The organism is Endozoicomonas sp. ALB091, assembly GCF_049310265.1.
In the GTDB taxonomy this organism is placed as follows: Bacteria; Pseudomonadota; Gammaproteobacteria; order Pseudomonadales; family Endozoicomonadaceae; genus Endozoicomonas.
The window spans coordinates 1,153,431-1,268,773 of the sequence record NZ_JBLYNQ010000008.1; the positions used below are offsets into that span (position 1 = coordinate 1,153,431).

General features: G+C 47.8%; 98 protein-coding genes and 3 pseudogenes (2 of these 101 cut by a window edge). 41 read left to right on the top strand and 60 right to left on the bottom strand.

Going from position 1 to position 115,343, the window contains the following annotated elements; all coding sequences use genetic code 11:
• Positions 1 to 1,637: the 5' portion of a hypothetical protein gene (locus tag ACO6UX_RS21400; RefSeq protein ID WP_422450321.1), read on the bottom strand. The gene continues 397 nt to the left of window position 1, outside the view; the window shows 1,637 of its 2,034 coding nt (coding positions 1-1,637); the start codon lies at positions 1,635 to 1,637; its stop codon lies off the left edge, out of view.
• 365 nt (positions 1,638 to 2,002) lie between these two features.
• Between ACO6UX_RS21400 and ACO6UX_RS21405 the strand changes: the two genes are divergently transcribed.
• Positions 2,003 to 2,635 carry a gamma-glutamyltransferase gene (locus tag ACO6UX_RS21405; RefSeq protein ID WP_422450322.1) on the top strand — a complete coding sequence of 211 codons (633 nt, stop codon included), beginning with the start codon at positions 2,003 to 2,005 and terminating at the stop codon, positions 2,633 to 2,635.
• Positions 2,636 to 2,869: 234 nt separating this feature from the next.
• On the opposite strand, the gene ACO6UX_RS21410 is transcribed toward ACO6UX_RS21405, so the two are convergent.
• The 14 genes from ACO6UX_RS21410 to ACO6UX_RS21475 all read right to left on the bottom strand — a co-directional run bounded on the left by ACO6UX_RS21410 (position 2,870) and on the right by ACO6UX_RS21475 (position 22,637).
• Positions 2,870 to 4,747: a hypothetical protein gene (locus ACO6UX_RS21410; RefSeq protein WP_422450323.1), complete on the bottom strand. Its 1,878-nt coding sequence runs from the start codon at positions 4,745 to 4,747 to the stop codon at positions 2,870 to 2,872.
• Positions 4,748 to 5,007: 260 nt separating this feature from the next.
• A complete protein-coding gene (locus ACO6UX_RS21415; protein ID WP_422450324.1) occupies positions 5,008 to 6,297 on the bottom strand; it encodes an ankyrin repeat domain-containing protein in 1,290 nt (429 codons plus the stop codon).
• Positions 6,298 to 6,578: 281 nt separating this feature from the next.
• Positions 6,579 to 8,612: a hypothetical protein gene (locus ACO6UX_RS21420; RefSeq protein WP_422450325.1), complete on the bottom strand. Its 2,034-nt coding sequence runs from the start codon at positions 8,610 to 8,612 to the stop codon at positions 6,579 to 6,581.
• Between the two features lie 298 nt (positions 8,613 to 8,910).
• Entirely contained in the window at positions 8,911 to 10,854 is a 1,944-nt protein-coding gene (locus ACO6UX_RS21425) for an acetoacetate--CoA ligase (protein ID WP_422450326.1), read from the bottom strand.
• Between the two features lie 56 nt (positions 10,855 to 10,910).
• A complete protein-coding gene (locus ACO6UX_RS21430; RefSeq protein ID WP_422450327.1) occupies positions 10,911 to 11,849 on the bottom strand; it encodes a hydroxymethylglutaryl-CoA lyase in 939 nt (312 codons plus the stop codon).
• 23 nt (positions 11,850 to 11,872) lie between these two features.
• Positions 11,873 to 13,855 (bottom strand): biotin carboxylase N-terminal domain-containing protein, encoded by a 1,983-nt coding sequence (locus ACO6UX_RS21435; protein ID WP_422450328.1) that lies wholly within the window; start codon positions 13,853 to 13,855, stop codon positions 11,873 to 11,875.
• Positions 13,848 to 14,702, bottom strand: coding sequence for an enoyl-CoA hydratase-related protein (locus tag ACO6UX_RS21440; RefSeq protein ID WP_422450329.1), 855 nt, complete (start codon positions 14,700 to 14,702; stop codon positions 13,848 to 13,850). Before ACO6UX_RS21440 ends, ACO6UX_RS21435 begins: the two co-directional genes overlap by 8 nt.
• Positions 14,703 to 14,715: 13 nt before the next feature.
• A complete protein-coding gene (locus ACO6UX_RS21445) occupies positions 14,716 to 16,323 on the bottom strand; it encodes a carboxyl transferase domain-containing protein (RefSeq protein WP_422450330.1) in 1,608 nt (535 codons plus the stop codon).
• A gap of 16 nt (positions 16,324 to 16,339) precedes the next feature.
• The gene (locus ACO6UX_RS21450) at positions 16,340 to 17,509 is read right to left on the bottom strand and encodes an isovaleryl-CoA dehydrogenase (protein ID WP_422450331.1); all 1,170 of its coding nucleotides are present in this window, start codon (positions 17,507 to 17,509) and stop codon (positions 16,340 to 16,342) included.
• A 52-nt stretch (positions 17,510 to 17,561) separates the two neighbouring features.
• Positions 17,562 to 17,945 carry a MerR family transcriptional regulator gene (locus ACO6UX_RS21455; protein WP_422450564.1) on the bottom strand — a complete coding sequence of 128 codons (384 nt, stop codon included), beginning with the start codon at positions 17,943 to 17,945 and terminating at the stop codon, positions 17,562 to 17,564.
• A 131-nt stretch (positions 17,946 to 18,076) separates the two neighbouring features.
• Positions 18,077 to 19,024, bottom strand: a complete 948-nt coding sequence (locus ACO6UX_RS21460; protein ID WP_422450332.1) for a hypothetical protein — start codon at positions 19,022 to 19,024, stop codon at positions 18,077 to 18,079.
• A 195-nt stretch (positions 19,025 to 19,219) separates the two neighbouring features.
• Complete coding sequence (locus tag ACO6UX_RS21465; RefSeq protein ID WP_422450333.1) at positions 19,220 to 19,975, bottom strand: thiopurine S-methyltransferase; 756 nt, start codon at positions 19,973 to 19,975, stop codon at positions 19,220 to 19,222.
• Between the two features lie 383 nt (positions 19,976 to 20,358).
• Positions 20,359 to 21,279, bottom strand: a complete 921-nt coding sequence (locus tag ACO6UX_RS21470) for a hypothetical protein (protein WP_422450334.1) — start codon at positions 21,277 to 21,279, stop codon at positions 20,359 to 20,361.
• A 335-nt stretch (positions 21,280 to 21,614) separates the two neighbouring features.
• On the bottom strand, positions 21,615 to 22,637 hold the full coding sequence (locus ACO6UX_RS21475) for a CobW family GTP-binding protein (RefSeq protein ID WP_422450335.1): 1,023 nt from the start codon (positions 22,635 to 22,637) through the stop codon (positions 21,615 to 21,617).
• Between the two features lie 66 nt (positions 22,638 to 22,703).
• Here ACO6UX_RS21475 and ACO6UX_RS21480 point away from each other — a divergent pair, with 66 nt between their 5' ends.
• Positions 22,704 to 23,918: a hypothetical protein gene (locus ACO6UX_RS21480; protein WP_422450336.1), complete on the top strand. Its 1,215-nt coding sequence runs from the start codon at positions 22,704 to 22,706 to the stop codon at positions 23,916 to 23,918.
• A gap of 47 nt (positions 23,919 to 23,965) precedes the next feature.
• Here the strand turns inward: ACO6UX_RS21480 and ACO6UX_RS21485 are convergent, their stop codons facing one another.
• Positions 23,966 to 24,589 (bottom strand): hypothetical protein, encoded by a 624-nt coding sequence (locus ACO6UX_RS21485; protein ID WP_422450337.1) that lies wholly within the window; start codon positions 24,587 to 24,589, stop codon positions 23,966 to 23,968.
• Positions 24,590 to 25,078: 489 nt separating this feature from the next.
• Here ACO6UX_RS21485 and ACO6UX_RS21490 point away from each other — a divergent pair, with 489 nt between their 5' ends.
• The 4 genes from ACO6UX_RS21490 (at position 25,079) to ACO6UX_RS21505 (ending at position 33,301) form a co-directional block, all read left to right on the top strand.
• The gene (locus ACO6UX_RS21490; protein WP_422450338.1) at positions 25,079 to 27,784 is read left to right on the top strand and encodes an SEL1-like repeat protein; all 2,706 of its coding nucleotides are present in this window, start codon (positions 25,079 to 25,081) and stop codon (positions 27,782 to 27,784) included.
• 181 nt (positions 27,785 to 27,965) lie between these two features.
• The gene (locus ACO6UX_RS21495) at positions 27,966 to 29,027 is read left to right on the top strand and encodes an LDL receptor domain-containing protein (protein WP_422450339.1); all 1,062 of its coding nucleotides are present in this window, start codon (positions 27,966 to 27,968) and stop codon (positions 29,025 to 29,027) included.
• Positions 29,028 to 29,214: 187 nt separating this feature from the next.
• On the top strand, positions 29,215 to 31,830 hold the full coding sequence (locus ACO6UX_RS21500; protein WP_422450340.1) for a hypothetical protein: 2,616 nt from the start codon (positions 29,215 to 29,217) through the stop codon (positions 31,828 to 31,830).
• Between the two features lie 343 nt (positions 31,831 to 32,173).
• The gene (locus ACO6UX_RS21505; protein WP_422450341.1) at positions 32,174 to 33,301 is read left to right on the top strand and encodes a low-density lipoprotein receptor class A repeat-containing protein; all 1,128 of its coding nucleotides are present in this window, start codon (positions 32,174 to 32,176) and stop codon (positions 33,299 to 33,301) included.
• Between the two features lie 137 nt (positions 33,302 to 33,438).
• On the opposite strand, the gene ACO6UX_RS21510 is transcribed toward ACO6UX_RS21505, so the two are convergent.
• Positions 33,439 to 34,350 (bottom strand): HAD-IIA family hydrolase, encoded by a 912-nt coding sequence (locus ACO6UX_RS21510; protein WP_422450342.1) that lies wholly within the window; start codon positions 34,348 to 34,350, stop codon positions 33,439 to 33,441.
• Positions 34,351 to 34,600: 250 nt separating this feature from the next.
• Between ACO6UX_RS21510 and ACO6UX_RS21515 the strand changes: the two genes are divergently transcribed.
• Positions 34,601 to 36,106 (top strand): PDZ domain-containing protein, encoded by a 1,506-nt coding sequence (locus tag ACO6UX_RS21515; protein ID WP_422450343.1) that lies wholly within the window; start codon positions 34,601 to 34,603, stop codon positions 36,104 to 36,106.
• Between the two features lie 12 nt (positions 36,107 to 36,118).
• Here ACO6UX_RS21515 and ACO6UX_RS21520 read toward each other — a convergent pair whose 3' ends face one another.
• Both ACO6UX_RS21520 and ACO6UX_RS21525 read right to left on the bottom strand, forming a co-directional pair.
• On the bottom strand, positions 36,119 to 39,202 hold the full coding sequence (locus ACO6UX_RS21520) for a DUF4116 domain-containing protein (RefSeq protein WP_422450344.1): 3,084 nt from the start codon (positions 39,200 to 39,202) through the stop codon (positions 36,119 to 36,121).
• Positions 39,203 to 39,432: 230 nt separating this feature from the next.
• Positions 39,433 to 40,560: a hypothetical protein gene (locus ACO6UX_RS21525; protein ID WP_422450345.1), complete on the bottom strand. Its 1,128-nt coding sequence runs from the start codon at positions 40,558 to 40,560 to the stop codon at positions 39,433 to 39,435.
• Between the two features lie 419 nt (positions 40,561 to 40,979).
• Between ACO6UX_RS21525 and ACO6UX_RS21530 the strand changes: the two genes are divergently transcribed.
• The 7 genes from ACO6UX_RS21530 to ACO6UX_RS21560 all read left to right on the top strand — a co-directional run bounded on the left by ACO6UX_RS21530 (position 40,980) and on the right by ACO6UX_RS21560 (position 49,627).
• Positions 40,980 to 41,735 (top strand): enoyl-CoA hydratase-related protein, encoded by a 756-nt coding sequence (locus ACO6UX_RS21530; protein ID WP_422450346.1) that lies wholly within the window; start codon positions 40,980 to 40,982, stop codon positions 41,733 to 41,735.
• A gap of 374 nt (positions 41,736 to 42,109) precedes the next feature.
• A complete protein-coding gene (locus tag ACO6UX_RS21535) occupies positions 42,110 to 45,643 on the top strand; it encodes a hypothetical protein (RefSeq protein ID WP_422450347.1) in 3,534 nt (1,177 codons plus the stop codon).
• Positions 45,644 to 45,957: 314 nt separating this feature from the next.
• Positions 45,958 to 46,242: a DUF4212 domain-containing protein gene (locus ACO6UX_RS21540; RefSeq protein WP_422450348.1), complete on the top strand. Its 285-nt coding sequence runs from the start codon at positions 45,958 to 45,960 to the stop codon at positions 46,240 to 46,242.
• Position 46,243: 1 nt separating this feature from the next.
• Entirely contained in the window at positions 46,244 to 48,031 is a 1,788-nt protein-coding gene (locus tag ACO6UX_RS21545) for a sodium:solute symporter family protein (RefSeq protein WP_422450349.1), read from the top strand.
• A 231-nt stretch (positions 48,032 to 48,262) separates the two neighbouring features.
• The gene (locus ACO6UX_RS21550; protein ID WP_422450350.1) at positions 48,263 to 48,796 is read left to right on the top strand and encodes a hypothetical protein; all 534 of its coding nucleotides are present in this window, start codon (positions 48,263 to 48,265) and stop codon (positions 48,794 to 48,796) included.
• A gap of 193 nt (positions 48,797 to 48,989) precedes the next feature.
• A complete protein-coding gene (locus tag ACO6UX_RS21555; protein ID WP_422450351.1) occupies positions 48,990 to 49,214 on the top strand; it encodes a FitA-like ribbon-helix-helix domain-containing protein in 225 nt (74 codons plus the stop codon).
• Positions 49,211 to 49,627 carry a type II toxin-antitoxin system VapC family toxin gene (locus ACO6UX_RS21560; protein WP_422450352.1) on the top strand — a complete coding sequence of 139 codons (417 nt, stop codon included), beginning with the start codon at positions 49,211 to 49,213 and terminating at the stop codon, positions 49,625 to 49,627. The genes ACO6UX_RS21555 and ACO6UX_RS21560 overlap by 4 nt, the downstream gene beginning before the upstream one ends.
• A 97-nt stretch (positions 49,628 to 49,724) precedes the next feature.
• On the opposite strand, the gene ACO6UX_RS21565 is transcribed toward ACO6UX_RS21560, so the two are convergent.
• The 5 genes from ACO6UX_RS21565 to ACO6UX_RS21585 all read right to left on the bottom strand — a co-directional run bounded on the left by ACO6UX_RS21565 (position 49,725) and on the right by ACO6UX_RS21585 (position 56,272).
• Positions 49,725 to 50,342, bottom strand: a complete 618-nt coding sequence (locus ACO6UX_RS21565) for a class I SAM-dependent methyltransferase (RefSeq protein ID WP_422450353.1) — start codon at positions 50,340 to 50,342, stop codon at positions 49,725 to 49,727.
• A 101-nt stretch (positions 50,343 to 50,443) separates the two neighbouring features.
• Positions 50,444 to 51,874: a transposase gene (locus tag ACO6UX_RS21570; protein ID WP_422445438.1), complete on the bottom strand. Its 1,431-nt coding sequence runs from the start codon at positions 51,872 to 51,874 to the stop codon at positions 50,444 to 50,446.
• A 196-nt stretch (positions 51,875 to 52,070) separates the two neighbouring features.
• Positions 52,071 to 52,700: an acyloxyacyl hydrolase gene (locus tag ACO6UX_RS21575; RefSeq protein ID WP_422450354.1), complete on the bottom strand. Its 630-nt coding sequence runs from the start codon at positions 52,698 to 52,700 to the stop codon at positions 52,071 to 52,073.
• An 82-nt stretch (positions 52,701 to 52,782) separates the two neighbouring features.
• Entirely contained in the window at positions 52,783 to 54,054 is a 1,272-nt protein-coding gene (locus ACO6UX_RS21580; protein WP_422450355.1) for a capsule biosynthesis protein, read from the bottom strand.
• A gap of 109 nt (positions 54,055 to 54,163) precedes the next feature.
• Positions 54,164 to 56,272: a capsular polysaccharide biosynthesis protein gene (locus ACO6UX_RS21585; protein ID WP_422450356.1), complete on the bottom strand. Its 2,109-nt coding sequence runs from the start codon at positions 56,270 to 56,272 to the stop codon at positions 54,164 to 54,166.
• A 182-nt stretch (positions 56,273 to 56,454) separates the two neighbouring features.
• Between ACO6UX_RS21585 and ACO6UX_RS21590 the strand changes: the two genes are divergently transcribed.
• The 4 genes from ACO6UX_RS21590 (at position 56,455) to ACO6UX_RS21605 (ending at position 58,974) form a co-directional block, all read left to right on the top strand.
• Positions 56,455 to 56,871, top strand: a complete 417-nt coding sequence (locus tag ACO6UX_RS21590; protein ID WP_422450357.1) for a hypothetical protein — start codon at positions 56,455 to 56,457, stop codon at positions 56,869 to 56,871.
• A 486-nt stretch (positions 56,872 to 57,357) separates the two neighbouring features.
• Positions 57,358 to 57,924, top strand: a complete 567-nt coding sequence (locus ACO6UX_RS21595; RefSeq protein ID WP_422450358.1) for a TIGR04219 family outer membrane beta-barrel protein — start codon at positions 57,358 to 57,360, stop codon at positions 57,922 to 57,924.
• 361 nt (positions 57,925 to 58,285) lie between these two features.
• Positions 58,286 to 58,624, top strand: coding sequence for a type II toxin-antitoxin system Phd/YefM family antitoxin (locus ACO6UX_RS21600; protein WP_422450359.1), 339 nt, complete (start codon positions 58,286 to 58,288; stop codon positions 58,622 to 58,624).
• A 2-nt stretch (positions 58,625 to 58,626) separates the two neighbouring features.
• Positions 58,627 to 58,974 (top strand): type II toxin-antitoxin system RelE/ParE family toxin, encoded by a 348-nt coding sequence (locus ACO6UX_RS21605; RefSeq protein WP_422450360.1) that lies wholly within the window; start codon positions 58,627 to 58,629, stop codon positions 58,972 to 58,974.
• Between the two features lie 252 nt (positions 58,975 to 59,226).
• Here ACO6UX_RS21605 and ACO6UX_RS21610 read toward each other — a convergent pair whose 3' ends face one another.
• Both ACO6UX_RS21610 and ACO6UX_RS21615 read right to left on the bottom strand, forming a co-directional pair.
• Positions 59,227 to 59,520 carry a type II toxin-antitoxin system RelE/ParE family toxin gene (locus ACO6UX_RS21610; RefSeq protein WP_422450361.1) on the bottom strand — a complete coding sequence of 98 codons (294 nt, stop codon included), beginning with the start codon at positions 59,518 to 59,520 and terminating at the stop codon, positions 59,227 to 59,229.
• Positions 59,520 to 59,789 (bottom strand): CopG family ribbon-helix-helix protein, encoded by a 270-nt coding sequence (locus ACO6UX_RS21615; RefSeq protein ID WP_422450362.1) that lies wholly within the window; start codon positions 59,787 to 59,789, stop codon positions 59,520 to 59,522. Before ACO6UX_RS21615 ends, ACO6UX_RS21610 begins: the two co-directional genes overlap by 1 nt.
• 498 nt (positions 59,790 to 60,287) lie before the next feature.
• Between ACO6UX_RS21615 and ACO6UX_RS21620 the strand changes: the two genes are divergently transcribed.
• A complete protein-coding gene (locus ACO6UX_RS21620) occupies positions 60,288 to 60,500 on the top strand; it encodes a type II toxin-antitoxin system VapB family antitoxin (protein WP_422450363.1) in 213 nt (70 codons plus the stop codon).
• A gap of 133 nt (positions 60,501 to 60,633) precedes the next feature.
• Here the strand turns inward: ACO6UX_RS21620 and ACO6UX_RS21625 are convergent, their stop codons facing one another.
• Positions 60,634 to 61,197 carry a Uma2 family endonuclease gene (locus tag ACO6UX_RS21625; protein ID WP_422450364.1) on the bottom strand — a complete coding sequence of 188 codons (564 nt, stop codon included), beginning with the start codon at positions 61,195 to 61,197 and terminating at the stop codon, positions 60,634 to 60,636.
• 1,167 nt (positions 61,198 to 62,364) lie between these two features.
• On the opposite strand from ACO6UX_RS21625, the gene ACO6UX_RS21630 reads away from it, so the two are divergent.
• Both ACO6UX_RS21630 and ACO6UX_RS21635 read left to right on the top strand, forming a co-directional pair.
• Positions 62,365 to 62,619, top strand: a complete 255-nt coding sequence (locus ACO6UX_RS21630) for a type II toxin-antitoxin system Phd/YefM family antitoxin (protein ID WP_422450365.1) — start codon at positions 62,365 to 62,367, stop codon at positions 62,617 to 62,619.
• On the top strand, positions 62,616 to 62,888 hold the full coding sequence (locus ACO6UX_RS21635) for a Txe/YoeB family addiction module toxin (RefSeq protein WP_422450366.1): 273 nt from the start codon (positions 62,616 to 62,618) through the stop codon (positions 62,886 to 62,888). The genes ACO6UX_RS21630 and ACO6UX_RS21635 overlap by 4 nt, the downstream gene beginning before the upstream one ends.
• 166 nt (positions 62,889 to 63,054) lie before the next feature.
• Here the strand turns inward: ACO6UX_RS21635 and ACO6UX_RS21640 are convergent, their stop codons facing one another.
• Complete coding sequence (locus tag ACO6UX_RS21640; RefSeq protein WP_422450367.1) at positions 63,055 to 64,008, bottom strand: KpsF/GutQ family sugar-phosphate isomerase; 954 nt, start codon at positions 64,006 to 64,008, stop codon at positions 63,055 to 63,057.
• Between the two features lie 376 nt (positions 64,009 to 64,384).
• Here ACO6UX_RS21640 and ACO6UX_RS21645 point away from each other — a divergent pair, with 376 nt between their 5' ends.
• From ACO6UX_RS21645 to ACO6UX_RS21655, 3 genes and pseudogenes are all read left to right on the top strand, one after another.
• Positions 64,385 to 64,636 (top strand): BrnA antitoxin family protein, encoded by a 252-nt coding sequence (locus tag ACO6UX_RS21645; protein ID WP_422450368.1) that lies wholly within the window; start codon positions 64,385 to 64,387, stop codon positions 64,634 to 64,636.
• A 97-nt stretch (positions 64,637 to 64,733) separates the two neighbouring features.
• Positions 64,734 to 64,982, top strand: a complete 249-nt coding sequence (locus ACO6UX_RS21650; RefSeq protein ID WP_422450369.1) for an AbrB/MazE/SpoVT family DNA-binding domain-containing protein — start codon at positions 64,734 to 64,736, stop codon at positions 64,980 to 64,982.
• Positions 64,979 to 65,281, top strand: a pseudogene (locus tag ACO6UX_RS21655) (hypothetical protein); the annotation flags it as partial. The gene ACO6UX_RS21650 and the pseudogene ACO6UX_RS21655, both read left to right, overlap by 4 nt.
• Positions 65,282 to 65,326: 45 nt before the next feature.
• Here ACO6UX_RS21655 and ACO6UX_RS21660 read toward each other — a convergent pair.
• From ACO6UX_RS21660 to ACO6UX_RS21730, 15 genes are all read right to left on the bottom strand, one after another.
• Complete coding sequence (locus tag ACO6UX_RS21660; RefSeq protein WP_422450570.1) at positions 65,327 to 66,358, bottom strand: hypothetical protein; 1,032 nt, start codon at positions 66,356 to 66,358, stop codon at positions 65,327 to 65,329.
• A 61-nt stretch (positions 66,359 to 66,419) separates the two neighbouring features.
• The gene (locus ACO6UX_RS21665) at positions 66,420 to 69,512 is read right to left on the bottom strand and encodes a glycosyltransferase (RefSeq protein WP_422450370.1); all 3,093 of its coding nucleotides are present in this window, start codon (positions 69,510 to 69,512) and stop codon (positions 66,420 to 66,422) included.
• 188 nt (positions 69,513 to 69,700) lie between these two features.
• Entirely contained in the window at positions 69,701 to 70,867 is a 1,167-nt protein-coding gene (locus ACO6UX_RS21670) for a nucleotide sugar dehydrogenase (protein WP_422450371.1), read from the bottom strand.
• A gap of 57 nt (positions 70,868 to 70,924) precedes the next feature.
• Positions 70,925 to 73,384 (bottom strand): glycosyltransferase, encoded by a 2,460-nt coding sequence (locus ACO6UX_RS21675; RefSeq protein ID WP_422450372.1) that lies wholly within the window; start codon positions 73,382 to 73,384, stop codon positions 70,925 to 70,927.
• A gap of 71 nt (positions 73,385 to 73,455) precedes the next feature.
• A complete protein-coding gene (locus ACO6UX_RS21680; protein ID WP_422450373.1) occupies positions 73,456 to 74,172 on the bottom strand; it encodes a glycosyltransferase family 2 protein in 717 nt (238 codons plus the stop codon).
• Positions 74,173 to 74,183: 11 nt separating this feature from the next.
• Positions 74,184 to 75,680 (bottom strand): hypothetical protein, encoded by a 1,497-nt coding sequence (locus tag ACO6UX_RS21685; protein WP_422450374.1) that lies wholly within the window; start codon positions 75,678 to 75,680, stop codon positions 74,184 to 74,186.
• A gap of 120 nt (positions 75,681 to 75,800) precedes the next feature.
• Positions 75,801 to 76,190 (bottom strand): capsular biosynthesis protein, encoded by a 390-nt coding sequence (locus ACO6UX_RS21690; RefSeq protein ID WP_422450375.1) that lies wholly within the window; start codon positions 76,188 to 76,190, stop codon positions 75,801 to 75,803.
• A gap of 30 nt (positions 76,191 to 76,220) precedes the next feature.
• Positions 76,221 to 77,108 carry a glycosyltransferase family 2 protein gene (locus ACO6UX_RS21695; protein ID WP_422450376.1) on the bottom strand — a complete coding sequence of 296 codons (888 nt, stop codon included), beginning with the start codon at positions 77,106 to 77,108 and terminating at the stop codon, positions 76,221 to 76,223.
• A 191-nt stretch (positions 77,109 to 77,299) separates the two neighbouring features.
• Positions 77,300 to 79,360, bottom strand: a complete 2,061-nt coding sequence (locus tag ACO6UX_RS21700; protein ID WP_422450377.1) for a glycosyltransferase family 2 protein — start codon at positions 79,358 to 79,360, stop codon at positions 77,300 to 77,302.
• 179 nt (positions 79,361 to 79,539) lie between these two features.
• Positions 79,540 to 81,228, bottom strand: a complete 1,689-nt coding sequence (locus ACO6UX_RS21705) for a hypothetical protein (protein WP_422450378.1) — start codon at positions 81,226 to 81,228, stop codon at positions 79,540 to 79,542.
• Between the two features lie 75 nt (positions 81,229 to 81,303).
• Positions 81,304 to 82,383, bottom strand: a complete 1,080-nt coding sequence (rfbB, locus tag ACO6UX_RS21710) for a dTDP-glucose 4,6-dehydratase (protein ID WP_422450379.1) — start codon at positions 82,381 to 82,383, stop codon at positions 81,304 to 81,306.
• A gap of 178 nt (positions 82,384 to 82,561) precedes the next feature.
• A complete protein-coding gene (rfbD, locus tag ACO6UX_RS21715; RefSeq protein ID WP_422450380.1) occupies positions 82,562 to 83,428 on the bottom strand; it encodes a dTDP-4-dehydrorhamnose reductase in 867 nt (288 codons plus the stop codon).
• A gap of 2 nt (positions 83,429 to 83,430) precedes the next feature.
• Positions 83,431 to 84,009 (bottom strand): dTDP-4-dehydrorhamnose 3,5-epimerase, encoded by a 579-nt coding sequence (rfbC, locus tag ACO6UX_RS21720; protein ID WP_422450381.1) that lies wholly within the window; start codon positions 84,007 to 84,009, stop codon positions 83,431 to 83,433.
• Between the two features lie 8 nt (positions 84,010 to 84,017).
• Positions 84,018 to 84,959 carry a glucose-1-phosphate thymidylyltransferase RfbA gene (rfbA, locus tag ACO6UX_RS21725; protein ID WP_422450382.1) on the bottom strand — a complete coding sequence of 314 codons (942 nt, stop codon included), beginning with the start codon at positions 84,957 to 84,959 and terminating at the stop codon, positions 84,018 to 84,020.
• A gap of 166 nt (positions 84,960 to 85,125) precedes the next feature.
• Positions 85,126 to 86,760, bottom strand: a complete 1,635-nt coding sequence (locus ACO6UX_RS21730) for a polysaccharide biosynthesis/export family protein (protein WP_422450383.1) — start codon at positions 86,758 to 86,760, stop codon at positions 85,126 to 85,128.
• 70 nt (positions 86,761 to 86,830) lie between these two features.
• Between ACO6UX_RS21730 and ACO6UX_RS21735 the strand changes: the two genes are divergently transcribed.
• On the top strand, positions 86,831 to 87,109 hold the full coding sequence (locus ACO6UX_RS21735) for a hypothetical protein (protein ID WP_422450384.1): 279 nt from the start codon (positions 86,831 to 86,833) through the stop codon (positions 87,107 to 87,109).
• Here ACO6UX_RS21735 and ACO6UX_RS21740 read toward each other — a convergent pair.
• Positions 87,106 to 88,290, bottom strand: a complete 1,185-nt coding sequence (locus ACO6UX_RS21740) for an ISAs1 family transposase (protein ID WP_422445646.1) — start codon at positions 88,288 to 88,290, stop codon at positions 87,106 to 87,108. The two genes, ACO6UX_RS21735 and ACO6UX_RS21740, sit on opposite strands and share 4 nt — an antisense overlap.
• 381 nt (positions 88,291 to 88,671) lie before the next feature.
• On the opposite strand from ACO6UX_RS21740, the gene ACO6UX_RS21745 reads away from it, so the two are divergent.
• Positions 88,672 to 88,893 (top strand): hypothetical protein, encoded by a 222-nt coding sequence (locus ACO6UX_RS21745; protein WP_422450385.1) that lies wholly within the window; start codon positions 88,672 to 88,674, stop codon positions 88,891 to 88,893.
• A gap of 99 nt (positions 88,894 to 88,992) precedes the next feature.
• Here ACO6UX_RS21745 and ACO6UX_RS21750 read toward each other — a convergent pair whose 3' ends face one another.
• The gene (locus tag ACO6UX_RS21750; RefSeq protein WP_422450386.1) at positions 88,993 to 89,403 is read right to left on the bottom strand and encodes a type II toxin-antitoxin system VapC family toxin; all 411 of its coding nucleotides are present in this window, start codon (positions 89,401 to 89,403) and stop codon (positions 88,993 to 88,995) included.
• Between the two features lie 8 nt (positions 89,404 to 89,411).
• Positions 89,412 to 89,654: a DUF6364 family protein gene (locus ACO6UX_RS21755; RefSeq protein WP_422450387.1), complete on the bottom strand. Its 243-nt coding sequence runs from the start codon at positions 89,652 to 89,654 to the stop codon at positions 89,412 to 89,414.
• A 51-nt stretch (positions 89,655 to 89,705) separates the two neighbouring features.
• On the opposite strand from ACO6UX_RS21755, the gene ACO6UX_RS21760 reads away from it, so the two are divergent.
• Genes ACO6UX_RS21760 through ACO6UX_RS21770 form a run of 3 tightly spaced genes read left to right on the top strand, consistent with a single transcriptional unit; the run spans position 89,706 to position 90,340 of the window.
• Entirely contained in the window at positions 89,706 to 89,948 is a 243-nt protein-coding gene (locus ACO6UX_RS21760; protein WP_422450388.1) for a hypothetical protein, read from the top strand.
• A 22-nt stretch (positions 89,949 to 89,970) separates the two neighbouring features.
• Positions 89,971 to 90,249: a four helix bundle protein gene (locus ACO6UX_RS21765; protein ID WP_422450389.1), complete on the top strand. Its 279-nt coding sequence runs from the start codon at positions 89,971 to 89,973 to the stop codon at positions 90,247 to 90,249.
• Positions 90,185 to 90,340: a four helix bundle protein gene (locus tag ACO6UX_RS21770; RefSeq protein ID WP_422450390.1), complete on the top strand. Its 156-nt coding sequence runs from the start codon at positions 90,185 to 90,187 to the stop codon at positions 90,338 to 90,340. The genes ACO6UX_RS21765 and ACO6UX_RS21770 overlap by 65 nt, the downstream gene beginning before the upstream one ends.
• A gap of 127 nt (positions 90,341 to 90,467) precedes the next feature.
• On the opposite strand, the gene ACO6UX_RS21775 is transcribed toward ACO6UX_RS21770, so the two are convergent.
• From ACO6UX_RS21775 to ACO6UX_RS21790, 4 genes are all read right to left on the bottom strand, one after another.
• Complete coding sequence (locus tag ACO6UX_RS21775; RefSeq protein WP_422450391.1) at positions 90,468 to 91,685, bottom strand: hypothetical protein; 1,218 nt, start codon at positions 91,683 to 91,685, stop codon at positions 90,468 to 90,470.
• A 76-nt stretch (positions 91,686 to 91,761) separates the two neighbouring features.
• Entirely contained in the window at positions 91,762 to 91,965 is a 204-nt protein-coding gene (locus ACO6UX_RS21780; RefSeq protein ID WP_422450392.1) for a hypothetical protein, read from the bottom strand.
• A gap of 73 nt (positions 91,966 to 92,038) precedes the next feature.
• On the bottom strand, positions 92,039 to 92,713 hold the full coding sequence (locus ACO6UX_RS21785; protein ID WP_422450393.1) for an ABC transporter ATP-binding protein: 675 nt from the start codon (positions 92,711 to 92,713) through the stop codon (positions 92,039 to 92,041).
• Entirely contained in the window at positions 92,689 to 93,468 is a 780-nt protein-coding gene (locus ACO6UX_RS21790; protein WP_422450394.1) for an ABC transporter permease, read from the bottom strand. The genes ACO6UX_RS21785 and ACO6UX_RS21790 overlap by 25 nt, the downstream gene beginning before the upstream one ends.
• A gap of 265 nt (positions 93,469 to 93,733) precedes the next feature.
• Here ACO6UX_RS21790 and ACO6UX_RS21795 point away from each other — a divergent pair.
• Positions 93,734 to 94,605: pseudogene (locus ACO6UX_RS21795) on the top strand (ISAs1 family transposase).
• A gap of 698 nt (positions 94,606 to 95,303) precedes the next feature.
• On the opposite strand, the pseudogene ACO6UX_RS21800 reads toward ACO6UX_RS21795, so the two are convergent.
• From ACO6UX_RS21800 to ACO6UX_RS21810, 3 genes and pseudogenes are all read right to left on the bottom strand, one after another.
• Positions 95,304 to 95,590, bottom strand: a pseudogene (locus tag ACO6UX_RS21800) (IS1634 family transposase); the annotation flags it as partial.
• A 46-nt stretch (positions 95,591 to 95,636) separates the two neighbouring features.
• Positions 95,637 to 95,813, bottom strand: a complete 177-nt coding sequence (locus ACO6UX_RS21805) for a DUF4277 domain-containing protein (protein WP_422450395.1) — start codon at positions 95,811 to 95,813, stop codon at positions 95,637 to 95,639.
• Entirely contained in the window at positions 95,782 to 96,090 is a 309-nt protein-coding gene (locus ACO6UX_RS21810) for a hypothetical protein (protein ID WP_422450571.1), read from the bottom strand. The genes ACO6UX_RS21805 and ACO6UX_RS21810 overlap by 32 nt, the downstream gene beginning before the upstream one ends.
• 143 nt (positions 96,091 to 96,233) lie before the next feature.
• Between ACO6UX_RS21810 and ACO6UX_RS21815 the strand changes: the two genes are divergently transcribed.
• A complete protein-coding gene (locus ACO6UX_RS21815; protein WP_422450396.1) occupies positions 96,234 to 97,529 on the top strand; it encodes an ankyrin repeat domain-containing protein in 1,296 nt (431 codons plus the stop codon).
• Between the two features lie 118 nt (positions 97,530 to 97,647).
• Here the strand turns inward: ACO6UX_RS21815 and ACO6UX_RS21820 are convergent, their stop codons facing one another.
• The 5 genes from ACO6UX_RS21820 to ACO6UX_RS21840 form a co-directional block, all read right to left on the bottom strand.
• Positions 97,648 to 98,226, bottom strand: a complete 579-nt coding sequence (locus ACO6UX_RS21820; protein WP_422450397.1) for a disulfide bond formation protein B — start codon at positions 98,224 to 98,226, stop codon at positions 97,648 to 97,650.
• A 230-nt stretch (positions 98,227 to 98,456) separates the two neighbouring features.
• Positions 98,457 to 99,101, bottom strand: a complete 645-nt coding sequence (locus tag ACO6UX_RS21825) for a thioredoxin domain-containing protein (protein WP_101747167.1) — start codon at positions 99,099 to 99,101, stop codon at positions 98,457 to 98,459.
• An 88-nt stretch (positions 99,102 to 99,189) separates the two neighbouring features.
• Complete coding sequence (gene ylqF / locus ACO6UX_RS21830; protein ID WP_422450398.1) at positions 99,190 to 100,086, bottom strand: ribosome biogenesis GTPase YlqF; 897 nt, start codon at positions 100,084 to 100,086, stop codon at positions 99,190 to 99,192.
• 381 nt (positions 100,087 to 100,467) lie between these two features.
• Positions 100,468 to 101,241, bottom strand: coding sequence for a hypothetical protein (locus ACO6UX_RS21835; RefSeq protein WP_422450399.1), 774 nt, complete (start codon positions 101,239 to 101,241; stop codon positions 100,468 to 100,470).
• 349 nt (positions 101,242 to 101,590) lie between these two features.
• Positions 101,591 to 102,580, bottom strand: coding sequence for a GNAT family acetyltransferase (locus ACO6UX_RS21840; RefSeq protein ID WP_422450400.1), 990 nt, complete (start codon positions 102,578 to 102,580; stop codon positions 101,591 to 101,593).
• A 277-nt stretch (positions 102,581 to 102,857) separates the two neighbouring features.
• On the opposite strand from ACO6UX_RS21840, the gene ACO6UX_RS21845 reads away from it, so the two are divergent.
• From ACO6UX_RS21845 to ACO6UX_RS21860, 4 genes are all read left to right on the top strand, one after another.
• Complete coding sequence (locus ACO6UX_RS21845) at positions 102,858 to 103,697, top strand: hypothetical protein (protein ID WP_422450401.1); 840 nt, start codon at positions 102,858 to 102,860, stop codon at positions 103,695 to 103,697.
• Positions 103,698 to 103,751: 54 nt separating this feature from the next.
• On the top strand, positions 103,752 to 103,928 hold the full coding sequence (locus tag ACO6UX_RS21850; RefSeq protein ID WP_422450402.1) for a hypothetical protein: 177 nt from the start codon (positions 103,752 to 103,754) through the stop codon (positions 103,926 to 103,928).
• 342 nt (positions 103,929 to 104,270) lie between these two features.
• Positions 104,271 to 104,618 carry a hypothetical protein gene (locus ACO6UX_RS21855; RefSeq protein ID WP_422450403.1) on the top strand — a complete coding sequence of 116 codons (348 nt, stop codon included), beginning with the start codon at positions 104,271 to 104,273 and terminating at the stop codon, positions 104,616 to 104,618.
• 407 nt (positions 104,619 to 105,025) lie between these two features.
• On the top strand, positions 105,026 to 105,853 hold the full coding sequence (locus ACO6UX_RS21860) for a hypothetical protein (RefSeq protein ID WP_422450404.1): 828 nt from the start codon (positions 105,026 to 105,028) through the stop codon (positions 105,851 to 105,853).
• 392 nt (positions 105,854 to 106,245) lie between these two features.
• On the opposite strand, the gene ACO6UX_RS21865 is transcribed toward ACO6UX_RS21860, so the two are convergent.
• Positions 106,246 to 106,905: a CDP-alcohol phosphatidyltransferase family protein gene (locus ACO6UX_RS21865; RefSeq protein WP_422450405.1), complete on the bottom strand. Its 660-nt coding sequence runs from the start codon at positions 106,903 to 106,905 to the stop codon at positions 106,246 to 106,248.
• Positions 106,906 to 107,566: 661 nt separating this feature from the next.
• Here ACO6UX_RS21865 and ACO6UX_RS21870 point away from each other — a divergent pair.
• The 3 genes from ACO6UX_RS21870 (at position 107,567) to erpA (ending at position 109,225) form a co-directional block, all read left to right on the top strand.
• Positions 107,567 to 108,337 carry a DUF6776 family protein gene (locus ACO6UX_RS21870; RefSeq protein WP_422450406.1) on the top strand — a complete coding sequence of 257 codons (771 nt, stop codon included), beginning with the start codon at positions 107,567 to 107,569 and terminating at the stop codon, positions 108,335 to 108,337.
• Complete coding sequence (locus ACO6UX_RS21875) at positions 108,309 to 108,755, top strand: bactofilin family protein (RefSeq protein ID WP_422450407.1); 447 nt, start codon at positions 108,309 to 108,311, stop codon at positions 108,753 to 108,755. Before ACO6UX_RS21870 ends, ACO6UX_RS21875 begins: the two co-directional genes overlap by 29 nt.
• 116 nt (positions 108,756 to 108,871) lie before the next feature.
• A complete protein-coding gene (gene erpA / locus ACO6UX_RS21880) occupies positions 108,872 to 109,225 on the top strand; it encodes an iron-sulfur cluster insertion protein ErpA (protein WP_101747158.1) in 354 nt (117 codons plus the stop codon).
• Positions 109,226 to 109,344: 119 nt separating this feature from the next.
• On the opposite strand, the gene ACO6UX_RS21885 is transcribed toward erpA, so the two are convergent.
• The gene (locus ACO6UX_RS21885; RefSeq protein WP_422450408.1) at positions 109,345 to 110,283 is read right to left on the bottom strand and encodes an L-lactate dehydrogenase; all 939 of its coding nucleotides are present in this window, start codon (positions 110,281 to 110,283) and stop codon (positions 109,345 to 109,347) included.
• Between the two features lie 356 nt (positions 110,284 to 110,639).
• Here ACO6UX_RS21885 and radA point away from each other — a divergent pair, with 356 nt between their 5' ends.
• From radA to pgm, 3 genes are all read left to right on the top strand, one after another.
• Positions 110,640 to 112,013 (top strand): DNA repair protein RadA, encoded by a 1,374-nt coding sequence (gene radA / locus ACO6UX_RS21890; protein ID WP_422450409.1) that lies wholly within the window; start codon positions 110,640 to 110,642, stop codon positions 112,011 to 112,013.
• Positions 112,014 to 112,237: 224 nt separating this feature from the next.
• Positions 112,238 to 114,385 (top strand): glycogen debranching protein GlgX, encoded by a 2,148-nt coding sequence (gene glgX, locus ACO6UX_RS21895; RefSeq protein ID WP_422450410.1) that lies wholly within the window; start codon positions 112,238 to 112,240, stop codon positions 114,383 to 114,385.
• Between the two features lie 612 nt (positions 114,386 to 114,997).
• Positions 114,998 to 115,343: the start of a phosphoglucomutase (alpha-D-glucose-1,6-bisphosphate-dependent) gene (gene pgm / locus ACO6UX_RS21900; protein WP_422450411.1), read on the top strand. It continues 1,298 nt past the right edge of the window; 346 of the gene's 1,644 nt are visible here — the first part of the coding sequence; the start codon lies at positions 114,998 to 115,000; the stop codon falls past the right edge of the window.

Sequence of the window (115,343 nt, forward strand, 5' to 3'; positions counted from 1 at the left end):
TAATTCGGCGGCAGCAGACCAGGGTCAATACCTGCAACTGAATTATCCAGCCAGGGATGACAACCAAGGTTGGTATTGTTTTGCCAGTCTCCATTGACACGGACATTACAAATACCCGCTTCAGGACCACCCATGACACCAGCATCTCCATACTGACTGTCAACTTCGCAATTGATCGCTGTGGTGCAGGCAATATTGTCATAATAGGGAAATCCCCCCGCTCCGATGGCAGCATCTGCGCTCTTGCCGGAGCTTGTCACTGTACAGTTCAATGCGGTGGTGCCAACTATCTTCTCAGATTCAAATCCGCCACCAATCATGCCTGCCCCGATACCGGCGCTCCCGCCCGGGCCGGAGGTTGTCACAGTGCAGTTTGCGGCTGTGGTGTTAGCAACATTTGCCAAAGGAAATCTGCCTCCCCCTGCGCCGATGCCTGCATTGCCACGCAAACCGGAAGCGGCCACGGTACAGTTCACCGCGGTGGTGTTGGCAACCATGTCAAAAAAAACAGCGTTGCCCAGGCCAATACCTGCGTCGCCATAATCACCGGTGTTTTCGACTGAACAGTCCACCGCCGTGGTGTGAGCAATCGTGCCATGATTCAAAGCCGTACCCACGCCAATGCCTGCACTTCCATATCGAGCGGAGTTTTCAACTTTGCAGTTCACGGCCGTGGTGTTGGCAACGGTGCCATGACCATCACGACGCCCCACTGCTTTAAAACCTGCAATAAACCTCCCGGCACCAATGCCTGCGGCCCCTGAATATTCATAGTTGGCGGATGTGCAATTCACCGCAGTGGTGCCGACAACCGTGCCATTATAAAGAAACCCGGCACCAATCCCTGCTGATCCAGCGCATTCCCCACCAGCGGAGGCTGCCACTGTGCAGTTCACTGCGGTGGTGTTGAGCACCGTTCCCAGGACATTCCCCCCGGCAATCCCCGCACTGTCGCCAAGGGCTTCTACATGGGCATTTTTAACGCGGATATTACGGACCATGGCCTCGTCTTCAATGGTACAGGCCGCGACCGCGACCGGGCCATTGTCTCTTATAAAGACACCGTTAAAGCTCAGGCCATCGATCAGGCCTTCAGCTCCCAGGGTTTGCACCAGACAATGGCTGAGATTACCAATGGTGCCGTTTTCACCACGGAGGCTGCCGGTAAACGGATGAGTATCATTACCAATGGGCTGGTCCAACTGGCTACCATCAATATCCCCGGTTTGTCGGTAGGTACCATTGAGTGGATAGTCAGGGTCATGGCCGATCTTGCCCAGGGTTGCAGCATCCGGCACCGCTATCCACCGGTCACTGTTATCGTCAGCTGTGGCTGTCGCATTGGCAGCAGCGAGGCCGGACGGAGCACTTGGCACCACGGCCGGGTTCAGCAGCTGGCGAGTCCGGTGCGATGTGCTGGCCGGTTTACGCTGAAGGTCTTGCTGTCTGTTTTTTATTGAACTGTGGTCGTTTACCGGGTTTTCCTCCCGGGTATTGCCCTGTAACAACGGTATGGCGTCAGATTCTGAACACACACCCAGTCGTCCCCACCGTCCCTGTGGCTCGACAGACTGGCTTGTTGCTGGTTGTGAGGCGCTGGCAGTAACGCTGCCGGGCATGGTTGGTGGCTGTATCAAAATCACTCCCTCATGTTGGCATTAATTATTGTGCTGGTTTCCTACCGTTCATATTCCCGGGACCGCCACAGGCAGTCATGGGTCTTTGCAATTTGATTGTTCGGTCATCCAGCATAATGAAAATGCCACACGGGTGGGTAAGGCCTAGGCCTATTCGTGCCTGACTCGGGGATTCTCACGCAAAAGAGCAAACAATCCGTAGGGTAGAATAGCCCTGGATGCGTTACTTTGCCGTGAAAATTCCCGAGAAGCGCATAAAACGGGCCAGCCTGAAATGCGTGAGCCCGTATTGATACCCTTCAGTACTTCGAAAAGCTCAGGAAAAAGGCTCCTGTCGGTGTCTGAACCGATCCAGGGCATCCGGATTGGCCAATTTCGTTGAAGTAGGCGTTGTGGTACTTGTTGCCATGGACCAGACACGTCTGGGGCGTTATGAAAACACGAGAAACTACTTTTATCCTGAAGGACGTCCTGTGCATGGTGATGGCAATGCGGTGGCGATGGCCTCCAGCGTAGAGAATGCTTTTGATTCACGCCTGATGGTCCGTGGTTTTCTATTGAATAACTCCATGACGGATTTTTCCTTCCGTCCATTGATTGATGGCAAACCGGTAGCCAATCGCATAGCACCAGGGAAACGACCAATGTCTTCTATGACGCCCACTATCGTGTTACGTGATGGCAAGCCCTATATGGTTCTTGGCTCAGCGGGTGGCAGTCGTATAATTGTTCATGTTGTCAAAACAGTTATTGCTCATCTGGACTGGCAATTACCCGTGGATGAAGCCGTTAGTCTATCTCACCGAATCAATATGCAGGGCTCTTATGAACTTGAGTCCGGAACGGATGCGGAAAAGCTGGTAAAACCACTAAAAGCAATGGGGTATAAGGTATCGGTCCGTGATCTGAACAGCGGTCTGCATGCCATTGTTATAAAGAAGTCAGGCCTGGAAGGGGCTGCTGATCCACGACGGGAAGGTCACGTTATGGGGGACTGAATTCCCGTATTTCCCAGACGAACAAGGTCACAGATTCCTGTGGTGGCAACCACTGTTTCCTGAAAAGCACTTTTTCGGAACTTCCCTGTTTCGAGCTTGATCTCCGTTCATCCTGAAGCGGAGTCGAAGGTTGGCTGCTACAATCCAGACTAAATTATTCCACGCACTTTATCCCTTTTTGGGCGCACGCTGCGTTCTGAAGTATATTGCTCGCAGAATTGCCGCTGTTGGTGGCTATACCAACCTGAGTAACGGCGCCAATTCATCATCATCGCTTTCTTCGGCAATATCGGACAGTGAGTTCACGGAGCCTTCGGGGGATCTGTTCACGGGATTGTCCCCTGTACTCCCGGCCAATATGGGGCTATAACCAGCCGCAGATGATGCCCGGTTGCGACAGTAGCGGTAGATGCACAAAACCCCCACCAGTACAAAAAGCACACCGCCCAGGGCAATACCGGCTATAGCGGCTTGACTCAGGTCCAAAGCCCTTGAGCTGCTATTGCTGGAAGTGGTTGGGGTTGTTGTCGGGACGACAGGGAAGAACCCACACTGACGAACAGGATTGTTTGCCAGTGCCTCACCAGGCCGACAATCTGGCGTCAGCAGACCAGGGTCAATACCTGCACATAAATTATCCAGCCAGGGCTGACAACCAGGGACGGTATTGTTTTCCCAGTGTCCATTGACACGGACATTACAGATATCAGGGTCAGAACCACCCGTGATAGGAGACACTGCATATTCACTGTCGATTTCGCAATTTATCGCTGTGGTGCTGGCAACGATGGCTTTAGAATCTAATATTCCCGCTCCGATACCAGCACATGCGTCCTTTCCGGAGGATGCCACGGTACAGTTCAGTGCGGTGGTGTCAGCAATCTTTGTAGAATCAAGTCCAGTTAAAAGCGTGCCCGCCCCGATGCCGGCACCCCCGCGAGTGCCGGAGGTTGTCACATTGCAGTTTACCGCTGTGGTGTTGGCAACAGTTGCCAAACTAAAAACGCCTCCCCCCACGCCGATGCCTGCACTTCCATCCAGGCCGGAAGCTGTCACGTTACAGTTCACGGCTGTCGTGTCGGCAACCATACCAAAAAAAGCAGCTCTGCCTGCGCCAACACCTGCGTAGCCATAATCTCCGGAGTTTTCGACTGTGCAGTTCACCGCCGTGGTGTCAGCAAGCGTGCCAGTCCCAAAAGCCGTACCCGCGCCGATGCCTGCACTTCCATCCCTGAGGGTAGCTGTCACGTGACAGTTCACCGCAGTGGTATCGACAACATTACCATTACCACGAAGTAGCCCGGCACCAATACCTGCGTTCCCGTTCCCGGTCTCTTCGCCGCTAGCGGAAGTTGCCACGGAGCAGTTGACTGCGGTGGTGTTGAACACCGTTCCCCGGACATCCCCCCCGGCAATCCCCGCACTGTCACCCAGGGCTACTACCCTGGCATTGTTAACGCTGATATTACTGACCATGGCAGCGTCTGCAATGGTACAGGCCGCTACCGCGACCGGGCCTTTGTCTTTTATATTGGCACCGTTAAAGCTCAGGCCATCGATCCGGCCCGGACCACCGAGCGTTTGCACCAGACAATGGCTGAGATTACAAATGGTGCCGTTTTCGCCACGGAGGCTGCCGGTAAACGGATGAGTATCATTACCAATGGGCTGGCCCAACTGGCTACCATTAATATCCCCGGTCTGTCGGTAAGTACCATTGAGTGGATAGTCAGGGTCATGGCCGATCTTGCCCAGGGTTGCAGCATCCGGCACCGCTATCCACCGGCCACTGTTATCGTCAGCTGTGGCTGTCCCATTGGCAGCAGCAAGGCCGGACGGAGCACTTGGCACCACGGCCGGGTTCGGCAGCTGGCGAGTTCGGGGTGTTGTGCTGGCCGATTTACGATGTAGGTCTTGCGGTCTGTTTTTTATTGCACTGTAGTCGTTTACCGGGTTTGCCTCCCGGGTATTGTCCGGTAACAACGGTATGACGTCAGATTCTGAACACACACCCAGTCGTCCCCACCGTCCCTGTGGCTCGGCAGACTGGGTTGTTGCAGGTCGCGAGGCGCTGGCAGTAACGCTACCGGGCATGGCTGGTGGCTGTATCAAAATCACTACCTCATGATGGCGTTAATTATTGTGCTGGTTTCCTATCGCTCATATTCCCGGGACCGCCGCAGGCAGTCATGGGTCTTTGCAATTTGATTGTCCGGTCATCCAGCATAATGAAAAACCTTTTCAACCTGGCGATAAATCTCGGCAGTACCAATGCGGACACCTCCCGGATTTAATACGGCATCGGCCTGCCCATGGAATAGCAAGAAAAGAACGGGTTTTTCTCTTGTCCAAACCAAAGCAGCCAATCTGGATCAGGTTAAAGTGCACTGTCTTCTATCGTCCAAAGCGTCTGCAGCATCTAATGGATTTAAATCCCAGCTGTACTTGGCTCCGGCTCCGATAAGTGCTCGCTTGCATTGTGCATCACTGGCAAAATCCAGCGCCGTCTTGTCCCTGTAGTTTTTGACGTTAATATCTGCATTGGCATCAATAAGGGTCAAAATATATCTAATATTGTTTTTTCTGGTAGCCGCAAAGAGCGGAGTTTCACCGGAGCAGTCTCTGGCATTAATATTGGCCCCAGCCCTGATCAGAGTTTCGGCACATTCTACATTGTCAGTCCGGCTGCCCAGGTGGAGGGCTGTACGGCCCTGTTGATCTCTGGCATTGCAATCCGCCCCAGACTCAAGGAGTTTTCGCAGGTAGGTAACATCATCAAGTCCAGCGGCGATATGAAGTGCGCAGTCGCCAAACTGGTTTTTAACATCGACATTTGCCCCGGCGAGCATAACTGCATTCATGAGCTTTTTGTCTTGACAACTAACCGACCGGGTAAGAAGCGTGTGATAAGCAACGTCGAATCCTTTCAGTCTGCCATTAATGTCAGCACCTTCAGCAATCAGAGGTTGTATGCACTGGGTGCTGCCATGCCTAATGGCATTGAACAAAGCATCATTGAGATCAAGACGACCAACGAGTTTTCGTCCCTCCTCGAGCAAAACTTGCACACTCCCGGGTTGATTTTTGTCGGTGGCGTATGTCAGAGACTTATTTAAAATCTCAGTATGTCGTTTACTGTCGAGACCCTTAAAACTGTCACATGATTTCAGCAGAAATCGGATTGAATCAGTTTGGCCTTTTAGCGAGGCACAATGCAGAGCGCTAACAGCTGCGTTTGCCCCCTCTTTCAGCAAATACCGCATAGACTCTACCTGACCTTCTCTGGCAGCTTCACGCATTGCCTTATTAAGTTTTTCGGTAATGTAATCTCTGCTTATCCTGTTGACCCAGGTGCTTAATACCCACTCCATACACTCAATCCGGCCATTGGCAGCCGCTGCATAAAAGACATGGTTAGGCTTGGGGAGTGGCCCTTGCCCTTTTGATTTTTCCCACAATAATTGCAAGCACTCAACCTGACCGTGTTTAGCGGCCATCCGTCCCAGGTCGCTAACTCTGCTCTCCAGATTATCGCCATAAGTGGCTGCTCCGGGTTGTTCCCAGCCTATATTGTTGATATCAAGATCCAACACCTTTTCCAATGCTTCCAGATCCCCATAACGACAGGCATGTTCAGCGACAGGCTGAGAGTCACGAAGCAACGGCAGGACAGGTTGCTCCGAGCAGACAGTACAATGCAGTATACTCCGCCTAGCCCCAGCCCTGGCTTGATCAAGCAATGGTTTAAGAATGCAGTCAAGATGGAATTGGTGGGACTTGCTGCACGACGCGGTGACTACCGATCGCCCGCCAAATGAACTGGTTGTTGGGACGTTACAGAGAGCACAGGTGGAAAAATTACTCAAATTGTTGATCGAATTTGTGACGCTATTCATGATAAACGCCCTTTCAGTGAGCAAATGACTTTCACCACCTTCGGTGGCTATACCAACCTGAGTAATGGCACCAATTCATCATCATCGCTTTCTTCGGCAATATCGGGCAGTGAGTTCACGGAGCATTCGGGGGATCTGTTCACGGGATTGTCTCCTGTACTCCCGGACAATAGGGGGCTATAGCCAGCCGCAGGCGATGCCCGGTTGCGATAGTAGCGGTAGATGCACAAGCCAGCCACCAGCACCAAGAGTACACCGCCCAGGGCTATAGCGGCTAAAGCGGCTTGATTCAGGTTCACATCCCTTGAGCTGCTTTTACCCGATGTGGGTGGGGTTGTTGTTGGGATTGTTGTTGGGATTGTGGTCGGGAAGAACCCACACTGACGAATTTGATTGTTTGCCAGTGCCGTAAAATTATAAACATCGGGTCGATAATTCGGCGGCAGCAGACCAGGGTCAATACCTGCACATAAATTTTCCAGCCAGGGATGACAACCAGGGTCGGTATTGTTCTGCCACTGTCCATTGATTCGGACATTACAGATACCAGCTTCAGGACCACCCATGACACCAGCATCTCCATACTCACTGTCGACTTCGCAATTGATTGCTGTGGTGCAGGCAAGATTGCCATGAGTTAAAAATCTTCCCACCCCGATGCCAACATCTGCGCTCTTGCCGGAGGTTGTCACTGTACAGTTCAGTGCGGTGGTGCCAACAACCTTTCCAGATTCAAATCCGCCACCAACCATGCCCACTCCGATACCGGCGTTCCCGCCGGGGCCGGAGTGTGCCACAGTGCAGTTTGCGGCTGTGGTGTTAGCAACATTTGCCAGAGAAAAACTGCCTCCCCCTGCGCCGATGCCTGCATTGCCACGCAAACCGGAAGCGGCCACGGTACAGTTCACCGCTGTGGTGTTGGCAACCATGTCAAAAAAAACAGATTTGCCCAGGCCAATGCCTGCGTCGCCATCCTCACCGGTGTTTTCGACTGTACAGTCCACCGCCGTCGTGTGAGCAATCGTGCCATCATTAAAAGCCGTACCCACGCCAATGCCTGCACCGCCATATTGAGCGGAATTTTCAACTTTGCAGTTCACCGCCGTGGTGTTGGCAACCGTGCCATGACCATCACGACGCCCCCATGCTTTGACACCTGCCATAAACCTCCCTGCACCGATGCCTGCTGCCCCTGAATATTCAGAGCTGGCCGATGTGCAGTTCACCGCAGTGGTGCCGACAACCCTGCCATTATCACGGAGAAACCCGGCACCAATCCCTGCTGCTCCGGCGTCTTCCACGCCAGCGGAGGCTGCCACTGTGCAGTTCACGGCGGTGGTGTTGAGCACCGTTCCCCGGACATTCCCCCCGGCAATCCCCGCACTGTCGCCAAGGGCTTCTACATGGGCATTCTTAACGCGGATATTACTGACCAAGGCCGCGTCTGCAATGGTACAGGCCGCTACCGCAACCGGACCTTTGTCTCTTATAAAGACACCGTTAAACCTCAGACCATCGATCTTGCCATTAGCTCCCAGGGTTTGCACCAGACAATGGCTGAGATTACCAATGGTGCCGTTTTCGCCACGGAGGCTGCCGGTAAATGGGTGAGTATCATTACCAATGGGCTGGCCCAACTGGCTACCATCAATATCCCCGGTCTGTCGGTAAGTACCATTGAGTGGATAGTCAGGGTCATGGCCGATCTTGCCCAGGGTTGCAGCATCCGGCACCGCTATCCACCGGTCACTGTTATCGTCAGCTGTGGCTGTCCCATTGGCAGCAGCGAGGTTGGACGGAACACTTGGCACCACGGCCGGGTTCGGCAGCTGGCGAGTCCGGGGTGTGGTGCTGGCCGGTTTACGATGCTGCGGCGGTACGTCTTGCTGTCTGTTTTTTATTGCACTGTGGTCGTTTACCGGATCTGCCTCCCGGTTATTGTCCTGTAACAACGGTATGGCGTCAGATTCTGAACACACACCCAGCCGCCCCCACCGTCCCTGTGGCTCAACAGACTGGCTTGTTGCTGGTTGTGAGGCGCTGGCGGTAACGCTGCCGGGCATGGTTGGTGGATTTATCAAAATCACTCCCTCACGATGGCGTTAATTATTGTGCTGGTTTCCTACCGCTCAAATTCCCGGGACCGCCACAGGCAGTCATGGGATTTTGTAATTGGATTGTTCGGTCTTCCAGCATAATGAAAATGCCATACGGGTAGTGAAGGCCTGTTCGTGCCTGACTCGGGGATTCTCACGACAAAGAGCAAACAACCCGCAGGGTAGAATAGTCCTGAGTGCGTTACTTTGCTGTGAAAATTCCCGAGAAGCGCATGAAACGGGCCAGCCTGAAATGCGTGAGCCCTTCGGTACTTTGAAAAGCTCAGGAAAAAAGCTCCTGACGGTGTCTGAACTGATCTAGGGCATCCGGGTTGGCCAGGGCATCGGTATTTTTTACCGGCCGGTTATGAATAACTTCACGCACTGCCAGCTCGACGATTTTACCGCTGATGGTTCTTGGAATGTCGGTGACCTGCAGAACTTTGGCGGGAACGTGACGAGGCGTAGTGTTGCTGCGAATGGTCTGGATGATTTTCCGGATCAATTGATCATCAAGTGTCACGCCATCACGAAGCTGCACAAACAACACAATGCGTGTGTCGTCTTCCCATTCCTGTCCTACCGCAATGCTCTCAAGTACTTCTTCTACCTTTTCAACCTGGCGATAAATCTCGGCAGTACCAATGCGGACACCTCCCGGATTTAATACGGCATCGGCCCGGCCATGGATAATAACGCCGCCATGCCGGGTCAGCTCGCCGTAATCGCCATGAGCCCAGATCCCGGCAAACTCGTTGAAGTAGGCGTTGTGGTACTTGCTGCCATCGGGGTCATTCCAGAAGCCAACGGGCATGGACGGGAAACTGGACTGACAGACCAGCTCTCCCTTTGCTTCAGTTAGCGGAGACCCTGTGGTATCCACAAAGTGAACATCCATACCCAGCCCACGACATTGCAGTTCACCGCGATAGACCGGCAGTATCGGGCAGCCCAGGGCAAAGCAGGAGATGATGTCCGTGCCACCGGATATGGAAGAAAGCCGGACATCCGCTTTTACCTCCTGAAAGACATAGTCATAGCTTTCGTGCAGCAAGGGAGAGCCTGTCGATAGAATGGCTTTGAGATGTTGAAGGTTATGACTGCTAGCAGGTTTGACGCCGGCTTTTTGCAGGGCGGCAATGTATTTGGCGCTGGTACCAAAAATGGAAACCTTCTCCGCCTCTGCCATATCCATCAGGGTTGCAGGTTCGGGATAAAACGGTGAGCCATCGTACAAAACGACAGTGGCCCCAAGGGCCAGTGATGAAACCAGCCAGTTCCACATCATCCAGCCACAGGTGGTAAAGTAAAAAATCGTGTCCTGTGCTTTCAGATCGGTATGAAGACCCAGCTCTTTCAAATGCTGTAACAGCGTTCCACCATGACCATGAACAATACACTTGGGAATGCCAGTGGTACCTGAAGAGTACATAATGAACAGTGGATGATTAAACTCGACAGGGACGATACTCACCGATTCATTGGATGGCTGGCAGAAATCAGTCCAGAGCACCGCATTGTTGAGTTGCACAATATCCGGTTCCGGATTGGCAAAAGGCACAACGACCGTGGTTTCCAGCGATGGGATGTTTTGCTGAATCTGTGGTGTTTTTGCCATACAGTCGATGGTTTTACCGCCATAAAAGTAACCGTCAACCGTGAGCAGGAGCCGGGGCTCAATCTGTCCGAAACGGTCCAGAACGCCCTGAATACCAAAATCTGGCGAACAGGATGACCAGATTGCCCCGAGCGCTGTGGCGGCCAGCATCAGAATAATGGTTTCCGGGCAGTTGGGCATAAAGGCCGCAATACGATCCCCCTTTTTGATGCCGACTTCAATCAACCCCTGTTGAGCTGCGGCTACTGATTGATAGAGTTCCCGGTAGCTCAGGGTTCGGCGACGGCCATTCTCACCTTGGAATACCAGGGCTGTTTTATTATCTCTTTGTTGCAGCAGGTGTTCTGCATAGTTCAGTGTTGAGTCAGGAAACCATTGAGCGCCTGGCATACTGTCGTTTATTAAGGGCGCGGAGGGTTGGGTATGAAATTGTACGCGGTAGAATTCTGCCAGCCGTTGCCAGAAGGCCGGGCGCTCTTCAATGCTCCATTGGTATAGATCAGAATAATCCTCCAGTGGCAAACCTGTGACTTCTTTTACGCGGTTGATAAACGCCTGAAGATTGGATGATGTTATTGTGTTTTGATCCGGTATCCACAGTGCTGACATTGGCTTTCTCTTTTGGCTTCTTTTCTGGGGTCTTCTCTGGATTCGCGAGTTGTAATTCACTCGGAAGGATGAATCGACCGGCTCAATGCCAACCCGGCATTTGATCTTGAGGGTATGCCCAGCTGGTCACAAATGAATGTAGCCGCTTTGAGCAGTTCCTCCATATTTATCCCGGTTTTTATGCCCATACCGTGCAGCATATAGACCACATCCTCCGTCGCCAGATTGCCTGATGCTCCGGGGGCATAAGGACAACCTCCCAGACCGGCAACCGAGCTGTCAATTATCGAAAGCCCCTCTTCGAGCAGTGCTAAAACATTGGCCAGCGCCTGGCCATAGGTATTGTGAAAGTGTGCTGCCAGGGCTGAGACGGGAATATGCCGGGAAGTGTGCTCCAGCACTTTTTTGGCGTTGAGGGGCGTGCCAACGCCAATGGTGTCGCCCAGGGAAATTTCATAGCAGCCCATTTGCCAGAGTTGTTCGGCTACCCCGGCAACAGCGGAAGGGTGGACTTCGCCCTCATAGGGGCATCCCATCACACAGGAAACATAGCCTCTGACGTTTAAACCGTGATTTTTTGCCGCAGCCATAACCGGTTCAAAACGGTGCAGGCTTTCGGCAATGGAACAGTTGATATTTTTCTGACTGAACCCTTCTGAGGCTGAAGCAAATACCGCTACTTCATCAGCGCCAGCGGCCAGGGCTGCCTCAAAACCTTTGAGATTTGGGGTCAGGGCACCATAGGTGATCCCCGGTTGACGGTGAAGAAGCTCAAAAACGTTGTGGGAGTCTGCCATTTGCGGAACGGCTTTTGGAGACACAAAGCTGCCCGCTTCAATACGCTTCAGTCCTGTTCTGGCAAGACGGTTGATCAGCTCAGAGCGAATCCCGGCAGTGAGTATCTCCGGCTGATTCTGCAGCCCGTCTCTGGCACCCATCTCAACCAGCGTTACCCTGTCAGGCAGTTGCTGTGAATTGGCGGTATCACTGGACATCCCTTTACTCCGTGTTGTTGTTTTTATGGTTTTTCGATGAACGTCAGTAATGGTGAACCTGCCCCAACCTGGTCTCCGGCCTGATAAAGTATCCGCTCAACGGTTCCGGACTCTTTGGCAGTGATGCAGTGCTCCATCTTCATGGCTTCCAGCATCAGCAGCGGGGTTCCCTGCGCCACAGACTGGCCCTCATTGACCATCACGCAGGTGATGGAGCCACTCATCGGAGCAAGAGGTACATTATCCTGATGGTCTTCCTGTTCCATGGGATGGCCGGGGAGTGCAACTTCATAGCTGATTTTTGGAAGAATGACTTTCAATAATTCCCCGGGCTGGTGAACTATACGGCAAATGATTGGCTGTAATTTCTCTGCGTCTGTGGTGTCAAAACGGAGGCTCACGGATGCGCCGCAGGTTTCGTGGTTAACGTTGGCGGTTATCGTCAGTGATTTATCTCCGATACGGAGTAGATAACGGTTGGACTGTTTATCGATCCTGACCAGCCAGCGCTGTTCATCCAGATAAAGCTGAACCAGGGATTCTGTGCTGAAAGTGGAGCCAAATGAGGTTGGCAGTAACTCATCCGGTCTGGCGAGGTTGCCACATTCAAACTGATAAATAGCCGCAACCGCTAACAGCTGCTCTCTTTGCTCCGGGGATAAAGCGGGAAAAGGGTGATGATCAATAAAGTCAGTACTGAGTTTGGCATCAATAAATGCCGGCGTTGCCAGCAGATGCGCCAGGAAGTCCCGGTTATCGCAGATCCCTGCCTGATAATACTGGGCCAGCGCCGTCTGAAGCTGCGCTATTGCAGCTTGTCGGCTGGGGCCTCTGGCAATGATTTTTGCCATCATGGGGTCGTACCAGGCGGTGATGCTGTCACCGGCCTGAATACCGGTATCAATACGCAGGTTGCCATGGGTCTCTGGCCATTCCAGGGCCAGAATGCGTCCGGAGGTGGGTAGAAAATCCAGCCTTGGGTTTTCTGCATACAACCGGGCTTCAATGGCATGGCCATGGCCGTGTAATGATGTCTGATCCAATGGCAGAGGCTGGCCGGAGGCCACGGTTAACTGCCACTCAACCAGGTCCAGATCGGTGACCATTTCCGTTACCGGATGCTCTACCTGGAGGCGGGTATTCATCTCCATAAAGTAGAATTGATCACCATCAAGCAGAAACTCCACGGTACCCGCCCCTTGATAGCCGATGGCTTTTCCGGCGGCGACGGCGGCATTGCCCATGGCTTCGCGCAGTCCGGGAGTCAGGCCGGGGGCGGGGGCTTCTTCAATCACTTTTTGATGTCGGCGCTGCAAAGAGCAGTCCCGGTCAAAAAGGAACACACCATTTCCCTGTTGGTCAAAGAAAATCTGAACTTCTACATGCCGCGCTTTTGTGACAAAACGTTCAAGTAGCAGTTGGTCATTGCCGAAAGCTTTTTCTGCTTCACGCCTTGCCGACTCCAGCTGCTGCTCCAGGTGCTCTGAATGTTCAACAACACGCATCCCTTTACCGCCGCCACCAAAAGCAGCCTTGATCAGCAGGGGGTAACCAATGTGTCCAGCTTCAGCCATCAGCTGCTGGTTACTCTGGTGCTCGCCGTGGTAACCGGGAACCAGAGGGACTCCGGCCTCTGCCATGATTTTCTTGGCTTCACTTTTTGAGCCCATGGCATCAATGGCCGAAGCTGGAGGGCCTACGAAGATAATGCCTTTTTGCTGGCAGGCCAGGGCAAAGTCGGCATTTTCCGACAGGAAGCCATAACCGGGGTGAATGGCATCCGCCTTTTCCTGTTCTGCTATGGACAATATTTTCTCAATATCCAGGTAACTCTCAAGAGCAGGGCTTGGGCCAGCATAGACTGCTTTAGTGGCCATGGTCGTATGGAGAGCCCGATGGTCGGCATCGGAATAGAGGGCAATGGTTTCCATACCCATGGCATTGGCTGTTTTTATAATACGACAGGCGATTTCCCCACGGTTGGCAATCAGCAGGCGCTTAATCATGGTGTTGCTCCTCTGCTGATGGCTTTTCATTGGCTGATGGCTTTTTACTGGCTAATGGCTCTCCCCAGCCCGGAGCACGCTTTTCCAGAAAAGCGCTCAATCCCTCCTGACCTTCCGGTGAAATACGAATACTGGCAATCCGTTCGCAGGTCAGATTAATGAGGTCTTCATCAATCAGCCGATGATTGACGTCATCAATTAATCGTTTCGCTTCAGCCATGGCAACCGGGGCGTTTTGAATGATTTGGTCACAAAGTGCTTCGACTGTCGATGATAAATCCTGCTCTTTACACCGTTCATGAATCAGGTTCAGGCGCAGAGCCTGTTTGGCTGAGATGGTTTCTGCACTGAGAAAATAGCGTCGTGCCTGGCGTGTTCCCATGGCTCGAACAACATAGGGACTGATGATCGCAGGAATAAGCCCAAGCTTGACTTCGCTCAGGCAGAACTTTGCTGATCGACCGGCGATGGCGATATCGCAGACGGTGATCAGCCCCAGGGCACCACCAAATGCTGCACCCTGGACCACCGCTATAGTAGGGGCAGGGAACCGGTCCAGCCGTTGAATCAGGCTGGCCAGTTGTCGTGCATCCTGATGATTTTCTTCTTTGCTCAGTGCTTTCGACTGTTTCATCCAGTTGAGGTCAGCACCGGTACAGAAATGTTTACCGTTGGCTTTGAGTATCAGCAGGCGGGTGGGCGTCTGCTCAATCTGATCAAAAGCCTGGTGCATTTCAGCAATCAGCTCTTTATTCAGGGCGTTGCCGGTTTCAGGTCGGTTGAGACAGAGCGTAGCGATCTGACGGGTTTGGTCACTGATATCAAGGGTCAGGTTTTTATAGTTCATTGTGATGTGCACCTTACATCCTGAATATGCCAAAGCGGGTGTCTTCAATGGGGGCATTCATTGCCGCAGAAAGACCCAGTCCAAGGACGGTACGGGTATCCGCCGGATCAATCACCCCGTCATCCCAGAGTCGTGCACTGGCGTAGTAAGGGTTGCCCTGGTGATTGTAGTTCTCAAGAATGGGCTGACGAATGGCCCGGGCTTCCTTTTCACTTAATGCCTGACCCTGTTTTTCCATGGCATCACGTTTGACCTGGACCAGGACATTGGCGGCCTGTTCTGCGCCCATCACCGAAATACGGGCATTGGGCCAACTCCAGAGAAACCGGGGGTCGTAGGCTCTGCCACACATGCCATAATTGCCTGCACCAAAGCTGCCGCCGATTATCACCGTGAATTTGGGGACTCTGGCACAGGCAACGGCGTTGACCATTTTCGCGCCATGGCGGGCAATACCTCCGGACTCCGCCTGGGATCCCACCATATAACCGGTGGTATTCTGGAGAAATACCAGTGGCATTTTGCGCTGACAGCACAGTTCGATAAAGTGCGCACCTTTCTGGGCGGATTCGGAAAAGAGTATGCCGTTGTTGGCAACAATCCCCACCGGATGCCCATGGATTCGGGCAAAGCCACACACCAGCGTTTCCCCAAACAGCGCCTTGAACTCATCAAAATCGGAGCCATCAACAATACGGGCGATGACTTCCCTGACGTCATAGGGTTGTCTCAGGTCGGAAGGGACAACCCCATAGAGCTCTTCGATGTCATACAGTGGTTCAGTACCTGGCCGGAGATCGTAATAACTTTTCTTTACCCGATTCAGGCGGGACACCGATTGTCGAATCAGGCGGATGGCATGGGCATCATCATTGGCGTAATGGTCGGCCACGCCGGATTGACGACAATGAACGTCTGCACCGCCGAGTGCCTCAGCGCTAATCTCTTCACCGGTGGCGGCTTTCACCAGGGGAGGGCCAGCAAGGAAAATGGTGCCCTGACCGCGGACAATAATGCTTTCATCTGCCATGGCAGGAACATAAGCGCCGCCGGCCGTGCAGGAACCCATCACCGCAGCAATTTGTGGAATCCCCCTGGCCGACATATTGGCCTGATTAAAGAAAATCCGGCCAAAGTGTTCCCGGTCAGGAAACACTTCATCCTGTCTGGGCAGATTGGCACCACCGGAATCCACCAGGTAGATACAGGGCAGGTGATTCTGCTCGGCGATGGCCTGGGCTCTTAAATGCTTTTTAACAGTGAGTGGAAAGTAGCTGCCGCCTTTGACGGTGGCATCGTTAGCGACAATCATGCACTCACGGCCTGAAACCTGGCCAATACCGGCCACCACGCCGGCACAGGGTACTGCTTCGCTGTAGACCTTGTCGGCCGCAAAAAGTCCGACTTCCATAAATGGGGAGCCAGGGTCCAGCAACAGGGCGATTCTATCTCTGGGCAGCAGTTTGCCTTTGCTGATGTGTTTTTGGCGGGCCTTTTCAGGGCCTCCCTGTTTCAGGTGATCAGACTTCTGCTGCAGTTCATCAACCAGTGCCTGCATTTGACGACGGTTGTCATTAAATTCTGCGCTGTCTATGGCTATTGTTGTGGTAAGTGCCACCATGACAATCCCCCTCCGTTTAATGTCCGGTTTCCTGAAACAGCTCCCGGCCGATCAGCATACGACGGATTTCCGATGTGCCGGCACCGATCTCGTACAGTTTGGCATCCCTTAACAGGCGTCCGGTGGGGTAGTCATTGATATAGCCATTGCCACCGAGTATCTGGATGGCATCCAGTGCCAGTGCTGTTGCTGTTTCGGCACAGTAGAGAATAACGCCAGCCGCATCCTTGCGGGTTGTTTCGCCACGGTCACAGGCACCAGCGACAGCATAGAGGTAAGCTTTGCAGGCATTCATCCGGGTGTACATATCGGCAACCTTGCCCTGAATCAGCTGAAACTCACCGATGGACTGGCCAAACTGTTTACGGTCATGAATGTAAGGCAGAACCACATCCAGGCAGGCCTGCATGATGCCGGTGGGGCCTCCTGAAAGCACCACCCGCTCGTAGTCCAGTCCGCTCATCAGCACTTCAACACCGCCATTGAGGTTGCCCAGCACGTTTCGGGCAGGCACTTCACAGTCCTCAAACACCAGTTCGCAGGTGTTTGAACCCCGCATGCCCAGTTTGTCCAGTTTCTGGGCCCTGGAGAATCCGGGGAAGTCCCTTTCAACAATAAAGGCGGTAATGCCACGGGATCTTTTTTCCGGTTCCGTTTTGGCATAGATCACGCAGGTGGAGGCATCAGGGCCATTAGTGATCCACATTTTGTTACCGTTCAGGATAAAGCGGTCGCCTTTCTTTTCGGCCCTGAGCTTCATACTGACGACATCGGAACCGGCTTCCGGTTCACTCATGGCCAGTGCGCCAATGGCCTGGCCACTGATCAAGTCAGGCAGATATTGTTCTTTTTGCGCATCGTTACCCATCCGGAAAATCTGGTTGACACAGAGGTTGGAGTGGGCACCATAGCTAAGCCCTACGGCAGCAGAAGCCCTGCTGATCTCTTCCATGGCGATAACATGGGCAAGATACCCCATGGCTGAGCCGCCATACGGTTCAGATACGGTGATACCCAGCAAGCCCATATCCCCCATTTTCTGCCAGAGATCCATGGGGAACTGGTTGGTCTGGTCGATCTCCATGGCCCTTGGCGCAATCTCTTTTGCCGCAAACTGTCTGACCTGCTCCCTGAGCATGTCGTTGGTTTCTCCAAGGTTGAAATTCAGCTCTGCGTATTGGCTCATTTGGGCTTCCTCACTTTTTATTGTTATTGCTGTGGGAGTTTTATCTAACGGTTTACTGTTCGCTTTCCTTCAGGGCTTTAACACAGCGCTTTCTGGCTTCGATAAGTTCATCCTGCATTATGTGAATGTCCTGCAGCTGTTGCTCAAGGCGCATACTGGACGTATCAATGGCATCCAGCATTGCCAGGAGCTGCTTTTTATTTCGGGACGTCGGGTCATACAGCGCAATCAAATCTCTGGATTCAGCCAGGCTTAAGCCAAGACGCTTGCCCCGGACAATAAGCTTAAGATGAACGCGGTCCTTCTTGCTATATACGCGCTGCAGACCATTACGCTTTGGGCTGAGTAGCCCCTGATCTTCATAAAAGCGTATCGCCCTGGGAGTGAGGTCAAACTCCCTGGCGAGTTCTGAAATAGTGAACGTGCTCTCGGACATGGTTCTGTGCTCGTTATTGGCAGCGTGTTGAAGACGCTTCTTTCTAATCACGACTTGAGTATAGCTTCCCCTTACGTAAACGTAAATCTGTCTGCCGAACCCACTGACTTTTCCGGTTTGGTAGCTGTTTTTTAGCTTCGATTGCTTACCACTCTGGGTGAGGAGAGTTTCATCAGGAATGTTAATGTTCCTTCAGTCAGGGGGGCTGAAGGCGGGGGAAGAGAGGGAAGTGATGATAATTCTGCTTTTTTTGCATTCGCTGCCAGCTCTCCTTTTTCCCTCGCTACTTTTTCACTAAAGCCTTTTTTTAAGGCTGCTCTATAGGCGTTTGATCTTGCATTACATATGGCTTTTATTTTCATACCTTTAGCAGTTTGGGTGTATCTGGCTACTCTTCTGGAATTATTGACTCTGCCTTTTTGGGATTTGGCGTATCTGGCCCTGCTAGCCCTGCGTTTATCGGATGTGGCATATTTGGCTTTACTTTTTGCCTGCTTTGGCATATCTCTTGCCAAAGTGCAGTCATCTTTGGGCGAAACAAGCAGAGGTTCACCAGAACCGGATGGTTCAGTTAATTTCAACCAGCCAGTTTCTTTACACGCTTGCTGTTGTGTAGCTGTATTCAATGGACCAATTACAGCCACTGGACGCGATGATGACTGAGCAAAACTGACTGATGCATTTTGTGAGGGTGATTGCTGAGCTATTCGTTGAGAGCTTCTTGGGGTTAAATCCGTTTTTGTAAAATCATCAGCGGCTTTCCTGGTTACATCACAAGGTGCAATGGCATCAAGAGCTGCCTGTACATAGATTCCAGGAAACGGTGGTTTGTTTTCAGTGGGTGGTGAATAAGAAATAGAAAAATCGTTAAGGGAACGTGTAGTAGGAGTCGGCATGTTCTGGTTGGTTATGTGCTTATTTATATATCTGACATGGGGTGAATTGACTATCTGTACATAACAGCCAGCCATACCTTGATGTGTGCTGATAGCATAAGGGTTTGCTAAAGGTGTTCCTGACCAATCCTGAAAACACGGATAAACAAAACCGAAATTTGGGCCAGCGTTGGAAGTGTTCATTGAATTCTAGAAATATTGAATTTCTGCTTGAGACTGTCCCTTCTTTAAAAAGTTCCTGCTTACAGCCCAATCAATCACAAAAGACGTGTGGATGGCAGATAAAAAAGTAGAGGTTAGACGACAGAAAAAAACCACCCGGTGATATCAGGCAGGAGAAGGGATTGGCATTGCTGGCTCGGAATAAGTAGTTAGAAACTACTTCCGGTCAAGTTTGAAAACATGCTCTGTAATTACCTGCAAACCCTGGGCCTGTTTTCGAGGTGAAGGTTTGGTGTCCCGTGTCTCAATCAGATCGATCTCGAAGTGGTCACCGTAGAGTGCTTTTACCCGATTGGGTGGGATACTGAATGGTGGCGCTGCTGCGGCAGTATCATCATATTCGACCGTGATCAGCAGGATTTGCTCAATATCCGGTGCGATACGCAGGAGTTGTTCTATATAAGCTTCCTGCTTGCCGGGAGGGAGTGCAACCAGGGCTGCCCGGTCATAAACAAATCTGGCCGGAATACTCTCTGCTGTCAGGGTAAAAAAATCCCCCCGGACCAGGGCTAATCGTTCGCTGGACCAGTACTCATGTTCACCTGCTGCCTGCCTTGTGTAATTGAGGTTTTGCTCGGAAAAAAAGGCTTCTACAGCCACCACGCTCAACTCGGAGCCAATAACAAAGTGTCCCTGTTTATGGAGCTCAACCATATCAAGGCTCTTGCCACACAACGGAACGAACACCATATCCTTTGGTACTGCACGTATTTTGGGCCAGTGTTTAACCAGCATAGGGTTGGCCTGATCAAGATGGAAGCCAATGTTATTGTTCTCCCAATGAGACTGCCAGTTAATCTCGTCCATTGCTATTGATATCCCGTTACCATGGTCGGACACTGAATTGGATGCTTTGCAATTATTAACCATACCGGCTGCCAGTAGGAAGATAAATAGCTGAGTGTAGTTCATGATCAGCCTTACTCTCTGAAGTGGTGCATACAAGGTAGCAGAATGCTACTGGTTGTGATTGAAGGGACGCATTGAGCAGGAAAATCCACGATGGGAAATTCCCTGGCAAAAAAACTGAAATCCAGGGGCAGGGTTGTTACGCTGTTCGATACCGGCCGCCGCCCCCATTAATAAGTAGTTAACCATATGAAATCATATATTTCTGACTCCTTGTTCAGGCACTCTGCTTCGTTACAACTCCGGTCACATAGCTACGGCTATGCTCCCTCCGTTGTGCCTCGCATAGCACCTGCCCAAGTAGCCAGAAATATATGATTCCATATGGCCAGCTACTTACCTGGCCTGTGAATAGGGTGTGCAACAGCCCGTTTTGAGCAGGTGACTCAATTATTGATCACTTGTTGACAAAACTTATCCAATAAATCGGGATTTAAAACAATTTTTAATTTTTCACGTGTATCAGTAAGGCTGACTGTTGGGAGTGGGTTAAGCCAATCGTGTAACAAGGCGGAATTGGATTTACTCATATTTGTTACAAATGTTTTCAGATCATCATCTGCTAAATTATCAATCAAAATTTTCCAGTCAGGTGCAATAATGAGGTCAGGGCTATCTAAATCGAAACTCTGTCTACTGACATTGAAAAAATATTGGAACTGGAATGAATCACCGCTTTTCAGAATTCCAAAGGCAATCCGCGTATCTTGCCAGTCAGAAGTATCCGAATCACCATTATAAAATGAGTAAACTGTTTCTACTTCTGGCTCAGTGTCTGGCTTCAGTAAATGCTCCTTCAAATCTAAATCTGATGTTATCGGGACGCCCTTAATAACAATATCTTTTAAATCTACGTATTCATTGCAGCTTATATTGTCCTCGTCCTTTGCCTCTTGGGGTTTCAGTAATAACATCAGTGAATTTTTATATTTTATCAATTCGGAAAATTCTGTAAGAGTATGGTTTTTTTTCAATAAGTCGGTAATTTCATTAATAAACTCAACGGGGAATTTTCCATTTTTTTCAACAACTTTGCCAGTGTTTGCAATCAATGCAGGGGTAGCCTTCAGGTGGCTGACGGCTTCATCAGATGAAAAAGTATCAACGTTTTCAAATCTGAAGGTGTAATTATCCTGATCAGCTTCAGTTGAAACTCCACCTACTTGAGACAAATGAGTGTCAGCCGGGGTTGGGGATATATCTACACAAAAGGGGCCAAAATCGACTTGCCCGCTTTCAGTATCTTGAGAGTGTGCACTGAAACCATTGCCAGAATCAGGGCGGAGGTTTATTTTATCGAAATTCATCACAATTATCCTGAGAATTTATTATCAATATGAAAATATGTTGTTGATTTAGTTTCATTTGGTTAACTACTTATCACTTAAATTGACAAGATGTCGGGTAGGAAAGTTCAAATTCTGGGTCTAATAAATGTTAGACATAAGATAAAGAGTAATTTTTTGGCAGGCAGGAGAAGGAAAAGCTTTTCTTGCAGAAGTGGTAGAGGGTAACCAGCTTTATCGGGATATTCTTTTTTCCCGGTTGGAGCCCCGATGCATGGATGGAGTTTTCAGATGACGGCTCTTTTCAGGAGAAAGTTCTTACTGAAATAACAGCACAATTTACTGAAAAAACCGGCTTATGCTGCCGGTTGGAAAATAATGGTTTCCTGTAGCCTGGTTTCAAAGTCATCCCAGTCCATAGGTGCGCTGCTGATGATTTCCAGGCGGCTATCTGACGTTTCTTCAATCTCTATCACACTGACAATGCCATCCTGCATATTAAAACCTTTCACCCCCTGGTCTGTTTTTGCCACCGCTTTTAGACGCTGGGCAGTTTGTGCATGAATCAGTGAAAACAGCCGGTCAAATGAAAACGAAGTGCTTTCAGAAAACAGCCAGCCACAGCTGAAATGATGCTGGCCTGTGTTTTCCTTGCGGAGAAAAAGCTGGCCTTCAGGTAGCTTGAGAACCATGGCTTCCGTGGTCTGGAGCTGATCAGGACTTTTCTGATGTGCATGGTGGGCTTTGGGGTTAACCGCCACACGATCACGGTGAGGAAGATCCAGCCACTCTACGGAAAGTGCCCCCTGCTTTACCCAGGCCGTTTCAGGTTTTGGCAACGGTAGCTGGTCTGCAAACTGCTCAAAACGCCTACGGTCAGTTTCGCAGGATAAGTCAGTTTTGTTGGCTACCAGAACATCGGCCAGATGAATCTGATCCCGAAAATTGTCATTCTCAAGGTATCGGGTATCTTCAAGGTTGCGCGGATCCACAAGGCAGATACTGGCTTCCAGGCTCAGAATCTCACGGTAATACTCTCCTTGCAGTGTGTTAATAATTTCCTGGGGATGGCCCAACCCGGTGGGCTCAATCAGCAGCCGGTCCGGTTTGCTGCGGGCGATCAGCATATTAAGGCCAATCTGCATGGGGAGCCCGGCCACGCAGCACATACAGCCACCGGGCACTTCTCGCACGAATACATCATTACGTGCCGAAGAGCCCTGTAACAGGGCACCATCAATACCGACTTCGCCAAACTCATTGACCAGCACAGCCCAGGTTTCGTTTTCGGGCTTCTGCCTGAGTAAGTGCAGAATGGCGGTGGTTTTACCGGAGCCCAGGAAACCGGTGATCAAATTGGCAGGAATTTTTTTCTGCATTGTATTAACAGCCTTGCAATTTTCTGGAACTGGAACTTGAAATAGTATCGTGAATTATAAATGTAAGTGAATAAATTGGTGGTGATGTCTGCACGTTGGCTTTTTGCACTTATTGTATTACTCCAGCCTTTCATTTTTACAGGAAGTGCTATCTTGGTTGCTCAGAAGCTTATTGATCAGCCTGGCGTTTCTGATCATGGGTTCCTGAAAACCAAAACAGGGCTTCTAACAATGATTAACACCGGTGTGAAATCTGGAAGTTGTTGTCTAAGGCATCGCTCACCATGCTTGAATGGTGAGTGGAAGGACACTGGAGGGGCTTTCGGACGGACAATAAGATTAAAGACAGATGCAGAAGCACATATTGCTAAAGAGAAAGAGATCGAGGTGCAAAGTGATATAGAAACAGAGCTTTTTTCAAAGAAAATCATCTATAGAACCTTTGACAGACTAAATGGACAAAGAATAAAACCCGCTTTTCGAGACAAACTGGATGAATTTAAAAAAGATCTTCATGTTTTTGATGATAATCTGGCCGATCTTGTGGGGAGTAAGCTCCGGCCCTTCCGAATTACGATGATACCAAGCGAAGATAATGGTAAAAAATACAAAGAGGCGATGAAGGCTGCTGTTGATGCTGTTATTGCTGATATTCGAGGCACCTATGAAGAGTGGGTCGTTGAAGGCCTCGAAACGATATCCTCCGATATTGATGAGTTAGATTCTTATTTCTTTTCACTCATGCTGCAACGAATAGATGAGGGGTGGCAGAACCTGCCAGATGAGGATAGTTTTTTTGTCAATCCTGAGCTGATTGCCAAGTATCCGGAAAAATATCAGATACAGCGTATGGGAATGCAAGTAAGCCAATGGTTGTTTGGCGTAGGGATCGTTGCTGCAAGCTCATACACCCCTGGGGCTAGAGGGGTTATGCAGATGGATAAAGGAGATACCAGCAGCCTTTTTGGTTGGCTGATAAGTACAGCAATGAACCGGTACAATATCAGTCAGGATGAAGCTATTGCAAGAATTCTATCTCAGCCGGAATTCGTCACGTCGTTAAATGATGGTCATGAGCCTAAATTCGACGGATCGATTCTGGGAAATTTTGAAGGAGGTGGAAAAGTCCTTTATATGTCAGCAATAGCATTAGCAAATCGGTTTCATCTTAGTGAATATGCGGGTATGGCAACGGCCATGTTTTTAGCAAGAGTTAAAAGAGCTGTTTGCTCCCTGCCTGAATGTTTTTCTCAGGTTTTTTATCGTCATGTTGGTCGATAAAATAATTCGTCAGTTTATTCAAGGTTCGAGACCTGAAACCGGGACGTTCACATCGCATACAATTCATTAATAAAGTTTTTTGTGAACAAACCTGCCGCAATGCATTGGCGAATAAATGGTGTCAGTGGTTTTAAAGATTGGCTAAATAGCTGTGAAAGTTCCAGAAAATTCTGGCTCTCCCGAACTGGGGCAAGACCAAATTGTTCCCTTAGATAAGGTAGACTTTGACAGGCTGTAAATGTGTCATCGAAGCTTATTTGAGCGTGAAGTGCACATATAACTTTATTTACATTCTCCTGTGATTTTGGGTAGTAGCAGTCTTTCCCCGACCAGGAGGGTTCATAATGTTTCTCTTGCCATTGGTCCCATAGCCAGTCATCGGGTTTATTAGGGTTTCTTGCAGCGGTACTGACCTGCAGACGGTTCGGTTCAGGCAGTTGAAAACGTTTTATAAGATGATCAATCAGTGGACTGACAATCTGGTCTGCTTGACATTTATTCTGCTCAGCGGCTTGTAAAACAAGAGTAACAACATTCTGTTTAACGGTTGTTAATGACTTATTAAATGTCGCACTTTCCTCTGCCATTCCTGCCATGGCAGCATGGCCAGTGGGAGGGTCAGTCGATTGCATGGTATAAACAGTTTTATTATCTCCTATTGGATCAAGCATAAAAAAACCTTTTTGTTGAGACGTAGATAAGTAGCTAACCATATGAAATCATATATTTCTGACTCCTTGTTCAGGCACTCTGCTTCGTTACAACTCCGGTCACATAGCTACGGCTATGCTCCCTCCGTTGTGCCTCACATAGCACCTGCCCAAGTAGCCAGAAATATATGATTCCATATGGCCAGCTACTTATTGCTGTTCATGGGGGCTGAATAACTTAATCACTCTGCACAGACAAAGAACTTATGCTGTCAACGTTTAGTCTGTTTAATCCGCCAATAGTTCCCTTCGTAACCAAATGAAATATACGACTGCAGTGATGCATCCACTCTGTTGCGACGGCAACATCTTCAATTGCGGAGGCGTTTTTTTTTATTTACAGAACGATCTTTTCTTTATCCTGTCTACATGATTGTTAATCCAGTTAGCTTTCTTATTTTCAGATGAGCAGCTTTTTATACTCCAGGCTGTTTTGTACGGGACCGAACTGTGCAGAGACTGAGTTATAACCAACTCGTGGACAGGGCGCTTATCGACCGGGGCGATACAGTAAGCGCGACTGCCGAAGCGCATTTTTTTGCGGGCAGGAAAGTCAGCGTTGATCATGATGTCGTTCGGTCAATGTGCCTGGCAAACCAACACTGGTCGTTTAATGATCAGGCCAAAACACTGCTGGACGTTGCTGTTAACAGCAACTTCTCTCCAGCACTTGATGATAAAACCGGAATAAGAAGGTTTAACCTGTGGTTCTGGGGTGATTGTTGTCCGTTAGAAGATATAAAACCACCCTACATCTGTACCTGCAGGAAAGTGCATCAACTCTATCCAAGGCAGAAGGTGGGCGGTACCCTGATTGAAAACGAGCGCAGGGTTGTTAAAGTCGGCCCGACGGATACGCCCGCCAGCCTCAACCCCGGGGCGCTGCTGGCACTGGGCGCATGCCACCTGATTGAGTCAGAAAGGTTGCTGAAAATGCATGAGCAGCACCTGGAAAAGGCACCGGCTGATACCTCATCATCACTGCTGGAAAAGGCCAGCAGCAAACGCAAGAAGGCTTATAGGCATTGGGCGGCTGCCAGCATACTGGATGCCGGGCAAACCCGGAACCAGTTAAGATCCTGGTTGATACAGTACGCTTTAAACAACGGCGCAATCAGCCAGGCCAGTGATGTAGAGAAAATAAAACAGTTTCGCTCTGGTCAGCAGGAACGGCTGTCGGATCAATGGTTCAAACTACTCATCGACAGTGGTCTGTATCCCAACACCGAACCTTTGGCATCTCCCTTTGCCATAGCGCAACGGCTGGCTGACATAGCCCGTCAATCCACAGTAATCAATAATCTTTACCCTTACTCAGCCTGTGATTCGCCGGTTTTGCTGTTTTCCAGATATGAATTTCTGCTTTGGCACCTGCGTGATAAACCCGGTTATCTTCCTGAGCCAGACGATGAACACGGACTGCTATACAAGGCATTACATACTGCTATTGCTTATGACTACGCCCGCACGACTCATCAGTTAACAGCAATAAACCTGGGTGTGTCAGACGATGCATTTGCCGACCAGCAAAGCTCTACCCCAGCCAGTAAAGCCGCCAGTATCGTTACCCAGAGAGCCGATGTTGCATGGTTTAAGGATGTGGAAATGACCACTCAAACCGCTCAGGCAGTGTTTGTCAGAAACGAAAAAGAGGGCCAGGCTGCTTCCTCTGCTACCTGGGTTAAGGGCGAGACACCGTTTCCAAAACCGTTTCCGGAACCTGAGGACCTGGTGACGGCATTCGCTTATATTTTCAACGTCATGACCTACCCCAAACCTAATGACAAAACCCGCATTTACAACATGCCCCGGCATCGCCAGAAAGTGATGGAGGCTTTTCAACTGCTGAAACAGGCCGTGGGCAGCGAACCGCCCTTACCGGATAGTCTCCATGGTTACGCCTGTTTTCTAATGGGCTGGCTCCATGAGCAGCAATTAATTAACCATCCATCACCGGAGAAGGCGGCGACATGGTATGAACAAGCCGCCAGCCGGGGAAAATTCATTCCATTAAATCTTCGGGCCGGTGACCTGTTTGCAGAAATCGGCGACTACTGCAATGCCTGTCGATGTTATGAGCAGATGGATCAGCAACTGCAAACGCTGGTGGATCCCCCCGACGAGGACCCGGCAACGGAGGACTGCGGTTATCTCAGCCCGTCATTTCAGGATTATTTGCGGTCAAAAATTGAATATGTCCGAATCAAGGCAAAAGATACGCGCTACCTGCGTCGCCTGACACCAGAGGATATTCAGCAATACATCAACGGAGAGAAAGATAACCGTCACGGAACACGTCAGCGGAAAAATTCCCCGACCGAGCACCAGGGGCGTGAACCTGCCAGCAATCAACCGCAGTGCCCGGCAAGGCACCTTCAGCCAGCGGATGGCAGTGCGCTGTTTCAGGATAAGGGCGTGGATAATGATACCTGCAATGCCGACTGCAACATCGCTGCACCTGCAGCCGATCAAGCCCCGGGCAGCCCCGGTGCCCCAACGAAGCAACCACTGGTTCAGCAGGACAGGGCCCAACCACCGCTCCTGAAAGACGCTGACCCTGTTGCCAATAAAGAGCGCAGGGCAGACCTGCCCGGTTTTGTCAGGAATCGACTGACAAGTCAATGGGATCGTTCGGTACACAGCCTGTTACAGCAGTTTTTCAACCGGAAAAAACAATTGATTCACACCCATGAAGAGCAGATCGCCTGGCTCAGCCCAAAGCTGGACAAAATCCGCAGAAAGCACGGCAGCGAAGTCTTGATGGAACACCTGGCATGGGAACATATTAATGCAGCAGAGCAGCCATTGTTTGAGGATGTTGGGCATGGGCAAAAAAATGCTTGCAACTCGTGCGCTGCGCATCTGAACCAGGCTCGCGATCTGCTGTTGCAGAGCATCATCCGAAAAACAGGTATTCAATACCAGCAGCTACCGGATCCGGAAAACTTTGAGGTGGATGTATTGAGCATTGCTGAACGGGTCACCCCGAGCCTGACCCCCATTGAAATCACCGAATGGCTATTCGGTATTGTCTGTCAGGCCAGAAGTCTCGGGCATGTTTTCAGTACGTTCAAGCTGCTGTACCCCGGAAGTGAGCATATCGCCTCCCTCAACCGTGGCTGGTTCTCATTAAAGCGCCTCTACCGGACACCCTGAGGCTCCGGGTTATATTGATGGTGAAAGCGACCTGAACTTAACCGTTATCAGATAGTCAGAAGAGCAGTCAGCTATCCACTCTGTCCAGGCCCTCACACCCATGCAACCGATCCCCCGCCAGCGTCCAACATCTTCGTCCAACACGCATACCGCTGCCCGAGAAGCTGTCCGTAGCAGTTACATGAGCAGAAGCGTCTCGACGGTACCGGCCAGCCCAGTGGTATACCCGGGTAACAAGACCCGGGGATGCACCCTGTCTGATTACCGGATCTGCCAGTTCACTCAAGGTGCCATTCAGCTCGGCAATAGCCTGATACGCAATCTGGCAGGTTTTGCCTTTCAGCAAATAATGGATTCACCGGAGATTGGTCTCGTCTGTCCGGGGTTAAAAGAGAGCCTGGTGGTGCTGTCTGCATTACCTGCGCTGGTCACGGCTAATCAGGGATGTCTCGATAGAGAAGTGCCGTGCAGCAACGATGAATGCATCCAGAAAAATCGGGTGTGTGACGGCACATTCGATTGCTTTGATAAGTCAGACGAAGGGGCACATTGCTCCGAAAGGCTGAGCCAATGCTATGAGAATATTCAGGATAACTTTATTTGCAACAATGCCATACAGTGTATTCCTATCAATTTGACCTGTGACTCACTGTACGATTGCGCGGATGCTTCTGATGAAGCCGTGGCTTTGTGTGACTCTGTACCCCCGCACCCCGTGCGGCCAATGCCCTTTTTTTTCGCGATGTTTGGAGGGCTGTGCTGTGCTTTGTTAGTGAGCAAATACTGTAGAGCTGTTTATCTGAGCGTTAAGGCTTTGCGGACCACCAATCCTGAAGCTTCAACCTGTCGTCTTTTACAAATGGCCTCAGTAAAGCCGTTTTATTACCGATTTCCTCACCAGCCTGTTACGATTGATACACGCCAGGATGATATTACGCCACCAGCCCCAGAGCGCCCTGCACAACGGCCGGAAGCACAGCGGGCGGTCCACCCGCAGGCAATGCATTTGCCCACCTCCAACCAGCAGGCAACTGAATTGCTTACCTACCAGCAGGCAATTGAGCTGCCTACCTACCAGCAGGCAATTGAGTCATCTACCTACCAGCAGGGAGCTGAGCTACCTACCTACCAGCAGGCAATTGAGTTATCTACCTGCCAGCAGGCAACTGAGTTACCTACCTACCGGCAGGCAACCCGGAGGCTCCCAACTTATGCAGAGGCCATTGCCGAGACTTTGGTTTGAACGACGGGAAAACCATGCCATACCAATGTGGGCAGGCTTGGGAAAGGCAGTAAACCGTAGCGTATGGAATGCAATATATTTCTCTGACGTTTTTGCAACTTTAAACCAGTGACATGAACTCCAGTTGATTTCAGCCGATGAGGAAATACAGGAATCAAAAGTTGATCAAAAATCACAGGATATAAACATGCCACCAGGGATTGAAGGCCAAAGACCGGTTGGGGGTAATACCTCAAGCAGTGAAGGTGGTGCAGTAGAGCCGACGGAAGAAAACAGCAACGCCACATACCGGGGGGCACGGGTTTCCAGGGTGAGTGAAGTCGCTAAAAAGAGTCAGGTATCTCAAGATGAGTTGAGTGAAAAAAATGACACGCTGATTGAACATAGAGAGATCAAAAAACAAGACAGCAGCACTGGCGCGTCAGGTCCTTATAGTTCTGCCAGAATGCGCAGACGGGCAAAGCAACGTGAGGCAGAAGAGGGTATGAAAAAATACCTCTCTGCTGCGGATAGCCAACATCAAGACAGGAAGATAAGCGAAGAACTCAACGAGGCTGCTGAGGATTCGGGTATCAGTGAGGATGAAAGTATTGATAGCCTGCCTCTCTCTCCCAAAGCCAGCAATCGGGAGCGCGAGTACGATAGCGGTATTGAGGATGACGCAAGCTCGTTGAGTGGTCGGGCCATTCAAGCGATAGAGCCTGGTCCCATAGCCGAAACCGGGGCGCATGCTCCAGATCTGCAACAAGAGCACCCACTACCGGCACGACCTGAAAGTACCAGCCCCCTGAAAAAGGTATCTAAAAAAAAGAAGCGGCAAAGGCAAAAAACGGGCATTGATAAAGGCAGTTCCAATCAACGGGTGAACTCTGACCCCGGTGTGCAAACCTCCAGGCTGCCAAATCATGATGCGTTGCTTGCTGGCTGTCAGCGCCAGGCTAAATCAGTAGAAAAACTTGATGAAAATAAAGGCAAAAGGGAAAGTGAGCATTTAGAAGAGCTTGGCAGGCTTGAGGCGGTGTATGCTGAAAATACCCATAATGATGACCGTGGAATTGAACATTATCTGTTGAGTGGCAAGGCTGCCATGGGGATTTCAAGGGGAAAAAAGAGACTGCAACAGGAACTGAAACAAAAATCCCGAAAAGAAGGCGTGGAGTCGGTAAAGCTGGGAGCGGGTAAGATTATTCAGGAAATGGTAGACCGGGCTATTTACCGGAAAAGACCGCTTCACCCGGTACGACGAAAGCAAAAAACACCGGAAACGGAACCTGTAAAAGATATTGTAATGGATCCTGTCATGGCAAAGGTTGAAGGAGATTTCAACGGTACTGATGAACTGGTGAAAAGCCTTGAGTCTGAATTGTCGTTATCCACCGCCAGCCAATATGCTGCCGCAAAAAAATTGTTTGTGGAAGAACTGGATAGGGCTCAGTGGGCAAAGGAGGCAATGGAGGAAACCCATTCTTTACAGAAGCAGATCCAGACATTAAAGGCCACTTTGTTTGAGGAACTGAGTATTCTGGGACATAACGGCAGTGAGCCAATGGTTGATCCATACATTAACGACAGTGCCTATGTGTCTGCCCTTGAAGCAGCCGTTGAAACAATAGGTATGGGGCCTTCTGCAGCACGGGAGCATCTGGAAAAACATCTGGAAAAAGCGGGTTATCAGGAAGATCGGGATTCTTCAGAATACCTGGAGCATCTGGACAAGCTGGATGATATGGAGCATCTCAGTGACAGGGAGTATCTGCAAACGCTGAAATACCTGAAAGATCCACAATTTGTGTACGGTTTCCGTAAAGAATTAAGGGTTGAATGGCTGGCAAAACATCTCTCACAAACATTTCGACGTTATTCCAATGCAACGATAAGGCACCCGGACTTCAGAACAAATATGAAGGGCTTGCTGGATACGCTCAATGCCCGGGAGCAGAATGTTGGTAACAAGCTTAAAGATGCGGCAGAGCATTATGAACAGCGCTGTAAGCATTTAAAGGAAAACAGAGAGCATTTAGATAAAGTGATGAAAGCTTACGAGGAAAATGGTAGCGATGGTGTTGATATACTCAAGCACAGAAAAGTGTTAACCAGGGCCAAAGCGCTCAAAGAATTGATGAAGCCGGTACATGATCAGATCAGGCTGGTCACCAGCTATGAAGACCCGGAGATGCAATGTGCCTATCTGCTGAAGCAGTGTAATGACCTGGATAAGCAACATGCCTCTGTTCAGAAATCGATTCAGGAATGCCAGAAAAAGCTTGATAAAGCTGAAAGTAAAAATAAAGGCAAAAGTAAAAGCAAACCTCTCGATGATGTTCAGAATAAAATGAATGACCTGAAAAGAGAGTCTGCTGACATTGTCAGGCAATCTGATGAACGAAAACAGGAGTATATGGATTTTAATAAAGCGTTAAACAGTTATTATAAAATTCAATTCGATATGGATATTAAGCTGGTTAACCAATATTCAGATCCCAAAAGGCAGTGTGCCGATATGAAGGTGCAATATACCGCTAAGGATAAGCAGTATGCCTCTGTTCAAAAATCCATTAAAAAGTGCCAGGGGAAGCTTGATAAAGCCACAAACAAAGGCGGTGATCTGGAGGGTATTCAGAATGAGATGGATAATCTTGAGCGTCAGTCTGCTGAACTTGAAACCGAGTCTGCTGATTTGAAAAGCAAGCATGCAGCACTTAGTCAAGCGTTAAAAAGATTGGATACCATTCAAATGGGTTTGAATAATGAAGATTCATTGGATTTGAACAAAGAGGAACAATTGGGCATGGATGGTGAATAATCACTCACTAACCGCTGCCCGCAAAAGCACAAGTGGTTCTGGCTTTTCGGGCAGCGGGTAGTGTCGTCTGTAGAAATGTAGAAGTAACCTGGAGTTGCGGTGACATGATCACCATGAGGTGCGCTGATCCGCGTTGCCGACAAGCAGTTCAAACTGACACCCATTGGCCGTACTGACCCTATTTTCCTGCATTTTTGCCATCCAGCCTGCACCGGTCAGGAACAGCAGGGTATCAATACCTCCCGGGATCTATCCATTGCATCCATAATGATGTGAACTTAACTGTGATCTGATGGTCATTGATAAGCACTGAGTATTCCTCCCCAAGCAGGTCCTTACACCCATGCTACCGATTTCCTGCCAGCTTCCATTATCCCCGTCTACACCACAGACCATTGCCCGTGGTACTGTTTGTTGCAGTCGCAGTCGCAGTCGCAAGAGTAGAACCGCTGATGGCAGAACCATCTCGAAGGTACCTGCCAGTCCATTGGTATATCCGGGCAACAAGACCCTGATATCTACCCTGTCCGATTACCGGGTCTGCCAGCTTGCTAAAGGTGCCATGCAGGTCGGCAACAGCCTGATGCGCAGTGTGGCGGGTTTTGCTTTTCAGCAAGTAATGGAGTCACCGGAGATTGGTCTCGTCTGTCCGGGATTAAAAGAGAGCCTGGTGGTTCTGTTGGCATTGCCGACACTGGTCTCGGGTTATCCTCAGAAGAAATGTGAAGATGGAAAAGTGTGGTGCGATTCTACTGAGGCTTGTCATCGTGGTAAGAGGTGTGACGGCATCGAAGATTGTAATCCCCCATATGATGAAGTTGATTGTATCAAGTTAAGCCAATGTGAAGTGAAGGATGACTTTCTTTGCCCAAGCCGTATGAAATGTGTCCCCTCTAATAAGATGTGTGACTCAGTTGACGATTGCGGCGATTTGTCGGATGAATACTACTGGAGGTGTGGGGATAAGTACACCCCGCAGGCAACTGAAACCTCACCACCCACTGTGCTGACACCTGAAAGCAGCACTGGGGACACATCGTTACCAGCGTACGATAGATACTTGCACGCGTCTCCCTTATTTGTGGTGCTTGGTATATGCTGCGCATCCGCAGCTACTTTTTACTGTATTTCCGTTTATCGAAGCGTTAAGGCGTTGCGGTCTACCAACCCTGAAGCCTCAACCCGTCAGCTTATACAAATGGCCATAAGACAGCTGCATAATTTCAGGCATCAACACCAGCCTGTTCCGATTGATGCCCACGAGGATGCCATGGTGCCACCAGCCAGCCCGGGGCATCCTGGCCAATCGTCGGAAGCTCAGCAGGCCTCCTGCCAGCAGGCAACGGAGTTACCTACGCAGGCAAACCGGTTGCCTACCTATCAGCAGGCAACCGGGTTACCTGCCTACCAGCAGATAATCCGGGAGGCCCCCCCAACCTATGAAGAGGCCATCGCCGAGACCAGGGGCTGACCGGTGGGGGAAAACCATGCCATACAAAGTGGGGAGTCCGGGGGAAGTCTGCAAAGCAGCTTTTGATCTGTCTTTTGCGGCAATCTCGGGACCGTGTGAACGAGATGTTTGTGTATGCATAACAGATCTTGGCTGCACTATAGTCTGGGTGCTACATAGTGAGGACTTATTCCCGTGCTGGCAATCACTTCCATAATATCCTCATTCTGGTATACCCCGCACTGCAGCAGCAATGTTTTGAATCCCATGGCATTGCCTCCCAGAATATCGGTATAAAGGGTATCCCCGACCATCAGGACTCTGGATGGATCGGTAATCTGATGTTGCTTGATAGCCATTGAAAAAATGGCAGGATCGGGCTTGCCGAACAGCACAGGTTTAGCCTTTTGAATGGTTTGCTCCACCAGGTCAGCGATAAAGTAACCCGGTGTTGCGGTGACATGATCACCATGGGGTGCGCCGATGTCCGGGTTGCCGACCAGCAGTTCAAACTGACGCCCATTGGCCGTAGTGACCATGTTTTCCTGCATTTTTGCCGTCCAGCCTGCACCGGTCAGAAACAGCAGGGTAGCAATATTTTCCGGAATCTCGCCATTACAGCCATTCAGCCGGACCATGCCTTCCAGCAGGTGGTTGGAAGGGTGTTCCAATGGTGAAATGACGCCAATACGGTTACGGTTCGTGAGCCCTTGCAGGTACTGTTCAGTGATATCAAGACTGGTCAGTACTTCATCTGCGGTGAAATCAAACCCCCGGGATTGATACTTTTCTGCGGCAACGGATCGGTTGATCAGGGTGTCGTTGGAAACAACGCAGAATGGGATATTGTTTGCCCTTAGCTGCTGAATGGCCTCAGCGGCACCAGCAATAGGCGTGCTGCCCCGGCAGAGGACACCGTAGGAGTCCAGCAGGATCAGGTCAAATTGCGCCATGATATCTGCCAGTCCATCAATAAACACCGGGGCAGACTGCGGGTTGGCAATGGCTGGATACCAGTCAGGATGACGGGCATATATCTCGTTCAAAGAGTCGGGAGAAAGAACAATCATGGAGCGTTGCCTGATGCTGAAAATGAACGTCACTCAATGCATCTGATTATATCAGATGTCCGACAGGTAAATATCTATAAAGCATTTCATACGTTAGCCCCGGACAAGCAGGATATTTTTTTTGTGCTAATTTGAAATTTTCTTTCTTTAGCCCTTGAGGTGTTTGGTTGTGAGGCTGAATTGCATTGTTAAAGCCCTTTGTTTCCTGTTGCTTGCCGTCTCGATATATGGCAATGCGGCCGGTCCGTTAATGACGCATTCTTTGCCGGTTTTTTCAGAAGATCAGGGCGTCAGGGATTCGATCATCAAAATCTATACCTCATTCAACCAATATGACCACCAGAATCCATGGAGCAACGTTGGCCCAAGGCAGAAATATGGTTCCGGTGCCATTATCCAGCTGCCAGACAGTGGCCAGAGGGTTGTGCTGACCAACAGCCATGTAGTCAGTGCCCATACCTATATTGAAGGCAGGAAAAATGGTCAGACGGACCGTTACAAACTCAGGCCCCTGTGGGTTTCCCACGAGTTGGACCTGGCTTTGCTGGTGCCTTTCCATGACCATGAGAATGCGCTGTTTTTCAGCGGTACCAACCCTATCCCCCTGGGTAAGCTTCCTCCTCTGCAAACGGATTTGATGCTGCTTGGCTATCCCATTGGTGGCGATACAATCAGTGCAACCAAGGGGGTTCTTTCCCGTCTGGAATATCAACCTTACAGTAATTCCGGCTTCTCATTTCTGGCCGGACAAATTGATGCCGCCAGTAACCCGGGCAACAGTGGTGGCCCTGCCGTGGTTAATGGCGAGATCATTGGCGTGTTAATGCAGGGTTACAGTCCTTTCGAAGCCAGTAATATCGCCCATATTGTGCCGGTGAATATCATAAGACACTTTTTACAGGATATTGCTGATGGGCATTACAGTGGGATTCCCAGCCTTGGGATTGAAACGGAAGAGCTTGAAAATGGCTTTTTTAAAACCGTCTATGGGGTGAAAGAAAACAAGGGCGTTCTGGTTCGCCATGTCATACCGGGTTCTGCGGCTGACGGTGTGCTGCAGCCGGATGATGTTATCCTGGAGCTGGACGGGTATGCCGTTGGCCATGATAAAACCATTGTGTTCCGGGGCAGTGAGCGGGTTTCCATGGATTATGTGGTGCACTCACGGCAGGTTGGAGAGGAACTTGGCGTTCGGGTCATTCGTGACAAACAGGTCCTTGATCTGACGGTTACGCTCACTCAGCCGGTCAATAATGATTTGTTGCTCGGCTTTGATGGTCAGTCTGCTCCTTCATACTTTATCTACCAGGGACTGGTGTTTACCAAAGTGACCCGGGAGCTGCTGATGGGGGCTGGCCATGACCTGATTTCCTACGCAGGCCTGACGCCGGTATTGCTCAATAATTTCCGGTTTGCCAATGAAGATGAAGTGGTTGTCATCCTGAAAGTCCTGCCCCATGAGGCCAACCGGGGTTATCACAATATCTTTCTGAGAAGGGTTGACAGTGTTGGCTCGGAAAAAGTCAGAAACCTCAGGCAGCTGGTCAACCTGATCGAATCAACAGAGGAGGATTTTCTGGAACTCAACACCGGCTACAGGGGGCTGGAGAAAATTGTCCTGAATACTCACCTGGCAGATACCGTTAATGGGGAGGTCATGTGGCTTAACGGTATTCAACATGATCGCTCTAAAAACTTCCGGACAAAAAATGCAATGCTGCAGGTGGTAATACCTGCAAAAGTGAGGAAGTCATGAATGTTTAACATTTTATCGCCTGCCTGAATGATTCAGCTGCTTCAGTATATCAGTACACATTTTGGTCAGCCCATTCATTAACGATATCAGTGGAAATGTTGAGAAATCGGCTCCAAATATTAACTGGCCATAAATATCATAAAAATTCGCGTGACGTGTGCAGGCATAAGCGTCATAAGGGTAGAGCGCTTTACTGAGGTGCTGCTGATCGTTTATGTGGTTCATATAGCAGTCAGTGGGGTCATACTCACCCAGAGGGAGTTGGGCAAACCCGGGTGCATCCGGCTGCAATGCGGTCCAGTAGAGAATTTCCTGCGCGACCCGGACAAGCCAGGCCTGATACTCGTTATCGTCCCGTCCGAGGAGAAACCGCAGGCTGATCGGCGCGGCTGCTGTGGGCATAAGCCCCAGCAGAAACTGGTTGCAGGCCGATTCAACAAATGCGGCTGTTTCGTTAAGTGCCTGAGGGTTTTTGTAGTGATAACCGGCAAAGCCCTGACGTAAGCGTGACCTTACCAGTACCGCCGACACAATGATTTCGCAAATACTGTTAGCCAGGGCAATGCGTTGTGAGACCTTGGGCATGTAACAGGTTTCAAGCGTGTCTTTCTGTCGTAAACAGCTGTGGATATGGCCAAAGCGTTCATAATCACCCAGGTCACGCATGCCACAGTGACCGAAATCAATCTTTTCGGTGGCCTGAGTGTTCCATGCTGTCAATTTGCCTGCGTGTACGTTGTCAGAGATCAGATTCATGGCCGAATGCAAGGCGACCCAGCCCCGGCCTGCCTCAGTGTTGTGCAGGCACTGCAACATACTGGTCGGTACCAATCCCATGCTGGTCATGTAACCTGCATCGTGACAGGCCCTGAGGATGCCCTGCTCCGGGCGCTGCCAGGGGCAGTCCTCTGCTGTGTCTGGCGAATGGGCATACCGGGCATAGGCGACGGGTGCTGTGTAACAAAAGACATTGATGTATCGCTGGCCATGGCTTTCGGTGATCTCCACCGGGTCATCAAACTGGTTAATCAGGTACTCCAGGTCTTTGCCCAGGGGGAGCCGCATAAAGTCGCGATACTCTGGTAGCACGCTATTAAATTTACCTGCCAGCTCGGGAGTATTGGCGATGACTTGATAAAGCAGGCCCTCCCTGGCCAGTGTCTCAAGGGGTTCCCCGGCTCTCTGGAATTTAAAATAGATGGCCTGGCCACCGGCTTGCAGACATTGCATCGTCCGCCCACCGACTATCCGGATTGCTGGGTTGTTTGCCTGGCCAAGTGCTTCGGGGACATCCTTCAGCCCGAACGATGACGGCATATTTTCGGCAATATACCGGTTGATCTGCTCCCCATCAGCGGCATTGGGCAGTGCAAATCCGGTAACCTGGTGAGCGGTAGAAATCAGGGGTATCAAAAATAGATTGGTACATGAGATGGGTAAAGGAGACTGCTGGCAGATCAGTGGTGCCGCCAGGGCCTTGTCTGGAAAGGTATAAGTCGGGGCATCTAATGATTCAATGAAGCTTATTTTGTCTTTCAATGAAATATCGGGACAGGTTAAAAACTTCAACTGAACATCCGTTGGTACATAGGGTAATTGATTAAGCTTGATCAATCTGAATAACAGTCTTTCCTCCTTCGAACATAAAGGTTTAACGATCTCTTTGGTAACGGCTGCCATGAGACAAAGCTCATTGAAACTCAGGTGTTCCAGGGAAACATGTTGGAATGCCGACAGGTTATTTTTTAACGCCGCATCAAGGATTGCCCCTTTTTTAAAGTCGCTGGGTACATATCGCAGCGCTTCGGAAGACAGACTAACGGCCAGGGCATACAGCTCAGACGCCTTATCAGCACCTACCCACTTTGAAAGGTTGTCAGTTGCAGCGAATTTAAGAGGGTTGTCCCTGTACTCTTGGCTGGTAATGACTGATTTGAGGAAATGATCAGTAATATATTGTTCTGGAATATCATACAAGACAAAGTATCCACTGGTACAGGCAGTACGGTATATTTCTGTTCGTTGTGTTTCCGTTAGAAATTTGGGAAGCGTCCCGGATAATTTTCCACCTTTAGCCGCGGCCAGACACATATCGAATGTTTTGACGGCTTCCGGAATGAATTCGAGTGCTCTGGCATTATTATCAACAGCCAGTTGGCATAATTCAGCGGTCTTCAGTTGTTCAGGAACATACTCTAATGCTAATCCATTACGTCGACAGGCTACCTGACAAAGTTCTGCTGTTTTTTTATGGTCCGGGTAAAATTCCAGGGCCCCGGTGTGTTCGATGGCGATGGTTAATAATCGGTCACTGACGGGCTTGTTCTCCGGGTAATAATTCAGCGCAACGTGGGATTTTTTGCAGGCAATTTCAAAGTGTGCATCAGTTCTTGCTGCTTCGGGAATGTATTTAATGGCTCCTTTATAGTTTTCAAGGAGGAAGTCAAAAAAACCATCGTTCAGCCATTGTTTGATTATCTCACCAGGTACATGATCAATGGCATTAAGCTCATCAATGACCAAAGCTCGACACAGTTCGTTGGTTTTCATACTGTCGGGTATGTACTGTATATTCGCATAAGGCGCTGTTACAAATGCCTGTATACACATTTCTGGTGTTAACTTTTCCAGGGGTACTTCACTAAAAAAACAAGGATCATTTTTGATTTTTAAAAAGTAATCTTCACTATCAAGCTGATCCGGACTGACCCCGGGCGGAAACTCCCCGAAGTATTTGATAAATGTTTTATAGTCACTGACCGGCAATGGCTGCTGTTTGTCCGTGGATTCGGCAACTCTTTGCAGCAACGCTTTTAATGCATCACCAAGATTGCCTTGTGGCAGGTCATGGGTGGCACCGGGGCAGGCTTGCACACGAGACCATGACATAGGGGTGGCTGTATTGGCAGAAGGATAAGGTGTGGTGCCGACGGATAAGCCGCCTTCTACACAAGTCCCTGGAGCCTCTTTAACAAGGTGCTTGCACCAGAGTTGACCTGATGAATACCCGAATTGATCCATCTGCTGGGATTGATGTTCCCGAGTTTCCTTCGGGTTTTGATCAATAGGGGGAGATGGGCTCCCTGAAATATTCATTTGCTGACAGCCTTGTAATAATACGCTTTGTGTTTATATGGTATTTAAATAAACTAAGATCTCAAAGTTAGCAAAAAGTTCCAGAAATCATAGTTGCATCAGGAAATAGTGAGTGAAAAACAAGGGGTGAAGCTTTACGGGTAGCAGGGAAGTTCAGCAGGTGGCTATTCTCAGCAAGTCTCTCAGGGAAGCGCCGCCCCTTTAAGATAGCAAGGGGAGCACCGGCAAGTTCAGGCCATTGTAGCCATATCTTCAGGCAGTGGCGTCAAGCTTTTAAGCAGCGTATCAGCAGCACTCCGGGCGGCTGCGCCACTTTTATAGTGCCCTCGAACCATGGCATCACTGCGCTCTAGCCCGAATGCCACGGCAGTGTCATCTGAAAGATTGGGATCGTCTTTCTGTGCCTGTGTTTTCAGCGACAAAATCTGGGCAGCTTTCAGGTATGACTTCAGGTTTTCCTGTGAGGAGTCCGTGATGATTGCAGCCAGCACCAGTGCCTCTGTGCTCATTTCTGATACCCGGCGGGATAATGCCTGTATTACCTTTTCCATCTTATCTTCCGGGATTTTGCCTGCTAATACAGTGGGCAGCTGATCATTCTTGACAAAATGCCGTTCCAGTTTGCCGGAATTAAGCAGAAATTCACCCCCTGGCTTGGTAAAAACGAAATGGTTAGGGGATTTGAGATAAATGGCAAAATAGGCCAGGTCCTGTGCCTTTCCAAACTTTCGATCCGTGATGAATTTCGGGAGTGGGCCTATATCGGTACCCGATGTCATCTGGTTCTTCAGGAGGATCAGTGCATCTTTAACGGACTGTCTCAGGTCTTCCGGAAACCATTCTTCGACATGCTGTTCTACAAAACCCTGCCGTTCAACGCCCATACTAAAGGAACCGGAACACTCGTTGTTGTCTTTCCTTGAGTTTGCCCCCAGATCTTTTAGCAGATTTTCCAGAAGGTGTTCTTCGTTTTGTATGCATTCTGGGTCACCCCCTTTTTTTACGAAGGCGGAAATTTGATTTTGCAGACTTACGACTTGTTGGAGTATTTCAATGCTTCCCTGGTCGGCAAGATTGCACTGGGCCAGGGCAATGGACAGGAAATTCTCTTTATTCTCCCTGTCGCTTTCACTGTCGCGAAAAATGCCAAAACGGTCCACCAGTGCTTCGGTGAGTGCCTGTTGCGCCTCAGGGTTCTTGGATAACTCACTTTTTGCCGCGCTTAACCGGTCGGCAAAGGAGTCCTGAAGCTGTTTTAGTTCCGGGGGGACGAGGGGGGGGGAAGTTTGAACGTCGCTTGCGGTGCTGAACTCAGGTGGAATTAGGCTTGCGGGGATTTGGGTGGATTGTGGAATCATCGCAGGTGCTCCTTGAATTCATTGTGTAAATTAGTGTGTAGGCATATCCGCATTCATGGTAATGCCTTAATATGACCGGACAGATACTGATAAGTTCAACAAAATAGCCAATTCGAGCAACCAGCCACCACGGTCATAATCATTCCTCGCTAACCACACAACAGATGGCTAGGAGGCTGTCCGAGAATAGCGCCCGTAGCGAGGATGGCAGAAAATTGAGGATAAAAATTTCGTTTTGTGAGGTGAATAGCGGGGCTATTTGCCGAACAAAACGGAATTTTTAGACCAATTTTCTGCCACCGCAGTAGGGCAGTCTATTCTCGGACAGCCTCCTAGGTTCTCTACTGCCAATTGGCAAACAGCTGTAATAGAATATGAACGACAGAATAATGACAATAAAGTGTTAGGGAGTATGAGCCATGTCAGATCCGCAGAAGCATATACTGATCGAACAGCAGGAGGGTATCCTGACGATACGCTTCAACCGCACTGAGAAAAAGAATGCGCTGACCACAGCGATGTACGCAGCCATTCTTGACGCACTGATCGGTGCTGATCAGGATGACAGTGTTAAAGTGATTCTCTTTGCTGCCCAGCCCGATATGTTTACTGCTGGTAATGACCTCAAGGACTTTCTGACCCGGGACACCTCTGAAGAACCGGCAGCCATAAAAATGCTACGCCAGCTCGCGGTACAGAAAAAGCCGATTGTGGCAGCAGCCAGCGGTATTGCCGTGGGTATCGGCGTGACGTTATTGCTCCATTGTGATTTGGTTTATGTGGGGGAAAACACCCGGCTGCGTTTGCCTTTTGTGAATCTCGCCGTGGTGCCGGAAGCCGCCTCCAGTTTGCTGTTGCCGGATATTATGGGACGACAGCGGGCTTCAGAGCTGCTGATGCTGGGTGATTTCTTTGATGCCCGGCGCGCCCATGAATATGGCATTGCCAATGCGGTAATAGCCAATGAAGAAGTCTTTGATTTTGCCCTGGCAAAAGCTAAAGAGCTGGCAGCAAAGCCCCGTGAAGCACTGTTGCTGACCAAACAGCTGATTACCCGGAACCGTCGCAGCGATGTTCAACAACGCATTGATGATGAAGCGATCGTCTTTGCTGAGCGAATGGTCTCCGAAGAAGCCCGACAGGTAATGGCGGCCTTTTTTTCCGGTAAGTCTTAGTCAGGTATACTGAGACAGTACGGTTATGGTTCTCACCTGACAGGGATTCTGGTTGCCATGGTATCGCCACTGGTAGCCAGCAGTGCGGGAGCTGCCAGTCATCACCATTCCACCTCCCAGGTAAACTGCGCAGCCATTTTGAGCAGCAGGATTTTCATTGGAATGCTCCGTAATACCCGATGACTCAAAATAGTCCTGCTATTATAACAAGCGAAATTTCTAATTCCCAAATGGTATGGCTCCTCATTCTATCTTGATCAAATGTCCAAAATAGCTATCAGGAATGCGGTATCATTAATTTCAAAGTGAACTAATGGAAAAATAGTTTATCTAAAATATGTTCTTACCTATAAAATTTCGGGAGCCTTAGTGTTTTGCCTGTTGATTCATCTATTAAGCCAATGACGGTGTTGGAAAAGTCGGTTCTGGCGAATGACACCTTATTAATCCGTGATATTAAAAGATCCAAATCACGCTATGTGATTGATGGTTTGTCGCATGTTGTTTTGCAACTCCCCAATAAAATTCGGGATCCACTGTTGCCCCCTTTGCCTTTATTAAAGTTAGAGCAACGGCACAGTGTAGGTCGAATAACGTATACAAATGATCCTGAACAGCAATTTGGGTCTATTGATCGAGTAATGACCTTGCTTCTGGATCAAAATGATAATGCTGCATTTAAATGTTACCTTGAACCAATGATGGCTGATAACGTTGATTTACCAACAACGGAAGGTAGTGGAGAGTCAGAGTGTCTGGATGCTTCTTCAGTAGTCACTGTGCTTGATGCCCTCTCTGCTCATGCCAATGTAAACGAGGTACGATGCTCAACCAGCCAGATACTGAAGAAGGGCAGCTATCTTGGGGTTTATCATCCAGATTTAGCAAATCATGACAAGACGAAACTTCATTACAGTGAGGGGCAATTCATCACATTATCCTCCGGTGAAGGTGTGATATTGGAGTATAAATTCTCTGATGAGGGTTTACCATACTGGGAAATAGTGGCTACCTATCAAAATAAAGATCTAACGGTTCAGATGAACCCTCTGCTCCAGGAGACACTTGATTTTAAAGATATAGCGATAAGTAATGGGCAATACCATCTTCCGGTCAGAGCGATTGAAGAACTCTCTGTGCTTAAAAGAAAACATGGAATCTGCCCTGCGGTCTTTAATTGTGGTCGTATCAGTGATAAAGGCGCGTTAAATGCGTTAAAAAAATACACTTCTGAACATCTTGAAAATGGCAGAGGACAGGCTGTTTTCAGTATGCTTGTTATTAATGATTCTGCTGCACACATGATTGCCGTCAGATTTATCCAGACAGGTAATAAAATTGTTGTTTATTTGCATGAAACAATACAGCCGAAAAGCTGTGTAGCTAAGGAGATAAGAAATTTTATCATTGCCGCGATATCAGATTCTGTACAAAATATTCGAGACAATAGCCTGTACTTTTTGACCACCCCAGCGTCTGGATATCTTCAGAAAGACTATAACAGCTGCTCAATAACAGCATTTAAGGTGTTGCTGTCCTTTGAAAAAGAACGCAATGGGCTTGACCCGTTTTTTATCCAGTTGGTGAGAGATTCTGATTCGGAAATTTCTCTGATTGATTATCAGGCATTCAATAAGGAAGGTGCAGGTAAATTCAGTAAGGAAGCAGAGGTGCTTCCGGTAAATATCAAAGTGGGTAGTCTGCCGTTAACATTATTACCTGCAGTTCTTCTGAAGTTTTATCAGGGTAGTCAGGCTCTTCTTTCTAATCAGCAAAAAAAAACCATTGTCAGTCATGCCAGAAAGTTAACATTGGAAGACTATTACCTGAGGTACAGGTTTTATGAAACGGAAACTAATAAGGTTTTTAATGTGGCCGCCTTTTGTAAAACCAATAAGTCTTTTGCCTTATGGAAAGATATGATCAGAAATTTCATACCTTTGTTTGTCAGGATTTTCAGGGCTGATTTTGATCGGATGAGAAAAAATGTGGTAAATCGATGGTTAAAGGATTCAATGTATTCAGATATAGAAATTAATGCCAATGATTTGAAAATGTTAAAGCGATACAAAAAATTCATCACCATGGAGGCAGATTTAAATACATGGTCTGAAGCGGCTGTTTTAAAGTGGCGAAATCAAAGCAGGGAGTTGACAGCTTGGTTAAAGCAGATAAGGCCCGTCACAACGACTATGAATAGGAATAAACTACTGTGGCGCTGGTGCCAGTTTTTAAATAATCATCTTGATCCCTGTTCCGATGTTGGAAGCTTGTGGGTTCGCAGGGATGTCGGCTATGTTATTGAACGGCTTGATGCCCGGTTGAAATTATTGCAAAAGACCGTGAGATCTGATTTTCCCTTTCACTTTGGTGAGAGGTTCTACAGAGAACCAGAGTCTCTGCCAGCAGAACCTGCGTCTGAGGGAGAGCCCATTGATATTGATAGAGGTGCTGGATGTTGCAACGTCAAGACTGAAGTCATGGAGTCTTTGATGGAGCCAGGACGTTTTAACAGGATTGTCATGACCTTTCCGAAGCCATTACTTTTGGCTTCTGCTGACAATGAAAGAGCATGCCATGATTCTGGCTCAAATACATCGCATCGCAAGGAAGAGTCGTTATTATCATCGGCTTCAGGGGAGTCCTGTGAAGAAGTCTCTGCTGCTATCGCTGATGTAACAAAAGCTTTCTCAGTGCGGGATTCAGGTGAGAAAATATCCTGTGATTCACCTTTGGCTATATCGAATTCCTGCAAATCAATGGACCTTGAATTACAATGTGATGAAAAGCTCACTGATGAACTCCTGTTTTCTCAAGACGATAGCCCACCTCATGCATCAACACTCGGTCAAAATTATTATTCAATAGTGGCAAAAGAGGCTGCTCGAAGTAGTAAAGTTCAAACTTCATCTGTTCTGAAAAGAAAGCAAGCAGCACTGGAAACGGGTTTTTCTGGCCCTCCCACAAAGAAACAACGATTGATGAGTGTTTCTATGCCTGTTTTGGATACTGCTGCAATGGATTTGGCAGAGCAGGCTAACTTAATCAGAAATGAAATTGAAAAGTATGAATTCAAGGTTGCAATCGAGATGCTTTCCATGGTGTTGCAGGGTATATGGACAATGGACGTATCAAGCAAAACGAAAGCCAGCAACAGGTTAAAGGTTCTCAAAGAGGCCATAGAAAATATCTGCGGGATTTCCAACCGTCCAAATGAGCTTGATAGCTACCTGCAGCGCAATAATATTTTTGGTCTCCCCAGCTTGCATGATACACATAAAAGAGTCCTGATTATCGCTTTTACGCTTGATTATCTTTTGCAAATATTATCCGCAGCTGGCGAGGAAGTTGATAATGAACCGGTGGCTATTGTTACCAGGGCAAGGCTTTTTATTGCAAGGAATACCGGCAAAAACGGTAGTGGGGTTGTGGGAGAAAATAGATGCAATATAATAGCAGGCGAGTTTCCTGCCTTGATTGCAACAGCAAGTGTTTCTGAACCCTCTGAAAATAAAAGTGTCATGGAAAAGGTGCTTAGAATCAGAAAGGAGCTTCAAACAATTGGATATTTAATGATTAGTGAAAGAATAAATGCTGTTTTTTTCAAAGGGGAAGTACATGGGAGAGTAAACTTTCTTAAGTCGTTGATTGAAAAAGTCTGCTCTTTTTTGGGTAGAGAAGTTGGAAGCTATGATTTTCGGTGCCTACTGAGTTTAGAGAAAAGTATAGGCCCGGCTCAAAGGAGGTGGCTTAATCTTGCGGCACTCCATGAATATTTATCATCTATATTGCCGGGGCACAGCCCTGATAAATCCTATACTTCTGTTCTGCTAACGGCTGAGAGCTATCTTAAGGAGCAGGCTAAAAATAGTACTTTCAATAACTTGCCCCAATTTAAGAGACTGTAAGCCTAACCCGGATATTTCATAAACTGCCCCGAATCTCGCGCAGGACTTTGTCGCTCTAAGGGATTTTGTGAGGGAGCGCCGTACCGGGGAGTACGGTCGACCGAACAAAACTCCCTTAGAGGGGCAAAGGACAAGCGAGAGCGGGAGCACGTTTATGAAATATCCGGGCTAACAGGGTTGAGACAAAGTGTTAAACCGGTATTAGCCTAAAGTCTAAGATGCTCATGTCCCCACATTTGTTACTGTCTGAGACTCAGGCAGTCCTCAGTGACTGAAGATAAGAAAAACAATAATACTTTCAGGAGCGTCTTTTCATGTCTGCTGATCCTTCCCGTGGTAATCATCAAAGTGCAGCTGCCGCCTATTGGCGGGAGAACATACGCATACTACTTTCCTTACTGGTGATCTGGTTCGCCGTTTCCTTTGGTTGCGGCATACTGTTTGTGGACCAGCTGGATCAAATCAGCTTTTTCGGCTTTCCATTGGGCTTCTGGTTTGCCCAGCAGGGTTCCATCTATACCTTTCTGGTTCTGATTTTTGTCTATATCGGGTTGATGAACCGTCTGGACCGAAAATACAACGTTCAGGAGGAAGAGTGAGATGGCGACTCAAACACTGATCTTCCTTTTTGTCGGGTTATCGTTTGCGCTCTATATCGGTATTGCTATCTGGTCCAGGGCTGGCTCAACCAAAGACTATTATGTGGCCGGTGGCGGCGTTCATCCCGTCGCCAATGGTATGGCAACCGCAGCGGACTGGATGTCGGCGGCCTCTTTTATTTCCATGGCCGGTATTATCTCCTTTATGGGGCGTGACGGGGCCATGTATCTGATGGGCTGGACCGGGGGATATGTATTGCTGGCCATGTGCCTTGCACCTTATCTGCGCAAATTTGGCCAGTTCACTGTGCCGGACTTTGTCGCTGAACGTTACTACAGCCAGACCGCCCGGGTGGTTGCTGTTATATGCGTTATCTTTATCTCCTTTACCTATGTTGCCGGACAGATGCGCGGCGTCGGTATTGTCTTCTCCCGTTATCTGGAGGTGGATATCAATATCGGGGTCATGATCGGGATGGGTATTGTCTTTGTTTACGCTGTGCTGGGGGGCATGAAAGGCATTACCTACACTCAGGTAGCGCAATACTGTGTGATGATTTTCGCCTATCTGGTGCCCGCGATCTTTATTTCCATGATGATTACCGGCAACCCGATTCCCCAGCTGGGCTTTGGCAGTGACGTTGAAGGCACCGGGCTCTCGGTGCTGGAGAAACTGAACGGCCTGTCTCAGGAACTAGGCTTTGCCCAGTATACCGATGGATCCAAGTCCACCATTGACGTGTTCTTTATCACCATGGCGCTGATGGTCGGTACTGCGGGTTTACCCCACGTTATCGTGCGTTTCTTCACCACCCCAACGGTGCGTGACGCCCGTAAATCGGCCGGTTATGCGCTGCTGTTTATTGCTGTGCTCTACACCACAGCGCCAGCGGTGGCCAGCTTTGCCCGTATCAATCTGCTGCAGACGGTTTCTGAAGCTGAATATGAGCAGCTGCCTGAGTGGTTTGCCAACTGGGAAAACTCTGGTTTGATGGCCTGGGTCGACAAAAACGACGATGGCAAAATTCAGTATCACCCCGGTGCTCCGATTGAAGGTAAACCGTCGTTTATTGACGCGCGGGGTGACAGTGGTGAACGACTTGTCAGCAATAACCAGACTGGCAACGCCAATGAACTGTATGTTGATCGCGACATTATGGTGCTGGCCAACCCTGAAATCGCCAACCTCCCCGGTTGGGTCATTGCACTGGTAGCGGCCGGAGGTCTGGCGGCGGCCCTTTCTACCGCAGCTGGCTTACTGCTGGTTATTTCCACCTCCATTTCCCATGACCTGCTGAAGCGGAATCTGATGCCCGGCATTACCGATAGGCAAGAATTGCTGGCGGCCCGTATTGCTGCCGCGGCTGCTATTGGTGTGGCCGGTCTGGCAGGCATCTACCCGCCAGGGTTTGTGGCCTCGGTGGTGGCTTTTGCCTTTGGCCTGGCGGCTTCTTCATTCTTCCCCGCGATTCTTCTGGGTATTTTCTACAAGCGGATGAACCGTGAAGGGGCGATTGCCGGTATGGTGACAGGCCTGCTGTTTACGGCTTCTTATATTATCTACTTCAAATTCCTAGGGGGGACTGCGGAACAGTGGTGGTTCGGCGTGTCACCAGAAGGCATTGGTACCCTGGGTATGTTGATCAACTTTGCTGTCTCCCTGGTGGTTTGCCATGCTACGGAAGCACCACCCAAAGCGGTGCAGGATATGGTGGATGATATTCGTATTCCCCGCCGTGACGGGAAAGCATCAGAGCCCGTAGAGGAGGGTGAGACAGTTCGGGTATGAAGCCACTGAACCGATAAACAATCCAGAGCCGCTTTCCGTTGGAACGCGGCTTTTTTTCGATTCTTTGATCCTGGTCGCCTCTGTTGCAGTCAGCCGGTGTTATCGTACCCGATCTCATTTTCTTGCAATTTTTGTGTCGCACCTGATATTCATTTTCCCAAATACAGAACTTAAGTGCTTTACAGGTGTCTAAACTGCCAGTCGTTATATTCTGCCTATGGAGTAACCAGCGTGGTTTCAAGAACTGTTTGTCTATCTCTGCTTTTGCTGTCGGCACTGGCCAATGCCGTGGATGATCACCATAAGTTGTTGTTAAGTATGAAGCACTATCTTGACGATGAGGTGGTTACAGAGGTTAATTTTTACGGCACCGGGATTGATCCTAATGTAATGTCGAATGAGGAAGCCCAGTTCAGGCTGACGGTTGACGGGGTTGAAATAGATGCCGTGAATGACTCGACTTACTGGCGCTTGAATAAACTGAGGCGTTCATTCAGCTATGATACCTTTTCCCAGGGTATTCAGCAGCTTGAGCCAGGCTGGGCGATGTGCAAACTGGGTGGTCCGGCCAGTGGCATCATTTTGGAAACCCGTTATCTGACCTATCAGGACCATGACATTATTCATGATGAGATGAGGCCGGTTTATGACCGGCCATTAAATTGCCTCTATCAGCCCAGGTATCAGCCGGTGAATGACCATGCCCGGGAGGCTGCCCGAGGCGTATTGGAAACCTTGAGAACCATTGCTGAATTTAGCAATTAACCCGTCAATGGAACTTTTAGCAGAGGCGATGTCATCGCCCCTGTTTACATACACGGTGGTTATTTAAGACCGATAACCACCGGAATGCTTCAACTGAAGAAAAGTGATACAGCATCAAAATAATAAAACAATTGCTTCGCTAGCAATGTGCTAGCATTGGAAATGGATCACATCGCTCAAGGAAGCACAATTCATGGCCACCCTGACCATACGAAACCTGCCAGACGAACTGATAGAACGATTAAAAGCCAGTGCCAAAGCAGGCAACCGCTCGATGGAGCAAGAGGTTCGTGAACTGCTGGAAGCTCGCTATCAGAAAAAGTCTGACCTGATTAAAGCTATAAGAAATAGCTGGAAAGAGCTGCCGGAAACCTCAGCCAAAGACATAGACTCCTGGCGACATGAGGGGCGGCCATGACCCGGGCCGTTATCGATACCATGGTCTTTGCCTATGCTCTGTTTAATGAACCCGTGCATCGGCAGGAAGCTGTGGCCGTATTGGCAAAAGTCGAGCACATCCATGTACCTGATCTGTTCCGCTCTGAGTTCTCTAATGTTGCCTGGCAGTGGCTAACCCATCAGCAGCTGAGTCTTCAACAGGCAATACAGGCAATCGAAAGAGCCGAAGCCCTGATAACGTCGGTAACCAGTAGTGAGCAGTTATGGTTCAGAGCACTGGAAGTAGCCACGTATGCAAAACACCCGGCCTACGATGCGTTTTTTGTGGTATTGGCGGAAACGTTAGACTGCCCATTGGTCACTTGGGATAAAAAGCTGTTGTGCAAATTTCCAGAGATAGCCGTTGAGCCTGGGACGCTGTTAAAGTCTTGAGTGCTAACCCCGGTTTTATTTATTGAACTGAGCAATTAACCCATCAATGGAGCTTTTAACAGAGGCGATATCATCGCCCCTGTTATAAACACGGTGGTTATTTAAGACCAATGACTACCGCGATTTCATCACCATCAGTCCAGGGCCTGCCGCGCAAATCACTGTAAGTGGCCTGAATTTCCAAGCCGTGTTGTTCAAGCTCACTGCGCAGCATGTCAAGGGTAAAGTACTGTAGCCAGTTATAGACCGTCCACTCCCGTTCTTCTTCACAGATAACATACTTGTCCAGGGTGACCAGTTCAGGTCTGTATAAGAAGGAAGACTGGATACACCAGTAGTCCAGGTAATTGCCCAGATGGTATTCGATGTCCAGGTTCGACCGGTCTGCCTGCTGGCTTGCGTACTCAAGAGAGTTTTGAGAGAAATCAAGACCCACCACAGTGCCTGTTCCCTGTTTTTTCAGGCGCTGGGTATACAGCCCCGGGCCGCAGCCAAAGTCTATGACCGTTGAAGATTGATTAAGGCCAAAGCTTGAAATAAGCCAGCTGACCGATTCATCAATAAAATCAAACGATCTGGAGGCGGCGTTGATATCCGGGTTTAGATGGTAGGCCATCATTTGTCTGGCAATATGAGGATCTGCACACAACACTGCTGCTGTGTAAGATGACCACGCAACAGGCTTAGCTGTTGCGTTATTGAGTTGTTTGAACATGATTTTAATCCGAACTGAGCCATGGCTGATCTTGGTGAGCAGCCAATCACGGTTTGACAGGGTCAGAAACAAAAATGGCCTGTCACTCGACTCTCAAGTTTTTAATGCACGAGTGTTTGATATTCCGGCAAACGGTACTTGAGTGAGGCAGTTGGCATCATTCTCCCCAGCTCCCTGCCTGCCATATGCTTGCTGGATATTCTCAACGGGCGATAGTCTTCGAGAGACTCCGTCAGTTTCTTGAGCTTCTCTTGAGGATTTTCTGACTCCACAACTATCTTGATGATATCCAGCAACGCATCGATTCTGAGTTTCTCGACCAGGCAGCCAACGGTAAGCGCTGGCTGTTTGTGTTCCAGGCGGGCAGATTGTTCAGGATGAAGGAGCAACATATGGTCACACAGCACGCTCAGGATCACGCCACGCTCAGACCCTTCAATGCCTTGCTGCAAGGCTCTGTTGCACCAGCCCTCATGAAGTTTCCAGTCCTCAAAGAACACCTCGATCAACCACCTCAGCGTGTGAAGCCGGGCAATATCATCATGACGCCAGGAAACATCCGTGGCGGCCAGATAGCGATAGTCGTCCTCTCCCTCATATTTCAAGGCAACAATAAATCGCTTCTGCCCATGGGCTTTGACCTTGAGCCGGGCAGACAGCACCGTCACCTTTTGCTCTTTTCCACCTCGTATAACCAGCGTTTTTTTGACACCAGGCCCAAGGTAACTGTCAAAATAGGCCTTCAGCTTCACTTCTTTGTTTTTGTAGATCACCAACTGGTTCCAGCGTAACTGGCTAACCACCTGTATTCCCGAGAAGACCGAAGAAGCTCTATCCATAAAATTGGCATCCCCATAAAGAGCATCCGCCAGAATGCCAGTGACGTTTATATTGGGAAAGTGTCGCTGGTAAGCCTGGATCATATCCAGTGCCAGCAGCTGTTTTGTTGGGTACTCACTGTTGGGCTTTGGCTTGGGGGGCCGATCCTTTGGAGGAATCCCCTGTTTTTTTAACAAGTCTCTTGTTTTCCGCCATTCGGTCATCTCCGGGTCGGGCATGTAGAACCTGAAGTCAACAGGAACGGTTACCAGCGGAGTCTGTAAAACCAGAAAGACCAGCTCCTGACCGTTGATATACCCATTGGTCTTTTTCTCCTTGATCTTGTGGGTTTTGCCAATCTTTTTGGTCCGCTTGGATCGTGAGCGCCCAGTGTCGTCAATAAGAAGATTTCCCTCTGATAAGCCATAACGATCAATGATGACCAGAACACTGATGCGTAGCAGTAGATGCCAGACAATTTCGGATCGATAAAACATCCACCATAAGGCGGCTGATGTGTATTGGCCAAGACTTCGACGTTCCATGGTTGCCCAGCAGAGCTTCTGAGTCAGAATCATTGCTGAAATGACAAATGCTAAAAAATAGCGTTGCTTCATAGTCAGTCGCTGAGCATGCGAAGCCTGACGTAAAGCCTGGTCAAGATGATCAATAAATTGGGTAGCGCAGGGAAGAACACGTATAAGCATGGTCATATAAAAGTTGCCAATACATTACTTTGCAACCAAGCTTGGTACAGCAGGCCTCCTGTTGCCACGATGAAGGCTTTGCGCAGCCGTGAAGCCCGAGTAGCAGCAGTGAGACCTGCTCAAATTTAACTTAATGGTCAGGCAAAAACTTTAGAGTCGAGTGTCAGTAGCAACACTGACAGGCCATCAGAGTAAGGATTGATTATTTTACCTTCACAGTGAAGTTCAGCACCTGAAAATCCAGTGCTTCGTTCTGCGGGTGTAAATGGGCGTTAGAATAATGAAACCAACCGTAAGACAATTCGTAATTTTTCTTTTCTCCAAACTGGAAGCCAACCAGGGTACGAATCTCAAACTGTGTATGGCCGCCCATATTAATAGGTGATTTGAGTTTCTTCTCCATGTTTTTTTTGGACTGATAACTGATCCCCACTCCAAAATCAAGGAAGGGCGTCATGGCATAGCGTAACTCAGGAGATAGACGAAACACTGGTGAAAAACCAACCTGCCAGGCTTTATCAGCACCATTCGGGCTGGGTTGGTCTTTGACAGAGAGATGGCTTTGCCACTGGCTGTAGCCAAGGTCGAAATAGCCATCCAGCTTCCACCTGGGGTGACTGATAAAGTCCTGATCCCAATCCCAACGTGCCGCAATGCGTGCATTACTGATGTTGGCTTTATCGAAAATGTATTTCCCACCGGAGAGGCCGATACCATCGGGTATTAAATCAACGGCGAATACCCTGATGGGCAGAGTTCCCATTAAAAGTAAAAAGACTGAAACACCACTGATGCTTCCTGATTGCTTAGCAACTAACGTTAACCAACTCATTGTCTACACCCTGACTTCGTTCTTATGACATGTACAAGAACGATAGTCAGGATTAGAAATAATCAGTTAAGCCGTGAGGCCATCAGGCGACCAGCGATTCATCCAAACGATGAACAACAGGTTGCTTGTCAAGAAGCAGAACAACCGGAGTCCGCCCGTGAAAGTGTTGTCGATAAAAGGTCAGTACATTGGCGCAGGTAATTTCCGGTTTGGTAAAAAAGCTGCCATTAATCTGGGTCTTATCAAACAGCAGAGTCTGAAACTGATGGAACAGATCGATATCCACCGGTTCGGCATACTCCCAGAAGTTATCCAGAGTGCATTGCGAGGTCAGCCCCGGGATATCGTACATAGCCCGTCCCATGACTTTTACGGGAACCTTATGCAGCAGTGCAGAGGGGCCAACAGTACTATTCACCGTCACTACCCCCAGGCAGTGGGTATAGACACTGGGCAAGTGCAGGTCGTGACAGTAAACAACCCGATGCGAAATGCCAAGGTGTTCAGAAAGCTCAGTGATCATCTGCCCATAGTGGGTATAACCACGATCCATCGGATGGTGCTTTAACACCAGCACATTCTGCTCCGTGGCGTGGCGGGCAAAGGAGCGAATCACCTCCGCAATAAATGCTTCAACTGAAGAATATGAAGAGTGATACAGCATCTGGCTATCGTCATGTACCTGCAGAGCTACCATAAAGAAACGTTTGCTCAGCTCTTCCTGCATGGACTGCTCCACCTTCTTATCCCGAAAGCGATACAACTTTTTGCGGGCAAAGCCTCTCAACCACTTGGTCCCTTCATTTACCGGGTGGAATGCCCTGTGATGACAGTACCGGGCAAAACGTCGACGGGCAAACAAGGCCGCCCAATAATAAGCAGCAGCAAATCGGGTGCGGGCAGCCATGGTTCCGCCCATGGCAACTTTCGAAGAGCAAGAATGGGCGTTGACCTGGGCAAGGTCTTCTACAGAAAGTCCCAATTGGCTATAGGCATTAACACCGTGTTCTTCCAGAGTAATGGTGTTTGGCCGAAGATAGCCTTCTTCAAACACCAGAAAGCGAACTCCCAAGCGTTCACAAACCGGTTTGGCTGTTCGATGGTAGAGCCGACAGTCCCCCATCAGAAACACGGATTCAATATTGTGCCGCTGTAGATATTCAAATAAAAAATCCGTCCAGTGATCCGGTGAATCGGTAAAGGCAACGACATGATCCGCCCCGGCATAAAACAGATCTCCTCCATTAAAGACAATCCGGTGTGTAACATAGCCACGGCGACTGAAAAGTGTTGCCAGATCACGAAAAAAAGGCCCTAACGGTCCCTGTAAAAACAGCACATGGCGGGAATTCATGGTTCCTCAGCTTCCGTATGTAATGTCACTCAGGTTAATGGCGGGATGCTCAACATAAGAGCAACTTAAACATGATAAGTGGATTATTAATGCAAAATCAGCACCAGTGTTAACTGGCTCTAAGGGCTTCCATCAGAAAAGACAGCTTTCGCTTTTTCTGCTCCAACCAGGCCAGGACCCCTGAAGTTGAGGTTTTCATGGTGTTGCGCTCTTGCGACAACTGTTGGATCAGGCTTTCGGGGGAAGTAAAGCGACCAGTACCCCAATGGATATAACGGGGGTATAAGCAGAGTGCGATATAGGCGAGCTCATTGATATTCCGACGCATGACACGACGACTGCATGACATATGGTCCACTGTCAGCCCCCAGCCGGCATAAAAAGGCATTCCCCAGCAGTGTACGGTTTTATTCTGCAGCAAGGCTTCAAAACCGGCTTGAGAGCTCATAACATGCAGTTCATCACAACCCTGAATGCAGTCAAAAATATCAACATCGACCACGACTTGGTCCGCCCACTGTAATGCTTCCACTTCAGGTAAATGCCCGGCACGACCGGCCTGTACAACATCTGGATGGGGTTTATAGACAATAAAGGCATTCTGACCGATAAAATGTTCACGCACCCGTTGCAGTAAATCCCGATTACTGGTTACCCGTGGACTGCCGTATTTTAACGAAGCATCACTATCAACCTGACCGGTAACCAGCACTTTTTGCTGCCCAGGCCTGGCTCCGTGGAAAGGGTCGACCTTGTTACCCAGCAGGTTGTATTTACTAATGCGCTGAGCCAGTAGCTGCCGAACCAGGTTTTGGCCCCGTTGCTGCTCCTCATCGGACAGCATGCAGGTATTGAGAGAATGTTCCAGGTCACTGGGCTGCATGGCATTGTAATAAATGCCACTGCTGTCCAATATGAGGGAGCAGGGTCTGCGAAGCTCGGCACCTAATCCGACCGACCTTATAAAACCATCTTCCATGCGCCACAGGGGCATAGGGTACTCTGGCACCTGTTGTAAAGGCTTCATGCCCCAGAGCAATAGACCATCCCGCTCAGTGAGCTTTTTGCGCAGGGCTTTTTCATTGGATATATAAACAACGCGCCGGGCCACGCCATGGGCAAACCGGCTAACAAATGCCCGCTTCCAGATACTGAAACCCAAGGCATACAGCGTTTCAATCTGTGGTTTATTGTGTGCCTGCTGAAGTACAACCAGTTCCAGCACGTCTTCCAACTCACAGCGCTCATGAGTTTCCGGATGAATATAGCGGGTATACAGCAGGCAAGCCGCGGCAAATAAACTCTCAACCGAGTGCAGTGACGTTCGTCTTGGGCAGGGAACCCGATCATCGGTCAGCCCCCAGCCGCTGTAAAACGGCACACCAAAACAGACGACCTTTTTCCGGTGCCAGAGGGCTTCAAACCCGAGTTGAGACGTCACTACGTAGACTTTGGCAAACCAGGGGAATAGGGATTGAGCATTCACTTTTTCCGCTAAGATTCTTACTCTGTCGCTTTTACAGCCCTTAATCCGGGTGCCACAGGGTTCCAGCTCAAAATAGCCACGCTTGGTGCCAAGTAGTACATCCGGGTGAACCTTCACCCAGACTTCTGCTGTTGGATTTTCCTGCAGGGCCGACTTCAACATAGCCTGAAAACTGGTTTCATTGGCCATGCCGAACTCAACGGAGCAATCTCCAAGGGTCTGGTCAACCACCAGAACCCTTTCTTTACTGATATCAGGGAGAAGACCATCAGAGGATCGGCAAGTAAAGAACTTACTGCTATCTGTGGCCACTGGTTCATGGTTGTATTTACTGATTCGATGCTGACGAATGCTATCCAGCAGTTTTCGAGCCCGGGCCATCAGTTCCGGGGTCTGCCAGTCTGACTTATTCAGCAAGTGCTCAATATCTGATGGCTGAGTCGCATCGTAATAGATACCGGTTTTATCGCTGATCAATGAAAAGCGCCGGTCTCCCTGTGCGGGATGGCCAAGATAACTGATAAATCCGTCTTCCAGTTGCCAAAAAGGTAACTGATGTTGCTGGGCAAACGCCTTCGCCCTCAGCGTATTCTCTTTCAGTCCCCAGCCAACAATGACCGTGTTATTAACAACGCGTCGGAAAGTGTGTAACTTTTTTACCGGACTGCCTAACAATGCAGACAACTCTGGAGCGGAAGCAATACCGTTGGATGTTGTGTAAAAGGTGTACAATGCGTCACTCTGAATTGGAATATCAGAAATCAGGGCTGGGATAAGTGGAGGGCACTTGACGTAAAAAGCCACCGAAGCAATAGGAACACACCATAGATTACAGAGACACTTAATAGAGAAGGGCCATTGGTAAATCATGATAGCAATGCAATCACTTCTGTAATGCATACAGGAAGTAGAGGGTGGCTAACCTGATTGTCCGAAATATTTATGAAAAAAAGCAATCAGCTTATCCTTCCTGTTACTCTCCGGCCCTTTGCCCAGGCGGATATCCTGAGAGCCAAGGCAGGCCGGGGATCGAACACCCGATGCCGCTGCTGCCCAATGTGGCTCTGAGAGCTACCACCGCTGAAGGTGATACAAACTCAGAGGTTTGCCATATTACCTGGTGCCGATGGGCGGAGAGATTGCAGCACATTGTTATTACAAAAGCAACTGCTAAGGAATTGTCTTTTAATAAGTTCCCGATTTCCGTTCACCCTGAGCTTGTCGAAGGTCGTGCCACCGAACTTCGACAAGCTCAGTCCGAACGGAGTCAGGCAATGAAAATAGGGAAGTTATTTCCAGACAACTCCTTACTGAAATGTCGAAGTTATTAAATGACAGTTCTTAATCGTTACAGCGTTTAAACGCTTAAACTTTTAACGCTTGAACATCTGGTTAATCAGATCCAAATCGGAACCGGCCTTCATAGTCAGCCGGTAACAGTTAGCCAAAAAATAAAAAACTGTCATTTTTTGCCAATTTTTCTTGTCAACACTCAAGAATCAAAACCTGACCCCGCTGATGCGCCAGCAGAGGCTTCGGTAAAACCCTAAATACACACTGTAGAATTCACTGTACAGTGCCCGCTAAGGAACTGTCATTTAAAAACTCCGACATTTCAGCAAGCGCTGCCGGCTTCCCGCCACCCGCTGCCCGAAAAAGCCAGGCCGCTTGTACTTTTCCGGCCAGCAGCCAGAGGCCAGCAGCCAGCAGCCAGAGGCCAGCAGCCAGCGAGCTCAACAAGTCTCAGCCAAATGCGGAACTTATTCCGGTACAATTCCTAATTTCTATCTTAACCGCGTAAAACGAAGCTTACTCTGATGAAAAAAACAATCAGCTTATCTTTGCTATTACTCACCAGTACCCTGACCCAGGCAGATATTATCGGTGCAAAGGCCGGACTGGACTACTGGCATACCAAAGACCACGGCAAAGCGGGCTCCGCTTATGCCCAAATCGAGCACCCTGTGCCTCTACTGCCCAACGCTGCCCTGCGTGCAACTACGCTTGAGGGCGATGGGGACGGTTTAAACAATGTAGACGCTTACGGCTATTACGAAATTCTGGACAATGACCTGGTATCCGTTGACCTGGGCGCAGGCCTGCATCATATCAATGGCAGTCGTTATTACGACGAAACCCTGCCCATGGTAGTTGCCGATGCCGAATGGTTCCCGGGCAGCCGGATTTCATACTACAGCAAACTGAACTACGCAAAAAACGCCGATGCCACCGTAACCGACATCAGTGCCGGAGCCCGTTTCCAGTTGCTGTCCGCCATTTATCTTCAGGCCGGTTATCGCCATTATGATATGAAGACCGATAATGGTAATGGGCATTCAGATACCATTAAAGGACTCACTGCAGGGCTGCATATTGATATGTAATACCAATTCCACCTTCTAAATATGATAACGAGCAAGTCATTTTGGACCGCTGGGCAAGGCGGAATGACGAGTAATAGCAGGGCTATTGCGAGGAATTCCAACGAAGATCCAGCGGTTCAAAATGGCTGCGCAGTTCATATTTAGAAGGTGGAGTTGGTATAATAGTTGCCCGGCTCGAATCATGACAATGATTTGAGAACCTCGAATAGGATGTTTCACCTCCGGCAGGCTTCGGTATGCATTCCCACGCGGAGCATGGGAACAGCATGGGAGCGATGTTGTGCGTTGTATGGGTATTAGCGTTTTTCTGCACTAGACTGTATAAAGTCTTAATTAAGTCTTACTGTAGAGGAAAACTCGGATGAAACTCTCACAACAAGTCAAGCCCATCAGCTACCTGAAAGCCAACGCAGCCGAGGTACTGAAACAGCTGCAAGAGAGCCGGGAGCCGCTGGTGATCACCCAGAATGGTGAAGCCAAAGCCGTTATTCAGGATATCCACAGTTATGAAGCATTGCAGGAAGATATCGCCCTGTTAAAACTGCTGGCCCTGGGCAAACGACAGCTGGCCGACCATGACACTGTTACGGCAGACAGTGTCATGGCTGATATCGATCAACTCCTGGTGGATGACGCTCCTGATAATAACAGGGGCGATAACAACAACGATGATGAACCACAAAACAGTGCAGGAGAATAACCATGACAAAGGTTATTCTCACCCAGGATGCCCGACAGGACATACTGGATATTATCGCCTACACCAGAGATCACTTTGGCAAACCCCGGGCAGTGAAATTACGACAGGCTTTTAACTCCGCCTTGCAAAGCTTCAGGGAACAGCCCTATAAAGGCGCCAGAGTTCCGGAACTGAACCGGTTCGGGAATACCGAATACCGGCAACTGTTAAGGAAGCCTTTGCGTATTATTTATCTGATCACTGAGGCCGCAACAGAAAATAACCAGGGCATCATCATTGCCATATTGCTTTGCGCCGATGGGCGGAGAAATTTCAGTACATTACTACAACAGAGGCTGTTCAGGCGTTAAAGTCCGTTCCGAGATTAAAAGTTTCCATCTACATGGTGTTGATGCCAAAGGTCATGTGGTTATCAAAAAGAAACTTAAGCGCAAAGCACTCTTGTCCTTTATTGCCAATCTGCCTCAATGCGCTATTGGCATTGAAGCCTGTGGAGGTTCACACTACTGGTGTCGTAAATTCACTGAACCCGTTTATGACGTTCGTATCATGGCTCCCCGGTTCGTAAAACCGTCCTCGCTACGGGGTCGCCTAGACGGGCGCTATTCTCGGACAGCCTCTTGGCGCTCCTCTCGTGTGTGCCAGAGCCTCAAAATATAAATGGTTGAGTTCTGGATTTCATAGCGCATCTCATACTGCCCTATCAGTATCTTTCTGACTTCTCTGGGGTCAAAAGCTTCAAGTCTTTCACCGAGCCTTGGATTTTCCAACAGGCTGGCAGGGCTGGATGTCAAAGACTGAACTGTTTTAGCTGCAGCCTGCTTATTTACAAGAGCTAAAAAATCATACAGCCGCGACAAATCAGAGAGGGCTTTACTCGTCCACTTAATTTCCATTAACGCGGCACCGGCAGGGGGTTTTCAGTTCCAAGACTTTCTGCCCACTCTTGCACGGCTTGATGATCGATCACAGCATTTGCGTCTACATCTGCCAGTGCTTCCCGGGTTAGTCTGTCCCGTTCCTCTTCTTGATCAATCCAGGCGGATAGAGCCTGTTTGATGATCCACCCTCGTGACCGCTCAAGTCTCAGAGCAAGCTGTTCCACTTTTTCGGCCAGAGGTAGTGGCACATGGGCAGTAAGTACCTTCGTGTCTTTTTGAGTCATAATAACCTCACTCTTGATCAGGTGTTAATAACTATGAAAAATAGTGATTAATTATGATTAAGTCAATAGCATTGTCAGGTTTGGGTATACCTCAGCTTTACGTCAGGTAAATAAGCAAAAACTGTCAGAATAGGCTTTCATTTCTAGTTTCTGGACACTTGTTCAGGCAGATCTATGACCTAAACCTGACAGCATCAGCCCTTAAAGTTTGAAAATAAAGACAACGGGCTCAACAAAACCTCCCAAGTGATGATCGTTGACACCCTGTAGAAGTACGGAGTTTTACGCTCATTCGATAAAAGCAGACAAAATCAGCATTTCGTTTTGCCTATAAGGAAAAAGGTTTCAGGTTCAATCCCAGTGCCTGCAAAACCACCAACCATGTTTTGAGGATCGGATTCCCTTGCTCACTGAAAGAACGGTAACAATACAGCCATTGGCAATGGATGAGCAGTCTAGTCTGTTTTTTGTATAAAACATTGTGTAGGAGTTGATGATATGCCTTCAAACCTCGCTTTAGATGATGACTCGATTGACCAGGTCCAGAAACTGGGCGGCTATAAAACCAAAAAGGCCGCCGTTAATGAAGCACTTGCCGAATTTATACGCCATCGTAAACAGCTGGAACTGCTGGATGATTTCGGAACCATTATGATTGGCCCGATACTGCAAGAAGTACTAACCGGCATTAAACACCATGGACTGGATTGAATAAACCAGCGACGATGTGGGCTGGGTCATGAAGCGCGGCGACGTCGTTACCGTCTCAATCAAGGGAGACTATGGCAAACCAGGGCCAGCCTTAATCATCCAATCCAACCTGTTTCCAGAATCAACCTGCACGCTATTGATACAAGTCAACCATCGGCAAATCCAGCCCAATACTGCCAAGGGTGATAACATCGTTTTCTACATAGGTAGCAACCACCTCAAAACGCCCCTTGCGCCACATCCGTTTTTCGATCACCGGATAATCCGGTTCGATGACCAGGTACTCACCATTGGTAGCCTTGAGGACATGCCCATACTCCGTTGATTTATAAACCCGGTCAGTAAGCTCCGTACTTTCAGAAAGGACTTCAACCAGCACAGTGGCAGACTCACACATATCGTCAAACCTGCGATTCTGCTCGCAGGACACCATAACATCCGGATACCGATAAGATTTCACAAAGGCGGATTCAACCCTCAGTTTCACATCCGATGCAAAGACATCACAGGGCTTACCCACCAAGTGATTGCCCAGCAAACGAGTGATATTCGCAATCATTCTTCCATGGCTAATCGTACCGCCCGCCATGGCCAGTACATAACCATCAATATACTCATGCCGTGTTTCGGGGGATGCTTTCTCATGGGCCAGGTAAGCCTCTGGTGAAACCAGAGCATGGCTGATTTTATGTGGCATGATGTAAACCGTCCTGTAAACCTGAGTAGCAAGTATATCTGTAATCCATCAAGTTCACCCCTTCCCTTGTTTTCGTTTTTCCTTGATGCGGTGGTTTGGTGGTCGCTTCCAGAAGCCGCCACCGGAGGGCCCTCCTCCATCTCAATTACAGTTACGAGCAGACCGACTCTGCTCTCGTGACACACCAGACCCGGACGAGCCCAATTAAGGCATCCGGTTCCTCACAGTTACTGGCTCACTAAATGGTGACCATGGTAGTACTGATGCTGGATTCTTGGCGGTGTCAGGGGGAAACGTTTCAGGAACTGGGAAAATTTCTCCCACGGAAAATTGCAAAGCCACCCCTCTGGGTTTTACCCCAGAAGTGTGTGAACCCAGGAAAATCAAATTTGATCGGAAGTCCACGACGCTTGCTTTCCTTTCGATATTGAACCCGAAAGTCAATTCTCTGCGTCTTTTCCGGATGCAGCGTTAAGCCATGGCCACCAAAGCGTTTAGGCAGTACACGCTCTACTTGACAACAGTCATCAAAGTTTGGATTCGCTTCCGGACTCCTGAGTGCTGCTTCATATTCGCTTCGCCGGGCTTGAAGCAAACCTGACGACCGGGTTCTTTCCAGCCATAGAACCAATGGCTATTTAACTCAGGTCAGCACTGGATCTCGCAGGTTCCTGAGAAATCCATCCTGTACCTTTGCCCCGGTCTCTGACTCCGGCCGGACTGATTCTGTCTCACCAAATCGACATTTCAGTGTTGCCCCCACCTCTTGAACAATGAAGCCTCCAACAAAGCGTCAATTTCGGAGTTCAATCCCGCGGCTTTAGTACCTGCTGTTTACGCTTCACAACCAGAGTTACCCCTGGCTATGCAAAACTCGCTTCCGGCTGATGGTTAATCTTTACCGGGTGGGAGTCGAACCCACTGGATTTCAACGAATAATTTCAGTTTATAAAACCTCCCACATTCTCAGGCTTCGCCTGTCGCGATCAAGGCCCTTTTCTCGTACATAGCCTGACAGTCAGAACCAATAAGGAAATCAATACCTGCAACCCATTCATCAACAGAGTCATTGAGTGAGGCCAAGGATCAAGCCCCTGGGTTTTCTTGCCAAATAACAAGAGCCAATTATACTTGTACCTTATCACGTACAAGTATATGGGCAATAAAATGAATGTGGTTTCCTACACAGAAATGAGAAAAAACCTCAAAGCGGTGCTGGACAGCGTTGTTAATGACTCGACCCACACAATCATTCACCGGCGTGACGCAGAAGATGCGGTAGTTATGTCGAAAGAAAGTTACGACAGCCTGATGGAAACGCTTTATCTGCTCTCGTCACCTGAAAATGCCCGTCGGTTGAAATCCGCCGCTGAACAATTCAAAGCCAATAAGGGCATCCAAAGGGATCTGCCTGAATTATGAGTACCCCGAAAAAAATCACGTTAAGCTGGGTAGAAGAAGCATGGGAAGACTTCCAATACTGGCTGGACAACGACAAACCAAAAGCCAGGAAGCTAAGAAAGCTCATTAAAGAATGTATGCGTAGCCCCTTTGAAGGCACAGGCAAACCTGAGCCCCTGAAAGATAACTTTTCAGGATTCTGGTCGCGCAGGATTGACCAGGAACATCGATTGGTATACGCCTACAGTAACGATAACCTGTTTATACTCCAGTGCCGCTTCCATTACTGAAACCCTGACGTTACAAACACAACCCCGGAGCCCCGGCACTGGCAACCCCGCGGCTGCCGAGCAAGCATCTTACTCACCGTGAAATAATGCAGGCCAAAATAATCGGCAATCGCCTTTTGGTCATATAGTTTTCAAACAACCTCTTAAAACAAAAAAAGCACAGTTATCAAGCAGCCCAGTCAATCAGACCAACAACCTGTCCCTGTTCGTCTGTTGCTACAAGACATTTTACATGAGCTTCTCGCATTATGACTTCTGCATCCACTAACTTAATATCCTGAGAAACAGACACCGGGTTAACACTCATAATATCAGCTGCCAACATTCCCTGAATAGAACTGTGGTCTACCAGCACCCTGCGCAGATCACCATCAGTAATAACGCCAATCAGCTGGCCATTATCATCCTGCACAAGAGCCAGACCGGTACGAGCCTCTGTCATGGTAAAAACAACATCGGTAATCGCAGCAGCGCGATGTACAAACGGCAGCTTATCTTTCTGCATAACATCCCTGACACAGGTCAGAAGACGACGCCCCAGACTTCCTCCCGGGTGGAAACGGGCAAACTCATGGGGTTGGAAGTTACGTGCCTTGATCAGCGCAACCGCCAGCGCATCTCCAATAGCAAGCGCCACCGTTGTAGATGTTGTTGGTGCCAGGTTATTTGGGCACACCTCTTCAACCACGGAACCATCCAAAACCACATCCGCATTTTTTGCCAGAGTTGAATCCAGAGCTCCAGTAATAGCAATAATTTTAGTGCCAAAACTCTTCAGTGATGGAATCAGTTTAAGGACCTCATCGGTTTCGCCACTGTAAGAGATCAATACAACCACATCCGCTTTTTCATCAAAGCGGATCATACCCAAGTCACCGTGAAAGGCTTCACCAGGATGCATAAAAAAGCTAATTGTACCGGTAGAAGCCAGAGTTGCAGCAATCTTGCGGCCAACCAGACCAGACTTACCCATACCACAAATCACAACACGGCCCTTACAATTGAGCATCAACGCAACTGCAGACTCAAAAGACTCATCAACCCGTTCACTCAAAGAAATCAGAGCTTGCCCTTGCTCACGCAGAGCACTGGCAATCACCTGGCGCATTTCAAAAGACATATTCCCCCCAAAAAATCGGTAAACGATATAGCGTTATTTTTGTAAAATATTTCTGACTCGTTCGAGGTCAGGTTCAGTATTACGGAAAGATTACTTAATATGTTCACAGCAATATGTCTGACACCCGCCAGTATTTCAGACTCTCCTTGACTTCCTTCAAGAATCAATACTCCAGCTTCTTTGACCCCGGTATCTTTGACAAGCCTGGGCTTTGGTTTCATCTACTCAAATAAATGCTAACCTTTGAATGTGTGTACAAATGTAAATACTGGCATCACCATGCAATGCGAGTGGGATGAAAGCAAGAATCAGGCAAATATTGCAAACACGGCATCGCCTTTGAGGACGCTGTCGATATATTCAATCACCCAATACTATGAAGAAAACATCCGGTACTGACTGGGAGCGCCTCAATACCATGAGTGATGAGGACATAGACTCTTCTGATATACCTGAACTGGACGATGAATTTTTCCAACAGGCCGAGTTGCACCTGCCGGTGAAAAAACCAGTGACTATCCGACTGGATGCCGACGTTCTGGAATGGTTCAAGGGTCAGGGGCAGGGATATCAGACCCGCATAAACAATTTGCTGAGAAAATATATGGAAACTCACCAGACCCGTTGAATCACCGTGCAAGCATCTTACTCATCGTGAAATAATGCAGGCCAAAATAATCGGTAATCGCCTTTTGAGTATTAATCAAAATACAAAAGAAAACCAAATGCCTAAGTTAACCACGAAAAGACAAGTGACGATCCCCCAGGCCATCTGTGAAAAACTGGGTCTTGAGCCGGGAGATAGAATTCAGGTATTTGAACGGGATGGTGTTGCCCACCTTGTCAAAATGACCGATCAGCCTCTGGTCGGCACCTTGAGCAATTGTCATAATGCAGTACCTGATATGGATAGGGCGCACCTCAAATCAGCCATCAGAAAAAAGGCAGCAAAAAAACTCCGGTGGCAAGAGTGATCGCTGTCGATAACAACGTTCTGTCGCGCTACCTGTTACACCCTTCTGATGACCGAAACCCGCAATGGCAAAGTCTGAAAGCGATTGACATTATCAATTCAGCAGACAGTGTTTTCATATCAGACATTGTGCTGTCTGAGGTAAAATGGGTGATGGATACCGTGTTTGAACTTGATAAAAAACAAATACACCAAACTCTTTTCCAGCTGACCAGTCAACAGCAATTCCGATTTGAAGACTGGAATGCCCTGCACTGTGCCCTAATAGATTATCAGACCTATCCCAAAGTTGATTTTTCTGACTGCCTGATTGCAAGACAAGCAGCCAGTAAAAACGCAGATACCTTATACACCTTTGAAAGTTCGAGAAAACTCTGCACCTTGCATTTCTTTTCTCAACTTCTCCGCCTTTTTATACATATCCCGACAGTCAGAACCAATCAGGAACTCAATACCTGCTACCCATTCATCAACGGAGTCACCCAATACCAAGCCTGCACCAGCATGCTCAATGTCATCCGAACAGGAAAAGCGGCGTGAATAAATACCGACGGCTTTCTGACGACAGATGTCAAGAAACTTGGTATGGGAGCGGGCCAGATTAAAGGGTGTATCAGCCAGAGGAGCGAGACCTATATCCATGGTTCTGGAAGAGGTCAGTGCCAGATAATCAGGCCACTTCAGCGGATGAAGAACAGTCACACGAGGAATACCCCGGCACGCCTTGTAAAGCGCATGGTCACCGATAAATTCAAACCAGGTGCCTTGATTCCGGAGTTGAATCTGCCGGGTTACTTCCAGCACAAACTCCCAGTCTTTCTGGTGGGAGCTGGTGCCGTGGTAAAAGCAGCGGGTTATCTGTTGGGAGGATTCAAAAACAGGCTCAACAGGAGACAAGATTGCGCTACTGGCCAGGTTATATTTTTTGGCCAGACAGGGTGTTGAAACCAAAATCTTGCTACAAAGATTTTCAAGAAGAGGCGTTGCTCGTTTATACCAGCCAGTCATGCGTTTCCGGTAGCGGGCTGGCAAAGTCGCGTCCAATCCCGCAGCTGGAATATCGTCATCTATAAACCATATTACGTCAGATAACGTACACTTAAAGGCATCAAGCTTCTTTAGTACTTCTACAGGCACATCACGAACAAGAATAAGAGTACAACCTTCCGATATATGCTTTTTTAATTCATATAAAGCGTCACTGGAACAGGCATCTATCTCTGTGTAACCAGCACCTTTGGCCTTGCGACTTCTAAAATAGAACTCAACAGTAGCTGACTGCAGGTTACCAAGGATCACAATCTTCCCGGTTGCCTTTTTATCATAACGTGCAGAAGGGCTGACTAGCTCTTTTGTTTTGGTTGAAAATCTGAACATCACTCAAAGTGAGCCATATACCTTCTCAGAACTGACTCCTGATCACTATCTGGCAACATAGCTAAAGTACAGTAAAATTCAGTGAAAAATCTTCCCTTCGCTGGGTCAGATTGGGATGATAATAAGGATCAGAAGCCAGTTTGCCAGCCCACTTGTTTTTCATGAACTGATACTCTTGCTCAAAACGAGCCTTCTTCTCGGGTGTGTCATCCTGCCCACGGCTGACCGACTCATGATGGTATAGCTCAGCAAACGATGTCCATAAATTTCTGTAGCCAGCCTGCCTGACTTTCAGGCAAAAATCCACATCATTAAATGCAACCAGCAGGTTCTCAGCATCCAGCCCACCAACTTCCCGGTAGATCGCTTTTTTCACCAACAGAGCTGCCGCCGTTACCGCCGACAGGTTTTGAACACAGTTCAATCGATTCTGAAAACCCGCATCGCCACGTCTGAAATGCTTATGAGAATGTCCGGCCACACCGCCCAAACCACTGATAACACCGGCATGTTGAATCGTATCGTTAGCGTAATAGAGCATCGCACCCACACAACCGATGTCTGGACGCATGGCCTGGGATACCATTTCTCTTAGCCAATCGGGATTAATGATTTCCACATCATTATTAATCAGCCCAACAACGTCCCCGCTGGCTTTTTCCACCGCAAAGTTATTGATTGCCGAGTAGTTAAATACATCGTCATAGCGGTAAACAGACACCTGCTTATGTCGGGAAATATCATCCAGGTAGGCCAGCGTTTGCGCACAGTCAGACTGATTATCAATAATCAGAATTTCAAAATTCCGGTAACTGGTTTTTGCCAGAATGCTATCCACACATTGCTTCAGAATCTCATAGCCATTGCGTGTAGGAATAATCAAGCTAACCAGAGGCTCAATGGGTAAAGGCCAGATAACACGATAACTCCGCTTGTTTTCCAGATAGACAACCTCGGCATTCACATTCTTAACCGTAGCCAGGTAATCTTTGCGGACTTTAATAGCCGTATTCCCACTGTGTTTTTGCTCACCGCCTTGTCTGTTACTTGAATAGCGATGACTGACCATTTCTGGAACTCTTTTCACCTGCTGATCGTTTGCCAGTGCGCAGACTCGCAATACCACATCATAGACTTCATAGCCTGTAATACCTGAGCGGAAGCCTCCTATGCCATTCAATGCCTGCCGATGGATAGCAATACAATCGGAGATATAATCCTGAGCGAGCAACAAATCGGGATTCCAGCCTGACTTGAAATCGGGAGTATGGCGCATGCCTTTGTGATCAATCCGATCCTGATCACCATAAACAATAATGGGTAGCAACCCGGATGCGTTAGAAGAAATAGCTTCAGCAAAAGAGAGTAACGCCAACGCGGATAACGCCAAAGCTGGATCAGGCACCACAAGATACTCACCAGAAGCCCGCTGGCAGGCGCTATTCAGATCCTCGCCATTATCAGCCGTTTTGGTCAGTACCTGACATTTAATACCGTACTGTTCAAATTGACTGGCAATGGCCAAAGCCGAAGGCTGATTACCCCCATAAGCGATAATCATCACCTCAAAGTGTCGGTATACTTGAGCAAACAGCGATTCAACAAGTGCTGGGACAACCCGCTCATCACCAGCAATCTGTATGATGATTGAGAACCGAACGTTACTTTTCAACTGCGCAAGTCTGCGCTCAATAGCAATGGGATGAAAACGGGATTCATCATACCACTGCAACCATTCACTATAATTTGTATCCGACGAACTATGGCGAAAACATAAGCTATACCGTTTAACCAATTCATCCCTGGTTAAATAAGAAAAATCTCCCGGAAAGAAGCTGCTTACCTTCTTCAACATCAACTGGCGGGCAAAGCCTGGCGTCAGTTTGGAAAAACTGAGCGCCTCTACATTAAACAGGGCGATCTCTTCCGTCGGATCAAAGCGCAACCCTTTCACTGGCTTAGGGAAATAACAAACCCGCTTAACCGCTTTGCCTTTATGCAGGGGCAGGTAGACTGCCGATTCTTCCCCCATGCCCTCGCCATCATTGATATAAAGCTTGCCATGAAACTGTGGCAAGTTACCCTTTACGCTGACGGTGAGCATATACCAGCCATGCAGGACAGCGCCGGAATGTTTCAGCATAAACGCCGGATCTTTGCCGGTTGCCTCCCATCGATACTCACCACTGGCTGGTTTCACATCTGAATACGGAACCAGGGAAAACTCCGGCTGCCGATCCAGCCAGCGGCCAAGAGCGCCTGTTCTGGCAATGAACTTACCTGCCGCGCCTTGCATGACCGACAATTCTTTTTTGTATTGCAACAGATTTAATTGATAACGAATCTGCTGTATTTCCCCGGCAAGTGGCTCCTGAAAGCGCTCCATAATATGGCTGGTCTCATGATTCATATCATGGGCTTTAAAAAAACCGTCTTTGCGCAGCTCACTAACCGAAGCCCGCCCTCTTTTCTGTTTACGCTGCTTGAACTCCTCGAACGACTTGACAACATAGTGGTTGATCCTCAGCGGCGACCAGTCCACCGTTGTACTGCAGCCATGTTCGTTGTGCTCGGAAAAAGCAAACGGCTCCCCATTTGACTTAATGTAACGCCCTTTTTTCAGTGCCGCTTTATGGGGATTAAGCATCTGTGCACAGAATTCAGGCTTTACTATGGTTTTGATATGCCTGTTCACCCCGGTGACCTGCCGTGCACGCTGGGTAAATCGCCGGGAAACCGGCTCATCCCGAAACTCGCTCTTACCGGATGAACCATAAATCGCCCAGTTAACAGCGATAGCCCCAACACAATCATCCGCCATAAACGGCGCAAGATACTCCCGTACACTGGTACCCTGTGCCGGAACGACAAATTCATCAGCATCAATAAATGCCAGCAAATCCACCCTGCCTTTTACAAGGTTGAGCATCTCATTATAAGCAGGAACCTGGGGGCCTTTATTATCACGGGTCGGGTACTCGATACGCTGAATCAGACCCACCTCATCCAATGCTTTCAGCAGCTCGGTGGAACCATCATCGCTGATATTGTCGGCAATAATGAACTGATCAAACCCTACCAACCGGTGATAAGCCAGCCATTCAATGATGTAGGGGTGCTCATTCTTAAAAATGGCTGCGATGGAGAGTTTCATGGCAAAAAAAGTTACAGGTTAAAAAAAGGTTTAAGCGTTTAAGTGTTTAAGCGTTAAAACGTTAAGGGTGAAATTTGGGTGCTTTTTTAAATCCTTAAACGCTTTAAGTAGGTCATGTTTCAAACAGGTTGAAACGCTGTTTTAAACCTTTAAACGCTTAAACCCTTCTACAAAATCACATGATGATTTTAATCGGAACCAAACAGATCGCGGGTATAGACCTTATCCAGCACATCTGACAGTTCATCTACCAACCGGTTGGAGACAATCACATCGGCGGTCTGTTTGAATTTGTTCAGGTCGGTAATTACCCGTGAGTTAAAGAACTCCGCTTCATCCAGCACCGGCTCATAGACCACCACTTCAATACCTTTAGCCTTGATGCGTTTCATAATGCCCTGGATAGAAGAAGCCCGGAAGTTATCGGAACCGGCCTTCATAATCAGGCGATAAATACCCACCACCTGGGGTTTGCGCCTAAGGATGGACTCGGCAACAAAATCCTTGCGGGTAGTGTTGGCATCCACAATGGCACCAATAATATTGTTGGGCACATCCTGATAGTTGGCCAACAGCTGCCGGGTATCCTTCGGCAGGCAATAACCGCCGTAACCGAAGGAGGGGTTATTGTAGTGGCCACCGATCCGGGGATCGTAACCCACCCCTTCAATAATCTGGCGGGCATCCAGGCCATGCACCTCGGCGTAAGTATCCAGCTCATTAAAATACGCCACCCGCATCGCCAGGTAGGTGTTGGAAAACAGCTTGATGGCTTCCGCTTCGGTGGAGTCGGTGAAGAGTACCGGGATATCGCTCTTCCCGGCGCCTTCTACCAATAGCTGGGCAAAACATTCTGCCCGCTCCGACTGCTCACCCACAATGATCCGGGATGGGTGTAAATTGTCGTGCAAAGCCTTGCCTTCCCGCAGAAACTCCGGTGAAAACATAATATTGTCACAACCCAGCTCCTCTTTAACCCGCTGGGTATAGCCAACGGGAACGGTGGATTTGATCACCATCACCGCATGGGGATTAATCGCCATTACCTGATTAATCACCGCTTCAACAGAGGTGGTATTAAAGTAGTTGGTTTTCGGGTCATAATCCGTTGGCGTGGCAATAATCACAAACTCTACATCGGCATAGGCCAGCTGCGGATCGGTGGTCGCCCTCAAGTTCAGCTCCCGGTGGGCCAGAAACTCTTCAATTTCCGCATCCACAATAGGCGACATGCGGTGATTAATCATAGCCACCTTTTGGGGGACAATATCAACAGCCATCACCTGATGGTGCTGAGCTAACAGAACCGCGTTGGACAGGCCAACATAGCCTGTACCTGCAATTGCAATTTTCATAGGAAACTTTTTACCAAATGGAAAAACAAGAAAAAAACGGTTTGGTTGGAATTACGCTCAACCAAGCCATTGGTCGTAAATGGTTTTCAGGGTTTCAGCAAAACGGGTAAAACCAAAATGACTCACCACCTTTTTTCTGCCAGCTTTACCCATTGCCAGCAGCAGCTCAGGATCTTCAGCCAGAATGGCTACCCGCCGGAGCAGACCTTCAATATCCCCCAGATGCACCAGAAAACCATTGACGCCATTATCAATCAGCTCCGGCAGAGCCCCCCACCGATAGCCAATCACCGGACGGCCCGAAGCCATAGCTTCAGCAATGGTTCGGCCAAAGGATTCCTGAAAAGACGATAAATTCAGAATCACGTCGGCCTGGTTCAGGGCCTGCTGTGGCGTTTGTGAGTAGCCAGCAATCACCAGGTTAGCGGGTAAAGTCGCACAGGCTCGCAAAGCCTCAATATGTTCATTATCAGGCCCGATCAAAATAAACCGGGCATTGGCAATATGACCTTCGGCACGCCGGGCCAGAGTAACAAAATCATCCAGCCCTTTTTTGGGAATATTGCTGCTGACCAGAGCAAAGCGTACTTCAGCTTTTGGTCCCGGAGGGGCATTAAAAGCAGAAGCGTCAACGGTGTTATAAAGCAGAGAACATCGTTCCGGCTGATTGATATAACGCTGGGTACATTGTGAATTAACAATAAAGCCATCGGCCCAGTTCAGGATATTGCTGCGAATCTGGTCAGGTTCAGCCCCCAGTCCTTCACACAGGGCCGGATCGAAACCCGGCAACTCCCGCACATGAACCAGGCCGGGCACCTGTTTATTGCGAGCCGCCAGCAGGGGTTCCCTCAGCACCAGCGTATTGACATGGACAAGATCAACACCATAGGCATCAAGAATGGCCTCAAAATCACGGCTAGCCCGTTCATTGACCGCTCGCTTGCCATGCCACCATAAATAAGGGAAAACAATGGCGGTCGATGCATACTCCAGCAATGCGTCCAGATACTCCCGGCTACCCTGTTCCGGCAGGGTAATAACCAATTGGTAACCCGCCTGGTCTACCGCCCTGGCCATATCCAGGAAACTGCGCTCGCCGCCAAACAGGGTGATACCCGAAGCGTGGGCGCAAAGCAAAATGGTTTTTGCTTCGTTGTCCACCGCTTGCCTGCCGGGGTATACCGGATAATGGTGCAGACCAAAATACTGGCCGGGCCGGTTTATCAGGGCGGGCACCGGAAAAGGCCGTTGCTGTGGATTAAACGACAAATACAAGCCATCAGAACCCTGCTGCCGGTGCCACAGATGGGCCGCATCCATATAATCCTTCCGGACACCGCCAAACTGCGTACGCAGATGGGTCTCCGAGGCCATGGTCAGGCTACCGGGTTCCATTCGGCCAAAAGCCAGGGGGATACCGGGCTTGACTTCAATAATGGACTGCTGCCCATAGGCGGCAATAATCCGATAATAGTACTCCGTATCCGCATTCACCGAGACCCGGTCCCAATAACCCAGCTGATCAAACACCGAACGGCGAAACATCAAAGACGAAACATTCCGGTATATCCAGCTGGCCTCCTGCCGCCAGGTGCCAAACACCAGCTGGCTTGAACAACGGGCCCAGTGGGAAGCGGATGCCATGTGCTGAGGGCTGACCAGCAGCGCCTTAACCTGAAGCTCAATCTTCTGGCAATGGGACCAGTCATCCGCATCGTGGGTGGTAATAAACTCTCCTTTAGCAGCGGCAAGGCCGGTATTTCTGGCAGCATAGGCACCTTGGTTGGTATGGTTAGCCAGTACCCGGATTCGGGAATCCTGCTCTGCCCATTGCCGGGCTATCTGGAGGGACTTATCAGTGCTGCAATCATCCACCACAAGGATTTCGAGTGCCCGCCAGGATTGTTCGGTTAGGGAATGCAGTGCGGTACCCAGTGTCGATTCTCCATTAAAAACAGGGATGATGATCGACACCAGAGGATGGTCAGCCATGTTGCAAGTGAACCGGGATTTACTGACCAGATTATCCAGGCCGAACGGGTGGCCAAGATTCTTATAGTCTGGTAGTACCAAACCATAACGTTTATAGAGTTCAACAAGCGCTATTAAACCATCGCCGTCAGATTGGGAAAAAAACTGCTTTAAGTTGCAGGCCATCAAGTGCCCATCGGGGCAAATACCAAAATGCTGGTTAGCGCAGCACAGAGTTTGCTCAGCACCGGCCTGATCACCATTGTGCACTAATACCGAAAAGACCAGTAAGGTAACCCCGATATGACTTGGTACGCCTTTTACACGAATTTCTGGCAGAAGATTATGGATATAAGATAAAGCCTTGGGCCATTCACCGGTGCTGGCATGCCAGCGAGCCAAAGCCCAATTGGCATAACCCCTATTACAAGCATTTAAATCAGTTACCAGCTTTTCCAGAACTGTTGATTGCCCCTTTTCATAAGCGGTGGTTTGCCATAAGACTTGTTCCCAAAAGATGGCTGCTACTGGTTTTAAGTTCAAACAACACAACCTTGAATGATCGATAAATTTAACACTGCAATGACGATAGTTTTAGAAACATTGCCAATAATTTATGGAGTGATTTTAGTATCCTTAAAATCGAGATATTCTTGGGGAACACCGCAGAAAATAACCTGATTGTCATCAATTAAGTCATACCCAATGGAATCACCTCGAGAAATCAAAAGGTTATACAGTGGGGCGACATACAACTCTGCTTTTTCCCACTCCGACTGTGGGCGACTGGCGTATTCAATAAAACTATTTTTGAATACCTGCATATCAGAAAAATAATACAGACCCGTGCAGCAAAGGTTAGAAACAGGGTTCTTTTCCGTTGTCAGCGCCACTCGGCTATGATCATTTTTATCGAGTTTAATAAACGACCAGTTATCCCCACTGCCTTCAAACACTTCAAGATAACCATCCAGCTTTCCAATAGTCGCTGGGTATTCAAATCCTGGCCGGAAAGTATCAATGTTAAAAATAGTGATGGGCTCATGACCCCTTAACGTTTCAAGCGCCAGATAAACCGTTTCAGCTTGCCCCCGGGTTTCACTATCAAGCACAAATATTCGGTAAGACTTAATCCCCATATTGGTCACTTCCCGGGTGACAAAGTCATAGGTTCCATAAACATCACGGATAATAAAAAGGAACTCTTCAGTGGCAAAGTACCGCTGAAAACTCTCAACCGAGTGACGAAACAGGCTTTTACCATGAGCTTCCAGCATGTACTTAGGCTGGGTATACCCAGCTTTGAAAAAGCGTGAACTCAAGCCCGCCATTGGTATGACAATCATGCAACTTCCTCAAACCGTACCACATCACTTTCTACCAGCATTCTGTAAAGCCTGAGCGCATTGGCAAGCATAGCCACCTGGCCCTCAACCCTGTCTGCATGAAGAGGTAACATTGAAAGGAAAAGGTGAACAGTAATGGCCAGTGTCACCTTTTCCCTCTCTGGGCAACGGGCAAAGAAACATTTTCTAAAAGTTTCCTGCACCACCGACAGGCGTTCCATATCTGGAAATTCTAAATCAAAAGAACCCGTTTCAAGGTTACCGGTCAGCGTAAACCGGTGAGCAATAATCAAGTCATAAAGGCCAATTACGGAGTGATAGAGCTTGGCGATATCGTAGCGGGTATCCCCATAAATGGATAAATTACCCTCATTATCAATGCCCCTTGGATCAATGAGTTTAATTGACTGAACCCGGGCATCATAAAGGATATTGCTGAAACAGAAATCACCGTGGGAGATACCCTCATCAGTTGTCGATGCGGAAGGAATCAGTTTTGCCGTTTCATAAGCAATATCCAGCAAAGGCGGCAACTCAACCCCATTAAAGGTAACCGGTTTGGAAATATCAAAAGACCGTTGTGTAGCAAATTCATCCAGCCTTGCCAATGTTTTGGGCAGATAAAGACTGTTCAGTTTATCCGGTGATGTCGCAACATCAGGTCTGTGGCTTGCCAGAGCCTCATTGACTTGCTTACAGGCATCAAAAATCTGATACCAGACATTCCCCGGTAGATTGCCATAAACAAACATATCGTTCAGTGGCAGTAAGTAGAGGTATTCCAGAGAATAGCTGGCAATCTCTGCTTCGGTATTGTCGCTGACCAGGTGTGGCGTATAGATTCTCAGATTTTCCGGCAAGCTGCGAAACCAGTTGACCTCAGCCAGCATTTTAATGCTCTTATGACTCGCCTTAGACACCACTCGCGGTGTAATGGACATCTCATTAAATGCACGCTGGGTGGTAATCAGCGTTCGGGAGCGGAAAAAGGTATTGATATGACCAAAATCAAACCATTCACAGCTCTCAATACCTTTTAACGGGCACATATGGCTGTAGTACTGCAGGCCAGCAATAAAATCACCGCTGTTTTTTACAATGCCCTGAATAAATCTTTGTGGCTGACTGAATGAGAAATAGCCTGATAAAATCCACTCATCATCCCCTGCCCAGGCATCTTCAATGGCGCCATTAACCAGATTCCCCCGGGAAACCGTGGCCCGGTGATAATAGCCCTGATTCTGGGCAATAGACACCGAATCCAACAGACTAAAATCCATACCACGAATCAGTGTATCGCCGTGCAGGATTTGCAAGTTATCATAACGTTTGCCAGTACTGTTCCAGCAATACAGAACCGATTCGCCAAGGGTCAAACCTTCAGGCACGGGCAAAATACTCACACCGTATTGTTCGAGCAATACCCGTTCATGACGTTCAAGTGGGTAGCCTTCCGGAATGGAAAGGTAGATATCCGAAGATACCTGCGCCAATTGTTCCAGCTGATAAATAAACAGCCGTTGATTCCCGACCGGTAAGAAAGCAGGGGGAGCTGCCCAATCTCAGAAACAAGATCCTGAGAAACATAAGCCCCTGATGTAATTAAAAACATATTACTGCTGGTTCCTGAATTCGACTTCCTTTTCCAGAAGTTCGTTAATTTCATCTAACGACATACGGGAAAATTCGCTAGGTCTGATAGCGCGATCATCGATATAAAAACCTTCATGGCCACACCAGGGTTTGCCGACAATAATTTCATCGTACGGCACTTGGTGTTTATCAAGCCATTCTATGATGGTTGGTAATGTGTGGATGTTTATTTTTCCTACATTGCCTTCATATGTACGCATATTACGTGCAGTGTGAATGGTAATAACAAAACCTATTCTCTTGTACTCGTGGAGCTGTTTTACAAGGTCATAATTTGGTTTTACTTTAAGATAGTTTTTAGTGTTAGCTGTGGTTATTGTGCCATCAAGATCAACAATAATTCTTTTCAAGATATAACCCAATCAAAATTCAAAAAAAAATCAAACTAATGACTCTCTGGATACAGGAATGTCATTCTCGTAACGAACGAGGTATTTAGGTTGTTCTATTTCTGGCTGGAGGATTTTCGGCAAATATAAGTCATGTTTAAGCATGTTTTTAACTATTTCTTTTTTAACATAACTAACACCGCCATCTATATTGTAATTTCTTTCCTGACCAAGCCATTCCCAAAAATCTTTAATTCTATTTTTGTTTTTTGCAACCCAAACTTGATATTCAGACAAAAACCTTCTGTAAAGCAGATATGAATCAGGTTTAACTCCATATATATGAATAAAATACATGGGATCTTTTTCTGGGTTATTTAGATAAAACAACTTGGCCTTTTCTCCATTCTTCCTTTTTAGAATCCCAACATCTCCATACTTTTCTGTTACACCATAAGACATACAGTCTTTTCTTCCTACAAAAGAATCACCGTTCAACCCTAATCTTGCTCTTGATTTGTCATAGTGATACAAATCACCTGAAATATTCAGGCTATGAAGAAGAAATATGTCATAATCGTTTTTTTTGCTTTCGACAACTTTTAGTAATTTTGAGAATGGTGCCTGCTTTTCATTTTCAACATCCATCTCACCAAAAGCACAAAAATCACCATCCCACTTTATAACCCAATCATTTTTAGCCTTACCTAAAGCAAAATTCCTTACATCCCCCAGCTGCATTGGTTCTTCAAGCGCATACAGTTTAACTTTATTCTCTAAATCCTCACTCCTAATGAATTGATTAACTATATCTACTGTACTATCGGATGAGCAATTATCGACCACAATAATTTCGTCTGTATATCCATATATGCTCTTTAATGAATAATAAACATAAAGCTCTTCATTAAAACAATTTACAACTGCACTAAACTTCATAAATCTGAACTCCAATCAGAACACTTTTCTAATGTTTTAAAAAGACATACACACATATTTAGAATAACTTTTAGCCTAAAGCATTATTAATGAAGTAAGGTATTTGGTTTGATTTTTTTTATTTGCCTACAATTGTCAAATAATGAAAATGACAATGTTCGATTACGAGTACCTGACTACTTAAAAAACGTTCAGACAGCTTTTAAAACTACTTTTTTAAAAGTATATTTTCGACAAGAATCTAAATCCGTTTCAGCTATATAAGCCCAATCAATCAAATGTTGCCGAGTCAATGCTTTTGCCACAACTCCAAAATGGTTTGTTTTTTGCGTTCCTAGTTGCCTTATTGAAGTGTTTTCTCCATGTATAACGCGATTGTAGCAAACCTTATTTACATGTTTAAAAGGCCCAACCTCACTCAACTTCAAAAACATATCATAATCAACGGCATTAGTAATTTCTTCATCAAAACCGTCAGTAAGATTCCACGCTCTTGCCGTAAACATCCTGAAATGATGGGCAATCATTGCGGTCGTTAGTTTCTCACGGGAAAATTCAGGCCAATTATACCCTTTGCTGATCAGGTTACCTTGCGGATCAACATTATTATTGGTGGTGTACACACAAGCTAACGAATGATCTTTCAGGAACTCTTTAAGGCAAAGCTCCACCGCATCCGGATTCAAATAATCATCAGAATCCAGCTGGCCAATATAATAACCGCGGCACAATTTCACCGCGCCGTTAGAGGCTGCACCAATACCCCCATTGGTTTGAGTGGTGTAACGTACCCTTGGGTTATGCTCATATCGTTGTTTAATGATCTGTAATGTATTATCGGTAGAGCCATCATCACAGATACAGACTTCGAGATCGGTCACTGTCTGATTCAAGGCGCTTTCTACGCAACGGACAATGGAGTTCTCGCAGTTGTAGGCGGGAATATAGATTGACACCAATGGCACAGGGTTTAGCTCTGCTACTTCCAAAGGCTGTAGTTTGCGGTAGAAGTAAGGAACCTTTCCGGAGCGCAGTTTTTCCGTAATGGCTTTTCCTGCTGCCCGGTCTGTCTCGTTTTCTTTCCCCGGTGGCTCCTGATGGTAGGCCATAGCCCCCATGGCTGATTGGAAGAAGCAGCCTGCACGGTAGAGTCGGTAACCAAACTCACCATCTTCGCCCCCCCAGGCTTCAAAGGCTTCATCAAACCAACCGGCTTTTTCCAGCCATTTTTTGGAAAAGGCCACATTTCCGCCACTGAAAAAACGGAAAGGCGCATTACTCAACCGCAGGTTATCGGTTTCTTCAAAGGTTGACAGTCGCCAATCTACGGTAATCTCCCCTTTCTTGGGACCTCCGGCAATACTGTTATTGGTTTCTACTTCAGGCAGCTTGCTCAGAAAGTCTTTGTCATTCAAGCAGTGTTTAATATTCAGTGTACTGGTATCGACATATTTTCTTGGCCCAACTACAGCGACTTCATTCGATTCCAGCAAAATATCAACATTGGTTTGTACCCAGCTCGGTGATGGTGCCATATCGCAATCAATGATGGAGACAAACTCATAAGCAGCTGTACGAATCCCAAGGTTTCGTACAGCACTTAACCGGTAACCGGTATCTTTTTGCCGTACATATTTAATTTCCAGCAAGGGTTCAAATTGCCGGATGACTTGAGTGATATCCTCCTGGCTGCCATCATCTGCCACGATAATTTCAAATGGGTAATCTGTTTTTTGGTGGGTCAGTGCAGCCAGGGTGACGCTGAGTATATGGGAGCGGTTAAAAGTTGGGATAACCACACTCAAACCAATCTTTTCTGGCGCTGGGGTTTTTCGGTACTGTTTTGCCCATCGATAATCATTGGTTGATTCGGGTAATGGACGAAGTTTAAGGTCTTCTGGCCAGTCTTCAGGAATGGTTCTTACTGGCTTAACTTCTGCATCTGCCGATTTATGGCTTTGCGCTTTTTTGATCTGTTCAATGGCTGCATTATATTCTGAAGTATGCTTGTAGCCTGCTTCATTCCAGAGCATTACCTGAGTAATGGGGTCCAATTTTGCAGAGTGACTTTCAAAATAGTCTGTACTTGTACTATTAACAGCCGGTAGCGTATTAAGCACGAAAACAGCTCGCCCTTCTGTTTGCCCTGTTCGGATATAATGAACAAGCGGGTTAAGTCGAGCTTTCATCACGTCCTGATGAAACTCAAGGTATTTGTTGGTATTAAATTTTGCCGATGGATTTCTTCCCATACGCCAACCCAGGTTGGCATAGTGGGTAGCCGGGCATAGATTGGCTTTTTTTACATCGGGGTACTGTTCAAGGTACCACTCGGCATCAAAGTAATCGGAACTTTGAATATCCCTTAAAATTGACTCAGGCATAACGTTTTAAATAACAGGTTCAAGGAAAATAAAAGTTAAGTAGTTAATCAGGCTTTTTCGATAAATCGGCCTTCATTGCGGCCAAACTGGATGTAATGGAGCAATGGGTTTATCCCTGCTTCTTTAACATCCTGATAGGCATCAAGGTACCAACTGCTATTAAAATCTGGTGAAGGATTATGGCCCTTGTTAGCGCCAAGTATCAGATAGTGAGCAATAGCTCCCGCTTTATATTTTGCCGCTGCCGGATAGGTTTTGGTGTACCACTGGATATCGAACAATCCGGACTGCTCAATCAGTACGATCTTTTCTTTCAATTTTGCTTTGGCAGCCTGTCTTTTTCCCAGTACGTTAAAGTTTAGTGCCAGCCGTTTTTTGTGACTCGCTTTTGCCTCCGATTTTTCTTCAGTGCCGGTAACCGGTTGCCGTTTGATTTGCTGCTCTTTCTCTTCCAGCATGGAAGTCAATATAGCCAGCTCATCAAAACGCTGTTGCAGAGATTGCTCCAGTCGGCGGTGTTCTTGCTTCAGTTCCTCAATGGTCAAAGCGGCCTGTTTCTGATCCGCTTCTAACAACTGGTTATTCTGCTCCAGCCGTTTAATTAACTTATCCTGTTCTGCCAGTTTCTGGTTTGCGCCGGTCAACTCTACCGCTGCCTTTTGATTATTATCCTGTTCGTTTTTTAATTGGTCAGTGAGTTTTTTGATTTCCGCTAATCGGGTTTCCTTGGCCGCTGTCAGGGACTGTTCCAGCGCCTGTTGCAGTTTTGTCTGCTCAACACTGGCTCTCTGTAACTCGGTTTCTGTCTGGTTGAGCAGTGTGGTCAGTTTAGCCAGTTCATCAAAACGCAGCTCCACACTGTTCTGCAACTTATGGTTCTGCTGTTGCGCGGCTTCCCGCTCTTGACAGGCTTGCTGGTATTGGCTGGCAACGGCTGCCTTTTCTTGCTCATGGCTCGCCAGCTCTTCTCTGGTTTGGGAAAGTTCCAGCTCCAGCGCCTTGAGCTGTTTCTTACCGTTAACACTGAACCAGGATTCCCGACAGGCCAGGCCAAGACGGGAATAAACATCCTGCATAATGCGGGCACCGGTGCGGTTAGTGCCGAGGCTCATTAATGACTGGATTTTTACACTTTGCTGCTTACCGGCGGCCACCACCAGCAGTCCATTACCATGAACAAACTCAAAGGTGCTGTAGTTTTTTTTCAGCCAGCGACACAATGGCTTGATCTCTTTTTTCTGGCTGCCATGTACTAGGACAATGGCAGAGTCTGACAGTTTTTTCTCCCACCACTGTTCGCCACTTTTGCCCGATTTTTGCTTCAGTATCAGTGGACTGTTGTATTTTAAGACCAGAAGGTCAAGGCTGCCGTCATCAATATCCTTAATACTGTCCAGGGCTCGTTCGGGGGAGAGAATGGAGAATTCCTGGTAGTGGTCTTCGTTATATCTGGCTATCGCTTCCTGCTGTTGGCACTGACTGTGAAAACCCGCCATACAGAGGGTCTCGGTATTCAGCTTGTCCACTGCCTGGCACAGGGCAAAATAGGTACTGCCCGACGTAACATCCGGATCAAACACCAACTCCGGCTGCTGCGCCTCAATCAGCCAGAAATAAAACGGAATATGCTCAAGCCAGGGCGAATCCGCCATAAAACGCGGACGCCAGAACATCACCCGGGAAGAGAGCGAAGGTAATGAGTTCCGGGTGGTTTCAATCAGTTGCTGGTCAGACATAAGGCCTTTATAACTATTGGAAAGAATCAAATATCGCAGTACCGCTTACACCGGTGCGCTGCGATCCCTGTGGTGTTATTGCTGAATTAACGATTGCCACCAGTGTTCGTTATTCAGATACCACTCTATGGTTTTACGAATACCGGTTTCAAAGGTTTCAGTCGGCCTGAAACCCAGTTCAATTTCTGCTTTGCTGGCATCAATGGCGTAGCGGCGGTCGTGACCTGGGCGATCCTTAACATACTCTATGAGAGTTTCGGATTTGCCTGCGATGGCGGATGTTGCCTTAGGAAAATGTTGATTTAGCTGAAGGCTGGAAGCTGGAAGCTGGAGGCTTTCATTCATTAATTGGCAGATAAGTTTAACGATTTCAATATTGTGCCACTCGTTATGACCACCAATGTTGTAGTTTTCACCAACCTTGCCTTTATTCAGTACCAGTTCAATACCTCGGGCATGGTCTTCTACATAGAGCCAATCACGGATTTGCTTGCCATCACCATAAATTGGCAGTGGCTTGTTGTGCAGGATATTGGTAATCACCAGAGGGATCAGTTTTTCAGGGAAATGGTATGGGCCATAGTTGTTGGAGCAATTACTGATCGTCGTTTTCAGGCCATAGGTTTCATTATAGGCACGAACCAAGTGGTCACTGGATGCTTTACTGGCTGCATAAGGCGAGTTTGGCGCGTAAGGTGTGTCTTCTGTAAATGCCGGATCCGTCAGAGACAATGTGCCATATATTTCATCCGTCGATACATGGTGCAAGCGATGTTCTTTATCACCCAACAGGTTTTCATCCAGCCATACTTTTTTTGCCGCTTTCAGCAGACTGTGGGTACCCATGATATTGGTTTCAAGGAAGGCATCCGGGCCGGTAATGGAACGGTCTACATGAGATTCAGCAGCAAAGTGTACCAGGGTATCCACCTTGTGATGTCGAAGAAGCTCCTCAACCAGTTCGGTATTAAGAATATCGCCGTGGACAAAAGTGAAGTTGGAGTTTTCCTTGACAGGTTCCAGACTGGCAATATTGCCTGCATAGGTCAGGGCATCCAGTACAATAACTTTGTCTTCTTTATACTGGTTCAGCCAGTAGTGAACAAAGTTGGCACCAATAAAACCGGCACCACCGGTAACAAGTAGTGTTTTCATTTTAAAAAGATCTTTTAAGCACGCTACCACCCGTCAAGTTTATAAAGCTTTTTTTATAAAGCTTTTTTTATCAAGCGATGCATTTCTCGAAATAGCGGCGTGTCATAGATTTTCAGCTGACTACTTTAAAAGCAGCAGCTCAAATAAGGTATAGAAGATAACGCAAAGAGTCGTGTGATTACTGCTCTTGAAGTTCATTCAGCATCGCTTTCAGGCAGTTTCGCCAATGCTTAATGGGCATTGGCAACTGATCATAAGCTGACTGCTTATCCAGCACACTGAAGGCTGGTCGTTTTGCAGGCGTCGGGTAAGTAGTTGCCGCAATGGGTTTGATGGGAATAGCCTTTTTCAGCAAGCCAAGCTCTAACGCTTCTTCCTGTATAGCGACGGCAAAATCATACCAACTGGCAGCTCCGGCATCCGTCCAGTGGTATATAGCTTCCAGCTTCTGCCCAACCACATTCCAGCAGCATTCAGCCAGTGTTTTAGCCCAGGTTGGTGTACCGATCTGGTCTGCCACAATACCAAGCTGATCTTTTTCTTTCATCAATCGAAGCATGGTTTTAACAAAGTTATTACCATGGGTTGAATAGACCCATGCAGTACGGATAATTACTGCATGGTTGCCAAGAATACTGGTAACCTGTTCTTCACCTTTCAACTTACTGTTACCGTATACGCTGACAGGTTTTGGATGATCTTCAGGCTTGTAGGGCGTGGACTGATTGCCATCAAAAACAAAATCGGTAGAAACATGCACCATAAAGCTACCTGCATCAACACAGGCTTTAGCCAACAGTTCTGGCCCAACAGCATTCACTGCGTAAGCCAGTTCACTGTCGGATTCTGCCTTATCGACAGCAGTATAAGCGGCTGCATTAATAACGACATCTGGTGTATGTTCTGCAAAGAAATTTGTGACAGCAGCTTCTGAAGTAATATCCAGCTGTTCCACATCAACACAGGTCAGTTCAACACCTTCAGGTGCTGTTCTCGTTAACTCATAACCCAGCTGCCCATTTGAGCCGGTAATCAACACTTTCATTCTCAGAACTCCTGCTTCCAGCTTCCTGCTTCCAGCTTCCAGCTGCATGCCTCAGAAAAAGGCACTGCGCTCATATCTTTGGGCGATAGCTGTGGCTTTTCTTTATAACCAATCGGCCATTCAATGTTAAGCTGAGGATCATCCCAGGCAATGCTCAGTTCATGCTCCGGGGCATAATAATCTGAGCATTTGTAAACAAAGTCTGCTGATTCACTGGTTACATAAAAACCATGGGCAAAACCTTCCGGTACCCAGAGCATTTTCCTGTTCTCATCAGACAGGTAAACACCACGCCACTCACCATAAGTCGGTGAACCCTGTCGCAAGTCTACCGCCACATCGTAAACCTCACCCGCAGTGACACGTACCAATTTTCCCTGCGTGTTATGCTTTTGGATATGCAGCCCCCGCAGAATCCCCTTTCCTGAACGACTATGATTATCCTGAACAAAGTGAGTTGGCAGCCCCAATTCTGCAAACTTCCGTGCCTGGAAAGTCTCCATAAAAAAACCGCGCTCATCACCGAATACCTGAGGTTCGATGATAACCAAACCTTCAATACCTGTTTCTACAACTTTCATACAAACGATCAGGCTACGCTTGGCTCGGCACGCTCAAACCAGCTGACGCCCTCGACCTCTTCAATAATATTAATCAGGTACTCACCGTAACCGCTCTTACGCAATGGCTCCGCAATCTTGAATAACTGCTGGGCAGAGATATAGCCCATGCGGTATGCAATCTCTTCGGGGCAGGCTATTTTCATACCCTGGCGGGACTCAATGGTTTCAATATATGCTGCGGCATTTAACAAATCCTGAGGGGTACCGGTATCCAGCCAGGTAGAACCACGACTGATTTTCGCGACTTTCAAAGACCCTTCATTGAGATAGCAGTCAATAACCGAGGTGATTTCAAGTTCACCACGGTGAGATGGCTTTACTGACCTGGCAAACTCAACCACACGGTTATCGAAGAAGTAAAGACCTGTGACAGCATAGTTTGACTTGGGCTTTTGCGGTTTTTCTTCAATAGAGACTGGCTTATCATTCTCGTCCAGTTCAATAACACCGTATGCCCTTGGGTTTGCAACACGATACCCGAAAATGGTTGCATCATTGTGCTGGTCTGCTTTCTGAAGAAGGTGTGAGAATTTATGACCGTAGAACAGGTTATCACCAAGAATCAAAGCACAGTCATCACCACCAATAAACTCTTCAGCCAGTATAAAGGCCTGTGCCAAACCATCGGGTGAAGGCTGCACAATATACTCAAGGTGGATTCCCCACTGAGATCCATCGCCCAGCAAGCGTTGAAAGCGGTGCTTTTCTTCCGGTGTGGTGATAATGGCTATTTCTTTGATACCAGTCAGCATCAGTGTTGATAGCGGGTAGAAAATCATCGGTTTATCGTAAACCGGCATCAACTGTTTGCTGACTACTTTGGTCAGTGGGTAAAGGCGTGTACCGGAACCACCGGCAAGAATAATACCTTTGCGGGTGGTTGAATAATGATGAATACTGTCAGGCATAATCTATCTGCTTATCTTTCAATGCTTAATAATGTCTTCCATGAAACCACTTCATTGAAAACTTCTGATTAAATCGGATTTATCAAAAACGGTTGCTGCTGGCTGTTGGCCGCTAGCAGCCAGAAGCTAGCAGCCAGAAGCCTGTTTTTTGAAATATGACAATTCCTTAAAGCCCAGCAACCACTGCCGTACTCAACGCCACCTTATAAATCGTATCAATCACATCCCGTGTATACTGGAAGCTCTTAATATCCACCTGCGGCATTACCATGATTTCATCACCAGGCTTTATATCTGCCCTGGCATAGCCATCGGCAAACCAGCCACCCTTTTTCTGGATATTGGTGATGGTTCCATCCTGGTGCATCACCAGCAGGCGGGATTGGTCCGCTTTCTGGTTAAACCCGCCGGCACTGGCGATATAATCGAGAATATCGGCATTTTTCCGGAAGACCATGGCGTTGGGGAACATCACCTCCCCATGCACCTGAACCAGAACCGTCTGGCCAGGTATCACCAGGCGGTCACCGTCTTTTAACAGAACATCGTTGCGCTTCTGGCTGTCACCAAGCAGCACCTGGCCCCTGGGCTTGAGCTGCCTTGCACGCTCGATAAATTTAAGAATGGAGTCCGCATCCGCCTGGCGCAGTTTTGCCTCACCATCCGTTGAGCTGCGAGCCGAAAGGGTGACTTGCTCCAGCTGTTGCAAAGAGATATCCAGCACTTCTTTCTGTCTGACTGCTACTTCTTTACGAAACAACTGCAGAGCTTCCAAGTTTGATCGTTGATTGAGTTGTAGCTGATCAATAAGAGACTCTATCGTGCTGCCATAGGGCAGAACATAAATGGCTTGGCCATTATGCTCGCCCTCCACCACCACACTGATCGTACCCGGCATTTTGTCGGACACCACAGTGACCTCGTCGCCACTGTTCAGCAGCACGCTTTTGGCATCGGCCAGAGGAAGGTACTCAACACTTCGTTTGCTGAGCTGATTACGGGCAATTCGTACATGGGTCGCTTCAGGCATGGCCCCGACCATTTCCAGCGCCTGCCCCAGTGCTACACCACTGCCGTTGAATTCAATCTGAACCGGGTTTTCAACCAGCCCTTCAAAGTAGGTAACCCCCTGTCGGCTATTAACGACCAGCGTATCGCCATCCTGTAACTGAACCTGCTCAATGCTGCCTTTCAGTAAGAAGTCATAGAGATTAAAAACCGCCCTGGTCTGGCCATTACGTTTTAACTCTATATTCAGATAACTGCCCGATTCAGGCCGGATACCGCCTGATTTTGCCAGAAATGCAAGGAGCGAATCGGATGAAAAGCCACCGTAAAGACCCGGCGACTTTACAAAGCCCGTGACAAACAGTTTCACTGGCTCTGTCGCATCCAGACTGACGTAAAGATTGACGTTTTTCTGGTAAACACTGCGAACTTTTTTTTCAACCACTGCATTGAGGTCTTTATTAGCCACCCCCTGCAATTTTACCGGGCCAACCTGAGGGATAAATATATTGCCCTGGGCGTCTACTGTCAGCTTGACCGCTGCTTCATAAGCACCCCACATTTGCAGGGAGATTTTGTCGCCTACCGCAAGTTTGTAATTTGGATTAAAACCTTTGAATTCAGCTTGTCGAAATCCGGAAAAGAGGTTTTGACCAAATACGGGTTTGATCACCGCTTTTTCAATAACTTCAGGGCCAGCAGCGGTTTCTGGTTCTGACATGGGGGCGCTGGCAAAGGCATTGGCACTGAGCACCAATACTGCAGCTGACAGTATTAAATTTGGAAATTTCATATTCTGGTAATTTAATGCTATTGCATCATGATGCGCTAGGCTGTTACTCATGATGCACAAGGGTGAATGTATGAGAACTACTTTAGATTTGGAGCCGGGTCTACTCGCTCAGCTTAAGGAGCAGGCAGATCAGGGTGGTCGCATCAGATGCACCATAGTTCATATTTTTGCTCTGCTCATGACTGCCAACATTGCAGATCGAATATTCTCAGACAATCCAGCGCGTATTTTAGGCAGGATTGATGAAAAGAAACCAAAATATGGAAAATTGACACAAAAAGCCACCGGCCTCACACGAAGCTTGTACCTTGTGCTGCTTCTGCAGCCTGAATTTAAACTCGCTGTTTAGTCAGGATAAAACTTCTCAAGTACCAGCTCGGTTCGATAGTCCTGATCTAACCCTGCCAGTTCAATCCGGCCTGACATACTCTCTTTCTCAAACCGGCTACTTTGTTTGTGTACATTAAAACACCACCGCCTTACAGTCGCAACGTTCTTTGCCGCTGTTCGCTCATGGATTTTAGAGGCATCTTCTTGAAAGCTGACATCCAGTGACAAGTGTTGTCCATTTTCTATACTCCAATGATTGCGTACTGCTGCCAGCACACTGGAGGCTGTCATCTCTCGGCTCTCTATATAAAAATGCAATTCAGTTGTTTGTTTTTTACCAACCAATCTGTCTCTCTGGATAACCGAAAACTGCTTAAGGCCAGGCCACTCATGCTTGGGGTCTATATCCTCAATGTCGTTAAAAACCCAACAACGCCGGTGTTCTTGACGCCCCCGATTTTTCTCCATCGATTCTGCAAAGGCTGGTTCGTCATCAGCAGGTTCCGGATCATCCGGGTGTTCTTCAATGTACTTTGAAAAATATGCTTCGATATTACTGCTCAGAGTCGGCTGATTGTCCTTGGCGCAGAGCAGGTAATCAGCTTTTTTATCAATGATTTTTTTGCAAATATTTTTCTGACACCCCATGGCATCACTGGTAATCAAGGCTCCTTCGAGAAAAAGCACATCGATAACTTCGGGAATGGCAGTAATCTCATTGGACTTCTTATCAACGGGGGTAAAACCTAATATAAGCTTAAGTTCTGAACTGTAAGCACTGACCATATGGACCAACTTCTTGCCTTTAGCTGGACGTGAGCCACGCAGAGCCTTGCCGTCAATAGCTATGACATTGTCGTTTTTTTCTGGATGAGGCCCCATTTTACGAGCATTTATCTCAGATATTGTGTCGCTTACCCAATCGATAAATAACTGCGTAAAAGCTTCTGGGTCAAGCAGCTTGCATACTGTTGCAATAGTGTGATGGGTAGGGAAGCCAAATTTATAAGGAAAAAACTGACGAAACCAGCGTCGGTTGTATTTAGCGAACCGCTCCATGCCTTGCCATGTGGTGTAACCACTCAAAATACTGACATAAACGATAAATAAGACTTCTGGAAGAGGGTATGTAACGTGTATATCGCTACGAGGCTCAGTTAGCGATTGAATCCTGACGACCATTGGTGTGTAGTTGGCCATTGTCGTACCTCTGGCTATACCGGAGGTATGTTAATAGTACATATGTGCACCTCATGCTACCGCCCTGGCAGGCAGATAAAGAACGTACGACGGTGAGCCAACTGGCAAACCAATTAATCCGAATGGCTTTTAACACACGGCAGAATCAACCGGATGAAGTTCCTTTTAAATGGCACGTAGTAAAAAATGGTAAACCTGCCGATGGTTTTGACCCTGCTGACCGGAGTTACCTTCTAAAATAAAAAACTTCTTGACCAGTTGGCTGTTGGCTTTTTGCTGTTGGCTGTTGGCTGTTGGCTGTTGGCTGTTGGCTGTTGCTGGACATGGTTTGTGTTGGCTTCTATTTTGTTCGGGAATATTTAGAAAAATGAAATAAGAATTATGAATCTTGAACGACTTTTGGTCTGGCAGGAAGCTGTTGAATTGTATACCAAGGTAATACTTTCTTTTAAATATTGTCGGGACTTCGGTTTCAAAGACCAGATTACCTGCTCTTCTACAATCATTTCAGACTTATTTGCAAAGGCCACAGTAGCCAACATAACTTATAAGGTGGCCTCTAAGGAGTTGCCTGGAAATAACTTCCCTATTTTCATTGCCTGACTCCGTTCGGACTGAGCTTGTCGAAGTTCGGTGGCACGACCCTTCGACAAGCTCAGGGTGAACGGAAATCGGGAACTTATTAAAGACAAATCCTAAGGACTAATGACACTCAATACTTTCAAGATACTGTTCCGGTGTCATTACTGGCATTGTTTCTGTTTTGTAATCTTTGATATTTCGAGTAATCAATAAAGACGCTCCACAGCTCTGGGCTGTGTAATACTGTATTCCGTCTTCTAAATCAGCAAATTCCGAGTTGAGAGCCTGTTCAAGAGCTGCTTCTGAGGTAACCATAACACGAAGCAGGCCTTTTAGTTTTTGCATAGCAGCAAGGGCTTCTTTCTGACCTTTAATCTTTCTGAGAATATAAAAGAGATTTGCAAATACTAATACTGAAGTTGCACCATGAATCTGCCCCGCCTGTATTCTGGAAAAAATATCAGCACTTTGCACAAACCATGGAGCACGCTTCGCCAACAGATCAAGCGTTACATCCGCATCCAGGAACAAGGTTCGTATCATTGGTATTTATCCTTCAGGTATTCAGTATATTCATCAAGTCTTTCCAGATCTTCCTCTCTGATGATACCTGCCAAATCAGCCACAGCTCCTTGAAGCAAAGGCTCATTATTATCTGGTTGAACAGGAAGACTCCTTAAAAAATTTTCAACCAGGCCAGATAAACTCTGTTGCTGGCTTGCAGCGTATATTTTTGCCTGCCGAACCACTTCAGGATCGACAGTCAGTGTCAGTTTGCTCATAACCGCCTCCTACACGTATCAATATCGAAAATTAGTACGTATTGGTGATCAATGCAAGCAGATTCTAAATCAACCGAACACCTTCCTTTGCCTTTTGGCTTTTGGCTGTTGGCTGTTGGCTGTTGGTTGTTGGTTGTTGGTTGTTGGCTGTTGGCTGTTGGCTGTTGGCTGTTGGCTGTTGGCTGCTGGCTTTTGGCTTTTGGCTTTTGGCTGTTGGCTGTTGGTTGTTGGCTGTTGGCTGTTGGTTGTTGGCTGGACATGGTTTGTGTTGGCTTCTATTTTGTTTGGGAATAGTTAGAAAAATGAAATAAAAATTATGAATTTTGAACGACTTTTGGTTTGGCAGGAAGCCGTTGAATTGTGTACCAAGGTAATACTTTCTTTTAAGCATTGTCGTGACTTCGGTTTCAAAGATCAGGTTACCCGCTCTTCACTGTCTGTTCCCTCCAACATTGCAGAGGGAATGAGCCGGAGAGGAGATAAAGAAAAAATTCAGTTCCTATGTATCAGCCTTGGCTCATGTGCCCCCTGTGTCAGCAGAGTTAAAAACCCAACTAATCATTGCCGAACAAGTCGGCTACCTGCCAACCCATAACAAGAAGGAATTCCTGCTCCAATGCCATAAAATCGCCAAAATGATCAATACCCTGAAATCCAAAATTGAAACAACAACCAACAACCATTAACCAGAAGCCAACAACCAAAAGCCAACAACCAAAAGCCAACAGCCAACAGCCAAAAGCCAAAAGCCAACAACCATTAGCCAACAGCCAACAGCCAACAGCCAAAAGCCAACAGCCAACAGCCAAAAGCCTAATCCCGATGCTCCCGAACAGTCGCCCGAATCATCCGAATCAACCCAAACACCGCCAACAAAATTAACAGAATATTAGTCAGTGAATAAGCCACTCTGGGATATTTGGCATCATCAGAAAGATGTGGACTGCTGATAACAACCAACTGCTTCAGCTTGCGACTGGCTTCCGTGCGGGCAGTTTCCAATGCAATCAGAGATGAAGAATAGGCTTTGGTTGCCAGCTCCAGTTCCAGCTGAAGCTCTTTTTGCTGTGCAGCCAGATCATTAATACTGGTGTTTTCATCATCTGTCAGCCTTTGACTTTCCTTATCAATCTGGCTTTCCAGGGCGGCAATCCGCTGTTTGAGAGCAACAACCTGTGGTGATTTGGTATTCAGATAGGCTATTTTAGTCTCAAGTTCTGTCTGACTCTTTACCAGCTCAGCCTGGAGTTCATTGAGAATACTGCTGAGTGCTGCCCCCTGCTGCTCAGCACTGAGCAAACCCGTTGTATTTTGGAAGGCAACTAGTTGAGCTGTTATACCTTTCAGTTTATGTTCAGCAAGGCCGACTTCGCCCTGAACAAACTTCAGCTGCTCATCAGCAAGATCATGGCCTATCTTGTTAACAAAGTGCTCACTGTTGTTCAGAATTTCCTGCGCCATGCTTTTTGCAAACTCTGGAGTAAACCCCTGTACTTCCAGCTCAAGAAGGCCATTGGAGTCATTAAAACGAACTTTCAGGTGATCCCGGTAGTAGCTGAGAAAGTCTTCAAAGCTGGCATCTTTAGAAAGGCCAGAAAGCCAGTCTGCTGTGCTGTAATGGTCCCTGAGGTTAAGCTGTTTATCCAGTGCCAGCATCATATCCGGAGAATTAATATAAGCTTCCAGAAGTTTCTGATCACCGGCAGACTGACCCCCTACACCTAAAAGACTGAACCCATCAAAACTGGGAACCCCCCCATCACTCTTCTCAATCATAAAGCTGGCCTCGGAGACAAAGCGATCTGAAGCCACACCCGCATAATAACCTGCAGCCAGTAACCATGGTGCCAGCACCAATCCTGCAAACCAACGACCAGCCTGCTTATGAAGCAAATATTTCTTCGCAGGCTTAAACCACTTTTTTTTCTCTATTCTGATACCGGCAAGTTTTTGCCAGTCTTTTTTTATTTGGTCAACTTTGGGATTTGCCGTCTTAATATCCGGCTTTATCTCTGATGTAATTTCAGACATATTCAACAACTAAATTCACAAATATAATTCGGGCGATCGAATCTAAATCCTAGATACGAAAATCGGCTTTTGGCTTTTAGCTTTTAGCTTCTGGCTTCTGGCTTCTGGCTTTTGGCTTTTGGCTTTTGGCTTTTGGCTTCTGGCTGTTGGCTTCTGGCTGTTGGCTTCTGGCTTCTGGCTTTTGGCTTTTGGCTTTTGGCTTCTGGCTTTTGGCTTCTGGCTTCTGACCAGTAGCCAGCAGCGAACAGCCAGCAGCCAGCAGCGAACAGCCAACAGCCAACAGCCAACAGCCAAAAGCCAAAAGCCAACAGCCAAAAGCCAACAGCCAAAAGCTAGAGGCTAGAGGCTAGAGGCTACATCGCATTATAAGCAGCAATAGCATCATCAATACTATCATGGACGTGTATTTTGCCATCCTTGATAAAGATGCCAATATCACACTGCCGCTTCAGCTCGCTGAGGTTATGGGAGACAAATAAGAAATTGGCCACTTCTTTTTTGGCATCAAAGGTCTTCTTGCATTTCTCTTTAAAGCGTTTATCACCCACAGCAGTTAACTCATCAATTAGGTAGTAGTCAAAGTCAAACGCCATACAGACTGCAAAAGAAAACTTTGACTTCATACCTGATGAGTAGCTTTTTAAGGGCATTTCGAAAAAATTGTCCAGCTCTGAAAAAGCTTTAATATAATCAATCTTTTCTTTGATCTCATACTTGGATTTACCATAGATACGGCAAACAAACTCAGCGTTTTCCCGACCGGTCATACTGCCCTGATAACCGGATAAACCCAAAGGCCAGGAGACATTTCCAGCTACTCTGATTTCACCTTTATTGGGATAATCTACACCAGCAAGCAGACGCATCAATGTACTTTTACCACTACCATTTGCCCCAAAAACACCAATATTGACATTAGCCGGTAGCTCCAGTGACACATCTTTCAAGATATAATGCCTGCCGTCTGGGGTTGGGTAATATTTGGTAACATTGTTGAAAGTAATCATACCGCCAGCATTTTCCGCCAATTTGCTCTAATCATTAAAACCCCGACCGTCAATGACGCCAGTGTCCAAAGCATCAAATATTCCATGCTAACCAGTGATATATCATAATGAAATGAAAAGCTGGAGCGCATCAATTCGAAAGCATGTAACAAGGGATTCCATAAGAGGAGAGGCTGAATAGCCGATGGCAACTCATTAATTGAAAAAAAAGTACCTGAAATAAACATCAATGGCTGCAATAACGGAGGAACAAATTTACCAACCTCAGGACTTAGCGTACTAATAACTCCAAATATCAAGCCGAAGCCAAATGCCAGTAAACTCAAAAGAATGAAAATCAAGATGAAATTAAGAGAGTTTACTAAATCGACCTCATAGCCAAGCCACCAGGCTCCGGTAATAAGCAGGACAAGAACACCAAAAGACAAGACTGCTTCCAATAAAAATCTGGCCAGAAATAAGTCAAAAACCCTGACTTGTCTGTAAATAAGCAAGTTCTTATTTCCAGCAACAGCGCCTAAAGATTGTGAGATTACTTTTTTGAAATACAGTAACGGAGCCAAACCTGTCGCAAGAAAGACGGGAAATTCCAGCCCGCCAATAGTTGTCTTGTCCCTGAAATAAAACATGGCCATGAACACCATGATTTGCAAAAGTGGTTCAATAAAAATCCAGGCAATCCCCAACCTGTGCTGCCCCAGCCTGGTCTTCAACTCGCGGGTCAGCAGTGCTTTTAAAACTGAGATTTGAATTTCAAGTGAGGTTCGTTTTTCCATTAAATCTTTTATCAATAACTTTCGGGATATTACTTTGCTCCAATCCAAGGGGGGGAGCAGCTCTTGGTTTAAGTGAACTTAAAATAAGTTTTGCGTTTGGTTGGGGTTTTTTAAGGCTGTTGGCCTTAAAAGCACAGGCATTATCTTAGGGGAAAATCATGAAAACCCTCGAAGCCAGTGGGCTCAATGGCGATAAGGACATCCCCTTATAGAGCAAAAATATACATCTAGTGTATTATATGAAAAAGATTTGGATGTTCTGAAAATGAATGTATTTGATTTAATGAATAGGATATCTGTTATTTATTACGCACGTTAGCAATGGAAAATAGATCATAAACTTGCTGATATTCTGCTCTTAGTCATTTGTGCAGTCATTGCAGGTTGCGAAGGCTGGGAAGAAATTGAAGACTTCGGCAATGAGCGGATGGATTGGTTAAAAAAATATAGTAGTAACGAGATTACCGCATACCTGAATTGCTTAAACTCCTTGAAATTCGTGGCTGCCTTGTAACCTTAGACGCCATGGGGTGTCAGAGGTAGATTACCAAGAATATTGTTGATAAAGGGGCTGATTATTTGTCAGCGGTAAAGGGTAACCAAGGCAAGCTTCACGAGGCATTTGTATTATTTTTCTATTGAAAAAGTGAATCAATGGAAGGGTGATACCTTCAGAACCGAAGAAAAAAGCCATGGCAGAATGGAGGCGCGTCTTCATATAGTCAGTGATATCTTTGATGAATTCGTTAATCTTTCTTTTTATTGGAAAGGAATGAAACACTCTGGATTATTTTGTCTGCCAGAATGGAAGATGGTGTATTCAATACTGACGACATCAGTGTCCGTTATTATATTTCTTCTGCGCAATTAACTGCAGAAAAGTTTGCACATGCTGCAAGAGGGCATTGGGCAATCGAGAATAAACTCCATTGAAAAATGGATTTTGCAATGATAGAAGATGATTATCGAATCAGAAGAGGCAATGCCCCTGAAATGCTCACTGGTTTTCGACATATGGCAGTTAATATGTTGAATAATAGCAAAACCTTTAAAGCTGGTCTGAAGCGGAAGCAGAAAAAGGCCGCCATGAGCACTCGATATCTGTCTGAAGTCCTCGCAGGGTACGGGGTTTCATGATTTTCCCCTGTGGCGCTGACTCTCGGTGCATAATTTTCACTCAGGTACGCTACCGCCCATCGTTTTTGCGTGATCCACCTGATATTGGGTGGTCGTGCCTGCGTATAACGAAACAGCTCTATTTTATTTCAGTACAAACCATTCCTGTCTGCGCACGCAATCGCCGCAAGCTACAGAAAGGGCTGGTTTTGTAAGGGGTTGATAAATTTTTAGTAAGTTTTTACGGGAAAACCCGTCTTTTATGGTTACGTAATAACCCTGTTTATGATGCGATTTTCCGCTTCTCAAGAGTATTATAAATGTAAGCTTTTGCCTGTTATTAACCTTGGCGCAGTAGTATTGTTGTTTTTATTTTGATAGTTGAAATTCGCAGGTAACTGTTTGGTGATTCCATCCAATGTTCGCGATTACCAGGGGCTGCAGCCATATTTAACTTAAGTACGGGTGCTTGTAGCCCTTGGTAATCAAGGGTCAATAAGGTTTCAGAGAACAGTTACATTCGCAGAATCCTCCTCCCTCCTTAAGGGACTAATATTCAAAATGTTTTGGGGATTGGCCGTTTTCGTACTTCGTTCTCATTGATTTTGGAATTTTCTGGTGTTTTTTTGAACGTCGAATGTCGTTAATGGTTAGTGATCATAATGTTTTTGTAGCAAAAGCACAACCCCAGATCTCCTGAAGAAGAAAGGTGGCGCTTCTGCTGTTGGATTCTGGCAAGGCTTCTTTTTCTGATTTGGAAATACACGACTCTGTTTTTTCAGCTCGTGCCTTATTCTGTGTTGGAGGCCATCAGGCACAATGTCATCACCATTAACAGCACTCCAATGCGTTTCTTCAGATAGAGCGAAGAGACCAGAAAATCCGGGCTTTTCAGGAACCGAAAGCCACCTTCAACCTGTTGTTGCGACTTATAGGTAGACAACAGCTCAGAGGCATTCAGACTATTCTGGTCCAATTCATTGGTGCCCAGGATAAAGCAACCCAGTGACGGCTATTCAAAGCTGCCTTAAAGCACGGTAGATGATTTTTGATTATTTCCTGAAAACAGGTTTTGTCGTATACATTACCACTATGTACAGAGTTTGCCCTGTAAAGCCCAACCCATTAATGATTGTTGCAACTACAGCTTGTCCAATAGTGACATTACGAACATCGGAATCATTTGTGATACGGGCATCAATGTATTCGGCTATCCTTGCTCCCGACACATAGCGGCAACCAAGCCAAGGTGGTTGAGGTTCTTGAACTGGTATTGAACTGGCAGCATGTTGATGTTTCTGAATATCTGATCAGTCTTTTGATAACAGAATTCAGGAAAATATCGATCGGGGTGGTGAAAGGCAGATAGACCGTCCACTCTCGTTGTTCTTCACAGATAACATACTTGTCCAGGGTGACCCGTTCAGGTCTGTACAAGAAGGAAGACTGGATACACCAGTAGTCCTGTGCACTCCAGAAACCGTTCATGGCGTTTCTGGCAGGCAAGTACCACGTCCTCGGTTTGTTTCTCAAATTCCTGAATTTAGTTTTTATTTAAGGATCTTGTGAGGCTGTCAAAAGCCCCCTCGACTCATAGCTGCCATAGTTTATTGAATCTTGCCGTTGAATAACTCAGGAGTGTGTTGTCCATGATGAATAGTATCGCAACATCTGGAACCACCTGTTTACTCTGTGCCAAACAAACCGATTCCGCTAGCAGCAGTGACGCGGTAGGAACATCTGCCGGACGCTCAATAGTCAAAACAGCTTGCCACCATACTTTCCACCTGGAATGTATACGTCGGCACTTGGACGAGCAGTCGGATTTTCCAAAATTCCGAACCTGTGCTGTCTGTCCAGAGCGGGTTCTACCACTGGTGCAGGTGGCCGGGGAAACGTTACCCTCAAACACCCTTTACTGTGAATCCCCGGCCCTGGTCGCCTGTCGCAACGGAGATTTGGCGACCATACAGGCCATGCTGGGGCGAGACCCGGGAATGGTCCGTCAACAATATTATTCTGCTGGCACCTACTGCAATACCGGGCTGTTGCACATCGCCGCAGAGCAAGGCCATGACCGTATACTGAATCTGCTGATCCGTAACCAGGCCGATATCAATGGAGTTGAGGGGTATCACGGTTCCACCCCTTTGCATTTGGCTGCCGACGGTGGCCATACCAGGTGTATGGGTCTTCTGCTGGCAGCAGGGGCAAATCCAACGGTAACCGACCAGCAAGGCGATACTCCCCTGCATAAAGCGGTCGATGCCGGGCACATTGAGTCTTTGCCGCCATTAATTAATGGTGGAGCCAATATCAATGCCGTCAACAATCGCGGTTATGCACCCTTGCACAAAGCCGTGTTAATGAAACAGATGGCGTGCCTGCAGTACCTGCTCTCCCGTGGAGCCGATGTTGATTACGGCGACGCCATGAGCTATTCGGCCGCATGTAATGCAGCCTGTTCTGGCTACCCGGATTTTCTGGAACAACTGATCCACTTTAAGGCAGATATCAACAAATCCGGGATATTTGGTCATATGCCGCTCCACCTTGCGACCGAAGAAGGACATATCAACTGCATGCATATCCTTATCAACCATGGGGCGAAGATTGATGCAGCCAATGACCACGGTGATACGTCCCTGCACATGGCTGTGTGGAATAACAACATTGCAGCAGCACGACTGCTGAGCGAAAAAGGAGCCAGTATCAATATCACCGATCAGGACGGTTGGGCACCAGTTCACATTGCCGCCTCAGAAGGCAATATTGAGATTCTGAAACACTTGCTGGAGCGCGGAGCAAACATCAGGCTCTTAACGAAAAATGGTTTGAGCCCGCTTGGTCTTTCTGCCAATGAAGGGCACACCAACTGCGTACAGTTTATGCACGCAGTATTTTCGATGACAAAAGACCCCGGGCGGTTAGGCGGTCTCCGTTAACGTGCCGTGATTGCTTTGGCAAGCGATGTATCACAGAAGTTTACCGCCAGGTAAAAGATCGTGAATTCTACCTGGCATGGTGGAAATGCGTTGATTTCTGAAATTGATGCGTGGCCATTCACGGCTTTTTGAAGAACCTGGCGTACAGAGAGCTAATAATGCAGGTCGCTGCAGCCAACAGATAAATTGAGAAAATCACGACCATCCATTCTGCCATGTTCAGGGTAAGCAGGGTCCAGTCGTCGGCACCGCAGAGTCCGGTGGGCATAAACAGGGAGGGCCACCATTCATAGAGAGGCAGGTCGAAAGGGAAGGTCGGGCGGAAGCTGCAGCTGGAAGTAAACGGATTAAAATCGGCGTAGTCTGCCATTTGGGCAATGGCTTCCTTCAGCCCATACAGTGCACCAGCAATCCAGAGAGTGTAACCTGTGATCCTGAAAAACAGCTGGGTGGGTGAAATGATGATAACCAATGGTGCCAACATCAGCACCAGAACGGCGAGCCGCTGATAGACGCAGCGCTCACAGGGATCCATATGCAGAATATACTGAAAGCCCAAGGCGCACAGCTCGAGAAAGAGCGCGGTGGCAAACATAATAAGCCAGGTGACTCGTAAACGCTGCCAGCCGTGGATGGTTTGCAGTGGGCTGTCTTTCAAACGTTGAAAGAGGCTATTGGGGTTTTGTTCAGCAGCCAATGGTTGGATCCCTCTCGAAGTTACTTCTGGCTTTCCGGTTGGGTCACCGAAAAGCCATCAGCGCTGTGTTATACCAATTCCACCTTCTAAATATGAACTGCGCAGCCATTTTGAACAGCTGGATCTTCGTTGGAATTCCTCGCAATAGCCCTGCTATTACTCGTCATTCCGCCTTGCCCAGCTGTCCAAAATGACTTGCTCGATCTCATATTTAGAAGGCGGAATTGGTATTATTGTGTCTCTTCCGCTGGAAGTTTGGTCAGGTAGGTGATCAGTGCGTTCAGCTCGTCATGGGACTTCAAGCTGCCCATATTGATCAGGTAACGGTTATTCACCATAAAGCCGGGAACGGCATGAACGTGTTCACCATACTGATTCCAGTCCAGTACTGTTCTCATCACTAACAGGTTATTCTGGTTCGCCTCGAAGTCAGACTGTTTCAGTCCAGCCTTTTCCAGGGTCTGGAAGAATTCCGCATCGTTTCGCCAGTCGCCCTTGCGCTCTACATGAAGGCGGCTGAAAAGAGCCTGTTTGACGGCGTTATGGCGCGGTGTGCCCTGGGTCATGGCCAATGCCAGGGTGGCCTGTTTGGCATAGGCACCCATAAAGTTCATATGCGCCTGTTTGAACTCAATGCCCTGCTGACTCAGCCAGCTCTTCAGGGTAATCAGTGGTCCTTTCTCCCACTGATAGCAGCCTCCGCAGTAAATAGAAAACAGCTCGGTCACGGTTGGCCTGGTAGAAGGGGCAAGCCCTTTAACGACTTTGTAATGGGGTCCTTCCTGAAACCGGCTGGTATTTTCAACGCTGTCCGTCGCTTTGGCAAAAGCCATCATCGGAAATGCAAACATAAGTACCAATAACAACTTTCTCATCGGTATTATTTTCCTGTAGTCCTGTTGAATGGTGTGAATATCGAGAGGTTATCATTGTCCAAACCTCAGTGTCTGATAAATATGCTGGTTATTTTTCAGCCTTGTCTGCTTCCCTTGCCACTTTTGCTGCTTCCATGGCCTGCAGCTGGGCTGTAATCATTTCCGGTGTTTCCAGGGTAATTCGACCGAGCTGGCCATCCCGGAACTCATTGATCAGAATTTCGGCAACCTTATGGGTATCTGCAATACCGCCCCTGCGCATACAGCCACGCCGTTGACCGATCCTGTCAAACAGCTCAATGCCGGTTTGCGGAATATCCTTAAGCTGGTAACGCTGCAACAGCGCATCCGGATAATGCTGCATCATAAACTCGGCCAGGTACATGGCAACGTCTTCAAACTCAATAACCGTGTTTTTGATGGCTCCGCTGATGGCCAGACGGTAGCCGCAATCTTCCGGCTCAAGCTTGGGCCAGAGAAAGCCGGGGGTGTCCAGCAAGACAATATTATTGGGCAGTTTGATTCTCTGCTGCTGTTTGGTGACCGCCGGCTCATTGCCGGTTTTGGCAACTGTGCGACTGGCCAGAATATTGATGGTGGTGGATTTGCCCACATTGGGGATACCAAGGATGATGGCCTTCAGCTGGCTGACCTCCAGATTCCGCTCAGGAACCATGGCGGGTGCCATAGCCAGAATGCTGCGAATTTTGTCCGGCTGCTTCAGATTGACGGCAATGGCCTTCATGCCGGAAGTGCGGTTGATATGGTCTACCCATTGTTGGGTGACCGCCGGATCAGCCAGATCGCTCTTGTTGAGAATCTTGATGCAGGGTGTGTCTTTACGCAGGGAGGCAACCATCGGGTTCTCACTGCTGAAGGGAAGCCGCGCGTCCAGCACCTCGATAATAAGATCCATCTTTGGTATCACTTCACGGATCTCTTTTTTGGCCTTGTGCATATGGCCGGGATACCAGTTTATTGCCATTGTTGGATCTATCTTGCCTGAATGAAAACGAGTTATTTTACTATGTATCGGATGCACCACAAACCACCAATTTGAAAAGATTAAAAGGTAGCGGCTGACCTGTTATGGTGGTGATGCGCCAGGCAATGGCAAGAGCGCATGCAGGGCAGTAGGGACGTGAAATAGAACGTTGTGTCAGCCGAACCTGGTAACTGTTTTGATCATCAGCCTCCTGGTACATGGTTTCAATGAGTTTGACGGGTTGTCGTGCCTCCGCACTCCGTTCGTCCTGAGCCTGTCGAAGGGCGAAAACTCCGAACTCTGATAGATCGTGCCAAGCACCCTTCGACTCCGCTCAGGGTGAACGGAGATTGTACACGTCAAACTCATTGAAACAATGTACTAGTAAATGGCACCAACACTCTGAATGCCTTTACTATCCCGCAAATAATAGGCGATCCATTTCAGTGCTCTTTTTTGCAGTGACCTGAGCGGTCTTCCTGCAATTTCCTCTGCTTCCTCAATCACTTCAAGGTAGCTTTTGCCCAGAAACTGCATCTGATAAGTGCCAATGACCATGCCTGTCCGGTCACTGCCAGCCTGACAGTGAACAAAAATGGCGGCAGGCCTGGTGTACTCCTGATTAAGTAATTTGTTGAGCTTGTCTACCAGTTTGTATACATCACCAATAAAGGGAAGTTTGAGCATGATGTGGAGAACTGACGTCGGGTAATAGTCAGGATTGGAAGCAGCACCATAAACCGGATGGTGGATCAGCTGCATCAAATCCGGGTTGATTTGGGCAAACATCTGTTCCTGTTTCAGTAAATGACGTTCACCGAGTTTGCTGATCAACGAAAAATCATAAATATAGATGTCTTCGGGAAGGGGGGTATGGAGCTGTTCCATACTTCTCTGGTTCATGGTGTCAATAAGCTTTTGATAGGCAAACCGGCCTTTGATAACGGGCATGTTGCCCCGGAACAGGTAGTTTCCGGACACAGGATTATAGTCAATCAGCCGGAGTTTCCGGGGGGAGAATGCCACTTCTTTTGGCTTGGGCCGGGAGTCTGCCGACGATAAATCGTTGGCTACAGGGCGTTGTGAGGCGGTGTTGCCCACCGTGGCAAACGAGAGCAGAACCAGTATTGAGATAAGCCGTCTGATAATAGTCATGATGTATTACATATTATGTGGAATCATAATATCAGACTGTTTTCTGCTCTGAGAGTTGCAAAGAGTTTTTGGAATCTATTCCCGTCAGCCTCCTGGTACATGGTTTCAATGTATTTGATGGGTTCCCTCTATCAATGACGCCCAAACTCCGTTCGTCCTGAGCGAAGTCGAAGGGCGTAAATACCATACTCTGAATAAAGACCGTGCCAATCACCCTTCGACTCCGCTCAGGGTGAACGAAGATTATACGTCTCAACCTTATTGAAGAGATGTACTAGGCAAGCGTTGATATCCATACCGTTCACACTGAGCGCTGTCGAAGTGCGGTGCTCCCATCCTTCGACTCCGCTCAGGGTGAACGGGGTGTAGGCGTATTAGCGCTTTCCTGCACCAGACGTTTTCCCAGGCTGATGACCTGGTCTGTCTGGTAACCCAGGGATTGATAGAAGGCCAAAACCTGTTGGTTGGCGCTGCGTACCTGCAGGTTGATCTTTGGGCATCCCAGCTTTGCCAGACGATTTTCCAACTTTTCCATCAGGGTTCTGCCCAGTCCATATTGTTGCCATTGGGGAGCGACGGCCAGATAGTTCACCCAGCCTCTATGGCCCTCGTAACCCCCCATAACCGATGCAACGATTTCATTTTCGATCAGGCCTACCAGGAAAAGGCCGTCATTGATGGCCACTTTTCGATCGATATCACGTTGTGGATTATTCTGTGGAGTGGTCAGACCACACTGCTGCCATAGCCTGATAACCGCTTCGGTATCTTCAGGTTTGAAGGCGCGAACAGTCATTCCGGGGTGGGCTTTATGCTGCTGCGCGTGCTCTGGTTTCGGGGTTGCTACGGGTAATCGGATTCTGGACATCCGGTAGCTGTTGACCAGTTGTCCATCGCGAAAGGCATCACATTTGCTTTCACCTTCTATCTCAAAACCGAAGCCCTGGTAGAGGCTGATAGCCCGGGAGTTGTCGGTATAAACGTCTAATTCGATCCGCACCAGGTTCAACCAGTTGTCGGCGAGTTCTACCATGGCCGACATGAGCTGTTTACCGATGCCTTGTCCCTGGGCATCCGGATGCACGGTAATAGCAAAACTTGCGCAGTGTTTGCGTCGTGGGTTGTCCTGTATTTGTAACCCGAGAAGGCCAAGGATTTGTCCTGAGGACTCGGCTACCAGCTGTATATGGTTCTTGTCGTCCATATTGAACAGATTGTGCCAATACGCCTGGGGGCGGTAAGGGATCTGGCTGGTCTGGCGGGTTACTCCCGGGTCGCGGAAAAACTCTCCAATAGCGTGCAAGTCAGGAGTTTCGGCGTGCCGGATAATGGTATCCATGTTTTATTCTCTGTAATTCAATAGCATTGACTTTAGGCTATATAACCAGACAGTTTCAAGATGCAGGTTTTACATGCTGAAAGTTGTCATTCTTGCTGCTTAACCCGGATATTTCATAAACTGCCCCGAATCTCACGCAGTATTTGTTGTTCCGGGTATATTTATTGCCTTTCAAAATGGATCAATTGGTTGACTAGAGTGATAAGTGGGATTTTAAAATTTAGACTATCATGAGATTTCTAAATATGATTTATAAAAAAAGGAAGGAATTTTTAAGATGTATTCGACTACAGCATCCAGTATTCATTCTACTGCGGCTTCATCTGGTTCTATCGAAGATCCATCCTTGTCTGATGAAATCTTATCATTCGAAAAAGCAAGCAAGTTTGGGAGAATAATTGTTAAAGCACCAGATGCTGTTTCACAATTAACCTTGGCAAAAGCTATTCAGGAAATTAAAAATTTACCTACTTCTGATTTTGTCAATAGTGGCAATAGAATACGACAGGTTGAACTTGTTGCTTCAGAATACTCCAAGGTTTCACAGCATCCAACACAGGTAACATTTGATGCAGCTGGTAAACTTTCAGATACAGAAGCATTTGAAAAAAAATTTGCGCCCCATACAGATTCAATAAAGGCAATGTGTAAAGAGGCCTTGCAAACAATGGGTCAAAAACTTAACTGGAAGGATTTCTCTATTGGGGTTCGTTGTAATGTGCTCAGGTATCAATTTACCCATGAACAAACACAGGTATGCAATATGGAATGGCATAAAGATGGATGTAATTTATCCATGACAACACTTTTATCGCCATATTATCAACACGGCAATGGTTTTACTGGTGGAGAATTGAGTTTTGCACAAAATTCCTTATTTTCTCCCGGAGTTCCTGTAGCGGGTACCATAAAAACACTTGAGTACAAAAAGCCGGGAGATGGCTTCATCTTTGATGGTTTGAAATCATTGCATAAAGTTGAAAACATGCATCTATTGCATGAAATTAAGGATGGAGAAGAAATCGTAGAAAGACTGCTGCTTCTTTGTTTTGCCTGGCCATCTATAGGTGATGTAATCGCTCTTTCAGAAGCACTTGGTGAAGAAAATTTAGTCTGAGCACCTAATCCAAAATTCAGATATGTTTTATAAAAAAAAGTAGGCATTTTTAATATGTATTCAACCGCATCATCAAGTGCTGAGTCTACAGTGGCTTTCACTGATTCTTTTGAAGGTTCATCCTTATCTGATAATAAGGAATCAATAAAGGCGGGAAATAATTCTGGAAGAGTGATTGTTAAGGTAACAAATACTGTTTCAAAAACAACCTTGGCAAAAGCGTTTCAGTAAATTGATAGATTAGCTACAATCGATTTTGAAAACAAAGGAAATAAATTTCAGGATATCACAATCATTGATCCAGAAAAACATAATAAATATCTATTTCCATCAACAGTAACATTTGACGCATCTGGTAAACTTTCAGATACAGAGGTCTTTGATAAAAATTTTAAGCCGAATACAGATTCAATAAACAAAATGTGTAAAGAGGCCTTGCAAACAATGGGGCGCAAACTCCACTGGAGGAATTGTACTGTGGAGGCTTGGTGCTCTTTGATCAGGTACCCATTCACCAGTGAACAAACATTGATATGTAATATGCCATGGCATAGAGATAAATGTACTTTATCCATGACAACACTGTTATCTCCATATAATCAACACGATAATGGTTTTTGTGGTGGAGCATTGAGTTTTGCAAAAGATTCAAATGTTTCTAGTACTCTTCCTAGAAGTTCTTCTGGTATTTCTGAAAAATCTACCATAAAAACATTTGAATACAAAGAGCAAGGAGACGGCTTCATCTTTGATAATATTAACTCACTTCATAAAGTTAAAAAAATGTATGTATTGAATGAAAAGAAGCTTAAAGAACGCCCCGTGCAAAGATTGTTGCTTGTTTGCTTTACTAATCCATCTGAAGATGATGTAAGACATCTTTCAGTAGCGCTTGGTGAAGAAAATTTAGCTTTAGTTTAACTTAACTCCAAAACCAAGGGGTGTTGCAGGTTCAGCCTTCTGGATTTTTGTAAGGCTGGTATGGGCAGGTGGAGAATACAGTTTAAATTAACCGGCTGGCTACCGCCCGAATCATAGTTGTGTCAGGTGCCAACCAGTTGAACTTAATTGTTTGCTCATTTATTTTTAGGGCGTGCTGGGAGTTTTTAAAATTTAGACTATATTAAAATTGCTTGATTTTATAGTGGGACGATTAGCCAGCTTATTTAATCTCCTGACCTGAAAGATTACAGCTATTTGGATAATTTCTCTTTGTTCAGTGGTGTCAGTTATCTTAACCCCTCGCAGTGAAAATTATTAAACACACTGTCAGATCATTCCACCTTAAAATCTAAATATGATATTTTAAGATAGTAAGGAATTTTTATATGTATTCAGCTAAACCATTTCAAGAAAATTTAATTGCAGCTAATATAGCTAATGCTGATTATGTTGAAGAGATATTAATGTCTCAAAAGGTAACAGAATCTGAAAGAAAGAATTATGCTGGAAAAATAATTATTAAAGTGCCTAATGCTGTTTCAAAATTAGCCATGGAAAAAGCACATCAGGAAATTGATAGTTTGCCTACCTGTAAGTTCCTTAACAATGGAAATCAAATGCAGCGAGTCAACATTAGAGCTGAAAATGTGAACCGTGTATTTTCAACAGTAACATTTGATGAAAATGGTAAGCTTTCAGGTACAGAGGGCTTTGACCAAAATTTTGCGCCACATACAGAGTCAATAAATGAAATGTGTAAAGAGGCCTTACAATCCATGGGGCGCCAACTCAATTGGAAGAATTTTACTGTGAAGGTTCATTGTGGAGTGCTCAGGTATATATTTACCCCGGCACAACAAGAGATATGTAATATGCCCTGGCATAAAGATGCCTCTTCTTTAAGCATGACAACTCTTTTATCCCCCTATATCCAACAAAACAATGGTTTTTCTGGTGGAGCATTAAGTTTTGCAGAAGAATCAGATACTAAGTGCGTTCCTGTAGGAAAAACCATAAAAACAGTTGAATACGAAAAACCTGGCGATAGCATCATCTTTAATGGACTCCATAAAGTTGAAGATATGCACGTATCAGATGTAGATGAGCTTACCAAACGTCCGGTAGAAAGAAGGTTGCTTACCTGCTGTGCTGAGCTCACTGAAGATTATGTAAGAAACCTTATAGCAACGCTTGGTGAAGAAAATTTAGCTTGAGTATCCAAGGCCAAATCAGGGGTTGCTGCAAATGCAGTTTCCTGAATTTGTTAAAAACACTCTAAAAAATGGCTCAATCCCTAGCCCGGATATTTCATAAACGTGCTCCCGCTCTCGCTTGTCCTTTGCCGCTCTAAGGGAGTTTTGTTCAGTCGACCGTACTCCCCGGTACGGCGCTCCCTCACAAAATCCCTTAGAGCGACAAAGTCCGGCGCGAGATTCGGGGCAGTTTATGAAATATCCGGGCTAGGAGCCTGTCCGAGAATAGACTGCCCTACTGCGGTGGCAGCAAATTGGTCTAAAAATTCCGTTTTGTTCGGCAAATAGCCCCGCTATTCACCTCACAAAACGAAATTTTTATCCTCAATTTTCTGCCATCCTCGCTACGGGCGCTATTCTCGGACAGGCTCCTGGGAGGCTGGCTTTTGGTGCTTTTCTTTCTCTGCCTGCTCAATACTTTGGTAACCAGACCAGACCCTGAGAGCCGCAGTTAAAATGCATATGGCGGCAAAACCCAGGGCAAGCTGTGGAAAGTAACCGGGCAGCAGACAAAAAAGCACAAACAGCGCAATGGTTTCTGTACCCTCGGCCAGACCTCCCAGGTAATACAGGGATTTGTGTTTGAAGCGCGGGTCTGACAGCTGATGTTTCTCAGCCATGATGGCATAGGCAAGAAAGCTGGCTCCGGTGCCCATAAAGGAGAAAATCAGGACGCACGCTGCCACCGCATTGTGTGCCGGTGACGCCAGGGCAAAGCCCATGACAATGGCCGAATAAAAAATAAAATCCAGGGTAATATCCAGAAACCCGCCAGCATCTGAGGGGTTGCCCAGTCTGGCCAGTGCTCCATCAAGACCATCCAGTATCCGGTTACCCAGAATCATCACTAAAGCCAGTGAGTAGAACTCAAAGGCCAGTAATGGGACTGCCAGCATGCCCATCAGAAAACCGGCAACGGTGACCTGGTCCGGTGTGATGCCACGATGCTTTAACTGCAACGCAGCCAATCTCAACGGTGGCTGGATAAGTGAGGTTGTCCATTTATCGATCATATAATATCAGAAGGCAGTGTTGATGAACGGTAAGTAGTTAACCAAATGAAATCGTATTTTCTGACTAAGTGGGCAGTCACTCTGCGGCGTTACAACTACGGTCACATAGCTACGGCTATGCTCCCTACGTTGTGCCTTGCATAGTAACTGCCCACTTAGCCAGAAAATACGATTCCATTTGGCCAACTACTTAAAAGTGCATCATACCGCTGGCTTTTTTCTGTGCCAAACCGCTTCTTCAGATGTTTGGCCAGGACTGAATTTTGGGTGTGGCGAAAGTTTGCCGGTTTGTTTGTTATGTTTTTTCGGCTTGTGTATAGTCCCGCTGTTAATCCGGATATTTCATAAACTGCCCCGAATCTCGCGTACGACCACATGGATGTGGGAGATAGGGCGACGCAGGATGCCAAAGCCGAGGACTTTGTCGCTCTAAGGGATTTTGTGAGGGAGCGCCGTACCGGGGAGTACGGTCGACTGAACAAAATTCCCTTAGAGCGGCAAAGGACAAGCGAGAGCGGGAGCATGTTTATGAAATATCCGGGTTAAGTTCTTCAGAATAAGGCGCATCCTTTTAATAGTGGCTCTCAGGTGCTGTTGCAGGAAGGTTGCAGGCTCATTGGCTCTTAACTATTTAATGGGCCCGAGGAAAAGGTGGATAGCTTTGCATCCCGACAGTAGCAAACTCAGGGTTATACGCCATGACCCGAAACGAGATCAGTTAATTCGAATTTTTCTATTGGTATTTATTGCTTTGCTGGGTGGTTTTGCCTATTGGTATGGTGGAAATCATGCAGGCCAGAATCTGAACCAGCTTCGGCAACAGCATACCACTCTGGAGAACAGGGCCAGAGTATTGCAGGAAGAGAACAGAGAGCTCCGGCAGCGAGTGGGCATTCTGGAAAGTGCCAGCAAAATGGATCGTGAAGCGGTCAATAATGTTCGCCTGTTAGTAAAGAAGCTTGAGGAAGAGAAAGAGCTGCTGCATAAAGAGCTGACTTTTTTCAAAAGCATCCTGGCTCCGGAAGACATGTCTACCGGTGTGCGGGTGGCGGGCTTCAGTTTACTTCGGGGGAATGAATCCGGTCAGTACCGTCTTCGACTGGTGATTTCCCAGGTGGCGAGAAGCAACCCGTTTTTGAAAGGAACACTATCGGTATCCCTGATTGGCGAGAAAGATGGCAAAGCACAGACCATACCGCTGCAGAAGCTGATCGCGTCGGATCAGGCTGTCGCAGATTTGGGGTTTCGCTATTTTCAGGCTCTGCCCAGTGACAGAGAGTACTTTGACTTCACTGTACCGGAAGGTTTTCAGCCGACAGAGGTCAAGGTTATGGTGCGGATCACCAGCGGAATCAAACAGAGTTTTGAACAAATTTATCAATGGGATAAGGAGCTGTTAGCGGATGTTCGGCAAGAGCAAAACAGCGGGTAACGTCGCGAAACATGGCAGTACGACGCTCATATCGTCAGAAACAATCATTACCGGCGATATTCACTTTTCCGGTTCCGTGCATATTGAAGGGCGTGTTAAAGGTAATGTGTCAGCTGATCAGGGCATGTTAACCATTGCCCATAATGGCAGTGTGGAAGGTGATGTTCGTGTCCAGCGTGTGGTGGTCGATGGCCATGTTCGTGGCAATGTTTTTGCCGAAGAACATCTGGAGCTTGCTTCCAGGGCCGTGATTACCGGTAATGTGTTTTACAACGTGATAGAAATGACCATAGGGTCTCAGGTTAATGGCAGTCTTGAGCATCACTCGAATGGTGTGCCAGCCGGACCTCAGCCTCTGCTGGAGCGTGCTGACCAGGAGATGCCTGCAGCGGAAGTGATTGAAACGGTGGATAGTTGACTGTAACAGTTGGTTACTCCGATAATAGCCCGCTAATGAGTAAATGACGGGTCGCTGCCTTAACGGGTTATCAGTAGGTGATGGCCATGAGCCTGGGCGGCGGCACGGGAGGGTCAATGAGCGTAGTAGAAACAGTGATACCGGAGCCAATCAGTGTTACGGAAGCTGCTGCCCGCAGGGTAAGTGAATTGCTGGCAGATGAGACCGAAGAAAATCAAAGGCTCCGGGTATATGTCACCGGTGGCGGCTGTTCCGGTTTTCAGTACGGCTTCACGTTTGACAGTAATCTTGCTGATGATGACACCCTGATTACCAGAGATGGCGCAGCCATTGTGGTTGATTTCCTTAGTTACCAGTACCTGGTGGGCGCGGAGATTGACTATGAAGAGGGGCTGGAAGGCTCTCGCTTTCTGGTTAAAAACCCCAATGCCAAGTCGACCTGCGGCTGTGGGTCCTCGTTCTCGATATGAACGAATAGCCTGAAACGCTTTAGGGCTTTTGAGAATCACAAAGATCACGCCGGTCACAGAGGAAACCTTCTGATGTGTCCTGCGTGATCTGTGTGTTTTACCGATCGTACAAAAGGGGCTTATACCAGCTGATCCATAGAGACTTTAAGGGTGTTTGACGATTGTCGAATGCCCGCCAGTTCTTCCTCATCCAACTTAGGGGCAATAATACTCTCCACGCCGTCACTGCCAATAACGGTTGGCAGGCTAAGACAGATATCGCTAATGCCGTATTCTCCATTCAGCCGGACCGTGACCGGAAGAACACTGCGCTGATTATTGAGTACCATGCGAATGATAAAGGCAATAACCAGACCAATCGCCCAGTTGGTGTAGCCTTTGTTGGCAATGATCTCGTAAGCGGCTTTTCTGACCCTGGTGACAATACCTGCCAGGGCTTCGGGATCGTATTCACGACCATTAATCGTATTGCCTTTGATGCCAAGCCCGGCAATGGTGGCGGAACTCCAGACCGGTACTTCAGAGTCACCATGTTCCCCGAGAATATAAGCGTGAATGGACTGGGGTGAGACATCATAGTAGTTGGCCAGCAGGGTTCGAAAGCGGGAGGTATCCAGCAGGGTTCCGGTGCCAATCACCAGGTTATTGGGACGATGACTCAGGCTTTGCATGGCATGGGTAAGAATATCCACTGGGTTGCTGGCAATCAGCAACAAGGCTTGGGGTGCATGCTGGTCAAGCTCTCTGGCGATGGCTTCAAACACTTTGATGTTTCGCTGCAGCAGATGCAGGCGACTCTCATCGGGGCTGGATTGACTGACACCGGCGCAGATAACGATGATGCCTGCCCCCTCCAAACTGGCAAAGTCACCGGCGGTGACCTCGCAGCGTCCCACCAGTGGCTGGCCATGCATCAGGTCCAGTGCTTCGCCATGGGCTCTCTCCTGGTTCTTATCCACAAGAATAATTTGATTGGCCAGCTTTTGTTGGAACAGGGAGTAGGCGGCCGCCATGCCAACAAAGCCAGTGCCGATAATGCCAATTTTATTCGTATTCATGGTGAGTGCCTGCGTCTTTGAAGTATGCCCTGGCAACAATAAGCTGAAATATGTGCATACCTCAAGAAAGTGAGGAGTGAAGGTTGTGGCTTATACATCATAAACCCTGCATGATTCTGCTGTATGAATCACCTTTAGTGCAAAGTTCTGTCAGCGTTAATTTAGTCTGACTTTGTTGTATTTGGTAGTAACTGAAAAAAAAGAAACCACAATGACACAAAGGTTTATTTGAGCTTGTCTGAGCTGCGGTAAACCAGCAAAAAAGGCTGCCTTCGTGTCTTTGTGGTTCTATACGGAATGTTTGTTACGGATCATACTGAGCAGTTAGACTCAATCTATTTACGCAAAGACTCTTCATGGCAAAAGCAAAATCCCGAAAAGCATACGTTTGTACCGAGTGTGGCAGCGAGGCCGCCAAATGGCAGGGGCAGTGTCCGGACTGTAAAGCCTGGAACACTTATAAAGAAGTCAATCTCGGACCGGCCGCCTCTCCCTCCATTGCTGCCAGTAACAAAGCCGGTTTTGCCGGTGCTCTCTCTGAGCTGAAAACCCTCAGCGAAGTGGATGTGGAAGAAGCACCCCGCTTCTCCAGCGGCATGACGGAGTTTGACCGGGTGCTCGGTGGCGGTTTTGTCAAAGGCAGTGCGGTGCTGATTGGTGGTCACCCGGGGGCCGGTAAAAGTACCATCCTGCTGCAGGTGCTCTGTCACGTTGCCCAGTCCATGAATGCCCTTTATGTCTCTGGCGAAGAGTCACTGCAGCAGATTGCTGCCCGGGCCCAGCGATTAGGACTGCCCACCAATAACCTGAAAATGCTGGCGGAAACCTCCGCAGAAAATATTGTCGCGGTGGCCGAGCAGGAAAAGCCCGGCATTATCGTTATCGACTCCATCCAGGTGATGTATATGAACGGAGTGGACTCCGTGCCCGGTGGTGTTGGCCAGGTCAAAGAGTCTGCCGCTTTCCTGACCCGTTATGCCAAACAGAGTGGTACGGTATTGCTGATTGTCGGCCACGTCACCAAAGACAACTCTCTGGCCGGCCCCATGACTCTGTCCCATATCATTGATACCCAGATCATGCTGGGCAATACCGATGATTCCCGCTTCCGTATGATGCGGGCCACCAAAAACCGGTTTGGTCAGGTGAACGAGCTGGGTATTTTTGCCATGACCGAAACCGGCATGAAGGAAGTGAAAAACCCATCGGCCATTTTCCTGTCCCGCACCCAGGAGGCGACTTCGGGCAGCATTATTTCTGTATTGTGGGAAGGTACCCGGCCTCTGCTGGTTGAGATACAGGGGCTTGTGGTGGAATCCCAACTGGGAAACCCTCGTCGTGTAACTGTCGGCGTGGAGCAAAACCGTCTGGCCATGCTGCTGGCCATTCTTACCCGGCACGGTGGCATTTTCACCAGTGACCAGGATGTGTTTCTTAACGTAGTGGGTGGCGTAAAGATCACAGAAACCAGCGCTGACCTGGCCAGCCTGCTGACTGTGGTTTCCAGCCTGCGGGATACACCGCTGCCTCAGGACCTGGTGGCCTTTGGTGAGGTGGGGCTGGCCGGGGAAATCCGTCCGGTGGCCAATGGTCAGGAGCGTCTGGTTGAGGCTGCCAAGCATGGCTTCAGCCGTGCTATTGTTCCTGCCGCCAATCAGCCCAGAAAACCGATTCCCGGTTTGACAGTGATTGCCGTGAAAAAATTATCGGAAGCGCTGGAAGCTATTTAGGAGTTGTCTGGAAATAACTTCCCTATTTTCATTGCCTGACTCCGTTCGGACTGAGCTTGTCGAAGTTCGGTGGCACGACCCTTCGACAAGCTCAGGGTGAACGGAAATCGGGAACTTATTAAAAGACAATTCCTTAGCTGTCGGGGTATTTTCAACAGCAGTAGTTATTGCTGGTGAATCAAATTAAAATTCAACCCATTCCAATAAGTTGGTGTCTCGGATACATGAATCAGCCACAAATAACCTTAGAATCACTTGGCCCGGGAAGTTGTCACCATCTGGGGGCTAACTTTCTGAATCAGCAGCTGCACCCGGAGTTTCCTGACTCAGCGGTGGGGGTGAACTTTGCGGTGTATGCACCAGAAGCGTCAGCCATGATGCTGTGTCTGTTTGACAGCGCCGGGGTGGAGCAGCGCATTCCCATGTATGGCCCTGAAAAGGGCATCTGGCATGTATTGGTTAAAGGGGTGCAGGAAGGTCAGGTCTATGGCTATCGCGCCGATGGCCGCTGGGCACCTGATGAGGGGTTGCGCTTCAATATTCATCAACTGCTGCTGGATCCTTATGCCCGTGAAGTTAAAGGGGGGATTAACTGGCAGCCTGCCGTCTATGATTACTCCGGCAAGGAAAGAAGTCAGTGGTCGTTCAATGATCAGGACAACGGCCATTTGCTGCCCAAATCGGTAGTTCGGACCGATCAGTTTGACTGGCAATCTGTTACCAGGCCTGAACTCCCCTATGAAGACAGTATTATTTATGAGAGCCATGTCAGGGGCTTTACCCGTCAGCACCCCAATATTCCCGAAGCTCTGCGGGGGACTTATCTGGGGATGTGTCATCCTGTCGTTATTGATTATCTGAAGGGGCTGGGCATCAATACGGTTGAGCTGTTGCCGGTGACCAGTTTTCTCAGTGAGCCAAGATTGCGGAAGCTGGGGCTGAAAAACTACTGGGGCTATAACCCGCTCTGCTTTATGGCACCTGAGCCGTCCTATGCTATGGATGATCCGGTGGATGAACTGAAGACAATGGTTCGTGAATTGCATCGTGCCGGTATCCGGGTAGTGATGGATGTTGTTTACAACCATACCTGTGAAGCGGGATCGGATGGTCCATGCCTGAGCCTGCGAGGGTTGGCTGAGAAAGATTACTATTTGCTGGATCACCATGGTGGTCATCTGGTGTCTACCAACTACAGTGGTTGTGGGAATACGTTGAATTTTGACAGCCCACAAACCATCAAGCTGGTGATGGATAGCCTCAGGTATTGGGCTGAGCACTATCAGATCGATGGTTTCCGTTTTGATCTGGCACCGACCATGGCCAGACGACATCGGAAGTTTGATGCTCACAGCGCATTCTTTCAGGCCGTATTTCAGGATCCGATTCTTTCGACCCGGCAGATGATTGCAGAACCCTGGGACCTGGGGCCTGAAGGTTATCGCCTGAGAGGTTTCCCAAGGGACTGGCATGAGTGGAATGACCGTTATCGCGGTGGTATACGATCATTCTGGCGTGGTGACAAAGACCAGGTGGTGGATATCGCCTGGCGTCTGACCGGCTCCAGAGATATTTTCGGGCCAGGCAGACCGGCTGGAAGTGTTAACTATATCTGCAGTCATGATGGTTTTACCCTGCGCGACCTGGTGTCGTTTGAGCACCGGCACAACCTCGCTAATGGTGAGGGTAACCGGGACGGTGACCAACATAATCTCTCCTGGAATTATGGCGTTGAAGGGGCGTCCAGTGACCCTGCTATTCAACAGCTGCGGCTGCGTGTACGAAAAAACCTGCTGGCGACGCTGATGTTTTCCCGCAGTATCCCTATGCTGATGGCGGGTGATGAGTTTGGTAACAGTCAGCATGGCAATAATAATGTTTACTGTCAGGATAATCCCATTGGCTGGGTTGACTGGTCGTGGTTGGCTGGAAACGGCAATAGTGATGAGAACCCTGATGGTGCCGAGCTGCAACAGTTCACCTCAATGCTTATTCATCTACGCAAGTCAGAGCCATTGCTGGGCATTCGTTATCAGACAGATGACAGGCAGTGGCACAGCGCTGAGCTTGAATGGTTTAATACTGAAGGCGTACCTCTGACCGCAGCAATGCTGCCTGATGAGCGTGGTCGTGCACTGGAGATGCGCTATCGCTGCCCTGTGGATAGCCAGTCCAGCCTGGTGCTATTGGTCAATAATGAGGCTGAAACCCGGCGCTTTAACTTGCCTGATACTGGCAATGCCGTTCGCTGGCAAAGAGTTTTATCCACGGATCTGGATAATGGAGAAGCTTTCCGGGAAGAGGTGATTTTGAATCAGGGGTGGTACGAGGTGCCGGGGCACAGTGTTGTGGTGGTGAAAGAATTGGTCTGAAAACCTTTCATTATTTCATAATAACGGGGTTGGGGTAAGTTAGTGATTAACGGCAATGCATCCCTGTAGAATAGTCGGTATCGTGAGCATAATCACTTACTCACAGACTGATGCTCTACTTTATTTTTGTGTTGGCGGGCGGTTTTCTCTGTTAGCTTCTGAAAGTAAATAAGGCAGTTGCCTTGTATTTTCATGGTTAGCAAATATTGGTTGTATTTGCTGTCGGCCAGCGAGGAGCCTGTCGGACTTAAGACTGTCCTACTGCGGTTGCGATAAATTGGTCTAAAAATTCCTGCTTCTTCGTCAAATAGCCCCGCTATTCTCCTCAGAAGCAGGAATTTTTATCCTCAATTTCTCGCAATTCTCGCTACGGGGTCGCCTAGGAGGCTGTCCGAGAATAGCGCCCGTAGCGAGGATGGCAGAAAATTGAGGATAAAAAGTCGGAAATTTTTAGTGAATAGTGGTTCTATTTGCTAAAAATTTCCGACTTTTTAGACCAATTTGCTGCCACCGCAGTAGGGCAGTCTATTCTCGGACAGCCTCCTAGCCGGACGCTTAAGTCCGACAGGCTCCCAGGGCATTCTCTGCCATTTTTACTAATGAGGAACCGCCATGCACCCCCTCGCAGGCCAACCCGCAACCGATGATCTTCTGGTTAATATTCCCCGGCTGGTCAGTGACTATTACACGATACGGCCCGATCAGGCAGAAAGCAGTCAGCGTGTCGCTTTTGGCACATCGGGTCATCGTGGCACGTCTGCCAATGGTTCGTTCAATGAAGCCCATATTCTGGCGATCAGTCAGGCAATCTGTGAATATCGTCGTGCGCAGGGAATAGAAGGCCCTGTTTTTGTTGGCATGGATACCCATGCGCTTTCTGAGCCGGCGTTAATCAGTGCTGTGGAAGTGTTTGTTGCCAATGGCCTGGATGTCATGATCGATCAGGAGCGTGGCTATA

Bases quoted from the DNA above. Each gene is read 5' to 3' on its own strand.
- ACO6UX_RS21425 (WP_422450326.1), bottom strand. From the start codon at position 10,854: ATGTCAGCACTGTGGATACCGGATCAAAACACAATAACATCATCCAAT.
- ACO6UX_RS21430 (WP_422450327.1), bottom strand. From the start codon at position 11,849: ATGTCCAGTGATACCGCCAATTCACAGCAACTGCCTGACAGGGTAACG.
- ACO6UX_RS21435 (WP_422450328.1), bottom strand. From the start codon at position 13,855: ATGATTAAGCGCCTGCTGATTGCCAACCGTGGGGAAATCGCCTGTCGT.
- ACO6UX_RS21440 (WP_422450329.1), bottom strand. From the start codon at position 14,702: ATGAACTATAAAAACCTGACCCTTGATATCAGTGACCAAACCCGTCAG.
- ACO6UX_RS21445 (WP_422450330.1), bottom strand. From the start codon at position 16,323: ATGGTGGCACTTACCACAACAATAGCCATAGACAGCGCAGAATTTAAT.
- ACO6UX_RS21450 (WP_422450331.1), bottom strand. From the start codon at position 17,509: ATGAGCCAATACGCAGAGCTGAATTTCAACCTTGGAGAAACCAACGAC.
- ACO6UX_RS21455 (WP_422450564.1), bottom strand. From the start codon at position 17,945: ATGTCCGAGAGCACGTTCACTATTTCAGAACTCGCCAGGGAGTTTGAC.
- ACO6UX_RS21460 (WP_422450332.1), bottom strand. From the start codon at position 19,024: ATGAACACTTCCAACGCTGGCCCAAATTTCGGTTTTGTTTATCCGTGT.
- ACO6UX_RS21465 (WP_422450333.1), bottom strand. From the start codon at position 19,975: ATGAACTACACTCAGCTATTTATCTTCCTACTGGCAGCCGGTATGGTT.
- ACO6UX_RS21470 (WP_422450334.1), bottom strand. From the start codon at position 21,279: ATGAATTTCGATAAAATAAACCTCCGCCCTGATTCTGGCAATGGTTTC.
- ACO6UX_RS21475 (WP_422450335.1), bottom strand. From the start codon at position 22,637: ATGCAGAAAAAAATTCCTGCCAATTTGATCACCGGTTTCCTGGGCTCC.
- ACO6UX_RS21485 (WP_422450337.1), bottom strand. From the start codon at position 24,589: ATGCTTGATCCAATAGGAGATAATAAAACTGTTTATACCATGCAATCG.
- ACO6UX_RS21495 (WP_422450339.1), top strand. From the start codon at position 27,966: ATGAGCAGAAGCGTCTCGACGGTACCGGCCAGCCCAGTGGTATACCCG.
- ACO6UX_RS21500 (WP_422450340.1), top strand. From the start codon at position 29,215: ATGCCACCAGGGATTGAAGGCCAAAGACCGGTTGGGGGTAATACCTCA.
- ACO6UX_RS21505 (WP_422450341.1), top strand. From the start codon at position 32,174: ATGCTACCGATTTCCTGCCAGCTTCCATTATCCCCGTCTACACCACAG.
- ACO6UX_RS21510 (WP_422450342.1), bottom strand. From the start codon at position 34,350: ATGATTGTTCTTTCTCCCGACTCTTTGAACGAGATATATGCCCGTCAT.
- ACO6UX_RS21515 (WP_422450343.1), top strand. From the start codon at position 34,601: ATGACGCATTCTTTGCCGGTTTTTTCAGAAGATCAGGGCGTCAGGGAT.
- ACO6UX_RS21520 (WP_422450344.1), bottom strand. From the start codon at position 39,202: ATGAATATTTCAGGGAGCCCATCTCCCCCTATTGATCAAAACCCGAAG.
- ACO6UX_RS21525 (WP_422450345.1), bottom strand. From the start codon at position 40,560: ATGATTCCACAATCCACCCAAATCCCCGCAAGCCTAATTCCACCTGAG.
- ACO6UX_RS21530 (WP_422450346.1), top strand. From the start codon at position 40,980: ATGTCAGATCCGCAGAAGCATATACTGATCGAACAGCAGGAGGGTATC.
- ACO6UX_RS21540 (WP_422450348.1), top strand. From the start codon at position 45,958: ATGTCTGCTGATCCTTCCCGTGGTAATCATCAAAGTGCAGCTGCCGCC.
- ACO6UX_RS21545 (WP_422450349.1), top strand. From the start codon at position 46,244: ATGGCGACTCAAACACTGATCTTCCTTTTTGTCGGGTTATCGTTTGCG.
- ACO6UX_RS21555 (WP_422450351.1), top strand. From the start codon at position 48,990: ATGGCCACCCTGACCATACGAAACCTGCCAGACGAACTGATAGAACGA.
- ACO6UX_RS21560 (WP_422450352.1), top strand. From the start codon at position 49,211: ATGACCCGGGCCGTTATCGATACCATGGTCTTTGCCTATGCTCTGTTT.
- ACO6UX_RS21565 (WP_422450353.1), bottom strand. From the start codon at position 50,342: ATGTTCAAACAACTCAATAACGCAACAGCTAAGCCTGTTGCGTGGTCA.
- ACO6UX_RS21570 (WP_422445438.1), bottom strand. From the start codon at position 51,874: ATGACCATGCTTATACGTGTTCTTCCCTGCGCTACCCAATTTATTGAT.
- ACO6UX_RS21575 (WP_422450354.1), bottom strand. From the start codon at position 52,700: ATGAGTTGGTTAACGTTAGTTGCTAAGCAATCAGGAAGCATCAGTGGT.
- ACO6UX_RS21580 (WP_422450355.1), bottom strand. From the start codon at position 54,054: ATGAATTCCCGCCATGTGCTGTTTTTACAGGGACCGTTAGGGCCTTTT.
- ACO6UX_RS21595 (WP_422450358.1), top strand. From the start codon at position 57,358: ATGAAAAAAACAATCAGCTTATCTTTGCTATTACTCACCAGTACCCTG.
- ACO6UX_RS21600 (WP_422450359.1), top strand. From the start codon at position 58,286: ATGAAACTCTCACAACAAGTCAAGCCCATCAGCTACCTGAAAGCCAAC.
- ACO6UX_RS21605 (WP_422450360.1), top strand. From the start codon at position 58,627: ATGACAAAGGTTATTCTCACCCAGGATGCCCGACAGGACATACTGGAT.
- ACO6UX_RS21610 (WP_422450361.1), bottom strand. From the start codon at position 59,520: ATGGAAATTAAGTGGACGAGTAAAGCCCTCTCTGATTTGTCGCGGCTG.
- ACO6UX_RS21615 (WP_422450362.1), bottom strand. From the start codon at position 59,789: ATGACTCAAAAAGACACGAAGGTACTTACTGCCCATGTGCCACTACCT.
- ACO6UX_RS21620 (WP_422450363.1), top strand. From the start codon at position 60,288: ATGCCTTCAAACCTCGCTTTAGATGATGACTCGATTGACCAGGTCCAG.
- ACO6UX_RS21625 (WP_422450364.1), bottom strand. From the start codon at position 61,197: ATGCCACATAAAATCAGCCATGCTCTGGTTTCACCAGAGGCTTACCTG.
- ACO6UX_RS21630 (WP_422450365.1), top strand. From the start codon at position 62,365: ATGAATGTGGTTTCCTACACAGAAATGAGAAAAAACCTCAAAGCGGTG.
- ACO6UX_RS21635 (WP_422450366.1), top strand. From the start codon at position 62,616: ATGAGTACCCCGAAAAAAATCACGTTAAGCTGGGTAGAAGAAGCATGG.
- ACO6UX_RS21640 (WP_422450367.1), bottom strand. From the start codon at position 64,008: ATGTCTTTTGAAATGCGCCAGGTGATTGCCAGTGCTCTGCGTGAGCAA.
- ACO6UX_RS21645 (WP_422450368.1), top strand. From the start codon at position 64,385: ATGAAGAAAACATCCGGTACTGACTGGGAGCGCCTCAATACCATGAGT.
- ACO6UX_RS21650 (WP_422450369.1), top strand. From the start codon at position 64,734: ATGCCTAAGTTAACCACGAAAAGACAAGTGACGATCCCCCAGGCCATC.
- ACO6UX_RS21660 (WP_422450570.1), bottom strand. From the start codon at position 66,358: ATGTTCAGATTTTCAACCAAAACAAAAGAGCTAGTCAGCCCTTCTGCA.
- ACO6UX_RS21665 (WP_422450370.1), bottom strand. From the start codon at position 69,512: ATGAAACTCTCCATCGCAGCCATTTTTAAGAATGAGCACCCCTACATC.
- ACO6UX_RS21670 (WP_422450371.1), bottom strand. From the start codon at position 70,867: ATGAAAATTGCAATTGCAGGTACAGGCTATGTTGGCCTGTCCAACGCG.
- ACO6UX_RS21680 (WP_422450373.1), bottom strand. From the start codon at position 74,172: ATGGCGGGCTTGAGTTCACGCTTTTTCAAAGCTGGGTATACCCAGCCT.
- ACO6UX_RS21695 (WP_422450376.1), bottom strand. From the start codon at position 77,108: ATGAAGTTTAGTGCAGTTGTAAATTGTTTTAATGAAGAGCTTTATGTT.
- ACO6UX_RS21700 (WP_422450377.1), bottom strand. From the start codon at position 79,360: ATGGGAAGAAATCCATCGGCAAAATTTAATACCAACAAATACCTTGAG.
- ACO6UX_RS21705 (WP_422450378.1), bottom strand. From the start codon at position 81,228: ATGTCTGACCAGCAACTGATTGAAACCACCCGGAACTCATTACCTTCG.
- rfbB (WP_422450379.1), bottom strand. From the start codon at position 82,383: ATGAAAACACTACTTGTTACCGGTGGTGCCGGTTTTATTGGTGCCAAC.
- rfbD (WP_422450380.1), bottom strand. From the start codon at position 83,428: ATGAAAGTGTTGATTACCGGCTCAAATGGGCAGCTGGGTTATGAGTTA.
- rfbC (WP_422450381.1), bottom strand. From the start codon at position 84,009: ATGAAAGTTGTAGAAACAGGTATTGAAGGTTTGGTTATCATCGAACCT.
- rfbA (WP_422450382.1), bottom strand. From the start codon at position 84,959: ATGCCTGACAGTATTCATCATTATTCAACCACCCGCAAAGGTATTATT.
- ACO6UX_RS21730 (WP_422450383.1), bottom strand. From the start codon at position 86,760: ATGAAATTTCCAAATTTAATACTGTCAGCTGCAGTATTGGTGCTCAGT.
- ACO6UX_RS21735 (WP_422450384.1), top strand. From the start codon at position 86,831: ATGAGAACTACTTTAGATTTGGAGCCGGGTCTACTCGCTCAGCTTAAG.
- ACO6UX_RS21740 (WP_422445646.1), bottom strand. From the start codon at position 88,290: ATGGCCAACTACACACCAATGGTCGTCAGGATTCAATCGCTAACTGAG.
- ACO6UX_RS21745 (WP_422450385.1), top strand. From the start codon at position 88,672: ATGAATCTTGAACGACTTTTGGTCTGGCAGGAAGCTGTTGAATTGTAT.
- ACO6UX_RS21755 (WP_422450387.1), bottom strand. From the start codon at position 89,654: ATGAGCAAACTGACACTGACTGTCGATCCTGAAGTGGTTCGGCAGGCA.
- ACO6UX_RS21760 (WP_422450388.1), top strand. From the start codon at position 89,706: ATGCAAGCAGATTCTAAATCAACCGAACACCTTCCTTTGCCTTTTGGC.
- ACO6UX_RS21765 (WP_422450389.1), top strand. From the start codon at position 89,971: ATGAATTTTGAACGACTTTTGGTTTGGCAGGAAGCCGTTGAATTGTGT.
- ACO6UX_RS21775 (WP_422450391.1), bottom strand. From the start codon at position 91,685: ATGTCTGAAATTACATCAGAGATAAAGCCGGATATTAAGACGGCAAAT.
- ACO6UX_RS21790 (WP_422450394.1), bottom strand. From the start codon at position 93,468: ATGGAAAAACGAACCTCACTTGAAATTCAAATCTCAGTTTTAAAAGCA.
- ACO6UX_RS21815 (WP_422450396.1), top strand. From the start codon at position 96,234: ATGATGAATAGTATCGCAACATCTGGAACCACCTGTTTACTCTGTGCC.
- ACO6UX_RS21825 (WP_101747167.1), bottom strand. From the start codon at position 99,101: ATGAGAAAGTTGTTATTGGTACTTATGTTTGCATTTCCGATGATGGCT.
- ylqF (WP_422450398.1), bottom strand. From the start codon at position 100,086: ATGGCAATAAACTGGTATCCCGGCCATATGCACAAGGCCAAAAAAGAG.
- ACO6UX_RS21835 (WP_422450399.1), bottom strand. From the start codon at position 101,241: ATGACTATTATCAGACGGCTTATCTCAATACTGGTTCTGCTCTCGTTT.
- ACO6UX_RS21840 (WP_422450400.1), bottom strand. From the start codon at position 102,580: ATGGATACCATTATCCGGCACGCCGAAACTCCTGACTTGCACGCTATT.
- ACO6UX_RS21845 (WP_422450401.1), top strand. From the start codon at position 102,858: ATGTATTCGACTACAGCATCCAGTATTCATTCTACTGCGGCTTCATCT.
- ACO6UX_RS21850 (WP_422450402.1), top strand. From the start codon at position 103,752: ATGTATTCAACCGCATCATCAAGTGCTGAGTCTACAGTGGCTTTCACT.
- ACO6UX_RS21855 (WP_422450403.1), top strand. From the start codon at position 104,271: ATGACAACACTGTTATCTCCATATAATCAACACGATAATGGTTTTTGT.
- ACO6UX_RS21860 (WP_422450404.1), top strand. From the start codon at position 105,026: ATGTATTCAGCTAAACCATTTCAAGAAAATTTAATTGCAGCTAATATA.
- ACO6UX_RS21865 (WP_422450405.1), bottom strand. From the start codon at position 106,905: ATGATCGATAAATGGACAACCTCACTTATCCAGCCACCGTTGAGATTG.
- ACO6UX_RS21875 (WP_422450407.1), top strand. From the start codon at position 108,309: ATGTTCGGCAAGAGCAAAACAGCGGGTAACGTCGCGAAACATGGCAGT.
- erpA (WP_101747158.1), top strand. From the start codon at position 108,872: ATGAGCGTAGTAGAAACAGTGATACCGGAGCCAATCAGTGTTACGGAA.
- ACO6UX_RS21885 (WP_422450408.1), bottom strand. From the start codon at position 110,283: ATGAATACGAATAAAATTGGCATTATCGGCACTGGCTTTGTTGGCATG.
- radA (WP_422450409.1), top strand. From the start codon at position 110,640: ATGGCAAAAGCAAAATCCCGAAAAGCATACGTTTGTACCGAGTGTGGC.
- glgX (WP_422450410.1), top strand. From the start codon at position 112,238: ATGAATCAGCCACAAATAACCTTAGAATCACTTGGCCCGGGAAGTTGT.